Here is a 115,343-nt window from a genome sequence, read left to right as displayed (position 1 = left end):
CTTTATAGAGCGGGCTTATTGGTCCGCTTTTATCTATGCTGCAATGGGTGATTAACTTTGATACAATGCCGCCCATTGTGAGCAAACGATTGCCAATTTTTATTTAAAACGACAGAAAATAGGACTTATTCCATGTCTAAGATCTTCGACTTCGTAAAACCAGGTGTTATCTCTGGCGATGACGTTCAAAAAGTATTTGAAGTTGCTAAAGAGAACAACTTCGCTCTTCCTGCAGTAAACGTAGTTAACACTGACTCTATCAACGGTGTTCTTGAAGCAGCAGCTAAAGTTAAAGCTCCAGTTGTTGTTCAGTTCTCTAACGGCGGTGCTGGCTTCTTCGCTGGTAAAGGCGTTAAGCTTGAAGGTCAAGGCGCGCAAATCCTAGGTGCAGTTGCTGGTGCAAAATACGTTCACGCAGTTGCTGAATCTTACGGTATCCCAGTAATCCTTCACACTGACCACGCTGCTAAGAAACTTCTACCTTGGATCGACGGTCTTCTAGATGCGGGTGAAGAGTTCTTCGCTCAAACTGGTAAGCCACTATTCTCTTCTCACATGATCGACCTTTCTGAAGAGTCTCTAGAAGAGAACATCGAAATCTCTGCTAAGTACCTAGCTCGCATGGCGAAAATGGGTATGACTCTTGAGATCGAACTAGGTTGTACTGGTGGTGAAGAAGATGGCGTTGATAACTCTCACATGGACGCATCTGAGCTTTACACTTCTCCAGAAGACGTAGCATACGCATACGAGAAACTACACGCTGTTAGCCCACGTTTCACTATCGCTGCTTCTTTCGGTAACGTACACGGTGTATACAAGCCAGGTAACGTTGTTCTAACTCCAACTATCCTACGTGACTCTCAAGCATACTGTGCAGAGAAGTTCGGTATTGCACCTAACGCTCTAAACTTCGTATTCCACGGTGGTTCTGGTTCTACTGAAGCAGAAATCCAAGAGTCTATCGGCTACGGTGTTATCAAAATGAACATCGATACTGATACACAGTGGGCAACTTGGGATGGTGTCCGTTCTTACGAAGCTGAGAACCACGATTACCTACAAGGTCAAATCGGTAACCCAACTGGTGAAGATGCGCCAAACAAGAAGTACTACGACCCACGCGTATGGCTACGTGCTGGTCAATCTTCAATGGTTGCTCGTCTAGAGAAAGCATTCGCTGACCTAAACGCTATCGACGTACTATAAGATTAAATCGTATAAGATTTAACTGATAGTCAGATTAAAAAAGTCGCTCTTTAGAGCGGCTTTTTTTGTGTCTGATGAAAATTATGTGATTGTGCTTAAAAAAACTGGCATAAACGTATATGTTTGCGTAACCTTTTGTTAAGTAATGTGTATTGGTATTCATACTCTCAATACATCTCACCAAGTGCACCTTTGCTAATAGTACAGTGGTATTAGCTAAGGTTCGCTACGCACTATTTATATTTTCAAGAGGTAAACAATATGGCCAATGAGTCAGTTGATATCCAAGCACCTATTGTGGATGGATTGTCGAAAGCGGAGCAGTGGTTAACCAACAACTCCGATTTACTTGTTCAATATGGCGTGAATATCATTTCAGCTATTCTGATTCTGTTTATTGGTAATATCGTTGTAAAAGCGGTGGCTAATAGCGTTTCTAAATTGCTGCATAAGAAGAAAATGGATAAGGCCGTTGTTGAGTTTATCCACGGTATTGTTCGCTACACATTATTCGTTATTGTTTTAATTGCCGCATTAAGCCGAATTGGTGTTCAAACTGCGTCAGTGGTAGCGGTAATTGGTGCCGCTGGTTTAGCCATCGGTCTAGCACTGCAAGGTTCACTATCAAACTTTGCAGCAGGTGTCTTGATTGTGGGTTTCCGTCCTTTCAAATCAGGTGACTATGTTGAGATCGGTGGAGTGGCTGGTTCAGTGGACTCTATTCAAATATTCCAAACGATTCTAACTACTCCAGACAATAAGATGGTTGTTGTGCCTAATGCCTCGGTTATTGGCTCACCGATCACGAACTACTCTCGCCATGCCACGCGTCGTATCGACCATGTTATCGGTGTCTCTTACGGTGCAGATCTGAAGAAGACTCAAGAAGTGATTCGCAAAACCCTTGAAGCGGATGAGCGCATTCTAAAAGAGCCAGGCACTACAATTGGTGTCGTCGCCCTTGCAGATTCTTCAGTGAACTTTGTTGTGCGTCCTTGGGTTCGTACCGAGCAGTACTGGGATGTATATTTTGACTCGCTCCAAGCGATCAAAGAAGCATTAGACGCAGAAGGCATCGAAATTCCATTCCCTCAAATGGATGTTCATTTGAACAAAGTTGAAAGCTAATCCGCGTTTTACTGTCAATAAAGCAAAAGGTGAAGCATTATGCTTCACCTTTTTTCATGTCTAGTTCAATGATGTCATTTGGCAGCAGAAACAGTACTCGTTGTAAATCTGCTCCTGACAAACCGAAAGTCCATTCAGGTAAACCTGGTGTGTATAAGACTTCCTGAGCTGAAAACAGAGCCTTATCGACGACAATCATTATCTCTTCTGGTAACCCAATAGGACAAACCGCTCCTGGTACACAACCTATTTGTTCAGTCATATCTTCGTTGCTGCAAATTGAAGTGCGCTTTCCAACCGCTTGCTTCAATAGAGCTTTGTCGAGTCGGGTATCTTTATCGGTGAGAAAGAGTGCAAACCCGCCTCCTTTCTTCTTCAAAAATAAACTCTTACTATGAGTGCCTGTCCATCCTAACTCTTTGGCAATTCGTTCATCAGTGGCAAAGTCAAGAATAGGCTCGTGTTGCCACTGGTTAAATGAAATAGCATGCTCATTGAGTAGGGCAACATTGGTCAAATATATCTGCTGGGTATTATCCATCGTTAGGCCATCAATCCTTTAGTCAGTAGCAAGGCGATAGTAAACATCATAGCGGCTACTGCCAAGTCGATACCTTTCTTCACCCTTGGTTTAGACAAGGTTGGTCCCAGTTTTGCGGCTCCAAGCGATAAGGAATAAAACCAAACAAACGATGCGAGTACTGTGCCAATCGCAAAAGCGATACGATCGTTTCCTTCAAACTGACCACCAATGGAGCCGAGAATGACCACGGTATCCAGATACAGGTGAGGATTTAATACCGTAACCGCTAATGCTCCTAGAACGACAGTGCGGCGACCGCGAGCTAAGACTTCACCTGAAGACTCTTGAGCCGATGGCTTTTTAAAAGCGCTCTTTAGAGAGAGCAGACCATAGCCAGTTAAAAATGCAATGCCGCCTAGCGTTACCCCAGTAAGCAACAGTTCATTTTGCGATAATATCGCACCGCCACCGAAGATCCCCAAAGAGATAAACGTCATATCTAGCAGGCTACAAACCGTTGCCGTCGTAAGATGATGATTACGCTTAATTCCTTGATTTAAAACGTAAGCGTTCTGAGCGCCAATTGGGATAATCATTGTCGCGCCCAATCCGAAACCTTGAAGAAGCACCCAAAAATTCACTTTAATTTCCTCACCGCAGCATAAAAGAGAGCGTGAGAATAGCGATTCGTTTATGATTAGGATAGTTAATAATATTAATGAGAAATAAGTCATACTTATGATGTGTGATTTGTAATCAAAGCGATGAAAAAGAGGGCGATTTATGCGCGGATTAGATTACAAATGGATCGAAGCGTTGGACGCAATTGTTGAGCAACGAAGCTTCGATAAGGCGGCAGAGCACCTGTATATTTCTCAGTCTGCCGTGTCTCAACGAGTTAAGCAATTAGAAAAATGGCTGGCTCAGCCTGTCCTTGTTCGAGAGCAACCACCAAGACCGACCGCTGTAGGGAAAAAGCTCTTAGGTTTATATCGTCGAGTGCGGCTACTTGAGCAAGAACTGGTGCCAGAACTCGCGGCTGACTTGGGGGATAAACCGCTTTCAGTGTCATTAGCAACCAACGCTGATAGCTTAGCGACGTGGCTGCTTCCGAGTTTGTTTCCGCTTTTGGAAGCGAAACGAGTTGAGCTCAATCTCATTGTTGATGATGAAGGTCGCACCATCGAAAAGCTCAAAAACGGTGAAGTAGTCGGCGCAATAAGTTTAGAGTCGCAATCTATCCCTGGGTGTGTGGCTGACTATTTAGGGCGAGTCGATTATCTTTGTGTGGCAAGCCCAAGCTTTATTAAACGCTACTTCAGCCAAGGAGTGAACCGAGAAAGTTTAATTAAAGCGCCAGCAGTGGCTTTTGACCAACATGATAAGATGCATCAGCGATTTGTTAATCAACACTTTAATATTATGCCGGGTAGCATACTCAAACATACGGTGCGCAGCTCAGAAGCCTTTGTGAAGCTTGCGGTCGCGGGTGTGGCTTACTGTCTTATCCCCAAGTTACAAATTCAAGATGAACTGGCATCGGGGGCGTTAATTGAGCTTACGCCTAATATTTTGCTGTCTCATCAAATTTATTGGCACCACTGGCAACTTGAAAGTGGGGTGCTTGGTGAGGTTTCAGACGCCATTATTAGTCACGCGAGACAGTATTTGCCTCAGTAGTGGAACGTCATGTTTGTGTCAGTGTTTACTTTTTAGGGAACCTATATTCTCAACTTATGCCTAATCTTGAGTATAAAGGTTAAAAACAGAACGAGGATTCTTCAATGAAACGCTCATTTGCACTAGGTACATTAGTCGTTGCCCTGTTTGCTACGCCAGTTTTTGCAAGCCAACCAGATTTCCCCCATATCTCGACCACGGGTTATGGTGAGATAGAGGCAACACCAGATATGGCAGAGTTTTCGGTGCGAGTTGTACAGTCTCAAATGAATGCTGACCAAGCGAAACAAGGTGTTGACTCTGTGGTAGACAAGTTTCTTTCTGGCTTGATGTCTGAAGGCATTGAAAAGAAAGATATTCAGAGCTCAAACCTGTACTTATCGCCTCAGTATCATTATCCAGAAAAAGGTAAACCTGAGTTGGTTGGCTATCGTGCATCGCGTACAGTGACCGTTCAGGTGATGGACTTAGAGAATCTTAATAACTATCTCGATCTTGCGCTTGAGTCAGGGATTAACCAAGTTGACAACATTCAACTTAAAGTGAAAGACCAAGGTCAATACCAAGAAGCGGCACGCATGGCGGCCATTAAAGATGCGCAAAGCAAAGCTGCTTCGCTAGCGAAAGGATTTGATCAAAACCTTGGCAAAGTATGGCGCATTGAATATCGTCAACCGATGAACCAACCCGTAGTGATGCGCAGCATGGCGATGGATAGTAAAATGGAGTCTAATAGCTATCAAGACTCGGTAATTACCATTCGTGATCGAGTGGATGTTACCTATCAAATTGGAAAATAAAAAAATGCCCTGACTAGTCAGGGCTTTTTTTTAGCTGTTGTTCGCTTAGTGCAGAATACGAGCTCGTAGTGTGCCTTCAATCAACTTTAGCTTAGCCAGCGCTTCTTCAGAGCGTGCTGTTTCGACATCAATAACCACATAACCGATATCTGAAGCTGTCTGCAAATATTGACCTGCGATGTTGATACCTTCATCCGCAAAGATGGTGTTTATCTGAGTTAGAATACCAGGGCGGTTTTTGTGAATGTGCAATAGTCGTGAACACTCGGTGTGCTCTGGCAGTGATACTTCTGGGAAGTTCACACTTGAAAGCGTTGAGCCGTTATCAGAATATTTCGCCAGTTTTCCAGCCACTTCTACACCGATGTTCTCTTGAGCTTCTTGCGTAGAGCCACCGACGTGCGGTGTTAGGATCACATTGTCGAATTTCATCAATGGAGACTCAAATGGGTCTGCATTGGTCTTTGGTTCTTCAGGGAATACGTCAATTGCAGCTCCTGCAAGGTGACCTGCTTCGAGGGAATCGCAGAGAGCAGGGATATCCACCACGGTGCCACGGGCAGCGTTAATGAAGATGGCGCCCGGCTTCATTCTTTCAAACTCAGCGGCTCCCATCATATTCTTGGTTCCTGGGGTCTCTGGTACATGCAGAGAGATAACATCACACTTATTTAGTAGCTCAGTCATGGTATGAACCTGAGTTGCATTACCTAGTGATAGTTTGTTCTCAATATCGTAGAAGTACACACGCATACCTAAGTTTTCAGCAATAATGCCAAGCTGGGTACCGATGTGACCGTAGCCAATGATACCGAGTCGCTTACCACGCGCTTCGTATGAGTTATCGGCACTCTTCTTCCAGATTCCACGATGGGCAAGGGCATTTTTCTCAGGGATACCGCGCAGTAGTAACAGGATTTGACCAAGAACCAATTCTGCAACACTTCGCGTGTTAGAAAATGGTGCGTTGAAAACAGGGACGCCACGTTTCGCAGCAGCATCAAGGTTAACCTGGTTGGTACCAATACAGAAACAGCCGATTGCGACTAATTTGTCTGCGGCATTAATCACTTCTTCAGTCAGGTTAGTTCGTGAACGAATCCCGATAAAGTGAACGTCTTTAACGGCTTCAATCAGCTCTTCTTCTGGTAAGGAGCCTTTATGATAGGTGATATTGGTGTATCCAGCCGCTTGCAAAACTTCTACTGAAGATGGATGTAAACCTTCAAGTAGCAGAATCTTTATCTTATCTTTTTCCAGTGAAACTTTGGCCATTTAACTCATCCTTAACATGGGAAATTCGGGCTTAATTAGCGCACATTTGACAGTGAGAATATCGAGGAGGGAGCTTCCAACTGCTTGAGGCAAACGTTTTCCTTGTGCGTCTTGTGACCAATAAAGTAACAAAAAAGTTGTACGTTGGGTAAGAAAATTACGGAATAAGGCATAATTTTCTTATAGAAAAACGAAAAAACGGCACCCAAGGTGCCGTTTGTAGTCTAATGACGTAATCGCGTTTAATATATTGACCAGCTTTGCTAGGTACTATTAGAACCCGTTTAGAACCCGTTTAGTCTTTATTCTTCGATTTTTGCACCTTCTGGAGTGCCAGTAATGATCACATCAGCGCCACGGTGTGCAAATAAACCTACCGTTACCACGCCTGCTAGAGCGTTGATCTTGTCTTCCATATCTTTAGCATCAGTGATTTGCATACCGTGTACGTCTAAAATGACGTTACCGTTGTCTGTAATCACGCCTTCACGGTAAACCGGGTCACCACCAAGTTTCACTAGTTCGCGAGCCACGTAAGAACGTGCCATTGGAATAACTTCTACAGGTAGTGGGAACTGGCCAAGAACATCAACGGCCTTAGTACCATCAACGATACATACAAACTTGTCTGAGATAGCGGCTACGATCTTCTCACGTGTTAGTGCTGCACCACCGCCCTTGATCATGTCACGAGTTGGGTTGATTTCATCTGCGCCATCAACGTAAACATCAAGATAAGCCACATCGTTGCAGTCGAAGACTTCAATGCCTAGCGCTTCTAGCTTCTCTGTTGAAGCAATCGAACTGGATACTGCACCTTTGATATCTTCTTTGATTGTGCCTAGTGCATCAATGAAGTGGTTTACAGTTGAGCCTGTGCCAACACCAACAATGCTATCTTTTTCGACATACTTTAGCGCCGCCCAACCAGCAGCTTTCTTCATCTCGTCTTGAGTCATGGTTGAATCCCAGTTTTGATTTAAGGTGAAAATGCGGGCGAATTATATATCAATTTCGACGACAAATGCGCTGAAAAAATAGTGATATGACAAAAAACTGCGAAAAACAGCAATCGATTGCTCTATTTCTCTTTGGAGGTGAAGTAGGAAGCTATTTGTTCCAGTGCCAGATCTTACTTGGTGTGACTATGGTGGCTAGTGGAATGTCCCATGACTCGCTAGGCAGTGTGTCTACTCGTTGGCAATCATGCGCAAGGCCAATAGCAGTCGGCCCTAAATCAGTGTTTTCCCAAGGAGCTAACGTTCGATCATAGTATCCACCTCCCATGCCTAAGCGTTGACCTGAATCATCAAAGGCGACCAAAGGAGTAAAGATAATATCCAACTCGGACACAGGACAAATAGCTCGCTGATCAAGCTTGGGCTCTAAAATCTTATATTGATTGAGGACTAAAGGCGTATCTTGAGCGTAGCGTAGGAAAAGTAACTGACCTTTTGAGAAGGGATGAATCACTGGCAAATAGGTTTCGATACCCTGTTGCCAAAACCATTGAATGGTCGGTAACGTATCCAGTTCACCATCTGTGGCTAGGTACAAAGCGACTTTTCTGGCAGTACTAAGGACGCTCAATTCGCCAACTCTTGTCATTAAGTTATTGGCGTAGATGGCTTGTAGATCTTGGTTTATCGATTGGCGACGAGAGCGTACAAGAGTACGTATTTGTTGTCTTGTAGAAAGAGACATTAGGAATACCCCAGAGTGCCGTTGAGGATTGTGGCCCTTGAACCAGCTGGTTCAAGGCGGATCAGCAATGTTAACCGTAGGCTTCTCGGTACGAGCCGAGCTTGCTCAATAGTTATCAAATACTAACCCTTTGGTATTGCTTATCGGCTCAGGGACTTAAATCCACTGACGTACACCCCAGGGTAAAATTAGGTTTGCTGTCCTTGCTTTACTTTACTAATTGCATCTTCTAGAGATGCGGCGAGCTGTTCCATACGCTCGTTCATTTGTGCCACTTCTTGTTGTGACTCATCGCTACGATTATTGAGTTCATACGACATGTTCAATGCAGCAATGGTAAGCAGTTTAAGCTCGTTGGTTACTTTAGTCCTTTGGGACATTTCTTGCAATCGATTATCTAGGTCTTGGGCTGCTTTAATCAGGGTTTCTCTCTGATCTGGGGGGCAATTCACCCGTGTCAGTTTTCCCAAGATTTCGACTTCGACAGCTTGATTTTCCATAATGACAAGAACTCTTTTAAGTATCACCACATTAGGTAATGTTGAGGAAGAAACTATAGGTAAACGAGCATTAAGATTCAAGCTTTTCTGTAGTGTCGGTGCCAATTGCGTGGCTAACAACACACGAAATCGACAATTCGCACAAAAGCTACTCAGAAACGTGTGGGATGGCGTTTTCGCCAGAGGTGGGAAGTGATAGCATTGCAGGTCAGATTCAAAAATCTATGTTATGAATAGCGAGCTTATTCATAAACATGGTGCTAATTCATTGAAACGAGTATTGCTATGAGTGAAACAACACTACCTAATTACATTACGATTGCTACTGAGCTGCAGCAGGCGGGGTTGGCAGTATCGCCAGCGGAACTTCATGGCTTGCTTGTGGGTATGGTAAGTGGTGGATTAGGGCTGAGCGATGACAGCTGGCAGCCACTTATTTTCGATTACACCAATGATGGTATGGGTTGGCCGCAATCCAATTTGGCTACGGCGAAATCTCTACTCGCTTTTTCAATCAAAGAACTAACGGCAGAACAGGGTTTTGAGCTTTCATTGCTTATCCCTGGAGAAGAGGTTGAAGCAAGTGTCTTTGAAATTGCCGATGGTTTGAGTGAATGGGTAAACCACTTTATTTCCGGACTGGGCTTAATTAATGCGCCTCTAAAAAAGGCATCTGCTGATGCCAAAGAAGCGCTTGCTGATTTGGAAGAAATCGCAAGACTGGGCATCGATGAAGATGATGATCTAGAAGAACAAGCTCAGCTTTTAGAGCAGGTAATCGAGCACGTAAAAGCGTGTGCATTGACCATTCATGCTGAGTTTGGCGTAAAACTAAGTAAACCGTCAGAAACACCGACCATTCACTAATTAGTTCGTCCGTCTTATCAAGGAGAAAGGCAGTGTCAAATAAGTATGATGTTGTAATTGCAGGAGGAGCAATGGCAGGGGCGACTCTAGCTATGGCTCTCGACTACTGCAGTAATCATGCATTGAAGATTGCTGTTATCGAACCATTTCTTTCGGACAGCCAATCGCACCCTGGCTTTGACGCTCGTTCGATCGCTCTTTCCCATGGGACCGTAGAGATTCTCAAGCAGTATAAGTTGTGGTCTTTGATTCAAGACCATGCCACACCTATTACTCATATTCATGTCTCAGATCGCGGTCACGCCGCCATGACTGACTTCTACGCGGCGAAAGAAGGGTTAAAGGCAATGGGGTATGTGGTCGAACTTGCGGAGCTAGGGCGCCGATTTAATCAAAGACTCACCAATAGCTCGAACATTGATTTACTTTGCCCTTGCTCGGTAGAGGATGTGGCTCAACACCAGCATCATGTTGCCGTCTCAGTCAAAGATGAGTCTGGCAGCGTCAGCCTACTTGAAGCAAAACTTCTTGTGGCTGCTGATGGAGCAGACTCAAAGAGCTGTCAAGCTGTAGGTTTAGAGCAGCTGAGTCATGATTTCGGACAAGTTGCGATCATTGCTAACGTCAAAACCAGTGAAGATCCTAATGGTCGCGCCTTCGAGCGTTTCACTGAACATGGTCCGTTAGCCTTGTTGCCTATGTCTGATGAGCGAAGTTCTTTAGTATGGTGTATGACTCCGGAGCGTGCACAGCAAGTCGTGAACCTTCCTGACACTGACTTCTTGTCCCTTCTTCAACAAGAATTCGGCTGGCGCTTAGGTCGTTTTACTAAGGTAGGGGCGGTTGCCAGTTATCCACTTTTGCTACGTCATCGACCACAAATTGTTAAACATCGAGTCGCTGCTGTCGGTAATGCAGCTCAGACGCTACACCCTATTGCAGGGCAAGGCTTTAACCTTGGGATTCGCGATATTGCGACTTTGGTCGATTCGTTGCTTGAAAGCCTTCAAGATGTAGGTGAATACGCTAATCTAAATAGATTCCAAAGCAATCGCCAGCAAGATCGAGAGCTGACGATCACCATGACGTCTGGGTTAGTACACATATTTTCAAATGACTTTTTTGCCCTTCGATTAGGCCGAAATGTAGGTTTAGGGCTAATGGATAATTTTCCACAGCTTAAGTCGCCGATTTTTAATCGAGCACTTGGGGTTGTGAATAGGTAGTACAGAGATATGCAAAGTTTTGACTTAGCCATCATAGGTGGCGGAATGGTGGGCCTTGCTCTCGCCCGCGCATTGAAAGACACCGATCTGCGAATCGCAGTCGTAGAAGGGAATACTCCAGACAAAGATATTTCAGGAGACCCTGATATTCGTGTCTCAGCTTTAAGCCGTGCCAGTGAGACCATATTGAAAAACCTCGGGGCATGGGATGCAATTCAGAAACATCGCTGTGCTCCTTATTACGCTATGGAAGTTTGGGAGCAGGACAGCTTTGCTCGTATTGAGTTCTCTGCTAGTCAGATGTCTCAACCAGACCTTGGCCATATCGTTGAAAATCGTGTCATTCAGTTGGCCTTGTTAGAGCAAGTTGAAGGACAAAATAACGTGACGCTCTTTATGCCGCATCGTTGCCAGTCAATGGCCGTAGGTGAAAGTGAAGTGTGGATGACGTTAGATAATGGGCAGTCATTTACTAGCAAATTGGTAGTGGGTGCAGACGGTGCCAACTCATGGGTGAGAAAGCAGCAAGATATCCCACTTACTCATTGGGATTATGGACACAGTGCCCTAGTTGCGAATATCTCGGTTGATGACTTTCATGATTGTGTTGCGAGACAAGTGTTTACACCGCAAGGGCCGCTTGCATTTCTACCATTAGATGACCGCAGTCTATGTTCTATCGTTTGGTCAACCGAACCACAACGAGCAGAAAAACTTGCCAAAATGTCGGAAGCGGAGTTCAACAAAGCGCTGACCGCTGAATTTGATAGCCGCTTAGGTCTCTGCCATGTGAAGTCTGAACGACGAGTTTTCCCTTTGAAGATGCGTTATGCGCGTGACTTTGTTACCGAGCGAGTTGCACTTGTTGGTGATGCTGCACACACCATCCATCCACTCGCAGGGCAAGGTGTTAACCTAGGATTGCTTGATGCTGCCAGTCTGTCACAAGAAATATTTAAGTTATGGCGCGCAGGAAAAGATATTGGTCGCAAGCGTAACCTGCGTGAATATGAACGTTGGCGCAAAGCGGAGGCGGCTAAAATGATCGCTGCTATGCAAGGCTTTAAAGACCTGTTTGAAGGAGATAACCCTGCGAAGAAACTTATTCGCGGTATCGGTATGAGCTTGGTAGGACAGTTGCCTGGTGCGAAGCAAGAAATTATGAGCCGTGCTTTGGGAATGAGGGGGCACCTACCAGAACTAGCAAAGACAGAAGTCAGTCAGAGTTAACCACTGAGTTAAATTTAAAAACTAAAAATGGGCAGCGTGGCTGCCCCTTTTGGATGGTTGTAGTTGTTGCCCATCTTGGTGGGCTTAAGTTTAGCGTAGGGTTGTTATCGTTATTCGATTGTAATGTTCTTTAAGCGTATGCGCAGCGAAGTTTCATAACCTCTTGGTTTATCTCTTTTACCGCTTGGAAATGACGCTTTTCGGCGCGTTCAGGAATGATCAATTTACCATTGTCAAACTCAAATCCGCCTAAACCATAAATATAGATTCTGCCTCTGAATAGTCGACTCACATGTTTAGCAATCATACCTGGTGTATAGCGCTTAAACAGTCTCATTTAGCCTTCCTTATAATGTTACCTAGCGAACGAATTATAGTTAAAACCCTAATCTAAATGTGTGATAGCACGGGCTTTACGAGCGTGCTGATACAACCAAGTGAGCGTTTTGTGGAGCGTTTTGCAATTCCATTGCGATGTCACGATATCTCCGTGATATTTAGCACAAAAGCCTCGATTGGGGTCTTCCATTCTCAATTTTTGCTCTATTTGAATAGCTTAGTATGACACTGGTATGAATCGAGCTTTTTAGTCGCCCTGCAATCATCAACCTGTTTGTTCCATTGGCTATTATTAATAGGTACGTATATGTAGACCGACCAAATCAGAAAAAGTTGTCATGAGGACACACTCTTTTACAAAACCTAGACATAAAGGGGAGAGATCGTGTGAAAGGTAGCAAGGGAACTCGAAAAAAAAGCCCGCATAGCGGGCCAAATGTCACAGATGCATTACACAAAAGTGGAGTTACTGCCTGAGCAGAGATTCACTCTAGTGTTGCCACCAGTAGCCTTGAAGTGCTAACTGGTGACAATGTGTACAATACCCCAAAAAAACACCAATGACTATTTATGCTTAAAAAATGTATAAAATCTCATTGTGTCTAAGTGTTAAATTAGATCCATTTCACGCTTCTATGATCTAAGACGACATTAATTTGCATCGATTGGTTACGGAAACCGCTACCGAGTGATATCCGACCATTGAGGAGAACAGTGAGCAACGAGATCACTGAGCGCGATCTCAAGACCCGCAATGCGTTGCCCACTGCTGATGGTGACTAAGGTATTTTGCTTTAATTCATTATCAAAAATGATAGGCATGGGGTTTTTTAACAGCAAGGGAGTGACTGTGCCAATAGCAAAACCTGTAAGAGCTTCAACTTGTTCACTGGAAACACAGGTCATTCGACGAGTATTCAATAAAGCGCGTACTTTTTTCGGATCCACTTGTTTGTTGCCCTGACAGCAGGCAAGGACAAGTTGGTTATCCATATCTCGCAGTAACAAGGTTTTGACCATTTTGTGAGTTTCGATACCACGTAATTTGGCAGCATCCTCAATGGACACTGCCTCACGGGATTGCATCAAGACTCTATAGGGAATATCACGTTCATCCAGATAGGCAGTTATGCGTGTATCAATCATCCCTTACTCTTGGTCGAGTGGGTAAGGTGGCAGTTCTAGGCTCAAACGACTGTTTGGTTGAGAAGCTAAACGGAACTGAGAATCTTCATCGAGATTGTTGGCAATAACCATAGCGGCAACGAATTCGCCATTGCTGTACTGGTAATGTGCCAGTACCTCTCCGGCCTTACGCCAGTTCTCTCCCACTGAACGCTCGATGTCAATAATGTCGTCATCGCTAAGTGGAGAATCGAGTAGACCTCTCACATTTGCCAGCATGCGTTTGTTGATGCCACGATATTTCGCTCTTGCGACGGTCTCTTGACCTGTGTAGCAGCCTTTATTGAAGCTAATGCCATCTAGTGCTTGTAAATTCAAGGCTTGAGGTATGTGTTGATTTTGCTGCTCTGCTTCTAAGATAGGTAGCCCTTGCTCAATATCGAACTTGGTCCATAGTGATTCCGCGACCCAAAGTAACTCAGAATCAGAAGAAAGTAATGATTGCAGGTCATCATCAACTAACAGCATCCAACGCTCATCATTAATTTGAATAGCGGTGCTGCCCTTGTTTTGGCGCACAGCACCAGAGGTTGGGAATTGTTGATCAACCCATTGTTGAGCGCTTTTTCCCATCACACCTATAAGTGCTTTGGTGCTAATAATGAGTTCTACCTTAGAAAAAACGGCATATTTCTTGAGTTCCGTCAGTTCTTTCTCTAGTGCCGATTGAGGTTGAATCATGGCGTATCCGTTCTCAATGTGACACAGTCTAAAAGCACTCCACACTTTACCTTTAGCGTCACAATGCGCTCCAAAGGTGGATTGATTCTGCTCCAGCGAAACCACATCACAGGTAACCTGACCTTGAAGGTAAGACTTACGATCGTCGCCGGTCATTTCGAGAGCACCCCAACGATTCAGTTTGGTAAACAACAAATCGGGTAGTTCTGTGGTAGGTGTTATTTCAATTGCCTGTGTGTTTGGTTGCCAATCCATAGTTCTTGGTCTCGTTGGTAAACATATCACCCATGTTAATCTTCAGGATGGATTTTGTCAGCTGAATGTTGTTGCACGAAATCTTGTGATGAAAGTAGAGTTTGTGTGATGCAGACAGTGGTGAGCGATAAACTTGCTTGTTACACTCGGCCGATATTAGTTGTAGATGGAGAATGGAATGTACTCTAGTGAAGAAAAAGCTCGAATTAAGTGGGCATGTCGTCGGGGTATGTTAGAACTGGACGTAGTGATTATGCCGTTCTTTGAGGAATGCTTTGACACTCTCAACGATCAAGAACAGAAAGACTTTGTCTCTCTGTTAGAGTGTGACGATCCAGATTTATTTACTTGGGTAATGGGCCATGGTCGTAGTGAAAACTTAGGACACGCCTCTATGGTTGATAAAATCGTTGCTCATAACCTCAGCAAGGTCCGCTAAGCTCTTTTCAAGTCATGCAGGTAAGGCTGCGCTCGATAATGCCTACCTGCAGATTCATCCCTCATGTCTCGCTGCGATTATTAATAGTTCACTTACTATTCTAGTATTGGCAACTTGCATCGCGTCGTCCGCCCCGCTTTTACTCACACTTTACGTCATCGCTATATTCGGTCGGACTTATTGGTTGCATCCTGCCTTAAATGGCCAATTAATTTTGAAGTCATCTTTGGTCACATTAAATAATATCGAGCTTAACTCCCCCCGTTACTTTCTTGCTTTTCGCTACTGGCTTATAGGAATTTATGATCAAGACAATGGCTGGCGCTTAATCTGGCGGGATAGTTGTGATGAGTCGGCGTATCGTCGTTTGATTTTGGTAATAAAAAAGCAGTCACATCAGTGACTGCTTCGATATCATGGTGACGAGATAGGTCCCCAGATCAGACCGTTGGAGCTTGGTCTTGAGGCGATAGTATCGTTGGTCCGCTATTTTCTAACATATCAGGGTAGTCGAGAGTATAGTGCAGTCCGCGACTTTCTTTACGCTGCATTGCGCATCTCACCATCAATTCGGCAACTTGCAGTAAGTTACGCAGTTCAAGTAAGTTATTCGACACTTTGAAATTGCTGTAGTACTCATGTGTTTCTTGTTGCAACATTTGAATACGGCGAAGTGCTCGCTCTAGTCGCTTGTCTGTGCGTACGATACCCATGTAATCCCACATAAATAGGCGTAACTCGTGCCAATTATGTTGAATAATGACTTCTTCATCAGAACAGCTAACTTGGCTTTCATCCCAAGCTGGAAGACCATCAACCAGAGCTGCATCGTCGAATTTCTCTAGAATGTCATTGGCTGCAGCCCAAGCATAGACCACACATTCAAGTAGAGAGTTTGATGCCATACGGTTCGCACCGTGAAGTCCGGTATAACTTACTTCACCGATGGCGTACAACTGTTCAAGGTCTGTTTTACCAGACTTATCCACCATGACACCGCCGCAGGTATAGTGAGCGGCCGGAACGATTGGAATTGGCTCCTTCGTCATATCGATGCCAAGGTCTTGAAGGCGCATATGGATGGTTGGGAAGTGTTTAATAATAAACTCTTCAGGTTTATGGCTGATATCCAAATACATGCAATCTGCACCGAGACGCTTCATTTCGAAGTCGATAGCGCGAGCAACAACATCACGAGGAGCAAGTTCTTCACGCTCATCGAAATCGGGCATAAAACGCGTTCCATCAGGGCGTTTTAAGTAAGCGCCTTCACCGCGTAAGGCTTCCGTCAAAAGGAAGTTTCGTGCGTCAGGGTGGAATAGACAAGTTGGGTGGAATTGGTTGAATTCTAAGTTAGCAACACGACAGCCTGAGCGCCAAGCCATAGCGATACCGTCACCAGAAGAGACATCAGGGTTAGATGTGTACTGATACACTTTTGATGCACCACCTGTGGCTAAGACAACAAACTTAGCGCGTACCGTTTCAACGTGCTCTTTATTGCGGTTCCAAATATAGGCGCCAACCACTTTGTCTTTATCACCGCCAACCTTGTCTTCAGTAATAAGGTCTAGTGCGTTGTAGCGTTCGAAGATTTCGATATTAGGATGGCTATTAACGTTATCTTGCAGAGTGGTTTGCATTGCCATGCCTGTGGCATCGGCGGCATGCAGAATCCTACGATGGCTATGACCACCTTCACGAGTCAGGTGATAACGAGGTTCTTCGTCTTTGGCGGTTTCTACTTGGTCAAAAGGAACACCACCATCGATTAACCATTGCACGCACTCTTTCGCATTTTCTGCGATAAACTGAACGGTGTCTTGTTCACAAAGCCCGGCTCCAGCGATATTGGTATCGTTAACGTGAGACTCGATGCTGTCTGTCTCATCGAATACCGCAGCAATGCCACCCTGGGCGTAGTAGGTCGCCCCTTCACTTCTTGGGCCTTTACTTAATACGATAACTTTAGCGCGTTCGGCGACTCGTAAAGCCAACGATAAACCTGCGGCGCCACTTCCTATGACTAAAACATCACAAAGATGCTCTCGGTTTGTGTTCATAATTACTTTAAAATCCTGACCTATCGTAGAGTAAAATCACTCTACCTAGATAAAAGTGCGCGATAGGAAGCTGCATAGACAGCTGGCGAAGGGCACTTGCATCAAGGATTACCTACCTGAGATAACACGTTGAAAAATCGATTGTGTTAAGGAGCTAAGTAATCCATTCTTGTAAATTGACAACATTGTAGTTGACGCCAAATCACATTGTGAATGATTAATGACAAAAAAACTGAGAAAGTTTTGAACTTTCCTATCTGCCTAGAGTCACAATAGTGCTCATGTTAGCGGTGGTGTCAAGACTACAATATGCATAATTAATACTCATATCTGTGAAGGTAAGGGTAATAACGAATAGGAGTGAACGCTCGCATGAACGAGCAGCCGACCGATCAGGTGTTGATTGAGCGCGTTCAAAGTGGAGATAAACAAGCATTTAACCTATTGGTTTTGCGCTATCAAAACAAGGTTTGCAATCTCATATCAAGATACGTGAGCAATTCGGGTGATGTAGCGGATATCGCCCAAGAAGCGTTTATAAAGGCGTATCGTGCGATCCCGACGTTTAGAGGTGAGAGTGCCTTCTATACTTGGTTGTATCGCATAGCAGTGAACACCGCAAAGAATCACATTGTGGCTCAGAGCCGTAGGCCGCCAGCCAGCGATGTTGATGCAGAAGATGCCGAATTTTTTGAAGCCGGTAACGCTTTGAAAGAAATTTCGAACCCAGAGAACTTAACGTTGTCGAATGAATTGAAGCGAACTGTTTTCGCTGCAATTGAAGCGTTACCTGAAGATTTGAAGACTGCAATGACGCTTCGAGAGCTTGATGGTTTGAGCTACGAAGAAATTGCAGAAGTAATGGATTGCCCAGTAGGAACGGTACGTTCGCGTATCTTCCGTGCTCGTGAAGCGGTAGAGAAGAAGATTAAGCCTCTTCTTCAACGCTAAAACTAGTTACAACTATGGTGAATATAATGGCTGACAAACAGAAGCTTTCAGCATTCATGGATGGAGACCTGATCGATGACGCGCTTATTGAAGCGTTGGAAAAAGATCAGGAGAGCAAAGAAACTTGGCATAATTATCATCTTATTGGTGATGTCATGCGTGGTGATGAGCCACAAAGTTTAGATTGGAATATTGCTGAAAGTGTGGCGTCTGCGCTCGAAAATGAGCCAGCGCATACGAGTGATATCGTAATGCCTATCGAGTCACAACCTACGCCTTCACAAGCGAAGCGCTTATTACCAGCTTGGATAACACAGTTTGGTCAAGTAGCGGTAGCGGCGTGTGTGTCTTTGGCAGTTATTTTAGGAGTACAGCAGTACTCTGGCCAAGATCCAGCACAGCCTGAAGCTGAGCAATTACCTGTTTTGCAGACTATTCCGTTTGCGGGCAGTGCTGAGCCAGTCAGCTTGACACGTGATTCGGTTGCAAAAAGCTCGAATGAAAGTGTCAACGTGCAAGAACAGCGTCGTCGTATCAACGCATTACTGCAAGATTACGAGTTACAGCTAAGACTAAACAGCGAAGATAATGCTTCGCACTCTGCTGATACAGAATCGGTAATTGAATGAAAAAATTTCTGACCAGTTCATTATTGCTGTTCAGTTTATTTGGTACCCAAGCCTTTGCAGAAGAAGAGTCTTCTGCGGAGGCTTTGTTGCATCAAATGAACGATGCCAGCCAGCAATTGAATTATGAACTGTCCTACATCCTTATCAAAAAGAACAGCATAGAGCCGTTACTTTACCGACACGCGAAAAGCGATACTCAACAATTAGCCCATCTTGTTTATCTAAGTGGTCCAGTAAGAGAAGTGATTCGACGCGGTAATGAAGTCAGTTACATCGAACCGGGTGTCGATCCGTTCACGATTGAATCTGGCAAGATGGTGGCTCCGTTGATGCCTTTACTCAACAGTGATGTAAAGCAGCTGAGTGAATACTATGATTACGTTCGAGTAGGTCGTGCTCGTGAAGCGGGAGCGCCAACACAAGTATTTAGAGTCGTTCCAAAAGATGGACTGCGTTACTCTTATGTATTGTGGGTGGATGAAAAGAGCAAGCTTCCGTTACGTGCTGATCTATTGGATCGTGACGGTGAAATCTTAGAGCAGTACCGTGTGATCTCATATGCGGTGAATGATCATATTGCCACAATGTTGAGCTCGCTTGATGACGTGCAGCTTCCGGCGGTTCTATCACTACCGAAAGGTAATATTGAGCAAACATTTTGGCATGTGGGTTGGGTTCCCAATGGTTTTCAACCTAAAGATCTTAATCGCTACCGTATGCTAGCAACTGAAGATGTGGTTGAGAGCCAAATGTTCACTGATGGTTTGTTCAGCTTTTCGGTCTATATCTCTGATCGTGATAGTAATTCTCTAAAAGGTCAGTTGATCCGCCAAGGCCGACGTACGGTTCATAGCATTGTTCTTAATGACAAACAAATTTCAGTCGTTGGTGATATCCCTCCTGCCACAGCGCAGCGTATTGCACAATCTGTTACACTTAACAAAGTAAATAAGGCAGATGAAGGCATTACCCCATGATGACCGCACTCGCGACGGTGACCTCGGTTGAACCCCAGGGTCACCAGCTCCACGTTGAACTAAGCTGTGATCAGCAAACCAGTTGTAGCTCCTGCCAGTCAAAGAGTAGTTGTGGAACTGGTATTGTTAGTAAAGCAGTGGGTAAGAAGCAACTTCATTGGCAGCTTGCTACGTCTAAACCTGTAAAGGCAGGCGATGTGGTTGAAATTGCGTTTCCGGAAAAGAGCTTACTTCAATCCGCAGCGTTGATTTACCTACTACCGCTACTGTTTTTGTTCATTGGAGCTATTGTGGGTCAATTGTGGTTAGCGCCATTATTAGGTGCTGGCGAGCTGGTGGTCATACTGACTTCAGCGTGTTTTGCTTTTATTGGCTTTAGGTTAGCCAAAAAGTGGGTTACCCCAATGGAGCGAGCTTCTTTCCAGCAAGTGAAGTTGGTCAGAGTGCTTGGTGAGTCGATTCTCTAGCCCATTGTCTAAATAAGGTGCGAACCGCATCGAAATTGGGTAGAATCTGCCAACTTAATTGAAATGCGCGTTTTTTCCGCATTTTCTATTCCTTTTTGTTTAAGAGTTTAGCTACATCAAATCTATGAAGCACATTCGTAACTTTTCGATTATCGCCCACATCGACCATGGTAAATCAACCTTGTCGGACCGTTTGATCCAGGTTTGCGGCGGCTTAAGCGACCGTGAAATGGCGGCCCAGGTTCTTGATTCTATGGACCTAGAGCGTGAGCGCGGTATTACCATCAAAGCTCAGAGTGTTACTCTGGATTACACGGCGAAAGATGGGGAAACCTATCAGCTAAACTTTATCGATACTCCAGGGCACGTAGACTTCTCGTATGAAGTATCTCGTTCTCTAGCGGCTTGTGAAGGTGCGCTTCTTGTTGTTGATGCGGGCCAGGGTGTGGAAGCACAAACACTGGCGAACTGCTACACAGCCATTGAAATGGAGCTGGAAGTTGTTCCAGTATTGAACAAAATCGACTTACCAGCTGCGGAACCAGAGCGTGTCGCTGAAGAGATCGAAGAAATTGTTGGTATCGACGCAATGGAAGCAGTGCGTTGTTCAGCAAAAACAGGCCTTGGTGTTGACGATGTTCTAGAAGAAATCGTCAAAGCGATTCCTGCGCCAGAAGGCGATCCAGAAGCGCCACTTCAAGCACTGATTATTGACTCTTGGTTCGATAACTACCTTGGCGTAGTTTCTTTGGTTCGTATTAAAAACGGTAAACTGAAGAAAAACGACAAGATCAAAGTGATGAGTACTGGTCAAGTTTGGGGTGTAGACCGTTTAGGTATCTTCACACCAAAACAGATTGATACGACAGAGCTCAACACCGGTGAAGTAGGCTGGGTTGTTTGTGGTATTAAAGACATTTTAGGTGCGCCAGTTGGTGATACGCTGACTACCGCGAAAAACGGTTGTGAACAAGCGTTGCCTGGTTTCCAAAAAGTGAAACCACAGGTTTATGCAGGTCTGTTCCCAGTCTCCTCTGACGATTATGAGAACTTCCGTGATGCACTTGGTAAGCTAAGTCTAAACGACGCATCTCTATTCTACGAGCCAGAGAGCTCTGCAGCACTTGGTTTTGGTTTCCGTTGTGGCTTCTTGGGTATGCTTCACATGGAAATCATCCAAGAACGTCTAGAGCGTGAATACGATCTGGATCTGATTACAACAGCTCCAACCGTAGTCTACGAAGTAGAGAAAACCGACGGTTCACTTCACTACGTGGATAGCCCAGCTAAGCTACCTGCTACCAATGATATTGAAGAGATTCGTGAGCCAATCGCACGCTGTAATATCTTAGTGCCGTCTGACTACCTAGGTAATGTGATTACATTATGCGTTGAGAAACGTGGTACTCAGGTTGATATGGTTTATCACGGAAACCAAGTTGCGGTGACTTACGATATTCCGATGGCAGAAGTGGTATTGGACTTCTTTGACCGTCTAAAATCAACGTCTCGTGGTTATGCATCACTGGACTACAACTTCCAACGTTTTGAAGCGTCAAACATGGTTCGTGTTGATGTGTTGCTGAACGGTGACACAGTTGATGCATTGGCGATCATCACTCACAAAGACCAATCACAAAGTCGTGGTCGTCAGCTTGTTGAGAAGATGAAAGAGTTTATCCCTCGCCAGATGTTTGATATTGCGATTCAAGCGGCAATTGGTAACCACATCATCGCGCGCTCTACCGTTAAGCAGCTACGTAAAAACGTAATTGCAAAGTGTTACGGTGGTGACGTGAGTCGTAAGAAGAAGCTGTTGAAGAAACAGAAAGAAGGTAAGAAACGCATGAAGCAGATCGGTAACGTCGAGCTGCCACAAGAAGCGTTCCTTGCAATTCTGCACGTTGGCAAAGACTAATTCTTTGTTTTACGACGACATAATTTAAGTTTGAAGTGAAAGTGCCGTTGTGGTGCTTTCACTTTCGTTATTTTTATAGATACGAAAATTAAGGGAATGAAATGGCAAATACCTTCTCATTGATCCTCGTCATCGTGACGTTAGTGACAGGTGTCGTTTGGGTGCTGGATAAGCTCGTATTGAGAAAAAAACGTGAGCAAAAGCTCGCGGATATCCAAGCTCAAGCTACCCAAATCGATGAAGCAACCGCAAACAAAGCTGTTGCCCCATCATGGTTTGTTGAGAACAGTGTTTCTATTTTCCCTGTTATCGCCTTTGTTTTGGTATTGCGTTCATTCATTTATGAACCATTCCAAATTCCATCTGGTTCGATGATGCCGACGCTTTTGGTTGGCGACTTCATCTTGGTTGAGAAATATGCTTATGGTCTAAAAGATCCAGTATGGCGTACTCAGCTAGTTGAAACCGGTAAACCAGAGCGTGGCGATATTGTGGTATTTAAATACCCACCTCAGCCAAGCATCGACTACATCAAGCGTGTTGTTGGCTTACCAGGTGATACTGTTCGATATAGCGCGCGTAAGGATATTTGCATCCAAACCAAAGGTACATCGACGTGTAAACCTGTGAAGCTATCCAATGTGGAAGATAGCCCATTTGTACAAAATGGTATCCCTCTGATTCAGATGGATGAAAAGCTGGGTAAAGTGGAACACCAAATCTTAGTTAACCCTTTGCGTCGTGACCGTGTTGACCAATATCAACCACGTAACGGTGTGAATGAATGGGTGGTTCCAGAAGGTCATTACTTTGTAATGGGTGACAACCGCGATAACAGTGCTGACAGCCGCTACTGGGGATTTGTGCCAGAAGGTAACTTAGTGGGCAAAGCTGTTGGTATCTGGATTAGTTTTGAATTTGAACGTGGCGCAGATAGCATTCTGCCTACATGGATCCCAACCGGTGTAAGATTTAATCGCATCGGTGGAATAGACTGAACGAGAGAGCATGAATTCTTCTATTGAACGATTAGAAAAAAAGCTCGGCTATCATTTCAATGATAGCGAGCTGCTCATGTTGGCGCTGACTCACCGCAGCGCCAATGGTAACCATAATGAACGACTAGAATTTCTGGGCGATTCAATTTTAAGTTTTGTCATCGCTGACGATCTTTATCACCGCTTTCCTAAAGTGAATGAAGGGGATATGAGTCGAATGCGTGCCACCTTAGTGAGAGGGAATACTCTGGCTGAGCTAGGGCGCGAGTTTGTCTTGGGAGATTACTTAAAATTAGGTCCAGGCGAATTGAAGAGCGGTGGTTTCCGTCGTGACTCAATTTTAGCGGATGCCGTTGAAGCGATCATTGGCGCGATTTATCTCGACAGCGATGTAGAGATGGTTCGTAAAATTGTATTGAGCTGGTATATGACTCGCTTAGAAGCAATTAAGCCAGGTGTTTCCCAAAAAGATCCAAAAACTCGCTTACAAGAGTTCTTACAAGGTCGAAGAAAACCACTACCAGTCTATACAGTGACTAATATTAAAGGGGAAGCGCATAACCAAGAGTTTACCGTTTCCTGTGAAGTGGCAGGTGTGGATGAACCTGTTATCGGTCGAGGCACCAGTCGCCGCAAGGCAGAACAAGCGGCTGCGGAACTGGCTTTAGAGAAAGTGACCAATGTCTGATAAACCTGAGTCTGAACAAGAATTCGATATTGATGCATACTTTGCATCATCTGGCGAAGCGACAACCAGCGCAGAAAACCAACACTGTGGTTTTGTTGCGATTGTTGGTCGTCCAAATGTAGGTAAATCAACGCTGCTAAATCATATTTTAGGGCAAAAGATTTCCATCACATCGCGTAAACCGCAAACCACTCGTCACCGTATTATGGGTGTCGATACCGATGGGGATTACCAAGCGATTTATGTGGATACGCCAGGGCTACATATTGAAGAGAAGCGAGCGATTAACCGTTTGATGAATCGTGCAGCTAATAGCTCATTGAGTGATGTGAACCTAGTGTTATTCCTAGTTGATGGCACTCACTGGACTGATGATGACGAAATGGTACTGAATAAGCTGCGTAAGTCAGACTTCCCAGTCATCCTATGTATGAACAAAGTCGATAACGTGAAAGATCGTAACGACGTAATGCTGCATATGCATGAGCTGTCGAAGAAGATGGACTTCGTGGATGTAGTGCCTATTTCTGCCAAACATGGTAAGAACACAGATGTGCTTCGTAAGCATGTACGCGAACATCTACCTGAAGCGGTACATCATTTCCCTGAAGAGTATGTCACGGACCGTTCTCAGCGTTTCATGGCGTCAGAAATCCTGCGTGAGAAACTCATGCGTTTTACGGGTGATGAACTGCCTTATTCAGTGACGGTTGAGATTGAGCGTTTTGATTACAACCCAGACACTGATGGCTTCCATATCAATGCTTTGATTCTTGTTGAGCGTAACGGCCAGAAGAAAATGGTTATTGGTAAAGGCGGCGAAAAGATCAAGACGATTGGTCGTGAGGCTCGTCTAGATATGGAAGAGCTGTTCGATCGTAAGGTTTACCTTGAGACTTGGGTAAAAGTGAAATCGGGCTGGGCTGATGATGAGCGTGCTCTGCGTTCATTGGGCTATATCGACGATATCGAAAACAAATAATACTATTAGGTAGCGAGGACGCTGAGCGTCCTGCTCCGAGACCTTAGACAAGATAAAGTTATGGATGGATTACAACGCTGTTTTGTTTTGCATCGAAGACCCTACAGTGAGTCGAGTCTTATTCTTGACGTATTCAGTGAAGAGTATGGTCGAGTTACGCTTTTGTCTAAAGGTGCTAGAAGTAAGCGCTCCAACCTTAAAGGGGCGCTGCAACCTTTTACCCCTCTCCTGTTAAAATGGTCCGGCGGCGGTTCCATGAAGACCCTTCGTCAAGCTGAAGCCATCAGCCTTGGGTTACCTTTATCTGGTATCAACCTTTACTCAGCTATGTATGTGAACGAACTCATTGCCCGTGTTCTCGCCAGTGAAATCCCGTTTCCCGCTTTATTTCATGACTATCTTCAAGCTTTAACAGAACTGGCTCACAATACCAATCCTGAGCCCGCTTTACGGCGATTTGAACTCGCTCTCCTTTCTGCAATGGGATACGGTGTAGACTTCCTTCACTGTGCCGGAACAGGTGAACCTATTGACCCAACGATGACTTATCGTTATCGAGAGCAAAAGGGGTTCATTGCCAGTGTGCGTAAAGACAATCTCACCTTTCTCGGTGAGGAATTGATTGCCATCAGTGAGCGTCGTTTTAACAGTAAAACACAGTTACAAGCGGCAAAACGCTTTACACGCATAGCATTAAAGCCGTATCTTGGCGGGAAACCATTAAAAAGCAGGGAGTTGTTTCTTCCGAGACTGAAACAGCTCTGACCATGGAGTAAACATCGATGAGTTCTATCCTTTTAGGTATCAATATTGACCATATCGCTACGCTACGTAATGCGCGCGGTACTAAGTATCCAGATCCAGTTCATGCAGCAGAGATTGCAGAGCGTGCCGGCGCTGACGGTATTACCATTCACCTTCGTGAAGACCGTCGCCACATCTTAGATCGTGATGTACGCATTTTGCGCGAAACACTACAGACTCGTATGAACCTAGAGATGGCGGTCACCGATGAGATGATCGATATTGCCCTAAAAACTCAACCTGAGTTTGTTTGCTTAGTACCTGAAAAACGTGAAGAGCTGACGACTGAGGGTGGGTTAGATGTAAAAGGTCAGCTTGAAAAAATCAAAGCGGCAACGGAGAAGTTGTCTGCAGCAGGCATTAAAGTGTCGCTATTTATTGATGCCGATCGTGAGCAGATTGATGCCGCTAAAGCAGCTGGTGCACCATTCATTGAACTGCATACTGGTCATTATGCGGATGCAGAAACTGAAGAAGATCAGCAAGACGAGCTGAAAAAAATCGCGGCAGGCGCAAGCTACGCTGCAGATATCGGTATCACAGTAAATGCTGGTCATGGTTTGACTTACCACAACGTCGCACCTATTGCGGCATTACCTGAGATTTATGAATTAAACATTGGTCACTCTATCATTGGCCGCGCGGTATTCGATGGCCTACATAAAGCCGTTGCAGATATGAAAGCGGTCATGGAATCGGCTCGTCGAGGTTAATGAATCGTGGCAATTCAAGGTCTAGGTACCGATATCGCAGAAATAGAACGTGTTGAGAAAGCCTTAGCGCGTTCAGGCGAGGCGTTTGCGCAGCGTATTTTGACCGATAATGAGTTGGTTCAGTTTCAGCAATTGAAACAGCAGGGTCGCTTTCTTGCTAAGCGTTTTGCTGTAAAAGAGGCGGCATCAAAGGCGTTGGGGACTGGGATTGCTCATGGTGTGACTTTCCAAGATTTTGAAGTTTCTAATGACGAAAACGGCAAGCCAATACTCACTCTGACAAAAAAAGCCGCAGAAATTGCGGCTTCAATGGGTGTGACGTCCAATCATTTGTCTATCTCTGACGAGCGTCACTACGCTGTCGCTACCGTCATCTTCGAAAGCTAAACGATAGAACCTAACCTAATCGTTAGGTTCTCTATTTCCTTTCAAGTAAAGCTCAGACGTTTTTAGCACTTTTTCCATTTCATCTTGCAGTTCAAAGAGCTCTGGCTCGATATCTTCTAAGCTGTCGCCAGCGCGCAAGGCTTTCTCTATGGTCGCGCAGATAGACTTAAGTCTCGGCACGCCGCAATAAGAGCAACTGCCATGCAATTTGTGGATTAGGTGGATAACCTGTTCCTTATCATCGAAATCGGTGTCCAACACTTGCTCTGAAAGTGCATACACTTCAGGGATAAAGTCGACTAACATTTGCAGCATATCGACGGCTAAGTCTTCTTTGTTAGCGGCTTGTTTGAGTGCCGCTCCCCAATCGATCACCAAATTGGTTTCCGTTTCCGTTTTAGGCTGAGTGCTTGGCTCATCAGGTGTTATGTCCACGTCATTTGGAGCAACGAAGTCCAAGCTGGCATCAGTGTCATGATTGCGAACTGGTACCCATTTGTTGAGTACTTGCAACAACATTTTTTCATCGATAGGTTTGGTGAGGTAATCGTCCATTCCTTCAGATAAAAGTCGGTCTCGTTCACCCGTCATTGCGTGGGCAGTGACGGCGACAACAGGCGTCTGGCTGTTCTGTTGGGTCTCTTTAATTAGTTTGCAGGCAGTAACCCCATCCATGTGAGGCATTTGAATGTCCATAAATACCATATCAAAGTGCTGCTCTTGGGCTTTCTCAACCGATACTTGGCCGTTGGTGCAAGAGACCACGCTCTCAACACGCTCCGACAATAATGCTGTAATGAGCTTGAGGTTGGCAGGGTTATCATCCACTGCCATTACGGTAAGTGCGCGCTTCTCGGTAGACTCAACTTCCATAACAGGTGCGAGTATTGCTGGCTGTTTTTCCACTAGCGATTGCAGCAACTTCTTACGTGATAATGGTTTGGTTAAGCACTGCACTTGATGGGTTTGCATCAAGTAGTCAGATAGGGCGAGCTGGGTGCTGGCAGTACCGATGATGATGTTTGATGTAGCTTCCTGACATCGGGTGATCCAACTTTCAATCACGGTCAATGGCACTTCTTCATTGGTAGGCAAACACAAAATGATGTAGTCGAACGCTTCCACTTTATCTGGCAACGTTGAGCGATAGGTCACCATAACCCCTTCATTAGTAAGGGTCTGTTGTAATACCGATGCCGCTTGCATATTTGGTTCAATCAGTAGTAGTCGCTTGTTATGGATGACCGCAGGATCGATAAGGTCGATCATTGGAATATCTGTAGAGTTCAGTTTAACCGTAAACCAGAATGTTGAACCTTGGTGCAGGCGACTGGTTAAGCTAATTTCACCGCCCATTTGTCCAACTAGCTTTTGGGTAATAACCAAACCAAGTCCAGTACCGCCATAACGTCGAGAGATACTGGCGTCCGCTTGACTGAAGGCTTGGAATAACTGCGCTTGTTGTCGCTCTGAGATACCAATACCTGTATCGCGAACCATAAACTGCAGTTCAACACGGTCTTCTTTCTGAGATTTGAGTTCAACGCTGATATCAATGTTGCCACGCTCAGTAAACTTGATGGAGTTACCCACAAGGTTGGTCAAAATCTGTTGAATACGAAGTGGGTCACCAACAAGGCCGCTTGGAATTTTCGAGTCAACTTTTAAGGTTAGTTCCAAGCCTTTTTCATGGGCACTGGTTGCTTGAAGGGCGACAACTTCCTCAAGACTGTCTTGGAATTCAAATGGAATATTCTCAAGTGCCAGTTTACCGGCTTCGAGTTTGGAGAAGTCTAAAATGTCATTGATGATGTTAAGCAGGTTATTTGCCGATTTCTCAATGGTCTGTAGATAGTCTGTTTGACTGTTGGTCAGCTGAGTTTTCAGCATCTGACGAGTAAAACCAATTACACCATTAAGTGGGGTTCTTAGCTCATGAGACATGTTAGCAAGGAACTCTGACTTCACTCGTGCCGCCTCTTGCGCACGCTTTTTGGCGATATCCAATTCAACGTTTTGAATTTCAAGCTGTTCTAATGTCTCACGTAGATCGGACGTTGCTTGGTCGATACTGTGCTGCATTTCCACATGATATTCGGACAGCGAGACTGCCATGGCATTGATACCATTTTTCAACGAGTCCAGCTCGCCGTGCATTTTGCCTTCGATACGAACATCCAAGTGACCACGACGAATACGGTCTACCATGTTTTTCATGTGAGAAATTGGACGCGTCACATCGTACATCAAACGGTAGGCAAAGATTCCCGATAGGATAAGACCAAGAACAAGGACTAGAATCGCAGAGAAGACTTCCTGATATTGTTGTAAACGCAGTGAAGAAAGGTCGAGCTCTACAGCGATATAACCGAGCGTCTTATTGGTTGAGGTTAATTCTCGCGTATCTGATACCAGCTGACTTTCAGCTAGAATAGGGGCTCTCAAAATTAACGTATTGTCGTGAATTTCGTAGGAGCTTAAAAAAGGAATCGGCTGATCTTTCGGGTAGGTTAACGTATCAAAGTTGGGATGAAAGTTTGAGGTTACAAACAGCTCATGAGAAGCATCGAATACCGCAATACTGCGAACGAATTTAGAATTCTTACGGTGGGCGTAACTAATCAGGCGTCTAACTGATTCACGACTTTGGTTGATAAGACCTTGTTCACTGGCAATCGCCAGCGGTTCAATAATGCTAGAGCCGGCGTTAAGTACTTGTGATTCTAGGTCGTGGTAGCGATTGTAAGAGAAGAAGGCACTCAAAAGGAGACCGATAATTAAGGTCGGTGCCAAAGTCAATGTGATTACGCGAGCGCGCAGGCCGTATCTTGTCATTTTAATTCGAAGTCATTATTTGCCAACAGAGTTACATCTGCTGGGTGGATATGGGACAATAGCCAGTATTGCATCCTCAAGATGACGTAAGCTTAATCAAAGCAGCGCTGTTCGACAATCATTCAAATAAAGAATAGTGAAACTCTAACAAATTTTTATCGAAGCAGCGCATTACGCTCTGCTCACTGGGTACAGTAATGGCACGTTTTTTTAAACCAACAAAGAAATCTTCATTCTCAAAAAAGCACCAAGAGGTGAACATTGAACGCATGGACCATCATGGTGCAGGTATTGGTTACTTAAATAACAAACCGGTATTTGTTGAAGGTGCGCTCACAGATGAGAAGGTGTTGGTGCAGTTAACGGAAAGCAAAGCAAAGTTTGCTAAGGCTACCTTGATCAAAGTGCTAGAAGCTTCTGAGCAACGCGTGAAGCCATTTTGTCCTCATTACCATGAGTGTGGCGGCTGCAATCAGCAGCATGTAGAACGTCAGCAGCAGATTGAAAACAAACAAGTAGCCTTATCACAATTGATGAATAAGTTAGCGGGCCAATCTGTGCCGTTAGCTCCCTCTATTACTGGAGAAGGTCTTGGTTATCGCCGTCGTGCTCGTTTGAGTATTCACCTCGATAAGCAGCGCAACTTAGTCATGGGGTTTCGCCGTAAGCAGAGCAATCACATTGTTGAGATTGACCACTGTCCGGTATTGAATGCGCAATTAAACGCATTGATACCGCCATTACGAGACATATTCGCAGGCTTTAAACAGCAACAGTCACTTGGCCACCTTGAATTGGTCATGGGTGATAATGGACCTGTGGTTGTTGTTAGGCACATCAAACCTTTGACTAATCACGATCAAAAACGCTTGGTCGATTTTGCTGACAGTCAGGCACTCACGCTTTACCTGATGCCAGAGTCAGGGCAGTTACAACTAATAACGGGTGAACAGCCTTATTATTCGGAAGTAGGGGTTGAATTACCCTTCCTGCCGACACACTTTATTCAAGTGAACCGCGAGATAAATAGCAAAATGGTCGCTCAAGCACTGGAGTGGCTAGCGCCTAAATCCAGTGACAATGTACTCGATCTTTTTTGCGGCTTGGGTAACTTCACTTTACCTTTGGCGAAACTATGTCAACGTGTCGTAGGTGTTGAAGGTATTCAAGATATGGTGGATTGGGCGCAGCAAAATGCCGCGCTTAATCACCTAACGAATGTTGAATTTTATCAAGCAAATCTCGAGCAAGATCTCTCTGAGATGTCATGGGCAAAACAACAGTTTGATAAAATCCTGCTTGACCCTGCCAGAGCAGGCGCAAGCGGCGTGATAGATCAAGTTTCTGCACTAGGAGCAACGCGAGTGCTTTATGTTTCTTGCAATCCTGCTACCCTTGCCAGAGATACTCAAAGCTTGATTGAGCAGGGCTATAAGTTGGTTCGATTGGGTATGATGGATATGTTCCCTCACACCAGTCATCTAGAATCCATGGCGCTGTTTGAGAAGTAGCTGAATTAAAATGAGAACAAGCTAACTGGGATAGGTTAGTTAACCAATAAAACTAGGAAGAAAAAAGAAATGGTTGCGGTAAGAAGCGCGCATTTGAACCCTAACGAACAGTTCGAGCTAGACAAATGGATTGCTTCTCTAAAGCAAGACAAGAACACCTCGAAAAGGCTTAAAGAAGTTTACCGTCAGTGCGAAGATATTGTCGCTGGCAGTGAACAGGGGTCCTTGTTGTTGTGGCGCGGCAGAGAGATGATTGAGATCCTCATTACCCTTTCGATGGATAAAGCCACGCTGGTGGCTGCTCAGTTGTACCCTGTTGTTTCTAGTGGCATCTACGATAGAGAGCAGCTAGAAGAAAACTATGGCAAAGAAACCATTAAGCTGATTGATGGCGTCGAAGAGATGGCGGCTATTGGTCAACTTAACGTGACGCTAGAAGGCTCAGAGGCGTCGGGTCAAGTCGATAATGTCCGCAGAATGTTGCTGGCGATGGTGGATGATTTCCGTTGTGTGGTCATCAAGCTGGCTGAGCGTATTTGTAACCTTCGTGAAGTCAAAGATGAGTCTGACGAAGTTCGCCGAGCCGCCGCTAAAGAATGCGCCAACATATATGCTCCTCTTGCCAACCGTTTAGGGATTGGTCAGCTAAAATGGGAAATCGAAGATTACGCTTTCCGTTATCAGCAACCAGATACTTATAAACAGATTGCTAAACAATTGTCTGAGCGCCGCATTGTTCGTGAGCAATATATCAAAGACTTTGTGGATGATTTGACGGCTGAAATGAAGGTGTCGAACATCCTTGCTGAAGTCAGTGGTCGCCCTAAGCATATCTACAGCATTTGGCGAAAAATGCAGAAGAAAAGCCTCGATTTTGATGAGCTTTTTGACGTGCGCGCTGTACGCATCATCGCTGAGCGACTGCAAGATTGTTATGCGGCACTCGGTGTTGTTCACACCAAATACAAGCACCTTCCTAGTGAATTTGATGACTATGTGGCGAACCCTAAGCCCAATGGTTATCAGTCTATTCATACCGTTATTCTTGGTCCTGAAGGTAAAACGATAGAGATCCAAATCCGAACTAAGCAAATGCATGAGGATTCGGAGCTAGGTGTTGCTGCACACTGGAAATACAAAGAAGGTGGTAGTGGCGGCCGTAGCGGATACGACGAGAAAATTACCTGGTTGCGTAAGCTACTGGATTGGCAGGAAGAGATGTCAGACTCTGGCGAAATGCTGGATGAACTTCGTAGCCAAGTATTTGATGACCGTGTGTATGCCTTTACGCCTCGTGGCGATGTGGTTGATTTGCCTATGGGGGCAACACCACTGGATTTTGCTTACCACATTCACTCCGAAGTGGGACACCGCTGTATCGGTGCCAAAGTGGCAGGTCGCATTGTTCCATTTACTCATAAGCTATCTATGGGTGATCAGGTTGAGATCATTACTGCCAAAGAGCCAAACCCGTCTCGTGACTGGTTAAACCCATCGCTTGGCTTTGTTCACTCTGGTCGTGCGCGCGCCAAAATTAACGCTTGGTTTAGAAAGCAAAGTCGTGAGAAGAACTTAGAAGCTGGCCGTGAAATTCTTGAAGATGAATTAGCCAAAATCGGTGCAACGATCAAAGACGCTGAACAATATGCCTTGAAGCGTTTTAACGTTAACACTCCAGATGAGCTGTATGTTGGTATTGGTAGTGGTGATTTACGAATAAACCAAATCATTAATCACATCAACGCATTGGTTAATAAGCCAACGGCCGAAGAAGAAGATCAACAAGCACTTGAGAAACTTCAAGAGTCAGAAGGCAAAGCACCAGCTCAAAGCCGACCGCATAAAGACGCAGTTGTCGTGGAAGGTGTCGATAACTTGATGACGCATTTGGCACGCTGCTGTCAGCCAATTCCGGGCGATCAAATCAAAGGTTATATTACTCAAGGTCGTGGTATTTCGGTTCACCGAGCTGATTGTGAGCAGTTAGAAGAACTCAGCCATCACGCACCAGAGCGTATTATTGATACCGTTTGGGGTAGTGGCTTTGTTGGCTCTTATATTTTGACTATTCGCGTTGAAGCTATGGAACGTGGCGGATTACTAAAAGACATCACCACACTGCTTACTAACGAAAAGATCAAGGTGACCACTATGAAGAGTCGCAGTGATTACAAGCGTCAGTTATCGATTATGGATTTTGACCTAGAGCTGACGAATATCGAAGTGCTGTCACGCGTGACTAAGCGTATTGAACAAATTAAAGACGTCATGAGTGTGAAGCGCTTGGGTTAAGCAAGACTCAAGTGGGCGTTATACTGACGTAATCACATCATGTTGAACAATAATAAAAGGTTGGTTTTCCAACCTTTTTGTTTAGGAATCTAACTATGTCTCAACCCATTGAACAACTTCTCACTATTATGGCTCAGCTTCGGGATGAGCAGCATGGCTGTCCATGGGATCGCAAACAGACCTTCGAAACCATCGTACCGCACACCATCGAAGAAACGTTTGAAGTGGTCGACGCTATTCATAACCAAGACTGGCAAAATCTGAAAGAAGAGCTGGGCGATTTGTTGTTTCAAGTGATTTTCTATAGCCAGATGGCAAAAGAGCAAGGGTTATTTGACTTCAACGAGGTTGTTGAGGGATTGAATGACAAGCTCACTAGACGTCATCCGCACGTTTTTTCTGATGTGGAATTTGCAGATGAAGCCGCTATCAATGCCAATTGGGAAGCTGAGAAAAAGAAGGAAAAGGCTGAGGTAGGCAAAAACGAAGAAAGTATTCTAGACTCAATACCACAATCGTTACCTGCACTTTCAAAGGCCAATAAAATCCAGAAACGTTGCGCTAAATATGGCTTTGATTGGGATGCGTTAGGACCTGTCGTTGACAAGGTTCAGGAAGAAGTTGAAGAGGTGGTTCAGGAAGCGATTCAGGTTGATGTTGATGAAGAGAAGCTGGAAGAAGAGGTCGGAGATCTATTGTTTGCCGTAGTGAATCTTTCTCGACATTTGAAAAAAGATCCTGAGGTTGCGCTGAGAAAAGCGAACAATAAATTTTCTCGTCGCTTTAAAGGTGTTGAGGCAAGGGCTGGCGAAGATGGTAAATCCCTTACAGACTTTAGCCTTCAAGAGCTTGACCAGTTTTGGAATGACGTAAAAAAACAAGAAAAGTCCTCGGATTTGTGAACCGCTTCTCATTGGTGTAAGTTTCTACAATTGATTTGAAGCAAAAAATAAAAATTTTGAATGTGATAAGTTTCACGTTGTGGCGGTAAAGGGCTTCTGGTATATTTGCATCCCGTCCAGAAGAAATCCATTTTCCCTCATTCAACCAACTTCAGGTTAAACATGACGACAAATTATATTTTTGTTACTGGCGGGGTAGTATCCTCTCTAGGTAAAGGTATTGCAGCAGCATCTCTTGCAGCAATTTTAGAAGCACGTGGTCTTAAAGTGACCATGATGAAGCTTGACCCTTACATCAACGTTGACCCGGGCACAATGAGCCCAACTCAGCACGGTGAAGTGTTCGTCACGGAAGATGGCGCTGAAACTGACCTTGACCTTGGTCACTACGAGCGTTTCATCCGTACCAAGATGACAAAACGCAACAACTTCACTGCTGGTCGTGTTTACGCTGATGTTCTTCGCAAAGAGCGTCGTGGTGACTACCTAGGTGCAACTATTCAGGTAATCCCTCACATTACTAATGCTATTAAAGATCGCGTGATCGCTGGCTCTGAAGGCCACGATGTCGCTATCGTTGAAGTTGGTGGTACAGTAGGTGATATCGAATCACTACCGTTTATGGAAGCCATTCGTCAGTTAGCCGTTGAGCTTGGTCGTGAGCGTGCAATGTTTATGCACCTAACTTTGGTTCCTTACCTAGCAGCAGCTGGTGAAGTGAAAACCAAGCCGACTCAGCACTCTGTAAAAGAGCTACTGTCTATCGGTATCCAACCAGACATTCTTGTTTGCCGTAGTGATCGTATGATCCCTGCAAACGAGCGTAAGAAGATTGCGCTTTTCTGTAACGTTCAAGAAAAAGCGGTAATCTCAATGAAGGACGTAGATTCTATCTACAAGATCCCTCAACTAATTAAAGCGCAAGGTCTAGACGACCTAGTATGTTCACGCTTTGGTATCTCTGCTCCAGAAGCTGATCTTTCTGAGTGGGAACAGGTAATTTACGAAGAAGCTAACCCAACGGCTGAAGTAGTTATCGGTATGGTAGGTAAATACATCGAACTACCAGATGCTTATAAGTCTGTAAACGAAGCGCTAAAACATGCAGGCCTTAAAAACCGCCTGAGTGTGAAGATTAAGTACGTTGATTCACAAGACGTGGAAACAAAAGGCGAAGAAGCGCTAGCTGGTCTAGACGCAATCCTTGTACCTGGTGGCTTCGGTGACCGTGGTGTTGAAGGTAAGATCCTTGCTGCAAAATACGCTCGTGAAAACAAAGTACCTTATCTAGGCATCTGTCTAGGTATGCAAGTGGCACTTATCGAATACGCGCGTAACGTTGCGGGTATGGAAGGTGCACATTCAACAGAATTTAACAAAGAGACTAAATACCCTGTGGTAGGCTTGATCACAGAGTGGGTAGATGGTGAAGGTAAAGTTGAAGAACGTACCGAAACGTCTGATCTTGGCGGTACAATGCGCCTTGGTTCTCAGCTATGTCACCTAGAAAAAGGGACAAAAGCGTACGAACTATATGGCAACGCTAAGATCCATGAACGTCACCGTCACCGTTACGAAGTGAACAACGTACTTCGTCCACAGATTGAAAAAGCAGGTCTTAAAGTTTCTGGTCTGTCAGCAGACAAGAAACTAGTTGAAGTGATTGAGAACCCAGCTCACCCATGGTTTGTAGCTGCGCAGTTCCACCCAGAGTTCACTTCAACGCCTCGCGATGGTCACCCGTTATTTACAGGCTTTGTGAAAGCGGCGGGCGAATTCCAGCGCGGTACTGAAGAAAAGTAAAAGGATACGGGCGGTTGCGAAGGTTGTGCGGCTGCCCTTAATTTTGACATTTATATTCAATGAGAGGAAACATTAATGTCTAAGATCGTTAAAGTTCTAGGTCGTGAAATCATCGACTCACGTGGTAACCCAACTGTAGAAGCTGAAGTACACCTAGAAGGCGGTTTCGTAGGTATGGCGGCAGCTCCATCTGGCGCATCTACTGGTTCTCGTGAAGCTCTTGAGCTACGTGACGGTGACAAAGCACGTTTCCTAGGTAAAGGTGTTCTTAAAGCTGTTGAAGCTGTTAACGGTGCAATCGCTGAAGCTCTAGTTGGTAAAGACGCTAAAGCTCAAGCTGAGATCGACCAAGTGATGATCGACCTTGACGGTACTGAAAACAAGTCTAAGTTCGGCGCGAACGCTATCCTAGCAGTTTCTCTAGCAAACGCTAAAGCAGCAGCTGCTGCTAAAGGCATGCCTCTATTTGAGCACATCGCTGAGCTTAACGGCACTGCTGGCGTATTCTCTATGCCTCTTCCAATGATGAACATCATCAACGGTGGTGAGCACGCAGACAACAACGTTGACATCCAAGAGTTCATGATCCAACCAGTTGGTGCTAAGACTCTTAAAGAAGGTCTACGTATCGGTGCGGAAGTATTCCACAACCTAGCTAAAGTTCTTAAGTCTAAAGGCTACAGCACTGCAGTTGGTGACGAAGGTGGTTTCGCTCCTAACCTTAAGTCTAACGCTGAAGCTCTAGAAGTTATCGCAGAAGCTGTTGCAGCTGCTGGTTACGAACTAGGCAAAGACGTTACTCTAGCTATGGACTGTGCAGCATCTGAGTTCTTCGACAAAGAAGCTGGCATCTACAACATGAAAGGCGAAGGTAAGACTTTCTCTTCTGAAGAGTTCAACCACTACCTAGCTGAGCTAGCTAACCAATTCCCAATCGTTTCTATCGAAGACGGTCTAGACGAGTCTGACTGGGATGGCTTCAAGCACCAAACTGAACTACTAGGTGACAAGCTTCAACTAGTAGGTGACGATCTATTCGTTACTAACACTAAGATCCTTGCTGAAGGTATCGAGAAAGGCGTTGCTAACTCTATCCTTATCAAGTTCAACCAAATCGGTTCTCTAACTGAGACTCTAGCTGCTATCAAGATGGCTAAAGACGCAGGTTACACAGCTGTAATCTCTCACCGTTCTGGCGAAACTGAAGATGCAACTATCGCTGATCTAGCGGTAGGTACTGCTGCAGGTCAAATCAAAACTGGTTCTATGAGCCGTTCTGACCGTGTTGCTAAGTACAACCAGCTAATTCGTATCGAAGAAGCTCTAGGTGAAAAAGCACCTTACAACGGTCTTAAAGAAGTTAAAGGTCAAGCTTAATCGCTGATTTTTAAATAGCTTTTGTAAAGCCGCTCTTTATAGAGCGGCTTTTTTTATGCCTGAATATTATTGAATAGGACATCCAACGGGGTAACGAAGGAGTAACAGTATCCAGTATGTTACTTATGAAATAACTCAGATGCGCTAAAGTGATTACAGTTCAATAAAACGTATCCCTACTTACTAGAGGAAAAGATCATGGCTAAAGTGACCAGCCCTACTACTACGTTTAATAACGAGTATTTTTCATTCATTGTTTCTGAGTCATGGAAACACATCGGTGCTGACCAAACTCACGCTGATATCCTTGCTCACAACCTATTGGTTGGTGGCCTACAAGGTAAACTTCACCAAGGTCTTGGCGTTATCGAAGCAGTAACGATTCCATACGAAGCAGGCATCCTAGATCCTACATCGACGCCAGAGCTAGAGTCTGAAGGTGATACTTGGGCAGTATACAACGGTAAGAAATCTTCTGGTCACTACGTTTGTACGCTAATGGCTCAAACGGCTATCGAGAAAGCACGCAAACACGGTATCTCAATCGTATTTGGTTACGACCACTGTGACGGCGGTAACTTCTCTAACTACACACAGATGGCAATGAAAGAAGGCATGTTTGCGATGTCTTCAAACAACTCTGTACCTCTTAATGCACCATTCGGTGGTATGGATCCAGCAATGTCTTGCCCTCCGTTCGATGCAGCTCTAGTTGGTGGTGAAGAACTACCTCTAGTCACATCTATCATGATCGGTGAAGGCTACGACTCTCACATCTGTGACGCTATCGTAAACGACCGCGACCTACACGTTGCAGCGCTTGTTGACCAAGACACTGGTGAGCTAACAGCTGACGCTCGTAAGTGGGGCTCACTAATCGAAGGTTACGGCCGTGTAGCTGACTGTAAAGCACCGTGGACATTCCTAACACCACGCCTTTACTCTCTAAACATCTGGAATGAAGTGATGACGGCAATCATCAACCCGAAAGGTAAGATTGCTCCTGAGCTTCCAGCAGTGCCAAGTGACTTCTTCACGATGGAAGATGCGCCATGTCCAGTAGGCGGTTCTTACATTCTAGTCATCGACCCAAGCCACTTTGGCCCAATCGAAGAAGTGAAACGTAAGAGCGACATGTTCGTGAAAGCGATTAAAGAAAACCGTCCTCGTGCTGGCTTCAACGAAGTTTACATTCCAGATGAATGGGGCTTAAAAGCACTCTCTACGGCAACCGATGAGCACCAAGTTATGGACGCTCACTGGGTTGGTTTCAAAGACTTCCTAAAACGCTCTGGCACTTCTATCGAAGAGTTGAACGCGAAATGGGAAGCGAAAGTTGGCGCTGAACGCGCAGCTGAAACTATCCGCAAATAATTTTAAAATCAGACGCACTTGATTTTATGCCCAGTCTCCCTCGGACTGGGCTTTTTTCGTTTCTAGCTTGAATTGTGAAGGCGAAACCTGATGATAAGCTTTGAACGCACGAATAAACGGTGGTGCCGAGTGATAGTCGAGGAGGTTGGCAATATCGGATAACGATAATGAAGTCTTCAGTAAATACTCATTGGCCATTTGCATTCGAACGTCGAGCACGAGTTGTTTGTAAGTTTTACCTTCATCATGAAGTCGTCGTCGTAAGGTTCTTGCGGTGAAGCCTAAATCTTCAGCCATTTGTTCCATGGTGGGTACTCCGGAAGAGAGAAGAGCGTACAGGCGCATTCTTATCTGATCGCAACTGGTGCTGGCTCGTGATTGCTGGTTCATCTCCGCACTGTGCTTCGCTGCGATATTGGCGACTAAGGATTCATTCGCAGAGATGGGCATATCGATCCACTCAATGGGGAGCCTAATTTGATTACTCGCTGCGTTGAAGGTCGGCATGATACCTAAATACTGGTGATAGAGGTGTTTATAACTTGGCGCGGCATAACTAAGGGAAATTGAGACTTTATCTTTATCAAATTGCTCTCCCAAGAGCTTTTTTATTCCAAGGTAGTAATGACCAATGCTGTCTTCGATAGTGTAGGGCTGCGGCGTCCAAAATGCGGAACGATCTTCGGCAGTGATATAGGCATATTCTCGGTCGTAGGCAATACGAATATCCACGTAGTCACTGGTCATCCAGGGTATATGAATGATCGTTTCTAATAGCTGCTTAAGTGTCTTACAGCCTAGCATGGCAAAGCCCAAAGCTCCGGTGTCTTCAATGGTAAGCCTACTTGCGATGCGTAATCCGATACCATCGATGTTCAACTGTTCCATGGACAATTTCATTAACCTCAGCACTTGTTGAGTCGTCATCAATTCATAATGACCATAGCTAATACGTCTGATTTTAGCGCGGCGAAGAAACGGATCGATAGCCAGTGGCTGTTTCGCCAAATCTCTGAGTAATGATTCCCAGTGGCCAACAATGGCTTGCAAAAACTGCTGCTGATGTAGGGAGCTCATGTTGTTGTCCTGAAATGTAATCTAATTGGCCGAAAATGTAATTATAGTAAGCGAGGTGAGTGGATACAATATAGACATCGCTGAAAAGCAGAAAAAACAATGAGGACAATAATATGTTCAAGCCAAAACGTGTAGAAATTTCAAAAGAGAAACTCGAACTTTACCAAGATATTTATTGGAATAAGTCGGATGCAGACTTTTATATCAATGAAGACATCGCTCCAATGCAGCAGCGTATGGCGGAACAAGGTGTAGAAGCATTCAGTTTACTGGGTAAAGAGCATGTTGGTGCATTTGGCGCACCTTATGTGAACAGCTTTGAAAACGCGGACATTGTTATGTATGGCTTGACCATGGATAAGTGTTCACCAAATGCTGGTGGTCATAAATTTGGTCCTGGTGCGATTCGTGATGCCTCTAAAACTGGTATGGGCCTTATTCACCAAGATGGCACGATGCCATTTGAACTATGTAACATCATCGATTACGGAAACTGGGATGGCCTTGGTCAGTTCAACTTAGATGAAGAAATGCGCAATGCGCAGAAAGTGGTTGATGACATGGTGATCAACCACGGCTGTACTCCATTCTTCTTTGGTGGCGACCATACTGTTGCTTACCCAGGGCCTGCGGCACTTGCGAAAGTGCACGGTCCGGTTTCACTGATTCATATTGATGGTCACTTTGACCTACTCACACGTGCTGACTTTGATTACGAGTCATATTCAGGTAACTGGTATTGCCGCCTAGCATCAGAAGGTGCTATCGACCCAACGACCAGTGTCAGCATGGGTATGCGCGGTCGCTGGTGTGCATCTCAACAAGGCAAAGCGAAGGCGATTGGCGGTAACTTCTACTTGGCTGATGAAATTTACGATTTAGGCGTGGATTACATCGTAGAACAGATCCTTGAGAAACAAGGTGATGGTCGTCCGGTGTACCTAACCTTTGACTTAGATGGGCTAGATCTTCTTGATCACAGTGCAAACTCAAGCCCAGATCCATTTGGTGTTTCTGCTCGCATGTATTACGACATCTTCCGTAAACTTCGCGCGACTAAGCGTATTAATTTAGTGGGTGCTGATATTGCCGAGTTTGCGCCTCAGAAAAACTCTGACGAGAAAGATGCGCTGCTTACTGCTGCATTTGGTTGGGAGCTTCTAGTATGGCTAGCTGAATGTCGCCACATCCGCGAAGGTAAGAAGAACCCAACAGAATGGCCAATGAGCTTCGGTCGTAACATCGAGTTCTAATAGCATTTCTTGCGCTTAACGCGACGGTAGGAATGATAATAAAAAATGCCCACTCAATTGAGTGGGCATTTTGTGTTTCTAAAGCGGATTATTTGCTGAAGTTCATCGCCATTGCCGCTGCAATATTACGAGAGGTCATTTCAACGTTGAACGCCGCTTCTTTTAAGGCGGTTGGTAGGTCAGTCGCACCTAGTACTACGCTGTACGCCGCATCAATACCGTGTTCGTGAACCACTGCGCAGTCTTTTGCTGTGCTACCTGCAATGGCTATCACAGGAATGTCGTATTGCTTCGCAGTACGTGCCACACCAATAGGCGTCTTACCATGAATGGTTTGGCTGTCAATTCGGCCTTCACCGGTAATCACAAGGTCTGCATCTTTTACCACTTCGCTTAGGTTCACCGCATCCATCACAATTTGGATACCAGGACGTAGTGATGCATCAAACAAACCAAGTAGCGCTGCACCGAGGCCACCAGCAGCACCGGCGCCTGCGGTATCAATGACATCACGACCGTTAGTAGCTTTGATGACACTGGCATAATGCGCAAGGTTGCTATCGAGGGTTGCCACGATCTCTGGTGTTGCGCCTTTTTGTGGACCAAACACGTGCGAGGCGCCTTTAGGACCACACAGAGGATTATCAACGTCACACGCGACCTCCAAGCGGATGTCTTTCAGGCGAGCATCAAGGCCTGATAGGTCAATGCTGGCTAGCTTATTGAGTTCTCCACCGCCAAAGCCAAGTTCATTACCTTGTTGGTCCAGCAATTTAGCACCAAGAGCCTGCGCCATACCTATGCCGCCATCATTGGTAGCGCTGCCGCCAATACCAACAATAATGTGCTTCACACCGCGCTCTAGCGCCGCTTTGATTAATTCGCCAGTTCCATAAGTTGTGGTAACAAGCGGGTTGCGTAGTTCAGGTTCAACCAGATGTAGGCCTGATGCCGCAGCCATTTCAATAATAGCTGTAGAACCATCCCCCATAAGGCCGTAGAAGCCTTCAACTTGCTGACCTAAGGGGCCAGTAACTTGGCAAGTAACAATCGAGCCTTCAGTAGCATCAACCAATGATTGAACCGTACCTTCACCACCGTCCGCCATTGGAAGTTTGATATATTCAGCATCGGCAAAGATTTTCTTAAAACCGGTTTCGATCGCTTCGGCAACTTCCATGGCCGTTAAGCTTTCTTTGTATGAATCTGGAGCAATAATAATTTTCATAATAGGACCTTATACAAATAGACCGAACACACCAAAGATCATTACAGAGACAAAGGCGATCACTAGACCAACCGCAGACTCGTAAGGAATGAGTTTGAGACGCTCGCGAATATCCATATGCACAGCGCCACCAGTGGCGTGGAAGAAACTACCGTGTGGCATGTGATCCAATACGGTAGCACCTGAGTGAATCATGGCTGCACCGGCTAATGCTGGAACGCCAAGCTCAAGAATTGTGGAACTAAACACACTAGACGCAACGGCGGTACCGGCTGTAGTAGAAGCGGTAGCAAGCGCCATCATTGCACCTGAAATTGGTGCCAATAGATAAGAAGGAAGGCCTGATGCAGTTAGGGAATCGATAAGCACATCTTTCAGACCAGAGTTAGCAATAATGCCAGCTAAGGTACCGGTACCTAATAACATAACTGCGACAGGTGCCATACGTGATAGACCGGAAACGGCAAAGTGGTTAGTGTCAGCAAAACGACCCATGACGACGGCACCAAGTAAACCACCTAATGGAAGCGCGATAAGCGGGTCTACGTTAATACCAGCAATTGGGCGAAGAGAAAGTAGAGCGATCGCCACAAGTGGAGCAACAATCGATGCGCCAAATGACGGTAGTCTAGAGTGATCAACAGCAACCACTTCGCTTTCTGCTACTTTAGAGCCTTTGTTGACGAGCTTTTTCGCGAGGAAGTAAGCGAAGATCATGCCGCAAAGTCCTGGAATCACACCTGCAGCCATCACCGAAGTTAGTGGAACGTTGAATGCGTCAGCTGCTGCAATTGAGTTTGGGTTAGGTGACATGACGTTACCGGCTTTACCGCCGCCAACCATCGCAAGCAAAATTGCTGTTTTAGAGATGTCCGCGCGGCGAGCAATGGCAAGAGCAATTGGAGAAACGGTAATAACTGCAACATCGACGAATACGCCAACGGCAGTCAGAATCATGGTGGCGATAGCCAGAGCAAGAAGGGCGCGAGTCTCACCGACTTTCTTAACGATGGTCTCTGCGATAGAGGTTGCCGCCCCTGATTCAATTAGAACGCCAGCAAGAACACCAGCAGCAAGAATACGCAATACCGCAGTAACAATGCCTTGCGCACCGCCAATCATTAGAGCAACCGTATCGGTTAATGACACGCCACCTACAACACCGCCGATCAGGGCACCGATGATCATGCCATAAGCTGGTGGAACTTTTTTAAGAATAAGGGCAATGGCAACAACAAGAGCTGCGAGTGCGCCTAAGGTAGAGACTTCAATCATGGTTTAGTTTTCCGCTAATTTAATAATTTTTTATTGGGTGTTTGCACCCTTTATGAGCGGAAGATTAGCTATTCAAGAGAGGATTTTCTTTATGCGAACTGACGAATTTATCATTGTGGTTAATAGGTAATTTGTGCAAATGCACAAATTAACGTAATGTTTACAAACATTTTAACGCAAGATAGAGCTGGATTTTGTCATCTAACTTATTGATATCTAAATTTGTTTCTTGTTGTATTTTGTCTAGGCGGTATCGCAAAGTGTTACGATGAATATGGAGGGATTCACAAGTTTGAGCCAGATCGCAATTTTGAGCAAAAAAGGTGCTCAGGGTTTTCAATAGGACCTGTTTGCTGTCGGCTGCCATTAATTTCTCGATGGGCGCTTTAAGCTGAGTAGCTCGCCATGGGTCTTGTTTGATACTGCTGACCAGTACCGAAAGTTTGCGATCTTGATAGAACATAACAGCATCATCATTACTGGTACTACTTTCTATCGTTGCTTTGGCCGTTTCATATGAGCGCGCAAGGCCGATTAGCCCCGGAAAATAATCACCAATCGCCATTTGAATCGAAAAGTCACACTCATTGTCGATGCGTTTTACCAGTTTAGCGACCCGCTTCTGTTCTTCTTTACGATTCCAAGTGTGATTAACAATAGTCACGGGCTTAAGAACCACGATCTCATTCATAGAAACTGAAGCAATACCGACTATATTGTCGCGTTCCGGGTGTTCCAATAGATGAACCAGTTTTTGTAAGTGTTCTAGTGTGACTGGTTCGCCTGCGCGTGGAATTACTTTAATAACAGTGGCGACTCTTGGCTGGGAAAGATCGAGGTCCAGCCTTTGGGCAATGGAGAGCAACTGGCCATCATTCAAGCTCGAGCCTTCGATAAGTTGTAGCAGCAGCTCTTCCCTATGACGTTTATTCCATTGGACCTGAGACATTAATGCCGCTTGTTCGACGATCAGCTCAGCCGTCATTTTAACCAGTTCACCGTAGCTTCTAACCTCTTCCGGAGTACCAGAAATACCCACTACGCCAATAACATGTTCGCTGTAAATAATAGGGAGGTTAATGCCAGTTTTTACACCGGAGAGGGTGGAGGCAACAGAGTCATTGATCTCAATCGTGCGGTTATCACGAATGGCCAACAGTGCACCTTCGTGTGTTTGATGCAGTCGACTAGGATCGCTTGAGCCAATGATCACGCCATTTTCATCCATAACGTTAATGGAGTAGGCAATGATCTTTTTTGCACGATCAACAATTTGCTTAGCAATGAGAGAGTTAAGTTGCATGGTATTGGCTCTTCTAAGGAATTGTTGTTGAGTATACCTGATTGCTAGTGATTCTGAGGTATAATCGGCGCGAGTTTACAGAGAGAAAAAGTGATGGAATTCGAGTTTATTAAAAACAGTTTCACTGGTGAATATCTAGTGAAGTGCGAAATGGGTCAAGAAGTGATCGCTAGATTACTTCAAGAAGAAGTTAGTACCGACGACCGCACCATCATGGAAATAAAAGCACTGCTATCGAAAGCGTCACAATTTTCTGGTAATGAACACAAATGGCAGGGCAAAGAGATTTCTTTGAGTATTCTCGAGTCTGAAGTCCATGTGTATGAAAATACGTTAGCTTTTGAGACGTTAACGGAGTCCGAAGAAGAGTTTTCACTGTATGAAAGTGAAAGCTACAGTGAGTGTGGTTTGGAGGATTTCTTGTCTGTTATCGAGCAGTGGGAGCGCTTTATACATAATCGCTAAGTGGATAATACGGTTATTTTGCACATTCTTAGTGCTAATAACATTTAACGCATTATTTTTGTGAATGCCTTGCACCAATAAAGTGCAAGGTATTTTCATTTTTATAACATATAAAACTCGAATCCTTATATTTCAATAGGTTAAAAAGTTGGCACGCACCTTGATTGCTGTTTTAAGCAACAGGGATAAAAAGGCGAAGGGGATGCCATGAAACTTATTAACGCAATCATTAAACCATTCAAGCTGGATGATGTAAGAGAAGCACTTGCAGATGTAGGCATTGAAGGGATGACTGTTTCTGAGGTCAAAGGATTTGGTCGTCAGAAAGGTCACACAGAATTATATCGCGGTGCAGAGTATCAAGTGGACTTTCTACCGAAAGTGAAGCTGGAAATTGCAACGCACGCAGACAACGTAGACCGAGTTATAGAAGCTATCACTAATGCGGCTCAAACCGGCAAGATTGGCGACGGAAAAATATTTGTGTACGACCTAGCCCAAGCAGTACGTATTCGTACGGGCGAAATGGATGCTGAAGCACTTTAAGGGATTGGAGAACATATTATGGAATTAGCAACAACAGTCAGCGAACTGCGTTATGCGCTAGACACTTTTTACTTTCTTATTTCAGGCGCGCTCGTAATGTGGATGGCGGCAGGCTTTGCCATGTTAGAGGCTGGCCTAGTTCGCTCAAAAAACACCACTGAAATCTTAACCAAAAACTTCTGTTTGTACGCTATCGCATGTACTTGTTATCTCATCGTGGGTTACAACATTATGTATGTGGACAATGGCGAAGGTGGCTGGCTACCATCGTTTGGTGCGCTAATCGGCACTCAAGGTGAAGGTGCAGACCACTCTCTAGAGTCGGACTTCTTCTTCCAAGTTGTTTTCGTAGCAACAGCAATGTCAGTGGTATCCGGTGCGGTTGCTGAGCGTATGAAGCTTTGGTCTTTCCTTATCTTCTCTGTCGTACTAACGGCATTTATTTATCCTATGGAAGGTTATTGGACTTGGGGTGGTGGTTTCCTATCAGAAGCAGGCTTTAGTGACTTTGCTGGCTCAGGTATCGTTCATATGGCGGGTGCAGCGGCTGCATTAGCTGGTGTTCTGTTGCTAGGTGCTCGTAAAGGCAAGTACGGCAAGAATGGTGAAATCTACCCAATTCCAGGTTCAAATATGCCTTTAGCTACTCTAGGTACGTTTATCCTATGGTTAGGCTGGTTCGGCTTCAACGGTGGCTCTCAATTAATGGTTTCAGATTTTGAGAACGCGACAGCAGTAGGTCAAATCTTCCTTAACACTAACGCAGCAGCGGCAGCGGGTGCTATTGCAGCAATGCTAGTGTGCAAAACAACGTGGGGTAAAGCTGACTTAACTATGATTCTCAATGGTGCGTTAGCGGGTCTTGTTGCTATCACTGCTGATCCTCTATCTCCTTCACCTGTATACTCAGTAGCTATTGGTGCAGTAGGCGGTGCGCTAGTCGTATTCAGCATCATTGGCCTAGACAAGCTTAAGATTGATGATCCAGTTGGTGCTATCTCTGTTCACGGTGTGTGTGGTTTCTTCGGCCTAATGGTAGTGCCACTGAGCAACGGCGATGCAACGTTTGGTGCTCAGCTTTTAGGCGCAGCAGTTATCTTCGGTTGGGTGTTCGCGGCAAGTCTTGCTGTCTGGGCAGTGCTGAAAGCGACAATCGGTATTCGTGTAACAGAAGAAGAAGAATTAGAGGGTATGGACATGCACGATTGTGGTGTAGGTGCTTATCCGGAGTTTGTTAGTGTTAAGTAATGTTTTGTTACAAACTTAATCAAAACCTGCCTTTTATGGCAGGTTTTTTTATATCAGATCATTGTTTTCAGAATTAATATGAATATAATAACGCAACTGATAAACGTTCTCATTATGAATTAAAGGAACTAAAACGATGAAAAAACTGCTAACTCTTTCAGCAATTGCAGCTAGCTTTGCAGCACCAGCGATGGCCGCTGAAGAAGTCAACGTTTACTCTTACCGCCAACCTTTCCTTGTTGAGCCTATGTTTAACGAGTTCACTAAAGAAACGGGCATTAAAGTAAACGTAAAGTTTGCTAAGAAAGGTCTGGCAGAAAAACTTCAGCAAGAGGGCGAATACAGCCCGGCTGACGTAGTGTTAACAACAGATATTAGCCGTCTAGCGGAATTGACTGACAAGGATGTAGTTCAAGCGGTAGATAGTGACGTAATCAACGCTAACGTTCCTGCTCAATATCGCGATAAAGAGAATGAGTGGTTTGCATTAACACTGCGTACTCGTAACGTATACTCTTCTCGTGACCGCGTAGGCAAACTAGGTAATGATTTTGATTATATCGACCTAGCAAACGCTGAGTACAAAGGCAAAATCTGTACTCGTAGCGGTAAGCACCCTTACAACGTATCTCTTGTGTCTTCTATGATTGCTCACCACGGTGAAGCGGAGACAAAAGAGTGGCTAGAAGGCGTAAAAGCTAACCTAGCCCGCAAACCACAAGGCAATGACCGCGCTCAAGTGAAAGCGATCAGCGAAGGCCTGTGTGACGTATCTCTAGGTAACAGCTACTACCTAGGTAAGATGGTTAATGACAAAGAGCAAAAAGCTTGGGCTGATGCGGTATACATTAACTTCCCGAACCAAAACACAACGGGTACTCACGTAAATATCAGTGGTATGGCGATGGCGAAATACTCGCCAAACAAAGACAACGCATTGAAGCTAATGGAGTTCTTAACAGGCGACAAAGCTCAGCAAATGTATGCAGAAGTTAACTATGAGTACCCGGTAAAAGAAGGCGTTAAGCGCTCTGAGCTTGTGGCGTCATGGGGTGATTTCAAAGCCGATAAAATCTCGCTTGATGAGATTGCTGAATATCACAGTGCTGCAATCAAATTGTTAGACGAAGTTAAGTTCGACCTATAATCGATAGAAAGGGGGTATAATACCCCCTTTGTTATTCTGGTTAAGAACTTCCGACTTCGTGTCGCCTGCTGTATGTTTAGGCAATGAAAGAAAAAAATGATGTTTGGAAAACCAGTAGTGGAGTACTTACTCTGCTACTGGTTTTGCCTATTTTAGCGATCTTCTATACTGCACTTGGTGAATCAAGTGATCTCTTCTCGCACCTTCTTGCGACGGTGATGCCCACCTACATCTTAAATACGGTCAAATTGGTCGCTGGTGTCTTGGTTCTCTCTTTGTTTCTGGGGGTTCCTAGTGCATGGTTGATGGCTATGTGCAAACTGCCAAGTGAAAAAGTGTTGCAGTGGGCCTTGGTGCTACCACTAGCCATGCCGGGGTATATCATTGGCTACATCTTTACTGATTGGTTTGACTTTGCTGGTCCCATCCAAATTTGGTTACGAGATGTATTTAGCTGGCAAGCAGGGGACTACTGGTTTCCTGATATTCGCACCGTTGGAGGTGCTACAGTTGTCTTGTCGCTAGTGCTGTACCCTTATGTCTATCTGCTGTGCCGTGCGGCATTTATGGAGCAGAACGTCTCACTGTTGCAATCGGCACGTTTGTTAAAGTGTTCTCCGTTGGCAAGCTTTTGGCGCATTTCATTACCACTCGCTAGACCATCTATCGCCGTTGGTTTGTCATTGGTGGCGATGGAGACCATAGGCGATTTTGGTACCGTGAGCTATTTTGCCGTGAGTACTTTAACCACGGCGGTCTACGACACTTGGTTGGGGTATTCTAATTTAAGTGCTGCTGCGAAGATCTCGGCCATGATGATGGTGGTGATCGTGTTGTTACTCGGCGCCGAGCGCTATAGTCGACGTAAGCAAAAGCTATTTCAAAGCCAATACAACAGTCACGAAGACTTTCGCTATGAGCTATCGGGCTGGAAAAAATGGTTAGCGCTGTTCTGGTGTTGGGGCCTAGTGTCGATTGCATTTATCTTGCCGCTTGGTCAGTTGATGATTTACGCCTACAAGTATTTTGCACAAAGCTGGACCGAAGAATTTCAGACCTATGCCATGAATAGCCTCAAAGTGTCATTGATGGCAGCGATTATTGGTGTCTTTGTTGCTATCGTCGTGAACTTCTATCGTAGGCTTGCACCAAATAGAAAAAGTGTGGTCTTTATGCGCGCTTCTTCGCTTGGCTATGCCGTACCGGGAACCGTCTTGGCAATTGGGGTTATGGTCACCGTGTTATTTATGGATCACAGCGTCAACGATTTTGCTAAATGGATGGATTGGCAACGCCCTGGATTGATTTTCTCTGGTTCCATTTTTGCACTTGTTTTTGCAATGGTGGTGCGCTTTTCTGCCGTTGCTATCGGTAGTATTGAAACCAGTTTAAGTAAGGTATCGCCGTCTCTTGATATGGCTTCACGCACTATGGGATGTAAGAAGAACCAAATGCTGCTTCGAGTGCATTTACCGCTTATTAAACGGGGCGTGTTGATCGCTGGTTTATTGGTGTTTATCGAATCCATGAAAGAACTAAATGCAGCCCTGTTATTGCGTCCTTTCAATTTCGAGACTCTGGCTACTTACGTGTACAACTTTGCTTCTGACGAGCACTTAGAACTTGCCGCGATGCCAGCGGTATTGTTAGTGTTGGTCGGCCTACTACCTCTTATTATTGTTAACCGTTCACTGGAGCAAAACCACTAATGACTACGGCTTTGTCTATCAAAAACCTATCTTGCCAATATGATGGTCAGACGATTTTAGAGTCCTTATCGCTTCAGGTTGAACAAGGTGAAATTGTTTGCTTGTTGGGCGCGAGTGGTTGCGGAAAGACCACGCTACTCAAAGCGGTGGCAGGCTTATTGCCTCTTTCTCAAGGTGTGATGACGCTTGGTGAGCGCGTGATCGACAATGGTGAAGTATGGCTAGCGCCAGAGCAGCGTAATATCGGTATGATCTTTCAAGATTATGCGCTATTTCCTCACTTAACCGTGGCTCAAAATGTAGCCTTTGGTCTAAAGGGAATGGCTAAGCAAGAACAAGATGTGATTGTCGAGGAGATGCTGACGTTGGTTCATTTGGATCAGTTTAGCGATCGTTATCCTCATCAGCTATCGGGCGGACAACAGCAGCGTGTCGCCATTGCTCGTAGTTTAGCTTATAAACCCGATCTACTTCTGCTTGATGAACCATTTTCTAATATCGATACACAAGTACGACATGAGCTGATTCGAGAGATCCGCAAGATTTTCAAAAAGCAGGGTGTAACAGCCATCTTTGTGACTCACAGTCGAGAAGAAGCGTTTGCGTTTGCCGATAAAATGGCGGTGATGAACCAAGGTGTGATTGAGCAGTACGGTACAGCATCAGAGCTGTATTTCTGTCCATCGAGCAAGTTCGTTGCTGACTTTTTAGGTGGCGGAAGCTATCTAGCCGCAACGTACTTGTCAGGCTCTACATTTAATACGGCCATTGGTCAGATAGAAGCATCGTCATGCACCTTGATTGATCAGGGAGCAAAATGCCAGTTGCTTGTTCGACCGCAGCACGTTCAGTTAAGGGCCTCAGATAGCAGCTCGATCGCTATTCTTGAGCAGCACTTCATGGGTGATCATTGTCGCTATGTGGTAGAAATTGAGGGTACTAAGGTATTGGGTACTTCGATGGAAGCCTTGGATGTCGGCCAGAACGTGGCTGTGAGCGTAGAGTCACAAGGTATTGTGGCTTTTGCCTAATTACTCAAGTGTAGTTCATTTGCTCTGCTCAAATACGCACGAGAGGTCACTCTCTTGCAATAAAGTGGCATCCCCAATGACTAGGTACAAAAAAGCCCGGCGACAGTCACCGGGCAAAATGTTCTTCACCTATAGGGAGCTTCTCACTATTTACTTGGATTGAAAGGTGACTCAACCCAATATACGGTAAGAAGACGCGGACGCAGAGACTATAAAGACAAGAAGTCTTTCATCTGCTGAAGAACATATTCTGCTTGCGCTTTATCTTCCATCTCACAAAAAATACGCAATAGTGGCTCGGTACCAGAAAAGCGAGCAATGACCCAACCACCGTTTTTGAAGTAAACTTTTGCTCCATCGGAGTAGCTGACTTTCTCTACCTCATAATCGAACTCAGGCAGAGACTTTTCGACATAAATCTTATGGTAAAGGCTGTCCTTTTGAGCCGGCTTGAAGGTGCAATCACCTTCTGCCGTGTAGGCATAACCGTATTTGCTATAGATCTCATCAAGTAGTTCAGAGAGCTTTTTGTTGGTGACACTAAGCATCTCCACCAATAAGCTAGAAGCAAACACGCCGTCCTTACCTTTGATATGGCCACGAATGGTTAAACCGCCGGAGCTTTCACCGCCGATTAATGAGTCGTCTGCCTCCATTTGGGCACTGATGTGCTTAAAGCCTACGGGAACCTCAAAGCTCTTTTCACCATAACTCTGTGCGATTTTATCGAGTAAGTGGGTTGTGGCGATGTTACGCACTACTGAGCCTTTCCAACCTTTGTATTCAAGAAGGTAGTAATAAAGCAGCATTAAGACTTCATTAGGGTGAATAAAATTACCTTTTTCATCAATAATCCCTAAGCGATCAGCGTCGCCATCAGTACCAATACCAATATCGTACCCTTCTGCTGCCACCAAGTGTTTCAGGCGATATAGGGTTGCAGCACTAGGGGATGGCATAAGCCCACCGAAATCAGGGTTCTTCCCATCGTTAATCACATCGACATCACAGCGACCGTTAATCAGTACAGTTTGTAGTGCATTTTTGGCTACGCCAAACATAGGGTCGATCAACACGCGTAGATTAGCTTTTTTAATGGATTCAATATCAATAAGCTCAATGATTGAATCGACAAACTCGTTCATTGGGTTTATTTCGATGATCTGTTGTTTGTCCACGGCGTGCTCGAAGTCGATAGATTTGACCTCCGCAGTAGTTAAGGTCGCGATTTGAGACTCTATCTTTTCAGTAATCACTTCATCGGCATCGCGACCACCTTCAATAAATACTTTAATGCCGTTGTAATCAGCAGGGTTGTGAGATGCGGTGATGCAAGCCGAGTAAGCGCAGTTCATGCTCTTGGCTTTAAACATAACGATAGGCGTTGGCACAAACTTATTGATGAAGTGCACTGGGATTTGGTTCGCGGCTAGCACTTCGGCAAACCAGCGGCCCGCTTTGTCCGATAAAAAACGTCGGTCATAGCCGATGATAAATCCTCGTTCTGCGACGTTTTCATCATTGATGATGTTAGCCAGCGCTTGCGCTACCAGTTTGACGTTATCACGAGTGAACTCTTCACCAATAAAAGCGCGCCACCCGCCTGTTCCAAATTTGATCATACATTGCTCCTTGAGAAGAGCCCCGCAGGGCTCATTATTATGGTCAACTCAGGCTTTTGATTAGCCGAGAACAACGTTGACTTGGTTAACGCTACCCGCAGGTTGTGCAGGAATAGCACCTTCAATATCGCCACCGTTTAAGGTGATACTTGTGACGCCTTTGCTGACATGGTTGGGGTTGGTAACTTTGATATGGTAAGTTGCGCCTTGCCATTCTCGAGTGACGTCAAACTCAGGCCAGCTTGTTGGAATGCATGGGTCAACGATAAGGCCGTCAAAGCTTAAGCGAACCCCAAGGATGTAATTAGTCGCGGCAAAGTAAGCCCATCCTGAGGTACCGGTTAACCATGGATGATTGGCGCGGCCATGATCCTGATGGTCACGTCCCATAATAAACTGCACATAGGAGTACGGTTCGGTAACTCGAGTTTCAATCATGTCGTTCTGGTTATACGGATTTAGAGCGTCATAGAACTTCATCGCTTGATCACCGCGTCCTAACTTAGCTTCGGCGACCCAAGCCCATGGATTAGGGTGAGAGAATATTGCCCCGTTCTCTTTTACTCCTTGGTAAACCCGAGTAACGAAGCCAATATCGTCGTTCGGAGTGGCGAAAGATGGTGCGTTGAGATGTAAGCCATAATCGGAGTAGAGATATTCATCGACCGCGTCCATGGCTTTCTTACCACGTTCTTCGGAGACAGCACCCGATACTACCGCCCAAGTGTTTGATTCTAAATGAACCTTGCCTTCAGTCTGTTCATTGGTTCCGACTTTATCGCCATTTTTGGTAATACCACGGATGTACCAACCACCATCCTCATCCCAAAGGTGAGTCTCGCAGGCATCTTGAACTTTTTTCGCCATCTGCCCATAGTGCGCCACATCGTCAAGTTGCCCCAATTTACGAGCTAAGTCGACAAACTCTTGCAGCGCCCAGTAGTGAAGGAATGCCACCATGGAGGATTCTCCTCCGCCTAAGTTGAGGCAGTCGTTCCAATCGGCACGCAGACCTTTTGCAATACCAGTAGCACCAACATGTTTGTCTGTGAAATCAAGCGCTGCCTTCATATGCTCATACACAGTAGCATCACCACCATCTGCGTAAGGTATGACGTCATTGAAGAAGTCCATTTCGCCAGTTTCCATCACATAGCGGCAGATAGTTGGCACTAACCATAGGTGGTCATCAGAACAGGTATCCGCGATACCGTGGATCTTATCTTCATCGCTAGGTGTTGGTACTACCGTCGGTGATTTAGAAGGTTTAACGTCGGCTTTCTCTGGATCGAACCAATCAGGATCGAACAGGTGCAAGCCATAACCAGCCTTAACTTGGCCACGAAGCAGATCGACAATGCGTTTTTTAGTCATTTCAGGAGCAGAGTGAGGGACGGCCATGGCGTCTTGAGCCGTATCTCGGTACCCCAAGCCAGTGCGACCTCCCACCTCGATAAATGAAGCAAAGCGAGACCAAACCACACAGGTTTCAGCTTGGTACAGAGTCCAAGTATTCAACATGGTATCTAAGCCTTCATTCGGAGAGCTGACTTGGAATTTCGCGCAGCGTGTCTCCCAGTGAGCCTTGATGGCCTCAAAGGCACTATCCACTTCAGATAGGTTTTGATATTTATCGCGAAGTCTGGCCCCGTTGCCCTTGCCAATACCTAGAATGTAAGCGAAACGAACCTCTTCTCCTGGCTGAATAGTGAATTGTTTATGCAGGGAACCGCAATGGTTATAACAGGTTTGCGTATGATTCGAACAACGTCCTTGTTCAACGGCAATAGGGTTCGATTCATCTCGGTAAGCACCAAGGAAATTATCTCTTTGACCATCGTAGCTATCGGGTTCAAAGGTTGATGCTAGATAGTAGAAGCCTTCAAAATCGTTGGTGTTGTAGAACAAGTCATACTCAATCACACCATCGTTATAATCGGTGCCTGCTGAGTAAAGTGACATCTGGTGGTTTTGGTTATCAGAGGCGATATGACTGAATGAGAACTCAACAAAAGAAAAGGCACTGATAGTGCGAGGCTTATTACTGGTATTACGAATGACAACATCCCAAATCTCAGCATCTTCACCCTTAGGAACAAACAAGGTTTTGGTTGCCTCTATTCCCGCATAGTCACATTTAAATTTCGAGTAAGAAAGACCGTGACGAACCTCATATTGAGCCTCGTCGAGACTCTTTGCTACAGGCTGCCAAGAGATAGACCAGTAGTCTCCGGTTTCATCATCGCGTAGGTACACATAGTGCCCTGGGCGGTCAAAGCTTGCATTGGGTCTGAATTTGGTGACTCGATTGTATTCCGGTGAGTTGTAGAACGAGTAGCCACCGGCATTATGAGAAATCACAGTACAGAATTTTTCAGTACCAAGGTAATTGGTCCATGGCGCAGGAGCATCGGGACGAGTGATGACGTATTCACGATTCTCGTTGTCAAAATAGCCGTATTGCATGTCTATATCCTTATGGGGAAATTAAATTTTATCGTTGTTATTGTTGTTCGTCTGGAGATGCGCGTTTTCAGTTTCCTCGATCTGAGTCCAAGGATCGCGATATTGAACACCTTGGCGTTGCAACAAGCTAAGGTGGGCTTTCAGTCTTGCTAAAAATGCGCTGTAGTTTTTTCGATTCTCTGGACACCAAGCGGTCTCTGCTAGAGCGAGTAGTCGGGGGAATATCATGTAATCTAGGCGTTGCTGGTGGCTGACTATTTCAGTCCACAGCGCAGCTTGCATGCCTAGTATCCGTTTTTTGATTGGGTCATCGGAGCTCAGCTCAGAGAGAGGTTCATATAGGTAAGCTTGTTCCAGTGTGATGACGTTTGCCCAATCAACACCAGGCTCTGTTGGGCAGTGATCTTGTGCCATATCCAGATAGGTGGTTTGACCCGGCTGCAGTACGACGTCATAGCCGAGTTTGGCGCAGTTAATAGCAGCTTCTTCGCTTAGCCACGAGTATATGACTGTGTCTTTGCTAACTTTGTGTCCAAAGTGTGCTTCTTCCCAGCCCAGCATGCGTTTACCCAGAGACTTCAGTTTGTCTTCAGCGTAACGAAGTAAATGACCCTGCAGCTCTTTAGAGCTACTGTAGCCGTGAGTCTCCATTAAAGCTTGGCAACTTGGGCTTTTCTCCCAAACACCCACAGGTACTTCATCTGCACCAATATGAACGTAAGGAGCAGGGAACAGCTCGCTAATCTCTTCCAAGACGATATCAAGGAAGCGATATGTGCCATCGATACCTGGCGACAACGTATTGTCGTTGTAATGTTGGACACTGCGGTAGATAGAGCGGTCATTAGGATCAACCAGCATATTTGGCAATGACTTGATGGCGGCACGGCAGTGACCTGGAATATCGATTTCGGGAATCACTTGGATGCCGCGTTGTGCTGCAAATGCTACGACGTCCTTAATCTCTTCCTGGCTATAAAATCCGCCATAACGCTGATTGATATGATGGAACTGAGCATCAAGGGTTTCATTTGGGCCTCGCCAAGCGCCAATCTCAGTAAGCTCAGGTAGCGCTTTTATTTCAACACGCCACCCTTCATCGTCCGTTAAATGCCAATGGAAGGTATTCAATTTATAATGAGCAAACAGGTTGATAAGGCGTTTGATGTCTTCAACCGGTTGGAAGCTACGCGCACTGTCTATCATCATTCCACGATAAGCAAAACGAGGTTTATCATGTATTTGGCAGAAAGGAATGTAGAGAGTATGGCGCGCCACATCAAAATCCATCAATTGAATTAAGGTCGCTGCACCATAGATAAAGCCAGACTGACTGGTTGATTCAATGACCACACCGTTATCATTTACGATCAGCTTATATTCTTCAGGATCCAGTACTGGTGAATGCCTAAAATGAATATCTTGCTGACCAATAGACTTGGATTCGATACTGAACAAGCGAGTTACTTCTTCGGCTAACCAATTGGCAGCAGATTGAAACTCACCATTGTCGACGGTTATCTGACTATAACGAGTTAGCTCATAGACACCACTATTAAAGTTAGCTGACATCGGCTCTGGAATAAGCTTATGTCTTGCTGCTTTGACGCTAGGTACTTCAGTTGGTTGGTCGATCGCTTCTTTCAACACAATAGGTGACACAGATACGGTGCATTGCGTACCGGAATCTGTGGTTAGGTACGCTTCTTTTATACCATCAGAGAGCAGTTTGAATGGTGATGTAGAAATAGCAAACTCTACGTAGCAGTGGTTGTTGGCATAAAGTGGCGTGTTGTTTATCGATAAAGAGCAGAGACTGCCTACTTGCTTCAGCGTTCCATGAGATAAACTGGTTTTCTCAATATGCCTGTCGAAAGCAAAATTGAGTTGCCAATTAGCCACGCTTTTTTCAGAGAGATTGTGCAGTGTAAGCCCAAAACGGCTGCCTTTGGGTAAGATTTCAATCACTGCTAAGTCGATACGAAAGTCCATAGATATACCTCAATCGTAAAGATTGTGACTTGGCTGTCCTGCCATCATCAACGCACCGTCCATTGCATCTCCTTTTGGAGACACTATCCAACGTTGCGCTGCTGGCGATAACCAATCAAAAATACGTTCGGCAATACTGCCCATTAAACAGATGTTTTCTGCCCCACGTTGATGCAAGGCGGTAAGAAACATCTCAATATCACTGGCGGTTTGCATCAGTAATTTTTTTGCAAGAGGATCATTGAGATAGGCATACTCAAAAATCTGCGGTGAAAACTGACCGTAATCTCTAGGCAAGGCGGTCTTTGACCATTCAACAATATTGTCAATGTCATTGTTAAAATGCGTCATTACGATGTCGGCCAAAGGAGAAGAATCCAAAATACCGTCTTGAATAAGCAACACATCTTGAATCAACCTTAGCCCCATGATAGCGCCGCCTCCTTGGTCAGAAATCGGAAACTCGCGCCCACCAACGACGTGCTGCGTTGTACCTGAAATAAACAGACCAACAGAGCCTGTGCCCGCTATCATGATGGCGCCATCTTTGCCTTCATGAGCGCCCAAACATGCACCGTAGCCATCGGTATTTAGAGTGATACTGGCAAATGGATGCGGGGCTGATAGGAAAGCGAGGTAACTGGCTTTATGCTCTGCGCCTGCTAGTGCTAGACCCACGTCGACTTGGTTAAAGTAGGAGTTATCCAAACCACCTTGTGTCAGCGCAATGGAGATCGCTTCGATGATTGAGGTTAAAGCAACCTCAGCCCCCAACATGATATTGGCGCTACCACTTTTGCCTTCACCGATAATCGTGTCATTTTTATCTAGAACTCTGGCGCGACACGAGGTGCCGCCCCCGTCGATCCCTGCGATGAATCTAGCCATGATGCTCACCTTTGCTATCGCTATGCTGTAGTGCCGCGGCCAACAGATACCATGCAGCATGAGGAATCCACTGCTCACCCCAACGCCAGTTTTGCAGCATGTCGTCTTTTTGATTTCTGGGGTTAAATGCAATATCTCGTTCATCGTCAAAGCCGCCAGTAATGCCATTACAGATACCGCCTTGGGCATTGAAGAATCCAAGCTGTGGTAGATAATCGGGGTTATTAAAACCGTAACCGTCTAACATACACATGTCATAGGGGTTCAACCCTAATATCCAGTCGAGGCAGTGAGTAGCGTAGCTCTCTAGCTGTTGCTTTAATGAACTGTCAGAGACTACGTCCTTGGCAATCAAAGCCATGGATGCGAGAGAAGCAATACGGGCATTTTCACCTTGCCACCAATATCCAGACTCGTTGTTATGTGGAATGAAAAAGGCAGAGCGTTTTGGCTCATCAACGCCTTTTACATACTGTCTTGGGTAACTAAAGGGGTTAAATAGTTCAGCGGTTACTGTTAGTTCAAATTGACAGGCTTGTGTGACTAATTGCGCGAAACGTTGTTGACGTTCTAGGTTAGTTTCAATAGCGAGATATTCTGCTAATGCAATGACAGGTAATCCAGCTTCAGCAGCGTGGTAAAACGGTCGAGAACCATCGCTGTCACTAGACCAGAAAAAGTCGTAGTTGTCGTCGGCTTTGGCTCGCAATGCTAATGAGTCCGCCCAGACTCTCGCTTGATCTAAATAAAGGTCTTCACCACTCGCTTTATAAAGCTCGACCGTTGCCAGCAGTGCACAGTACTCATCAATGATATTAGCAATGCCGTCGTTGAGGTATTGCGTATTATGTTCTTGTAAGTGCCAATAGCCTTTTCGGGCTATCTCAATAAAATGTGTTGCTTGAGAAGAGGTGGCCGACTCAGATTGGCTTGCTTTGGCAAGAGCGGCAATAGCGATGCCAGCACCTTGTCTAAAACCCGCTTGATAGTCTTGTTTCTTGTGACCTAATTGAGTCTCGTAGGCACAGATATCGCGCTGTTCGACATCTTTGCTCCACTTATCAAATACGGTCATGTAAAAGTAACCGTCGCTATGTTGCATGCGAGCAAGAAACTCGGCGCCATAAAGCGCTTCCTCTTGTAAACGTGCACGCACAAAGTGTGGGGCATCTTGTTGTGCAAGCAGGAGATCGTCCGCTTTCAGCATATTCCAAACCACCATTGGAGTTTGCTGTGGATTGAGGTAATTCGCGTAGGAAAGGTGGCTTAGATATTTACTGACATCTCCAGAAGCATCATACCAACCACCGTGCACATCGGCGGTTTCATCGCTGCCGATAATACGCGCTTGCCTATCGTGTTCATCGAATTGTCCACCGCAGCGTTGAGATTTGAAATAATGAATGACATCAGAAAAACTGCGCGTTAATAGATTATGTTCTTCAATAACAAAATCATGAGAGCGAATGGACTGGTAGCGAAGGTAGTAACGTCCCGCCTGCTGATACTGACTGAAGTCGATAGTAAAAAACACCCCACAATGCCAGTTGTCGACAGATTGTCCGCCTTCGAGTGTGAGCTCTAGAACGGTGTTTTCAGAATACGCATCAACTAAATATGCAGTCGTCACTGGATGATGTGGATCAGTACACATCAACACTGCGCGTTTCGCATTGTTTACCTGATAGCCAATATGATTAGTGAGCAATTGCATCGTTTTTTCATTCACCTGTCGAGAAGAAGCGCTCCCATTACAGGAGCGTTTAATTAGTTTTCGTAGAGATAACAACGTACAAAATGGTTGTCGGCGAGTTTGGTCACTGGCGGCAAGGCTTCCGTACATTTACTGGTTGCGTGTTTGCATCGACCCGCAAATGGGCAACCAACGGAGGCTGGTGTCCAGAGTGGAATCTCGCCTTTATTACCTTCCAACTTCTCATGAATAGATTTTTTCGGATCCGGTACCGCAGAAACAAGAAGTTGGGTGTAGGGATGTTGAGGGTTGGTGATGACCTCATCGGTATCGCCCCATTCCACCATATGGCCGACGTACATCACCGAGATATCTTCCGCGATATAGCGAGCGGTTGCGATATCGTGAGTGATGTAAAGCAATGACATTTGTTTCTCAAACTTCATCTCTTCCATCAGGTTGAGAACGCCAGCGCGAATCGAGACATCGAGCATAGAAGTTGGCTCATCAGCCAGGACAACTTCTGCTCCAACCGCAATATTCCTCGCTAAGTTAACACGCTGCCTTTGACCACCTGAAAGCTGGTGAGGGTATTTGGCTGCGGTTTCTTTAGGTGGAATTAAACCCACTTGATCGAGCAGATCGTATACTCGCTCTTCTAGCTCTTTTTTGTTGCTTTTCGACACCTTGTTATGGATCAGCAATGGACGTGCAATATGATGAAAGATCGTGTGTGTTGGGTTTAATGAACCAAACGGATCTTGCCATACCATCTGCACGCCTTCGCGGTATTTCATCAACTCACTGCGCGCTTTGATCTCTTGAATATCACGGCCGCGATATTTAATTTCACCACCACTTGGGGCATACATTTTGGCGATCATTTTTGCCGTTGTTGATTTGCCAGAGCCTGACTCACCAACCACCGCAAGGCCGCGACTTTTGTACATTTTGAATGAGACGTCATTGATAGCACGCATCATTGGTTGTTTTAGCGTATTACTGTTTATTGCGAAATCTTTGACAACATTTTTGCCTTCAATCAGCAGTTCACCATAGTTGCTCATAATGTTTCTCCAGAAATTCCTTGTATAACTTGCTCAGTTCGTTGCTGGTTGCTTATGACAACTCTTGCGATACAGCGATGGTGTCGCCATATAAGTGGCAGTTAGAAAAACGGTTCGGTTCAATTTGGCGTAACTTCGTTGGTACGCGGGTACACGTTTCATGGACACGATCGCACCGTGCTTGGAAGCGGCAGCCTTGTGGAATCTCCAATAGGTTTAGTGGATTACCTGGAATGCCCGTTAACTTGGTTTTAGGACCTGTTAAAGGAGGGAATGAACTTCCCAGTCCTTTTGTGTACGGGTGGTAAGGTGAATCTAAAATCTGTTGTGAAGGGGCAACTTCAATAAGCTCACCGGAATACATGATCCCAATGCGATCTGAGAACTCCACCATAAGTGAAATGTCGTGGGTGATGAACAAGATCGAAAATCCAAACTCCTCTTTGAGGGCATAGATCTTTTGCAGAATCTCACGCTGTACAACCACATCAAGCGCAGTGGTTGGCTCATCCATGATGATCATTTTCGGGTTGAGGGCGAGTGCAATCGCAATCACCAAGCGCTGACGCATACCACCAGAAAACTGGTGCGGGTAGTCGTTTAGACGGCTCGGATGAATATCAACAATCTCCAATAAGCCTTGAGCACGTCTTACGGCCTGTTCACGAGTCATATTGGTATGGCGCATAATAACGTCACAGAACTGCTCTTCCATGGTAAGTACAGGGTTCAAAGCATTCATGGCGCTTTGGAACACCATAGACATTTGGCTCCAGCGGAAGGTTTGCATACGATCATCACTGTATTGAAGGATATCTTCGCCATTGAAGATCACTTCTCCACCTGAAATAAACGCGGGTGGCTTGTGCAAGCGCATTAGTGAGAAGGCAACGGTTGATTTGCCACAACCAGACTCCCCTGCAAGACCAAACACTTCGCCTTTACCGATATCGAAACTAACATTGTTGCACGCTCGAACATCGCCTGCCTCAGTGATGTAATCTACGCACAAATTGCGAACTGAAATTAGTGGTTCTGACATGATTAACGATCTCCGCTCCAAAGTGCATTTTGTGGCGCGACTTGTACTTCGCGTTCCTGTTTGTCTTGTTCTGCGATTTTCTTCCAGCGTTTAAGGCCTTTGTGAGAACGAAGTTGCGGGTTGGCAATTTCATCAACGGCAAAGTTAAGCAGTGCTAAGCCGGTAACAAGAAGAGTCAACGCGATACATGGAGCTAGAATTTCCCACCATGCGCCAATCAGCATGGCTGAGGAAGTTTGAACGTTATAAAGCATGATGCCCCAGCTGATGGTGTTTGGATCGCCCATTCCCAAGAAAGAGATAATGGCTTCCATCAAGATGGCGTAAGACACTGAGCCGATGAAACTTGCACCAACAATTGAGATTAGGTTTGGTAGCAGCTCAACAAAAATGATGCGTAGTCGTGATTCACCAAGTACTTCAGCCGCTTTTACGAACTCTTTTTCTCGAAGTGATAAGGTTTGTGCACGAATAACCCTTGCTCCCCATGCCCAAGAGATGGAGGCAATAACGACCGCGATGGTCATTGGCCCCGCCTCACCAACGAAAGCGGCAACAACAAAGAGAAGAGGCCAGGGCGGAATCACCAGCATGATGTTCATTGCCGAGGTCAGTACACTATCAACACGGCCGCCAAAGTAACCCGCGGAAATTCCGATTACCGTGGCTAACACGCATACGATTAGGCCAGCACTAAAACCCACCATCAGTGATACGCGAGCGCCGTAAGCTACTTGAGACCATACATCACGCCCCATACGCGTGGTTCCCAATACATGATCTGCCTTTTTCGACATGAGTAACGTTCTACGATCATCCGCTAGATTTTGCGCTACCCAGCCGTCTGGGTTAGCTTGTGCTAACTTAACCACCGCTGATGGGTATTCGTGAGGGTTACCCGTACGCTTGTCTGGTGCATGTTTGGTGACTAGAGGTGCGGCAATGGCCACAAACATAAATAAGCCGATGATGATAAGTCCGATACGCGCAGTGGTGTTGCGCCAAACTAAAGAGAGAAAACCGTTCATGACTATTTTCCTCCTTTGCGTAGACGTGGGTCTAGCACGACATACAACATGTCTGCAGCTAAGTTAAAGAACAGCATAAAGAGCGTCATAATAAGAAGTTGTCCTTGCAGTACTTGATAGTCACGAGCATGAATTGCATTCAGCATGACACTGCCAAGTCCCGGATAGTTGAAGATGATTTCGACGATTAACTGACCACCTATCGCCATACCCAACGCCATAGAAAGCGCAGTGACACTTGGTAAGAGCGCATTACGCGCTGCGTAGTTGAATACCACGCGGTTTTCACTTAAGCCCTTACCGCGAGCCATGGTGATGTAGTCTTCTCCCAACAAGTTGATCATGTTGTTACGCATGTTCACTAGAAAGCCGCCGATTTGAATGATTGTGGCGCAGAAAAGGGGAAGCGCTGCGTGATAAAGCATATCTTTGATAAATGCCCAGCTTGTCCATTCAGGAATGGTGCCTGGGGTATACGCATAGCCCGTAGGAAACCATTTCAGGCCTATCGCAAAGATGAACATAGCTAACATGGCAATAACCACAGGTGGAATCGCCTGAATAATGAGCATTCCAGGAGTAACGAATGTGTCGAAACGAGAACCGCGCTTCCAAGCTGCGAAAATACCAAGAACCGAGCCGATAGAGAAAGACATCACGACAGCGGTGCCCGCCAGAAACAGTGACCAACCGAATGCGCCGCCTAACAGCTCACTGACGGTTAATGGGAAGAACTGAACCGAAACACCAAGCTCCCAACTTAAAATGTTCTTCATGTACGTTAGATATTGAACGAATAAATTACCGTCAACAAAGCCCAGCAGCTCTCTCATTGCTGCAATACGCTCTGGTGTAATTTGCACCGTTGTATGAGCGAACATCATAGTGACCGGATCGCCCGGCATCGCCCTTGGAATAATAAAGTTGATAGTAGCCGCAACTAATAGTGCTACTGCATATAATGACAAACGTCTTAAAAAATAACCCATAACTCACACCTTAATTACCCAGCTTTTCCTTTGCTGGCTACGCCGCCTCCAAATTAGAGACGAGCAATCCCCTGACGACGAGCGCCAAACATCAAATAGACATAGAAAAGGGAAGAAAGCGGCACGGATGTACCGCTTTTAGTTTGTGTTTACTTAACTGGTTTTAGGTCCAGTACGTGTAATAGACGCTCTGGAATACCTGCCCAGATATTTGGACGACCTTTAGGATTTTGCTCGTTCCACCAACCCGCAAAACGAGTGGTGTTGTATTGGTACATGTAAGCACCTGACATCACTGGAATAGTGACTTGGTCTTGAGCAATGATCTTCTGGATGCCATGAGCAATTTCTAGCTGCTCATCTTTATCTGCCGTCTTGTAGAAGCTATTTAGCAAGTTATCTAGCTCAGCATTTTTATAGAAGTGCATTGCAAAGCGAGGCATACCGTCACCAGCTTGAAGCGTTGAGTTATAACCAGAGTTCCAATACGTGTATGGATCTGCACCGTGGAAGTAGTTGGTATAAGCGACGTCGTAGTTACCTTCTAACATTGCTTGATTATAAACAGAGAAATCAGGCGTACGAGCTTTGGCTTTGATGCCCGCTTCAGCTAGTTGCTCTACAGCAAGTTGAACCGTGTTGTTAAAGTCTGTCCAGCCGTTAGGTGATTGGATAAAGAGCTCAAATGATTTACCTGATGGAGTGTCTACAAAGCCATCGCCATTCACATCTTTAAAGCCTGCTTTTTCTAGCAATGCTTTTGCACCGTCAACATCGTAGCTGTTGTAGCCTTTGTATTTATTGTGAATCGCTTCGTCAGACCAAGTGGCGAATGCGTAGCCAAGGCCAGAAGCGAAGTCATTCACAGTACCGCCGCCATAGAAGGCGATGTCGATGATAGTTTGACGGTCAAGAGCCATCGAGAATGCACGGCGGAAGTCGACGTTAGTAAGGGCTTCTTTTTTCGCAGCATCATGGTTTTTGAAGTTAACAACAAATGCTTGTGTACCCGCTGGTGGATACCAGTATTGATGGTTTGGAGAAGCGGCAGCATAAGTGCGGTCAATGTCAGGAATGAACGATGATGTCCAATCCATTTCTGAGTTAACAACTTTGCCTAGGAACTGGTCGTTGTTAGCAATCTGTGGAACACGCAGACAATCAACCTCTAGGTTGTCGTTGTCCCAGTAGTTAGGATTACGACATTGAACGTATAGCTGTGGAGTGAATGTATCGATCTCAGTAAATGGACCAGAACCTACAGGATTTTCGTTAGTGAAGGTCGTTGGATCTTTAACGTCTTTCCACACGTGCTCAGGAACCACTGGCACTTTAACAATCTCGTATGGGACGTTAGAGTTTGCTTCTGTTAGATAGAACTTCACTTGGTAGTCATTCAGCTTTTCAACTTTCTCCACCCAAGAGTTGATGCCGCTTTGGTCTAGTGCTGGATTTTTCTGCACTAGATTGAATGAGAATAGAACATCATCGGCGTCGAATGTTTCGCCGTCAGACCATTTCACACCTTTACGGATATCAAAGGTCACTGTTTTTAGGTCATCAGACATTTTGAAGCCTTCAGCCAAACGGAACACTGGTTTGTTGCCATGCATTTCGTTGAAAACAACTAAAGGTTCGAATAGGAAATCTGTTGTAGTGTGTAGGTTGGTCGCACCCAGATAAGGGTTAAAGTTGCGTACAAAAGTGTTGAACTCTTTCGGGTGGATGGTCAGTTCGCTGCGTTCCGCTGCGACGGTAACAGAGCTAAAGCCTGTTACTGAGGTTGCGATAATTGCTGTCGCTAGTGCTGTTTTTTTAATATGCGCAAGCATAGCTATTCCTTACTATTTGCTTTTGTTTCACTGGAAGGTAAGCCTACCTTCCTCACATTGTGCTAAAGCCTACCTCTTAACATGTGTTCTAAAGAGTGGCCTGTAGGCCTTAGGCGTTATTAAGAAAACACCTTAAAAGATAATTTATCAATTACTGTTCCCGTTAAAAACGTCAAAATAGTATTTTGACACGTCAAAAACGTCAAAAATCGATGGCAATGAGTGTTTTTTGAACAAATTTGGTGGTGGGTAAACATCACATTTTTAAGTGGTAAAAACAGAGTTTGTTAGTGATTACAAACCAGGTGTATCTTTATTTATAAAGCCTTGAATTCAGTTTTAGATTTGCTGTGACTATGATCACTAGGTGAATTTAAACGTTAATTTTTAATGGAAAATTGAGTGAGCTATTTGTTGTGATTACTATCGCAAATTGATGAATAATCCGTTCTTTTGGCCTCCATTATCGCGACGAATACACTCAATTAGATTTGATTAATGTGTTTTTTAATACTTAATTTACGGCGAGAAAATTAAGTGTTTTGCGTCAAAAGATGCTTTAGATTGAAGTGAGCACTGAAGACTTAAGTAACACTAACAGAGAGAATTTTCGAACAGCAGAGGACAGCTTCTGTATGTGAGGGAAAGTTTGTGTGGATGTGCCTGAGAGAAAAACTGCTCTCAGGCGTTGGAGAATTATTCGCTATGGAAGATCTGCTCGGTTTCTAATGACGTCATTTGTCTGATTTGGCGCCACAGGTAGTAGAAGATACCAACCATCATCAACATACTTGGAATTGCGATGATAGGGTAGCTATATAGTGTGAGCTTACCAAGCTCCTCGTTAAACGCTGGTGTTCCTGCTGGGCTGGTAACAATCCATGTTGCTAAGAAATAGTTCATCGCTGAGGAAAAAGCAAAAGTACTCGCAAATAAGTAGTTTGAGGAGACTAAGCAACGTTCGAAGCCTTCGGTATTACCATTCTCATTCAAGCGCTGTTTGATTAATGACAGATTAAACACGCTGTCATTCAAAATCATCTTTTGCATGAATGGGTAACGAGTAAACGTTGAGCCTAGTACCGCTAAACCGATTAGGCCAGGAATCAGGGCTTCTTTAAAGGCCAACCAGCGCGTGTCTAGTTCTAATAGGCCTATACCACCGGTCAATAGCACGCTCACGAAGCCTAGCGCAGCGATAAAGTTAAACTTATTGTTGCGGATTAGGTCCATGCCACCGTACACGACAGGGAAGAGTAAAGCGACAACCAACGCCATGGTCGTCCCTAGGTGTTCATCACCGCTAAATTTCATCAAAATGAAGGACGGGATGAAAACGTTAAATAGGATTTCAAATAGGGGATTCGACTTTTTAGCCGTCGTGTTATTCATAATATCTTTCAGACTCTACTTTATTGACTGCTAACTACACGTTGCAAGGCAGTGTTCAACGCCAAGAAGCAAGTGTAAAGCGTTAACTGGTGAAGTTATGTAACGATATATTAACTAGCAGGGTTTCGATGCTCATTTGATAACGTTACTCGCTTAGCGTATTGAGTGCTAGTAGTAATTGTTTAGTACGACTGAAAAACGAAAAAGGCGCATGGATTTCTCCATGCGCCTTCTCTAAATTTGGTGGCCCCTCGCAGACTTGAACTGCGGACCAATCGATTATGAGTCGACTGCTCTAACCACTGAGCTAAGGGGCCGATAGGTGGATGATTATAGGGGAAGGGACGCTGGGTGTCTAGACACAATAAGGGGTAATTGCGCTTGCTTTTTAATCACTTAAACCGCATAAAACAAAAAAGGTGAGCTAGTGCTCACCTTTTTGCTAAATTGCTTACGAATTACTCGTCAAGGAAGCTGCGCAGGGTCTCTGAGCGGCTTGGGTGACGCAGTTTACGTAGTGCTTTCGCTTCGATCTGACGGATACGCTCACGCGTTACGTCGAACTGTTTACCCACTTCTTCTAGAGTGTGGTCAGTGTTCATATCGATACCGAAACGCATGCGTAATACTTTTGCTTCACGAGGAGTAAGACCTGCTAGCACGTCTTTAGTTGCCACTCGTAGGCTAGTCATTGTTGCAGAATCAACAGGCAGCTCTAGAGTAGTATCCTCAATGAAATCACCTAGATGCGAATCTTCGTCGTCACCAATTGGCGTCTCCATAGAGATAGGCTCTTTAGCGATTTTTAGTACTTTACGAATCTTATCTTCCGGCATTTGCATACGTTCTGCCAATTCTTCTGGAAGAGGCTCACGGCCCATTTCTTGAAGCATTTGGCGAGAAATACGGTTCAGCTTGTTGATCGTTTCGATCATATGCACTGGAATACGGATTGTACGCGCTTGGTCTGCGATAGAGCGAGTGATTGCCTGACGGATCCACCATGTCGCATAAGTTGAGAACTTATAACCACGGCGATATTCAAACTTATCTACTGCTTTCATTAGACCGATGTTACCTTCTTGGATCAGATCCAAGAACTGTAGACCGCGGTTGGTGTACTTTTTAGCAATCGAAATTACGAGACGTAAGTTCGCTTCAACCATCTCTTTCTTCGCACGACGAGCTTTCGCTTCACCGATAGACATACGACGACTGATGTCTTTGATGTTTTGAACAGAAAGCGATGTTTCTTCTTCAATGATGTCTAGTTTTTGAATCGAACGACGAATGTCATCTTCGTAACGTTTGATTTTCTCTGCGTAAGGCTTGTCAGAGGCAAGTACTTCATCTAGCCAAGCTTCACTTGACTCATTACCAGTAAAGACAGCAATGAAAGACTTCTTAGGCATCTTGCCGTATTCAACAGCTTGACGCATGATCAGACGCTCTTGAGTACGTACACGATCCATAGAAGTGCGCAATTCGTTCACTAGGTGATCAAATTGTTTTGGTGTCAGACGGAATTCTTTAAAGACTTCTTGGACCAACTCATGTGACTTAGCCACCTGTGGGCTGTCGTAACCATATTCGTTGATAACCAGTTGAAGGTCTTGATAGCTATTGCGAAGCGCTGTGAACTTCTCTAGAGCAAGTTCAGGGTCGATACCTGTATCTTCTTCCTCTTCCTCACTATCGTCATCTTCATCAACGTCTTCGTCGTCTTCGTCTTCCAGATCTGCTTCAGAAAGCTCGGAACCGATGTGAGTCGCCGTTGGCGCTGTCGTTTCTTCTTCGTTTGGATCGACGAAGCCTGTGATTACGTCGGTAAGGCGAAGCTCTTCAGCTTGAACCTTGTCAAACTGTTCAAGAATATAAGGGATAGTGCCTGGGTATTCAGCTACAGAGCTTTGAACTTGGTTGATACCGTCTTCAATACGTTTCGCAATGTCGATCTCGCCTTCGCGAGTCAATAGCTCAACGGTACCCATTTCACGCATGTACATGCGCACTGGGTCAGTTGTACGGCCGATTTCACTTTCTACACTTGAAAGTGCCGCTGCAGCAGCTTCGGCAGCATCTTCATCAGTGATGTTGTTGTCATCATTCAGAGCAAGGTCATCAGCATCAGGAGCAGTTTCTACTACCTTAATACCCATGTCATTAATCATCTGAATAATATCTTCTACCTGTTCAGAATCGACGATTTCTTCAGGTAGGTGGTCATTTACTTCTGCGTAGGTCAGATAGCCTTGTTCCTTGCCCTTAATGACAAGTAATTTTAGCTGTGACTGCGGATTTTGGTCCATAGACGATATCCAACTTAAGATCTGGTGAAGGAATTTTAGTATGCGAAATGCAAACCACTAATATTAACAAATTTATTCATTGCTGACTAACTGAATTGGGTTACGCTTTTAAGTCTAGCATCAAGGCTAGCAGCTCCCGTTTTTCTTCGACTGATAAGCCGACACTTCTTTCTTTGGCCTGCAGGTTTTCAATTTGTTTTTCGATGCACTGAGACAATATCTTGTCCAATGAATCGATAAATACGTCTTCTTGATTGTCGTCGTCAAGTGGAATAACCCAACTTGCGAGACGAGACAGAAGTGCCTCATTGTTGCTACCACGCCATTGTTCTAATAACTGGCCTGTAGTCATATGGGGATGCGCTTGACATTTATCAACCACTTCCACGAATAAATTCAACCCCGGTAATGATAAATCTCTTACCGTTGAGAGGTCAGGTACCATTTCAGCATAGCTCGGATTTTGCAAAAGGAGAGCTATCACTTCACGCATTGGTGTGCGTTTAATCTCTTTATGAGGCTGAGCTCGCGTTTCTTGTTGGCCTTGTCGGTCAATTAGTTGCTGAAGCTGCCTTTCATCAACAAGCCCAAGTTTGCGTCCGAGAAGTTCTCTCAAGTATAGACGCAGGGTTCCACCTGGCACTTTATCGATGAGTGGAACGGCTAGCGTACTAAGCTTCGCCATTCCTTCTTTTGTTCGACTATCTACCTGCTGCATTAGCGAGGAGAACATAAAGTCAGAGAGAGGCATTGCATTTTGTACTTCAGTTTCAAATGCCTCTTTACCGTTTTGACGAATGAAGGAATCGGGATCCTCGCCATCCGGCAAAAACATAAATTTTAGTTGTCGGCCATCGTTTAGATACGGCAAAGCATTTTCCATGGCGCGCCATGCTGCATCTCGTCCCGCTCGGTCACCGTCGTAACAGCACACCACGGTGCTTGTTTGACGAAACAAGACCTGAAGGTGATCGCCTGTGGTCGATGTGCCAAGTGAGGCGACGGAGTAATCAACACCGTATTGAGCTAAGGCAACAACGTCCATATAGCCTTCAACAACCAAGACTTGTGGCGGCTCTCTATACGCCTGCAACACTTCATAAAGGCCGTACAGCTCTTTACCTTTATGGAAAATCGGTGTTTCGGGTGAGTTGAGATACTTAGGCGTGTCGTTACCAAGAACGCGTCCGCCAAACCCAATTACTCTTCCGCGCCTATCGCGGATTGGGAACATGATACGTCCTCTAAATCGGTCGTATCGGTTACCTTTGTCGTTCTCAATTAGCATACCGCCGGACACCAACATGTCTTGGGTAGCTTTCTGTTGACCGAAGTTCTTTCGAACACTGTCCCACTCGTCAGGCACATAACCAATGCCAAACTTTTGGACAATTTCTCCAGAGAGTCCACGACCCTTTAAGTACTCTATAGCGGCTTTATTTGATGAAACTTTAAGCTGATCTCGGTAGTACTGTCCGATCGTACCCATGAGATCGTACAAAGATCGTTTCTGCTCACTATTGGCTGTAGGCCCTTTGGAAAAATTGCCTGAGCTGCCATTACGTTGTTCACGAGGGACATCTAACCCAAGTGAAGCGGCCAGCTCTTCGATCGCCTCAACGAACTCAAGGCGTTCATATTCCATAAGAAAGTCAATCGCATTACCGTGTACACCACAGCCAAAACAATGATAGAACTGTTTCTCTTGGCTAACACTAAATGACGGTGTTTTCTCGTTATGGAAAGGGCAGCAAGCACCGTAGTTCTTACCTTGTTTTTTCAGTTTTACGCGCGCATCAATGATGTCGACTATATCGAGACGAGCCAACAGATCATCAATAAAGCTACGAGGGATAATTCCTGCCATAAAACCTTTTTACGAGAGTGAGATACAAACAAGCCGTGCGTTCCAAAGGATAGCACGGCTTGCTGCAATTTGATTGGGAGATTAAGCGAGTTTAGCGCGAACTAGACCACTTACTTTACCCATATCTGCACGGCCTTGAATTTGTGGCTTAAGCACACCCATTACCTTACCCATGTCTTGCATGCCCGCAGCACCAGATTCGGTAATCGCACTTTCAATCAGTGCAGATACTTCCTCGTCAGTCAGCGGTTGAGGCATAAAGTCCTCAAGTACGGCAATTTCAGCTTGCTCAGCTTCAGCAAGGTCTTGACGACCAGCTGCTTCAAATTGCGTAACAGAGTCGCGACGTTGTTTAACCATTTTAGTCAGCACAGCAAGAATGTCGTCTTCGCCCAGAGTAATCTGTTCGTCAACTTCACGTTGCTTAATGGCGGCTAAAGCTAAACGAATAGTGCCAAGGCGCGGTTTGTCCTTGGCTTTCATCGCTAGTTTTTGCTCGTCTTTGAGTTTATCAATCAGAGCCATAACTTAAATCCTATTGGACCTAGTTATTAGTACAGGCGAACGCGACGAGCGTTTTCGCGAGCTAGCTTCTTAGCGTGACGCTTTTGAGCTGCTGCTTTAGCGCGTTTGCGAACTGTAGTTGGTTTTTCATAGTGCTCACGACGACGCACTTCAGAAAGGATACCTGCTTTTTCGCAAGAGCGCTTGAAACGACGTAGTGCAACGTCGAACGGTTCGTTTTCACGTACTTTAACTACTGGCATATGCCTTTCACCTCAGGGGTTAACTATTCATTAATGCTGGCGCTTGTTTGTTAGGTCTAAGACGTTCCTATCGAAGTTCTTAGTTCTAAGCGATAAACCAGCTAGATCAAAAATGGTGCGGAATTTTAATCCGATCAGATGGGCTTTGTAAAGTACTTTGTCGTCTATCTCTTGTACAAAATTTGTTTGAGAGCCAATGACGAGGTAATATTGCGCCAATTTCGAAATATGTCGAGAACAATATGCGCATTTTAGGTATTGAAACCTCTTGTGATGAAACTGGCATCGCAATCTATGACGATGAGAAAGGATTGCTTTCGCATCAACTATATAGCCAAGTGAAACTGCACGCCGATTATGGTGGTGTGGTTCCTGAACTGGCGTCTCGTGATCATGTTAAAAAAACGATCCCGTTGATCAAAGCTGCATTAGCGGAAGCGAATTTAACACCAAAAGATATTGATGGTGTCGCGTATACCGCTGGTCCGGGTCTGGTTGGTGCACTATTAGTAGGTACTACGATTGGTCGAAGCATGGCGTACGCGTGGGGGGTTCCGGCTATTCCTGTACATCATATGGAAGGCCACCTGCTTGCTCCAATGTTAGAGGACAACCCACCGCCATTTCCATTTATTGCGCTTTTGGTCTCTGGTGGCCACAGTATGATCGTTGAAGTAAAAGGCATTGGTGAATATCAGATCCTTGGTGAGTCTATTGATGATGCTGCGGGTGAAGCCTTTGATAAGACCGCTAAATTGATGGGGTTGGATTATCCAGGCGGACCTTTGTTGTCTAAATTAGCTGACAAAGGCACACCGGGTCGATTTAAGTTCCCGCGCCCAATGACGGATCGTCCAGGTTTGGATATGAGTTTCTCTGGTTTGAAGACTTTTGCTGCGAATACAATCGCCGCCAATGATGATAGTGAACAAACCCGTGCAGATATCGCTTATGCATTCCAAGAAGCGGTGTGCGATACACTGGCAATTAAATGCAAGCGTGCTCTAAAACAAACTGGTATGAAGCGTATTGTTATTGCCGGTGGAGTGAGTGCTAACAAATTCTTGCGTCAAGAGCTTGAAACCCTCGCGAACAAAATTGGAGGCGAAGTCTATTATCCTCGTACTGAATTTTGTACCGATAATGGTGCCATGATAGCTTATGCAGGTATGCAGCGACTGAAAAATGGTGAAGCCGCTGAGCTCTCAGTAGAAGCTACGCCACGTTGGCCAATTGACCAACTAAAGCCGATTAAAGCGTAAAGAAAAGGTCACTTAGGTGGCCTTTTTTAACGACATATTTTAACAAAACAGCGAAAGTTTGTGACTTACTATCTGTGTTAACCTGTTAAAAAACATAGGGAATGAACGAATATGAAACAATTCAAGGTTGATGGCCAAACCATGGCATATCAAGATGTGGGTCAAGGACCAGTAGTTCTTTTTGGTCATAGCTATTTGTGGGACAGTGCTATGTGGCAACCTCAAGTAGAAGCGCTAAGCCAACACTATCGCTGTATTGTTCCAGACCTTTGGGCACATGGCGAGTCCGAGGCAGCGCCAACTTCGATGTCGAATCTTAAAGATTACGCGCAACATCTCTTAGCGTTAATGGATGAGCTTGAAATTGATGAGTTTTCTATCGTTGGTTTGTCCGTTGGCGGGATGTGGGGCGCAGAGCTAACCGCATTAGCACCAGCGAGAGTCAAGAGCTTAGTCCTTATGGACACGTTTGTAGGTCTAGAGCCTGAAGTTGCTCATGCTAAATATTTCGCCATGCTAGCAACGATCACCGAGCTTAAAGCCGTGCCAGCACCAATTGTTGAAGCAGTGGTACCACTGTTCTTCGCCAATAATGCCAAACAGGTTAATGCTGATCTTGTTGATGGTTTTGAAGCTAAGTTGTCTGCATTAAGCGGTGACAGAGCGGTTGAAGTTGCACGGATTGGTCGTATGGTCTTCGGTCGACGTGATTTGTGCGATGAAATTGAGAAATTCGCGCTACCTGCTCTAGTCGCAGTCGGAGCAGAAGATAAGCCACGTCCGGTACTTGAATCGTATTTGATGAATGATCTGATTTCTGGCAGTGCGATCAACGTGATCCCAGAAGCCGGTCATATCAGTAATTTAGAGCAGCCAGAATACGTGACTGCCATGCTGACAGAGTTCTTAGCTCAGCATAGCTAGCAGTAATAGCTATCCATGCTCGAATAGTATTTAGTGGTGCCAGTTGGCGCCACTTTTTGATTTTTAGTTACTGAAAACTAAGTGATTTTTTTCTTACCAAGCTTGGGTTCACTTCCATCAAACAGTCGGCGAATGTTCTGGTGATGCCTTAGTAAAATAAGACAGCTCAACATAGCAACAGGAAGCGTAAAGAGTGGTCTTGCCATCCAAGTGTAAACTGGTGCAAGCAAAACAGTGACTATGGCCGCTAAGGACGAATAACGAAAGATCACAGCAACCAGTAGCCAAGTGCCAGTGATAAGTCCGGTGAGATCCCAGCCGATAGGTGCAATTGCACCAAGTGCGGTCGCCACTCCTTTTCCGCCTTTGAAGTGAAAGAAAATAGGGTACATGTGCCCAAGACACGCAGCAATCGCAATGACACCAAGAATGACAGGGTCTATCCCCAGATAGTAGCCACTCCAAACCGGAATTGTACCTTTGAGCATATCGCACAATAGTACACCCACCGCAGCCCCTTTGCCTCCGATACGAAGCACATTGGTAGCGCCTGGGTTATTTGAGCCTACTGTTCTTGGATCGGGTAATCGCAGCAAACGACAGATCAGCACTGCACTTGAGACTGAACCAAGTAAGTAAGCTGCGATGATCATAGCAAACGCTAACGGGGTCATTAGGCACCTTTTCGCAAGAAATTATCTAAGGGGACTGATATCATATCGAAAATAGTACGTTTTTTCCCGACAAATGGGTATCCGACCTCTAATAAAGGACAAATCATGGCATTGGATAAAGTATTTATAGAACAGCTTGAAGTCATTACTACTATTGGTGTTTATGACTGGGAACAAGAAATAAAACAAAAGCTTATATTAGATATTGAGATGGCTCACGACAATGCTCCAGCTGGAAAAAGCGACGATGTCATTGATGCATTAGATTACTCAAAGGTGAGCGAAGCCGTACTCAACCATATTGAAAACGGTCGTTTTCTGCTGGTAGAAAGAGTTGCTGAAGAAATTGCTGAGTTAATTCAAACTCAATTTTCAGTGCCTTGGGTGAAAATTCGTTTAGCGAAACCGGGTGCAGTACCACAGGCCAAAAGTGTTGGTGTTGTCATCGAAAGAGGCGAGGCATGATTACTGCCTTTATTGGTGTGGGCTCTAATGTGGATCGTGAAAAACACATTCGCGCTGCGTGCCAAGAGCTATCGCTCATCGCTAGTAACTTAAAGATGTCACCGGTGTATGCTTGTGAATCTTTTGGTTTCTCTGGTAATGATTTCTACAACATGGTGGTTCGTTTAGATACATCGCTGAACTTGGTTGAGTTTAGTGCAGCTCTGAAAGAGATCGAAGTAAAGTGGGGGCGAGATATTGACGCGGCTAAGTTTCAAAATCGCACCATAGATCTCGATATCCTGTTGTTTGGAAATGAAATCTCACAAAAAAAACCGCTTGTTCCACGTGAAGACATTTTTAAATATTCATTTGTAACACAACCTCTGTATGATCTTGCTCCAGATTTGGTCATTCCAAATGATGAGCGTTCACTCTGTCAGATCTTAGCGGCGATTCCAGCTCCTGTGGCTTTAAGAAGAATCGATTTTCAATTTTAGTTGGTAGTTAATAATGAGTTACTTTGAAGCCTTTATATTGGCGCTAATTCAGGGGCTTACTGAGTTTTTGCCTATCTCAAGTTCGGCTCACCTGATTTTGCCTTCAGCGGTTTTAGGATGGGAAGACCAAGGCTTAGCCTTTGATGTGGCAGTACACGTGGGTACGTTAGCTGCGGTGGTTATCTATTTCCGCAAGGAAGTGGTTACCCTGTTTGGCGCGCTATTCGGCTCTATTTTCAAAGGGGAGCGTAGCAAAGAGGCGAAGTTGGCTTGGATGATAGTCCTAGCAACTATCCCAGCGTGTATATTTGGTTTGCTGATGAAGGACATCGTGGAACTGTATTTGCGCAGTGCTTATGTGATTGCAACAACGACAATTGTGTTTGGCTTGTTGCTTTGGTGGGTGGATAAAAACTCCAAGTTAGCAGACGATGAATACCAAGCGGGGTGGAAGAAAGCGTTATTTATTGGCTTAGCACAAGCTTTGGCGATCATACCTGGTACTTCTCGCTCTGGTGCGACCATCACCGCGGCGCTGTATCTCGGATTTACTCGCGAAGCGGCAGCGCGTTTCTCGTTTCTGATGTCTATCCCAATCATCACTTTAGCTGGTGCTTACCTTGGTCTAAAACTGGTGACAGGTTCTGAGCCCATTCATGTTGGTTTCCTACTGACTGGCATCATAGTGTCTTTTATTAGCGCCTACATTTGTATTCACTTTTTCCTAAAACTGATTTCAAGAATGGGTATGACACCATTTGTGATCTATCGATTGATTTTAGGTGTAGGCCTATTTGCGTTTCTACTGATGAGCTAAGGCGACAAAGCCTAAGTCTTAAGGCTTAGGCTTTGTTCTACGGCTTTAACACGACGCTTATCCAGTTCTTCTTTAATCGCTTGACCTTTAAAACCATCTGCTATGATGTCTTGTACTTCCACACTGATTGCCGCTTGGTAGGCTTGCATGAAACGTTCGGCTTGTGGATACGGGTTACTCTCCAGTCCTTTTCGTCCTTTATGGTCGGCTTCACAGCACATCAAAACTTGCTGTAATTTCTCGGGCTTACGCCACACATCGAGTTGACCAAAAATCTTAATGAAGGTTGCCGGCCTTAGTTCGGCCGCGCGATGAACGTTGGAGTGCTGAGCACAAACCGCAACAGCTAAATCACGGTACTCATTAGGCACACGTACACGACTACAAAGAGACTTTATAGCTTTTTGCCCAGTGTGTGTATGAAGCTTATGGCTTGGCCACTCTTCTGCTGGCGTTAGAGCTTTTCCGAGGTCATGGACTTGAGCGGCAAAACGGACAATTGGCGATGTGCTTAGCAATGCGGCTTGCTGCGCAACCATCAGCGTGTGTATGCCTGTATCGATCTCAGGATGCCACTTTTCAGGTTGCGGAACACCAAACAGTGCGTCTAATTCTGGCAAAACAACCGCAAGAGCACCGCAGGAACGAAGTACATCTAAAAATACCTCAGGATGACGAGTAGTCAGTGATTTGTGCCACTCTTGCCAGACTCGTTCGGCGGTTAAGTGTTGCAACTCTCCATCGTTAACGATTGATTTCATTAAATCCATGGTTTCTAGAGCGACCGTAAACCCTAGATGTCTAAGCTTGGCGGCGAAACGAGCGACACGTAATACTCTAAGCGGATCTTCAACGAATGCCGGTGATACATGACGTAGTACTTTATCTTTTAAGTCTTGTTGTCCGTTGTAGGGGTCAATAATACGCCCTGAATCATCTTGTGCCATGGCGTTGATGGTAAGGTCACGGCGCATTAAGTCCTGCTCTAGAGTGACATCGGGCGATGAAAAGCATTCGAAACCAGTGTAGCCTTTACCAGCTTTGCGCTCAGTGCGAGCGAGTGCATGCTCCTGTTTCGATTTAGGATGTAAGAAGACGGGAAACTCTTTGCCTACAGCTTGAAAGCCGTCAGCCAACATTTGCTCAGGAGTTGCACCAACCACGACCCAATCTTTGTCGTAGACCTCAAGTTTTAGTAATTGGTCGCGCACTGCGCCCCCAACAAGATAGACTTGCAAATTGGCTCCCCTTTTTCGTACTTAGCCGTTGGCATTCATCTAGCTCAATGGTACTTTGCTTTGACTGATATTGTAAGGTTGAATGGATGTATAAGGATTATTTTGGCTTTTACGAGGTGCCTTTTTCAATAGTACCGAGCTCTCGTTATTTATTCTTGAGTCAGCGACATCGAGAAGCAATGCAGCATCTTCAAGCCGGTCTCGGACAAGGTGGTGGATTTGCCATGTTAACGGGGGAAGTTGGGACGGGAAAAACCACTGTAGCCAAAGCTATGTTAGCGTCACTGGATGATAAAACAGCATCTGGATTGATCCTAAATCCAACCTTTTCGAGTCAAGATCTGCTTGAAGCTATTTGCGATGAGTTTTCTCTTAGTTACCCTGAAAAGGCCTCCTTAAAACAGCTCAGTCAAGCCATATACCAGTATCTTATCGATAATGACCAACAAGGTATTAATACGCTGCTTGTAATCGATGAAGCGCAGCATCTCTCTGCGGAAGTTCTTGAGCAGTTGCGACTGTTGACTAATCTTGAAACGGATGATCATAAGTTACTGAAAGTGTTGTTGATTGGTCAACCTGAGTTGCAAGACAAACTGCGTACAACCCAATTACGTCAATTGGCCCAACGAATCACCGGACGTTATCACCTATTGCCGCTTACGGAAGGGGAGACTCGCCAATATATAGAGTTTCGTTTGTCGACGGCTGGCGGTGACACTTCGCTGTTTTCGAAGGGGGCTATCGCTGTGATGAATAAAGCCAGTCAGGGTATTCCGCGTTTGATTAACCTCATCGGTGATAAAGCGTTGCAGTATGCTTATCACTCAGGCGAGAAACAAGTATCTAAGTCCTTGGCACAAAGCGCTTGTGAGGACATTCTTTCGTTCCAAGCTCCTGGTGTAGGACATTCGGTGCAAAATACAAGTGGTGGTTTGTCAGAGTTATTGTCGACGTATGCAATGCCTGCGCTACTAGGTATTGCGATTGCAGGGGGGCTGTACTGGAAAGGCGCCGAAGGATTAGCGTGGTTGTCATCATTATCAAACCAACAGCTTGTTGCTGAGCCAGTCAGTACCTCAAACACTCCCTCCCAAGAAGTGATATTACCTGTTAACAATGTTGCAGAACCTTATCCTAAAGAGCTACTGCAAGATTTGTTTAAACGAAAAGATAAAATATCGGCGATTCAAGAGCTTTACGCGGTTTGGGGCTATAAAGCAGGCGTACTTGATGGCATGTGCGAAGAGTCACCGAGCAGTAGTTTTGAGTGCCAAAAGTATTTAGGTACCTTGTCTCAGATAGAACAACAGAATCTGCCCGTTGTGATGTCTCTGTATTTGGATGGACAACAAAGCTATGTGGTGCTGTATCAAGTTTCAGACGACCAAGTGCAAGTACTGAATGGTCAGCAACGTATCTCTTTGCCGAAGTCATGGCTTGAGCAGTTATGGACTGGTGAATACTACTCTATCTGGCAACGTGAACTGCAAACGACGCTCCGATTAAATCAACAGGGAGCGCAAGTTCGGTTATTGGATGAAAAACTGTCAAAAGTGCTTGGAGGTACACCTTCTGGTAGCGATATTTTCGATGAAGCACTAAAGCGCAAAGTGGAAATCTTTCAGCGTTGGCAGAATATTGATGTTGATGGCATAGCTGGGCGTAATACGTTACGTAAATTGGAGCTGTTAACCCAGAATAACCCTCCTTCTATCGAAGCTAAACAGAACCAAGAGGGGTCACTATGAAGTCTCTAATCTGGAGTAGTTTGGTCCTCGTATCTATCGGTACAATGGCCTCTCAGAATGCACCTGAGGACTCACAACAACTAAGCAAACCATATTCTATTTTGGCATACCCTGATTTTTCGGAGCTTAAACCGTTGCCGCAAGTAAGCGTGCCCGTTACTACGACTCAGGTCACTCAAGTCGCAAACACAACGAGTGCTAGTTCACCTATTGACGTTGTGCCAGATACCAACACAGTTTCAGAACAGCCTTTTGATTTAGAGAACTTAGATCTGAGTGGTTTAGACCCTGAGATTGCTCGCAAGGTTGCATCTGCCATCAATAAGACAGAACCTTCTTTAATACCAAGTAATTCAGATCATATTGCTCTAGAAGATAATCAAGCTCGTTATCGTGGACGTCTGCCTGCCTTGAACTTACAAACTCATATGTATTCGTCTGACGCTCAGCGACGTTGGGTCAAAATCAACGGCCAGGAGTTAAAAGAGGGAGATAGGCTGAATAACATCCAACTACTCGCTATAGAACCTCAGTTTATTACGATTCGCTTTGATAACGATATCATTGATATTCCTGCTCTATATGAATGGGGTGGATAAAAAACGGGACGCTAAAGTAGCATCCCGTTTTCTTAGTCATTGAGCGTATCTAGTTTATAGCTGAGACTTCGCCTGTACTGGTTCGGTAGCAACTAGCTCAAACTGTTGATAAGGGAACAGATACTCCGCTTCGGTTTTTACTTGCTGAGCTTTACTCGTATCTCCTATCCCTTGGTAAGCCAATATGAGATTACGATAAAAGGCAGGACGTGGCTTGTGACGGATAATATCCACAGACCAGTCAATATAAGGTTGAATAAGCGTTTTATCGCCAGTGCGTAACCCGAGCTTTAGATAAGTGCTATAGACATCCCAGTCATAACGATCTTGCCATGCCATGGGGTTACTGACTTTCTCTAAGATGGTGGCGTCGACTGGGTCAGATTTTTCAAACCTGTTTAATACATAATTGGTATGCAAAGACGCAACCATATAGGTGGTAACCAAAATTGGTATCAAAAGAGACATCACTCGTGTCAGTGTCTTAGTTACACCGGATAAAGAAGCTTGTTTTAATCGAGGCGTACGTTGATCTACCCAATAAATCAGGATGATAAAGGTAATCCAGTGTATCAATGAATGATAAAACGGATACTCCAATTGACTGTGCAGAACAATGGGTAGGAATAGAGCGAATATAGCCAAGCGTGTCCCAGGTTTAGCGGTGTAAATTCGGCTTAGGACGAAAAGAGCCGCGAGCAAAATGCCTAAAATCGGCAGCAATCCCCCCTCAATTCCCCAAAACAACAATTCGTTCTGTGGGTGATCTAGAGCAGGTACCCCAGCAGAAAAATGGTTGTTGAGCTGGTGCTGTCGAGCCGTATACACCATGTACTCAGGTTCAAATTTTCCTAATCCATAGCCAGTAAATGGCTTCTCGATCAGCATATCTATGGACTGGCTGTAAATCGTTGCACGAATGTCGGTAAAGCTGGCTTTTTGTTCGATAAGGTTTTGGCTACTGGTGTTCCCAAACCCAAGAAAAAGTCCCAATGCTACGCCAGCTAAACTAGCAAAAGTCCAGCCTCGAAAGCGCTTCCTAGTCGAGTGTCGGTACAGATAAGGGATAAGCAGCAATGTTCCGATTAGTGCACCTAGCCAGCCGGTTCTTGAGCCTAAAACGACAATTAGAGGTAAGGTAATTACGGGTGTTAAATATAAGATGGAGACATCGCTGATGTGCCAATTATATTTATGTCGTTGACGTGCGAGCAGATAACCAGATAGAACCAGAGCGGTAGCGAGAAAGCTCGCCATCACATTAGGCTGTTGGAAGATGCCGTAGGGCCGGTTAATGACTACGTCATATCCCATGAAATTATCATCGGACAGCAAGAAATACTGGCCATAGCCAATCGCAGACTCAATCAGAGCCGCTAGGACAACTAACCACAGAAACCGTTGTTTCTGCTTATTGGTGAACTGAAACTGCTGCAAAACAATGAACAACAACATGCCACTCCACAGAGCAATAAAGCGAGGAGCGACGGAAATTATGTCGGGCTTGCTGTAGAACAGTGGAGTACTTAACAGAATACAAGATAGCAACAAACCAATAGTAAGTTTGCTGTAACGCAATATTTGGTTGCTACCGAGTTGATAAAGCCCAATAGCTAAAGCGACGCTAAATGCAATCCATGCTGTGTTATTGAAGGTAAGTGCAAGCCCTAAGCCGCCTGGATTTGGCCAGAAAACATGTGTCGCGATGAGATAAAGCATCGCCATAGCGGCCATGAATTTTCGATTGAGCGGGGGACGAACTCGGTTTTCAGCCAGTTCTGTACCGTTGGTATGAATAATTGCCATGCTTGCTACTAGTTAATGAACAAGAAAGAGAGTGACGTAACCATACGTCACTCTTCTAAGATGCCCTAATTTAACCTTTTAGCATAGGTTTTAGGAAGCGTGCTGTGTGAGAACCTTCGACTTGAGACACATTTTCTGGGGTGCCTTGAGCGATAATTTCTCCTCCTCCTTGTCCACCTTCTGGCCCTAAATCGATGATCCAGTCAGAAGTTTTAATGACATCAAGGTTGTGCTCGATAACCACGACGGTATTGCCATGGTCACGCAGACGATGAAGAACGGACAAGAGTAGCTCTATATCGTGGAAGTGCAGACCGGTTGTTGGCTCATCTAAGATATAGAGTGTTTTACCCGTATCACGTTTAGAGAGTTCTCTAGCCAGTTTAACCCGCTGAGCTTCACCACCTGAAAGTGTCGTCGCAGCTTGACCGAGACGAATGTACGAAAGACCTACGTCCATTAAGGTTTGTAGTTTTCTAGCAATTACAGGAACCGGATCGAAGAACTCACGAGCATCTTCTACAGTCATTTGTAGCACTTCATCAATGGTCTTGCCTTTGTAGCGAACTTCTAACGTTTCACGGTTATAACGCTTCCCTTTACATACGTCACAAGGCACGTATACATCAGGTAAAAAGTGCATCTCTACTTTGATAACGCCGTCACCTTGACATGCTTCACAGCGGCCGCCGCGAACATTGAAGCTAAAGCGACCAGGTTTGTAGCCACGAGAGCGTGACTCTTGAGTGCCTGCAAACAGTTCGCGAATGGGGGTGAAGATACCAGTATAAGTAGCAGGGTTAGAGCGGGGTGTACGACCTATTGGACTTTGGTCAATATCGATCACTTTATCGAAATGCTCTAAACCTTCAATCTTCTTATAAGGGGATGGTTCGGCAGTTGTCGCTCCATTGAGCTGAGTGTGCGCTATCTTAAAGAAGGTATCATTAATCAGGGTGGATTTACCTGAACCGGAAACACCAGTAATACAGCTAAATAGACCAACTGGAATAGTTAAATCGACATTCTTAAGGTTATTGCCTGTTGCACCCTGCAGCTTCACCACCTTCTTAGCATCCATTGGTGTACGCTGTTGAGGAATCGCGATTTCTCGTTTCCCGCTTAGGTACTGACCGGTTAGTGATTCTTCTGATTGGATAATGTCCTCAATAGTACCTTCAGCTACTACAGAACCACCATGTACGCCTGCACCAGGGCCAATATCAATGACATGGTCTGCCGTTCGGATAGCGTCTTCGTCGTGTTCAACAACCAATACGGTGTTACCTAGATCTCTTAAGTGCGTTAGCGTATTGAGAAGACGTTCATTATCGCGCTGGTGGAGACCAATAGAAGGCTCATCGAGAACGTACATTACCCCGACTAGACCCGCTCCAATTTGACTTGCCAAGCGGATACGCTGCGCTTCCCCGCCTGAAAGCGTTTCGGCACTGCGTGACAGGTTTAGGTAGTTAAGGCCGACATTAACGAGGAAGTGCAGACGATCATTGATCTCTTTCATGACCTTCTCTGCTATTTGGGCACGTTGTCCCTCAAGCTCTAATGATCGGAAAAAGTCCATGGCACCACTGATGCTCATTTCGACGATTTCTGGCAATGTGGTATCAGCAATAAAGACATTACGAGCTTCTTCACGCAGACGAGTACCGCCACAAGAACCACAGGATTTTGTCGAGATATACTTCGCGAGGTCTTCACGCACTGAGTTAGATTCAGTATCACGATAACGACGCTCAAGGGTATTTAGGATCCCTTCAAATGGATGGCGTTTCACGCGGATATCACCGCGATCGTTAACGTAGTTAAATTCCACCTCTGTGCGACCTGAGCCTGTAAGTACCACATCTTTGATCTTTTTGGGCAGAGATTTAAAGGGCGCGTATAAGTCAAAGTCGTAGTGCTTGGCCAGTGAGGTCAGCATTTGGAAGTAGTAATAGTTCTTCTGATCCCAACCGCGAATCGCACCTTCAGCAATGCTCAGATCTTCATCCATCACGACTCGTGCTGGATCGAAGTATTGCTGGACTCCTAAACCATCACACGTGTGGCAGGCACCTGCAGGATTGTTAAACGAAAACAGGCGAGGCTCAAGCTCTTGCAAACTATAACCACAGTAAGGGCAAGCAAAATTGGCAGAAAAGATGATGTCCTCTTTTTCTGGTTCATCCATCCAAGCAACACCGACGATGCCACCTGAGAGTTCTAGCGCGGTTTCAAAAGATTCGGCAAGACGCTGCTGTAAGTTATCTCGAACTTTAAAGCGGTCGACAACCACTTCAATGGTGTGCTTTTTATGCAACTCAAGTGTCGGTGGATCTGAAAGATCGCAGGTTTCTCCGTCAATACGGGCGCGAATAAAACCTTGAGCTGAGAGGTTTTCTAGAGTTTTAACATGCTCACCTTTACGCTCCTTAACAATTGGAGCTAGTAACATCATTTTAGAGCCTTCCGGTAGCTCTAGAACTTTATCAACCATTTGGCTAACGGTTTGTGCGGCTAATGGTGTTTTGTGTTCTGGGCAGCGTGGCTCGCCCACTCGAGCATACAGCAAGCGCAAGTAGTCATAGACTTCTGTGATGGTACCTACAGTTGAGCGAGGGTTATGCGAGGTGGACTTTTGCTCAATAGATATGGCTGGAGACAAGCCTTCGATGTGGTCAACATCAGGCTTCTCCATCAAGGATAAAAACTGTCTTGCATAAGCGGATAAGGATTCCACATAACGACGTTGCCCCTCTGCGTACAGAGTATCAAAGGCAAGTGAAGACTTACCTGAGCCCGAAAGGCCAGTGATAACGGTCAGTTTGTCGCGAGGAATTGTCAGATTGACGTTTTTTAGGTTATGGGTTCGAGCACCCCTAACTTCGATCTTATCCATTGTTGCCACTCATGTAATACTTAGTGTGACAAGTATTACATAGTGTGAAGTTTGTGCAAAGAAATACTGGATAAAAAAACAGGTCCATAAACGTAAAAAGCGCCACTTCTCGATGAAAGTGGCGCTACGGCTTACCGTTTATTCTTTGAGCTCAAGGATTACGCTTTCTTCGTAGCGTGTTTGCCAAGCTCTGCAGTTTTCTCATCTTTTAGGTAAAGATTCTCAAAGCAGTAGTTCGTTGCTTCGATATAGCCTTCTACGCTGCCGCAGTCAAAACGTTGACCTTTAAATTTGTAGGCCAAAACGCAGCCAGCTTTTGCTTGTTTAAGCAAGGCGTCAGTGATTTGGATTTCACCGCCTTTGCCAGGTTCTGTCTGTTCAATTAGCTCGAAAATATCTGGAGTCAGAATATAACGACCAATGATCGCTAGGTTGCTAGGCGCTGTGCCTTGCTCCGGCTTTTCAACCATATCATCTACACGGAAAAGATCGTCTTTAATCATTTCGCCAGAGATAACACCGTATTTGTGCGTTTCATCTTCAGGAACTTCTTGAACCGCAACGATTGAGCAGCGGAACTGCTTGTAGAGCGCGACCATTTGAGCCAGTACACCTTGATCTTCGTTAACACAAAGGTCGTCCGCTAGAACGACGGCAAATGGTTCGTCACCTACAAGCTCACGACCAGTCAAAATTGCATGGCCGAGGCCCTTCATTTCACGTTGGCGAATGTAGGTGAATTGTGCTGAATCAATGATGTCGCGAATATCAACAAGAAGCTCTTCTTTATTAGTGCCACTAATTTGGTGTTCAAGCTCGTAGTTTTTATCGAAGTGATCCATGATGGAGTGTTTACCACGACCTGTAACAATACACATTCCGTCCATTCCCGCTTGAATGGCTTCTTCCACACCGTATTCAATCAGTGGTTTGTTAACCACTGGCATCATTTCTTTAGGCATAGATTTTGTGGCGGGTAGGAAGCGAGTTCCGTAACCAGCTGCCGGGAATAGGCACTTCTTGATCATGATAAAACCCTTTATCTTTATTCGTTTTAATTTGTTGCCACTGACGGGCGATTGGACCTAAGTCTACATAGTATCGTTAGTTTATGACAGTAGAAATGTGTCAGAGTTCGCTCTGTTTTGCGGTGAAAACTCATAGCGAACTCTCTACTTAGAAGAACGTGTATTGTATATATTGTTAGGAGAGAAGGTTTTGATTAGCCCAAGCTATCGCTTGTAGGCGGTTTTTTACCGAAAGTTTTCTAAATATCTGATAAAGATGGGATTTTACTGTGGATTCAGTAATAAATAGGTCTTCAGATATTTGTAAGTTGCTGGCTCCCGATTGCAGACACCGCAGAATCTCGATTTCTCTGGCTGTCAAATCCACCACAGTGGGAGAGGTGTTTGCTGAGACCACATGGCGATAGTGATGTAACAGTTGGCTGGTTACCTCTCGAGGTAGCCAGTTTTTGCCGTTAATGATTTCTCCTAAACCAATCACGATTTTCTTAGCGTCTTCGTGGCTGTAAAAGAGCCCTTTGATATGACCATATCTAAGGATCTCCTCGGTCGTTAGCCGATGCGGAACATTGATCAGTACGGTCTCAAAATTTTTGCTTGCTAAAGGCAGGTTTAACACTTGTTGGAAAAGATCTAAGGATTCTTCGTAATCAAAGAGCAAAATACGATTACGAGAACCGGAGGTGGTTGAAAGTAGATCCTGAGGAGTGATGGCTTCAATAGCATTAATACTTAGATGGGATAAGCGCTTTACCCTTTTGGTAACTGAGTCCTCTTGATTAAGAGTGACATGTTGAATGACGCGTTGGTAATTATTTCTTCTCATAGCACACTTTTACTGGTGGTTTTTATGCATGTTGACGAGTATGTAGTTTATGTTCTAGTGATAAAAAAGTAGTTTGAGAGTGACTTAAAACTATCTAAGTAATTGATATAAATATAAAGTTTATCATTGTTTGCTTCGCTCGTAATAACGAGGGGAAAGGGGTTATTTTGGTATCCTCAGGATAAGCGCTGTTGCGGTACCAGTGGTTCGTGTTATCCTACTGGGCTAATTTGAAACACACTGTGGTTACGGAGCAAAACATGGCAAGCCGTGGAGTAAACAAAGTCATTCTAGTGGGTAACTTAGGTAACGACCCAGAAATTCGTTACATGCCAAACGGCGGTGCCGTGGCGAATATTACAATCGCAACCTCTGAATCTTGGCGTGATAAAGCGACAGGCGAGCAGCGTGAAAAAACTGAGTGGCACCGCGTTGCTCTGTTTGGCAAACTAGCGGAAGTTGCTGGTGAATATCTGCGTAAGGGCTCTCAAGTTTATATTGAAGGTCAACTGCAAACTCGTAAGTGGCAAGATCAAAGTGGTCAAGACCGCTACACAACGGAAGTTGTTGTTCAAGGCTTCAACGGCGTGATGCAAATGCTAGGTGGTCGCCAAGGTGGTGGTGCTCCTATGCAGGGTGGTATGCAAGGCGGCATGAACCAAGGTGGTGGCATGCAGCAGCAAGCTCCTCAACAACAGGGTTGGGGACAGCCTCAACAACCTGTACAACAACCAGCTCAGCAAAAACCTGCTCAACAGCAGCCGCAGTACAATGAGCCACCAATGGACTTCGATGACGATATCCCGTTTTGAGGATTACCTGAGACCTAGTTTTGTTAAGTTTGATGATTTAAGTCAAATATAACAAAGGTTTGTATGAAAAGTTTACAGTAAGTGTTGTAACTTCTGTAAACTTTTTTTATGCTGTTTTTGTGGTTCGGTGTTACCTTGGTTTTTTGTTAAGTTTTGGTGGGTTGGAGGGCGGCTATGAAGGTAAAAGCATTTCAAATGGCGAGTGGGGAAAGCTACTCAATTCTATTGGGGGATGATGGTATGCCGTTGCCTTACCAAAACCTCTTTGTCACCCTGCATTACCGAAATGAATCTAAAGCAAGTAACACCTGCTATCGCGTTTTTGAGCACCTTTGCTTTTTGGAAGAAATTTGTCAGCTCGAAAAAATAGATCTAATCGAACGATGCAAGACAGGCGATTTTCTGACAAACAAAGATTTTGAGAACATCAAAAAGCACTCGAAGCTTAAAGTCGAATCATTCCGCGAAATGGTTGCGAGACATGAACTCTCCAATGTCGTGAGCATCAAGAAAAACAAACTCGAAACGGCAAGAGCTAACGTCGTCGTCAACCCTGAGGGTGACATATCCCCTCACACCACCTACAACCGATTAACTGTGTTTGCGAAGTTTATTGGCTGGTTAGAAGAAGAGTTGTTTCCTTCTAAGGATTCTACGGCTGAGGTGGAATTAAAAAAAATCAGGGGAGATAAGTTTGGTACTAGCGACGAAGACCTTGATTGGGATGATTGGCGCTCTCTAAAGCCAATTCAAAAAATACGAGTCCTTGATGTGGTTCACCCAGACTCTTCGGAGAACCCATGGAAATCAGAATCTCTTCGATATCGTAACCAGCTTATCGTAAATATGCTTTTTGCCATTGGCTGTCGGCGTGGGGAGTTGCTCAAGATTAGGGTCAAAACAGACGACCACCCATCAGATATCAGGAAGCGTGACAAGGACGGTCGTCACTTCGTGATGATCCGCTCTCAAACAGACAATACTGATAAACGTAAGCGCAGACCCGAAGGAAAGACAAAAGGGCGATTTGTGCCAATGGATAAACGATTGGTAGATATGTATCAAAATTACCTTATCCATCATCGTCCGAATGCTACTGGTTCTGAACATATCGAGTATCTGTTTGTCACCCACAATCACAAGACACAAACCAACGCAGCCTTATCCTTAGCTCAGGTAAATAAGATTTTTCGAGAGATTTCTGAAGTAGTCGGCTTTTCAATTGACCCTCATGGAACGCGTCATACATGGAACGATGAGTTCAGTGCTTACGTGGATAAACGCATTGCTGAAGGCAAAACAACGGAAAAGAAATCAGAAGCTGATAGGCAAAAATTAATGGGTTGGGACGAAAACTCCAAGATGGCAAAACTTTACGCCCGAAGACATGAAGACAAACGCGCAATGGAAATGGCACTAAACCTTCAAGAAGAGCATTCAACAACTATAAATTCAATAGTTCAGCAGCGAGATGAAGACCTCTGGACAGGAGAAGAGTAATTGAATCACTATGATGTGAATTTTGACTTTGCTAACGAAAGCAAGGTGACGACGTCGGTATCGCACAACGGTTTTGAGTTTGATTATTTGTCAAGCCGATGGACTCTCAATCGGGATGTAACAGTGTCGGTGGAATTTTTAAACCTCTTCTCTCAACCGTTACAAGATGACATTCGAGAGACCTTAGTGTTTTATGCTGAAACCTCATCAGCCAACCATACTAGTAATATCGCAAAACAGTTAAGCCTTTACCAAAGACTTACAGGGGAAAGCGGTCTAACTGAAAAAGGTTTTGCATCCTTCAAAAACAAAGTGCCCAAAAAAGACTGGTACAAGGTATCGGTTGTAAGAGGAATGCTTCGACAAATGCGATTCCTGAAATTGGATAAACACATCGGTGATGCAGTATTTAAGCTGACTGACCAATGGCGTTTAGGTGGTAATGACAAAGGGGTTGCTGTTCTTACTCTCGATCCAGAAACTGGGCCATTTAGTGATTTAGAGTTTGAGGCTATCGGTTTACATGCTGCCCATCGATATGCAGAAGGGGAGTTGGGAACGGATGAGTACGCTTGCCTCTCGATGTTTAAAGCTTCAGGTCGTCGTCCTGTTCAGATCGCATCCATAAAATGTAAAGACTTTTCGTATTCGTCCGATTACACGGGTTCTCCAACGTATGTGGTGCTGATCCCTAAAGCAAAGGTTCGTGGAGGGAAGTTCCGCAGTATCCTAAAGCCTTATGCCTTAGTGAATTCGGTCGCACAGGTTGTCGAGCTACATATTGAAGAACAGACAGCTAAAGTGGAAAATGCCCTTGGTCGTAAAATGACACTTGAAGAAAAAGGTGAACTACCTTTGTTTGTCGATGTTGACACCATTGAAGAGATCCAATCAATAAACTCAGAGGCTATTTTGGATTATCTAAAGTCCGAGCTACCTCATATTAAAACGAGTAACCTGACTAATAAGCTAAATGGTGCAGTCAAAAAGCTGAAGATTATCAGTGAGCGAACTGGAGAGCCTTTGAAGTCAACGAGCTACCGCTTTCGCTATACCTTAGGCACTCGCGCAGCGAGAGAGGGAGCAGGAACGCTTACTATTGCCAACTTACTTGACCATTCTGATACGCAAAATGTTCATGTCTATGTTGCCAATTCTCCTGAACATGCCATTCAAATTTCCAAAATTATGAACCAACCGCTGGCTCGGTATGCTTCCGCGTTTGCTGGTAAACTGGTTGAAGATGAGGATGAAGCCAATGCTGAAAATACAGGAGCGGCGCGTATTCCTTGTCGTGAAAAGGATTGTGATGTTGGTTCTTGTGGCTCAAACAGTTTCTGCCAAGATTATGCTCCTATTGCTTGCTATTTATGTCCTAAATTTCGCCCATGGGCACATGCGCCGCATCACCTTATCCTTGAATGGCTAGTAGAGGAACGGGAGCGATTAAAAGCTGACACCAATGGTGATATGCAAATCGTATCAATCAATGATCGTGCAATCCTAGCCGTATGCCAAGTAATCCAGCTATGTAGAGAGTATAACAATGGCTGATGTATTGACTTTTAAACCTAAACACGAGCTTGAACATGCGAAAAACCAAGCCGATTTTGTTGCGTTCGGGCGTCAAATTGCACCACTGAACGGTAAGTATGTTTATGATGAAAACTACTGGCCTAAAGTAGGTAACTTCACCATTTTTGGTGCCAGTAGCCGACAAAGAAATCCCGAAGAGTTGCTGGATGAATCTCTTATTCCGTTTGCAAAAGCTTACGTTACCTATGGTGGGGGTACTAAAGCAGGTTTAAACGTTAAATTCCAAGCCTTACGCGCAATTAATGCAGGCTGGCAAAAGTTACACAAAGGGGAAGATTTTGAAACCACGAAGCTCACTGCAAAGACATTCAATGAGGCTCAGCTTGCTGCAAAGAAGTCGTTGAGTGCTGGAGCTGCTTATCAAGCTGGGCGTGGTTTAAATAACCTTCTCAATTTCTTGATTGAGTATAATTTACTGAAGCCATTTAAGTGGAAAAGTGGGTTAAAAAAGCCTGCTGAGAATGCAACGGGTGATGATGCGGATAAGAGACGTCAGGACAAAATGCCTGATGAGAATGCACTATTAGCACTTGCCTCTGTAAACGCACAAAAAAATGAAGACTTAAGCCCTAGAGATATTATCACGATATCTACCATGAGTTTGTTGATGGCAGCCCCTAACCGTGGTTCAGAGCCATTTTTTTTGCTTTCTGACCCCATTCACACTGATGATTTGAAAGTTTGGGAAGTGCTAAAAATAGATGGATTTACCAAAGGTGATGTGAAGGAAATCCTTAAATACCAGAAAGAAAACAATATTGCTTTTGAGGCTGATGAGGGCACTGTACTCGACAATGCTGAAACGGTTACAGAAGATGCTGATGGAGACGAATTAGATCTTGCTGCAACCATCCAAATTAAAGGAATAAAGTGGTATTCGGGTAAGGATTTTGGTCACGCCCACAAGTGGATTCCTACGTGTATGTATGGCGTTGTCGAAACTGCTGTAGAGCGTCTGCGTACAATGTCAGAGCCTGCACGAATGTTTGCGACGTTACTCGAAGGTTCTGCGGATTTTCCTCGGCATGAACTGTGTCCCAACGTGCCAGAAGACCAACTCTTGACTTGTGACGAGGCTGCAATGGCACTGGGCTTAGATATGTCCAAGTATGGTGATCTTTCTGATGCCTATAATCGGAAAAGTTGGCAATCGTCTAGAAACGCATTTTTAAGGCGTAAAGGGGTAGAGCGAAAAGATTATCAAGTCACGCTCCAAGATTTAAATTTGATACTAAGAAATGACCTGCCAGAGGGCTTCCCTTATATACCATTCGGCAAAGGTAACGGGCACGTAAGGCTCAAGTGGTCAGAATCTTTGTATGCAGGGTTTGCCAATTGTTTAGATACTACAAAATCAAACATAACTACTGAGCTTTACATTCCAACTATCAATACGTTGAATGAAGACCTTGCCCCGTCGAAAAAAAAGAACAGAGTGACAGGTAAGGTACAAGCGGGTTCGCGTTCGATTTTCCAGCGTTGGGGGCATGGAGACTTGAAAATAACCTCTCACCAGATCCGTCATATGCTGGACACTATGGCAGCAGTGAATGGGATGGATGGCGAGCAACGAGCTAAGTGGGCGATGCGTAGTGACCCTAAGCACAATCGTTATTACGACCACACAACGCCTGAAGAATATGGGGCTGACTTTATTGAAGAGCGAGAAAAAGAGATGGTTTCACAGGGCTTGCTGGTCAGTCAAACAACAAGGACGACGCAAATTCAGGTGCAGGTAGCGACCCCCCGTACACTTCAAGAGCTGAATACTAAGGCTTCGTTGACAGCACATACTAACGAGTTCGGTATGTGTGTTACTTCATACATGGCAGAGCCCTGTACTAAGTATAGAGACTGCATCAACTGTGATAAACAGGTCTGCGAGAAAGGTGATGACGGTAAGTGTGAGCGTATCCGTAAGCGTCTCAAAGATGAAAGGAAACTTCTCAAGATGGACAAGAGGGCTGTCGATGATGGAGTTCAGGGAGCTAGGCAGTTCTACGAGCGTAGGAAGATGACCACGGAGCGCTGTGAGCAACTACTTACCATGATGGAAGACCCAAACATCGAGGATGGCTCCCTTATCAGGCTACTTAACGTGGAGGATGTCACTCAACTAGATCGGGCTATGGATGCCAATGGTAAAAAGCGCCTACCAAATATTGAAAACTACCAACGAATCAAAGCGACTCAAAAGACCCAGAGGGTTACTGTTGATGAAATGATTGGCATTGAGAGCATTCCAGAGTCATTTGATGATGAACTATTCGATGATCTTGATGCTTTAGACGAAATGGATGTAATGGATTTCTTTGAGGACTAATTATTGTGGCTAAACACCTAACAGACACTGATATTAGCAACGTTTGCGAGCTCTTGGATGACTGGCCTACTGACGCAAAGCTTACATGGGATAAGTTGGTTGAGGCTGTTGCACATGATTATAAACTCACGACTACAAGGCAGACATTGCAGAAACAGTCTCGTATCAAGCGTGCATATACAGAGGTTAAGAAGCTCGTTTCTGGAAACTCCCCGAAAGCTGTTGCTGCTCGCAATAGGCACCTACCTTCTAGTTTGAAGGCTGCGGCTGACCAGTTAGAAAAAAAGGAGCGAACTATTCAACGGCTTGAGGCAGAGAATAGTCAACTCCTAGAACAATTCCATACTTGGTTGTACAACGCCACCCAGCACGGGATTTCTATTGAGCAACTAAACGAGCCACTGGAAACTAAACAGAAAAAGTGAGTGGTTAATGAGTAAATCAATCAAGGAAGAGCAAGCCTCTCAAGCGGATGAAAGCTTGGCTAAATTTATATCGTGGAGAGAAACTCAGTCTGCTGCTGATGTTGCGGCAATGAGCCGTGGCGCAAAGCTCAATAGGACTGAAGTTTCTAAGCGTGTGGGGATTGCTAAAAGCACTCTTAACGACAACCACCTTGTTAAAAAGGCTTTGCTTGATTGGGAGGAGGAGCTCAGAGGGAAAAAACAACTAGCTGCTTTAAGGGAAACACCAAAGGAATTCCTCCCTAAAGGGCGTGAGAGTGATTCTAAGGTAGAGGCAGAGTATATCCCTTACGACCAGTCACTTAAGCAACTCAAACGCCTTAGCGTTGAGGTAGAGAGCCTCAAAAAGAAATGTTTGGACAAGGATGCTGAAATTAGCAGGTTAAGGGGGCGACTTGAGCGGTATGAGGAGCTTTCTGAGGTACTATCAGGAACGGGAGTGCTTCCACGGTGAAGGACGATAAAGGCCGAGGTCTATTTCGCATAACATCCATGGGTTATGAGACGGAAGATGCCTATGTCCTGGGTGCAGTTGCAGTTGACGGTCATGGTGACCGTGTTTCGGCTCGTAAATACTACCGCATTAAAATTCAGGATACCGCCATGCCTGTTGAGCCTGCTATCGGTCAAATCTGGAAGGTGAGTGCTAAGGAAACCACGACTACTGAAGTGGTTCGAGGAGGTGCTGAGCTTCTTGATATTTTCATAAAGGCCAAGAGTGTTCGCCTCATTATCCCTGAAACCGAAAACCTTTTTACTAACTTTGTTTCAAAGGAACCACACTTTGTAGGCATAGGGGAGACGCTCGCTCGGAAGCTGTGGATTAAGTATCAAGCAGGCGTGTATGAGCACTTAGAAAACAAGGATGTTGAAAAGCTTACGTTTGTTCGAGGGATTACTGAGGTTGCTGCGGAGACCCTGATTTCTGGGTGGGAGCGATACGAAAACCTCAAGCAAATTGCATGGTTCGACAAGCACCAAATTCCTTCGGGGGTTGCACGAAATATTATTAAGTACCATAAGGCAAATGCGATTTACGCCATAGAGGAAGATCCCTACAGGCTAATTAGTTTTGGACTTAAGTTTCATCAGGCTGATCAGCTTGCACAAGAGTATTTCGGTTTAGCTCCTGATGATTACGTTCGGCTCCGAGGAGCTGTTGAGCAGGCTTTACTAGTAAGGATGCATGAAGGGCATACAGTGTCCAAGAATGAAAATCTGATGCCTCATGTGGAGTCACTACTCGGCACTAGGGAGTTGGCTGCTCAAGCACTTATGGCAGGCTATGAAAATACAGCTTTCATTATGAGTGATAAAGGTTATTACCATAGTATTGGGCAATGGATAATGGAGCAGACTGTAGCAAGGAGGTTTGCAAAATTATCCACAAGAACGATATGGACGCATCATTATGATTTCGCCTTAGATAAAGCCCTAAAAGGGCAGACTTTTCTCCTAACTGACAGGCAGAAAGAGGCTGTTCGGAGTGCGTTGTCCCATGGGCTATCAATTATTGCAGGTGGGGCTGGTACGGGTAAGACCACTGTACTCAATGTCGTTCTTCGGGCATACCAAGCATTAGGGACTGACATTCGAGCAATGGCTCTTAGTGGTCGGGCGGCGAAGAGGATCAATGAGGCAACTGGCTACCCAGCAAGAACTATCACAGGCTTTCTGAAGGAGCTTGAGAGCAATCCATTAGGAGAACGTGCTCTAATCGTTATTGATGAAGCTTCGATGGTTGATTTGGCAACAATGTTTAGTCTGGTAAGCAACACCTCATCACGGGTAAGGTTCTTGTTAGTTGGTGATCCTAAGCAGTTAGCCCCTATTGCCGCAGGACTCGTGCTTCATGAGACGGTGAATATAGTCCCTACAGTGACGTTAGATATTGTAAAACGTCAAAAAGGCAGTACAGGTATTCCTGAGTTCACTGAGAGAATAATTGAGCGGGCTGTACCTGATATTAGCATGTTTAACGACAATATCGTGTTCCATCAGTGTACCTCTGAGGGGCTCAACGATCTTGTGGGCAATCTATATGCTGAGAGTCCTTCTGAGACTCAAATCATCTCAGCCATGTATAGTGGCAATGGCGGTATTGACGCTATTAATAGTCTCTGTCAGCAGCTTTATAACCCTCACGGTACGAGGTTGGAGTTCGTTGTTAATGGTATTCCTAACTACCTGGATATACGTGAAAATGATCCTGTTATCTTCGTTGAGAATAATTGGGAACGTGGAGTCCAGAACGGTACTTTAGGGAGGTTGCTAAATGTTGGTACACCGAAAGTGGAAGTTGATGATGGAGAAGTTAGTCTAGCTGATGTGCTCATCGATACTGGAGAAATGATTCCACTGACTGTTGACCTACTGGATTCACTAAAACTCTCTTACTCCATTTCTTTGCACAAGGCTCAGGGAAGTCAGTTTAAACGGATTATTGTGCCACTGACCGATAGTAAGATGCTCGACAATTCATGGATCTATACAGCTCTGACTAGAGCCGAGGTCAAAATCGAACTAGTTGGAGCTAAGAAAGACTTTGAGGATGCTGTCAATCGATGTAGTGAAGCAGATAAGCGTGATACATACCTCAAACAACTTTTGCTTCAAGAGTTGGAACTGTTGTCAGAGCAAGTCTTGTAAAGCTTTTATAAGCATGGCGCTTGACGGTGTTAAACCAAGCGAGCTTGCGAGACGATTTAATACTGGCAAGTGTCTAGAATTATCCAATTCTTAGCGTTTCTTAATCAGTTTAAGAATTCTTAACTATGTTAGAAGCAAGACTATTGTTCCTTTCAAGCGGTTTACCGCTTGGTTTTGGGCAAAGTGTCTTTGTGTTTAATTTATAGAGGGTTAAGTATGAATAAGCTGGCAAATAGACAGGTGCTCTGTCCTGTCCCACTCCAAACAGTCGAGTTCCAAAGAGAGTTGGATATACGTGCTGCTCAGAATCTTAAAAACTTGTGGTTGCAATACAAGAGAAATAACAAACTGACACAAGAAGAGTTTGCTAACTGTCGTTTAGGATGGAGTCAAGGAAACTTCTCTCAATACCTAAACGGTAAGACTCCGATTGGTCGTAAGTCACTTTTGAAACTCTCTGAAGCGCTAAAGTGTAAGCCATCTGATATTAGAGAGGAATTTAAAGATGGGGATGTTGCTCGGTTTAGGACTGCTACCGAAACCTTATTGCTAATTCTTAGAAGGTATCAGGTTTCACATGAAGATAGTTTGCTCATACGTCAAATTGAGAAGTTGTTAGCGGACGAATAAGTTAGAACATCACGTGACTATGCAAATTAAGCATTTTTTACAAGTAGTTAAGGGCTATATGCAGAGTGTTGATTGGTGTATAGTTGTATAAAATTCCAGCGCGGAGGTGAGCGTGAGTATATACAATGGATTATTAGGTGGCGGAATGTACCAGCGGTCGATAAAACGAAATGTTTTCATATCTTACTATCATGGCGATCAATACGCCGTAAACGAATTTGTTCGGGTGTTTGGTCGTGAGTTAAATGTTTTTACACCGTGCATGTTAGCTGAGGGCCAAAGGTTTACGGACGATATCATTAACAGCACTAACCCTGCATATGTAATGCAACAGATCCGTAATCGATACTTTGGGCATTCAACTGTCACAATAGTTTTGTTAGGAAATTGTACTCATAGCCGTCGTTATGTTGATTGGGAGATTAAAGCTTCTTTGCAGAGAGGAGGTGTTGGAGGGCAACTTCCACACGGTCTGATGGCGATTAATCTATGTAAGATGAACTCAACGAAGTTTATACCACCAAGATTTGCGGCAAACTGGAATCAAGATAATGTTGATTGTTACGCACCTTTTTATCGTTACCCGAACAGCGCTGATGAACTTCGAGGTTGGATCGAAGAAGCATACAGATCTCGAACTGAAAGGTCTCATCTGATATCAAATGCGAGCGAAATGATGAAAAACAACAGTGTTTGTAACGTTTGTGGGGTTACTCATTAATGACTGTTGAATTAGACCCTGGACAAGCAATAAGCGGTACACAAACGTGGGAATTTAATATCTTATCGGTTACAGTTGATGGTCTCAGCACTGCTTTAAACCTAAATCTTCCCCTATCTATCGCTCTAGTTATAGTCGTGTTGGTGGTTTCCTTTTTATTGAGAAAAATATCTCTTAAATTTAAAGGTTTTAGTACTGATGAAATTACAGTAAAAGAACCATTTACGGGTACTGAAGTTAAGATAAAAGCTAACACTGAAGATAAAAAAATAGCTCACAAAATATGGACAGAACTGATAACACGCAAAGCTGCTATTCCATTTCAACGCGATAAAGATGTAATAGTTGAAGTGTACGACAGTTGGCATACATTGTTTCAATGTGTACGCGAGCAAATAAGTGCCATACCTGTTGAAAAGTTACGAGGACGAGAAAAAGTAGATATTGAGCAACTAATAGACATTTCAACCAAGGTGCTGAATGAAGGCTTACGACCTCACCTTACCGAATGGCAAGCAAGATATCGGGCTTGGTACTCTCATGCACAAAACGAAGAGCAAAACAGTGATCTTACTCCACAGGAGTTACAGCGTAAGTATCCCCTATATGATGAGCTTGTATCTGATATAGAGTCTGTGAACTCAAAACTCGCTGTGTTTGCCCATGAACTAAAGAAAATTGTTAGAAGTTAGTTTCTAAAATCTTGTTTGAAACTAGTACCAATAAGGAGCCTCTTTTGCAGTTTATTCATAACGATTTAGGAACTAGGAGCCGAGGTGAAATCGTTGAAGTCACCTTAACTGCCGCCGCCAACGTGCGATTGATGGATAACAGTAACTTCAACTCTTATAAGAATGGGAGAAGGCATCGATATGTCGGAGGATTAGCAAAACGAAGCCCAATTAGATTAACGATTCCCAATTCTGGTCGCTGGCATGTCGCTATAGACATGCAGGGTTTAAGAGGTAGCACTCGTGCAGGTGTTAGAGTGTTACCTTCAGCTTTGCCTGATTATCTAGAACGTCCTTTGACTGATGTCCCTAGTTTAGTTCGTGACAATATTCCTCCATCCGTTGAATCTGGCGGTGTAACACACGATGTTTTTATCTCACATGCCTCAGAAGACAAAGACGAGTTTGTGAGACCGCTTGCGAATGCCCTTATATCGAAAGGCTTAGATGTTTGGTTCGATGAAATGACATTGAGAATCGGTGATAGTTTAAGACAAAAAATTGATAAAGGGCTCGCAAACAGTAGAGTAGGTCTTGTCGTTTTATCGGAGTCTTTCATTAAAAAGGGCTGGACTAATTATGAGCTTGACGGGATGGTTTCTAGGAACGTCAACGGAGAGCAAATACTATTGCCTATTTGGCATAATATTACTAAGCAACAGGTGATCGATTTTAGTCCGTCACTAGCCGACAAAGTTGCTAGAAGTACGGCGACTCATACAATCGATGAGATAGCAGTGGAGATTTCGGATTTGCTTCAATCTAGTGACTACAAATAGCATTTATATTTACATATTGTTTCTTGGCTTGATTGTGATTGAATTCTTGAACTACGATCAACGTGGTACTTTACAGATTAATTGGTAATCCAATAGTGCGATGATGTTAAACTAATAGCTTGTATTATGGACTTGTCTGACTATCTTTTTGTAAAGTTTTGCATCTTGAAAGAAGAAACTTTACGAAATTCGTTACATTTTACTGTTAGGTTTTCAGTAAGGTGTATATATGACAAGGGGTTGGGGTGGTCGGTCAGTCACCAAGGTCACCACAACCATTCTAATCAGTGCTGAATATCAAGTCAAATTAAGTTCTATTTGATTATTGCATAGAAAAGCCGCGATGAATTCGCGGTTTTTTTTGTTTCTTAGAGACAACGCATTGCTTGTTGCTTAACGGGTTATAGTAAATTTGATATAACAAACAGTTAACGCGATAGCTTATTTTATATAATGTACGCATGAATCTCTCTTGTTGCATCAACGAGTTGAGTTCGGACGACAAACGTTAATGACATCATCGGTTCAAAAAGGACTTTAGTACCTATGAGGCAAACTCCCACCCTCAAACTGAGCACTCGCTTAGTGGCTTTTGTGACAGTAATTGTCATGAGTGCCGTATTTATTCTGTTTGTTGGCGGAACACTATCCATTAAAAGGATGGGCCAAGAGTACCTCAATCACCACTTGGCTGGCATTGTTCGAGTTATCGATAAAGAATTAGAAGACCCCGATGCAGCCTATATGATGCAGCGTTGGATGCCTAAGATGCTGCAAGCCAGTAATATCATTGAGATGCAGCTGACCTCTTCAGCTGGTGTGGTATACCGATACAAAAACACCTCTCCAACTATAGATCGCACCATTGTGTATCGAGAAGGTTTTGATTTAGAGCGTAATGATGGCTATCGCGTCGAATTTACCGCGCTGCCCCCTTATTTGGATGTTCGTTATTCCATTGAAGCCATGTGGTCGGTCACCTTAGCTTTTGGGTTGATTGTCTTTTGCCTAATGCAAGGGGTGAAGTGGCTTCGTAAACAGCTAGTTGGCTCTGAGTTATTGGAAGAACGAGGCCGGATGATCTTAGGTGGTCGCGTAGAGCAGTTTGCTAAAGGAGATGAAAGAGAATGGCCTTATACCGCTAGTGAGGCTTTAGACATTCTAATCGAAGAATTGCAAGATGCTCGCCAAGAGCGCAGTCGATTCGACACCTTTATTCGCACGCAAACCTTCCTTGATCCATTGACCGGCAGTGCAAATCGAATGCTATTTGATAGCAAACTAGAATCTGCGATACATGAAAGCGGCGCTCAGGGCGGTGTTATGCTATTTCGAATCGAAGACTGGGATCAAGTACAGGAGGTTCAAGGTAAATCAACGTCAGATGACTTCCTCGTGGAAGTTGGTGAAGTGATTTCCAACGCGGTTCAGAAATATCCTGATGTGATTTTCTCCCGTTACTATGACGCCGATTTTGCCGTATTTATTCCGCATCAAAGCAGCAAAGATGTTGCTAACCTAGCAAACCAATGTATTCGTCAGCTTGAAAAGATCACGCCGCCAACGCCTCTTGATGAAGAGAACTGGTGTCACATTGGCGTCAGTATGTATTCCGAAGGTGAACGCCAAGGGCGCATCATGGAAGAAGCAGAAACGGCGCTGAAAAGTGCTCAACTGCAAAAGGTGAATAACTGGAGCCGATTTAGCAAGCAAGTCCAAAAATTCGATGAGCGTGGCAGTGTGCGTTGGCGTACATTGTTTGATAAAGCGCTTCTGCCTGAGAATCTACTTATTTTTTCGCAGCCCTGTTATTTGTACGAAAAAGGGAAGGAGCTCGACGTACTTCACAAAGAATTGTTTGCACGAATTGAAGATCCGGAACGAGGTATTGTTAAAGCGTCACGATTCCATTCCGCTTTACTTCAAGTAGGTTACGAGTCCAATTTTGATCGTGCTGTGCTCAATAAAGTGTTACGAAACATTAAGAAAAGTCCGGCTATTCTACCGATTTCTATCAATCTTTATGTCGTGCCATTTGCCAACAAAGGTTATTTTAAGTGGTTTCGTGATGAGTTGTTGCAGTTACCTATCGCGGTACGCTCACAACTGAGCTTTGAATTTTCCGAAGCAAGACTAGTTCAACATCTGGACTATATTCGTCCAGTTGTTAGAATGCTGTCCGGTTTAGGGTGCACGGTAATCGTAGGTCAGGCTGGTCGTTCGATTGTGAGTACTCATTACATCAAAGATCTGAAAGTAGATTATCTTAAGTTGCATCGCAGCTTAATTAAGAAAATTGATCAACGGGATGAAAACCAATTGTTTGTTCGCAGCATGGTTGGTGCTTGTGGGGACTCCAAAACACAAGTTATTGCCGTAGGCGTGGAAAATAAAAAAGAGTGGCATACGCTGCTTGATCTTGGTGTTAGCGGTGGTCAAGGACGTTATTTTGCAGCTGAAACACAACTCATGCCAGATCCTAAGCCAAAAGCGGCAATGATAAAGCCTGGACGAAGAAATCGTTGGAAAAGAACCTAACGCGGAAATGTTATGACGTTTAAAAACATCGTTGCTCGATTTAGGTCGAAACAAGCGAATACTTCCCCAATGGTAGTTATTATGCAGTCGGACGGCGTCTTTTTGTCAGAGAAAGGACAGCTTAAGGTTAGTAACTGTGATATTACTGCCAACAATTGGCAAAAGGCGCTTGAGCAACTGCTGCAGCCCAAAGCAACCAAGGGCCAAGGCGTCAATGTTGTCATTGGTAGCGACCTTTATCATACCTATCAAATAGACACGCCAAGAATACCAAAATCTGAATGGCCTCAAGCTCTGCCTTTTTTATTAAAGGATGTTATCAGTGAGCGAGTGACTGAGATTGTTGCCGATGGTCTAGAGCTGCCAAGCTTGAATAAAACAACTGCCTATGTGATTCAGAAATCCTGGCTGTTACAGCTTCGTGGTGTATTAGAAAACTTAGGATTGGAACTGTCTCAAGTTATTCCAGAAGAGCTATTTTGGGCAAGAGCTCAAAAAGAGAGTCACAGCGCTGTTTTACTGCAAAGAAGTCGTTTTCATCATTATCGAGTGAGTGCTTTTGTTGAACAATTGCCGATTTTCCATCGAACTATTCGTAGTGTTTCTGGCCCTGTTATTCAAGGTGAAACCATTGGGCTTGATGTCGACAGCTTAGCGCTTGAGTTGCAAAGGTCTCTTGATTATCTGTCATCACAATTAAAAACAGGTGGCGTACATGCGTTGCAAGTTTGCTGTGATGAAGAATCGGAAAACCAACTGGCTGAAGTACTCACTGCACGATTGAATGTCAAAGTGAAGCCGCTCGTTTCCGAGCGTACGGGGTGGTCTGGAGCGTTATTAGCTCAAATTGCTAGTGAGCAGTTGGAAGGGCCAGCAGTTAACCTGTATCCATCGTATTTAAAGCCTAAACAAGAACATTTCACCTTAACTAGAGTTGCGTCTGTAATGGCTCTGACAGTAACAGCTGCTGTTGCGGTGTATGGGTATATTTCAGTTTCAACAGTTCAATTAGAAAGCGAGCTAGCACAATCGGAGTCTCGCGCAGACTCATTACACGATGAATTAAGCCAGCAAAAAGCGGCGTTGGAGTCACATCGACCTTCTCCGGTTAAAGTTGCCGCCGTAGAGCGCTTAAAGCAGGAGATCGCCGCGAAAAAAGACGCGTTGGATGCGGTAGATGACTATGACAAAGAGCAGCAAGTTGGCTATTCAAGCGTGATGAACTCGCTTGCGACGTTGGGAAGAAACGACATTTCAATTCAACATATTTACCTTGATAAAAGCAATATTGATATTTCTGGATTAGCACGAAACGCCAGTGTGATTCCAAACTGGGTTGGGCAATTCAAGCAAGAGCAAAGTCTGGTTGGAAGAACCTTTAAGACCTTGAAAATTGGTCGTAATACTAATGATGTCGTGACATTTGAATTGCGTACCAGTCCAGAAAATCGATCTCTAGATACTGTGGTAAATGCGGGTGAAAAAGTGGATGCGACACAAGTATTGGAGGCTCAGCAGTGAAGGACTATTGGCTGAAGTTAGATCAGAAGTTCCTCGCCTTAAGTACAAGAGAAAAATCGTTACTCTCAATCTGTGCTTTCGTCATTGTGGCTATGATGCTTTATCTGCTGTTGCTAGAGCCTAGTTTATTGCAAAAGAGCCGTTTGGAACGACAACTTCAACAAGTTTCCAGTGAAAACATGGAACTAGAAGGGCAGCTTTCAGTATTGAGCAGCCAGCTTAAACAAGATCCAGACAAAGACATTAATCTTGAGTTCAATCAGTTAATTGATGAGAGCCAAGCGTTATCAGAACAGCTCTCTGGATTGGTGGATAATCTTATCTCACCGGTCCAAATGACTAACGTGCTTGAATTGGTGTTAAGCAAGAGCCAAGGCTTGAAACTTGTCGCTCTTGAGTCGCTACCACCAGAGCCTATTACTGGCACTGATGGAGCAAGTGAGTACTCCGGTTACTTCGTTCATCCGGTTAAGATTGAATTGACGGGTAACTATTTTGCTATCGCCAAATATCTGTCTGAGTTGGAGCAAATGCCGGTTAAATATTATTGGCGTAGCTTTAAATATGATGTGGAAAAACATCCCAAAGCTCGCTTGATTTTAGAAGTGTACACACTGGGCACTCGCAAGGAGTTTATTGGTGGTTAGAGCAATATTTATCGCCTTATTGAGTGTTTCCATGTCTTCGTGGGCGACCCAAGATCCCACTGCACCTTTAGGGTGGGCGCAGCCAACACAAGTACAAACGAAACCGAAGAAAAAAGTGGTGTACCGATTGCCGAAATTGCAAAGCATTGTTTGCGAACAGGCAATGCCGTGTTCAGCCGTGATGAATGACAAAGTGGTTGAAAAAGGTGATGTCATTAACGGTTACAAAGTCGTCAATATCAACAGTGAAAATCTCCTCCTTCAGCGCGCAGGCAAGCAGTGGAAACTTGGCTTATTTGCGATGGACGTAAAAAACTAAGGCTATAAGAATATGATGCGTAAGGTAGTAGTCGGTATATGTATCGCAGCATTGGTGGGATGTTCAATGGGACATCGAGATCCGGTTGAAATAAAGCAAAGTCTCAATGAATCGGTAAACAATGCGAATAACAAGAGCCTAGATGAGTTGCCCCCAACGGTGGAAGCCGACCTAATGCCTGAGCTAGACACTCAGGCAGGCTCACATTCGAGCCGAACGCTGAAGCGTTTCCGAGTGCAAGCCAATGGTGTTGAAGCCAAAGCATTTTTCACCAGTTTGGTAAAAGGAACTGAGTACAGCGTGTCTATTCACCCGAGTGTATCGGGTAAAATTACTGCTAACTTGAGTGATGTGACGTTAGATGAAGTGCTGGATAACGTTAGTGATATGTATGGTTATGACATTGAGAAAAAAGGTCGAATCATCCAAGTGTATCCAGCGGGCTTACGCACAGTTTCTATTCCAGTGGATTACTTGCAGTTCAAACGTTCAGGTCGCTCATTAACCTCGATCACGACTGGAACCATCTCCAGCAGAGATTCGAGCAATAACAACAATAGCAGTAATTCAAACAATAACTCGAACTCGAACAGCTCAAGTTCGAGCTCGTCCAGTTCATCGAACTCAAATAACGTTAATGGTGGCAATAGCAACAATAATGAGCAAGGTGGTACCCGCATTGAAACCACTAGTGAAAGTGATTTCTGGCCTGCGCTTGAGCAAGCAGTGAGTAAGTTGATAGGTACTGGTGACGGCCGCAGTGTAGTGGTTACCCCTCAAGCCAGTTTACTTACGTTACGCGCTTATCCCGATGAAATTCGTCAGGTTAGAGAATTTTTAGATATGTCGCAGCAGCGACTTCATCGTCAAGTGATTCTGGAAGCAAAGATTCTAGAAGTAACGCTGAGCGACGGTTATCAACAAGGCATTAGCTGGAGCAATATTGGTGCGGCAATTGGTAGTGGTGGTGTATCTATCTCCCGACCAGCACAAAACCCAGTACCACCTTTAAATCAGATTGGCACCCTGTTAGGTGGGCAAACTAACGTGACCATTACGGACGGACACTTTGAAGCCGTATTGAGCTTTATGGCGACGCAAGGCGATCTCAATGTCCTTTCTAGTCCTCGAATCACCGCCGCCAACAACCAAAAATCGGTTATCAAAGTGGGTACCGATGAGTACTTCGTTACTGATATCTCAACGGTAATTGGTTCTGGTGAAAATGCCAACGTAGCGCCTCAAGTTGAATTAACCCCCTTCTTCTCGGGTATTTCTTTGGACGTGACGCCGCAAATTGATGAAAAAGGTAATGTTCTGCTGCATGTTCATCCTGCGGTTATTGAAGTTCAAGAAGAGAAAAAAGAGATAGAAGTGTTAGGGGATTCTATCATTGTGCCGCTAGCGAAAAGCTCTATTCGTGAATCAGATTCTGTTATCCGTGCAGCTGACGGCGACGTTGTGGTGATTGGTGGCCTGATGAAATCAGCAACTACTGAAATGGTCTCTAAAGTGCCATATCTTGGGGATATCCCTGCACTGGGGCACTTGTTTAGAAATACGCAAAACGTGACAGAGAAGACGGAGTTGGTCATCTTGCTACGTCCGACTGTTGTTGGCGTGAATACATGGCAGAAAGAAGTTGAGCGTTCTCGTGACTTACTTAACGAGTGGTTCCCTGAAGATTAAAAGGCTTGACGTTTGAGTTGAAGCGATTGGAACGATAAACGGTGTACTTAGACTATTTCGGATTTGAGCAATACCCATTTGCGCTGACGCCCAATACTGCGCTGTTTTTTGGTCTGTCGCCGCATTATGAGGCGATACAGACTGTGACGGCGGGCGTGGCACTTGGTGAAGGAGTCCTCAAAGTCACGGGCGAAGTAGGTACTGGAAAAACCTTAGTCTGCCGAATGTTAATCAAACAGCTCGAGGCTGATTACAGCTTAGTTTATCTGCCCAATCCGGTGTTGTCCGGTGCTGAGTTAAGAATTGCTATTGCTAAAGAACTTGGCATAGAGCAATGCCAGCAACATACGTTGCTCGAAGATATTCAGAAAAAACTTATCGAAGCCAAACAGTCCAAGCGACCAGTAGTAGCTTTGATTGATGAAGCTCAGGCCTTATCTGATGAAGCACTAGAGACGCTTCGTTTATTAGGAAATCTAGAAACCGAAGACAGCAAATTGATGCACTTAGTGCTGTTTGGGCAGCCCGAATTGGATACGCGACTTGAACAGCATCACCTAAGGCAATTTAGACAGCGAATCACCTTCAGTGCCACATTGCGTGCTATGGCAAAAGCTGAGTGTTTTGCTTATGTCCAGCAGAGAACGATGAGCGCTGGACGTGAAGAACATCTGTTCAGTCATCATCAACTCGCTGCCATATGGCGAGCAAGTAAAGGCGTTCCAAGATTAGTGCACCAAATTTGCCATAAAACACTGTTGTTAGCGTTTGGTGACAACAGCCAGCAGGTATTAAACCGCCACTTGTATCTGGCGATAAAAGATACTTTTGATGCCACCAAGCCGATATTCAAATACCCAGTACTCTGGGGATGGAAATAACTATGAGTGCGATTAATAAAGCCTTATCAAATCTGAGTAGTAAACCCAATAATTCTCATGTGAATATTGAGCAAGCTGTAATACCCAAAGTGAGAAATACCTCTCCCATTGTGTGGATTGGGGTTGGAATCTTAGTCAGTTTAGCGATGGGAAGCTGGGCGTTTTCTACAGCAAATATGCCACCTTCTATGAGTGTGCCTCAAGAAGGTGCACGCTCTTTAGCGCCGCCTCGTACCCAATTAAACTCACCGACAGCGAATTTAGGCTCCGCTTCTTCTAATGTGTTTGACTTACCAAAGGCAAAGCTGACTGATGTTCAACGTGTATCGTTAGTCAAAGACCAGTCAAAAGCCGTCACTACGATGGCAGATATGCACGTATTGCCGTCCTCTGCTGAACCTATTTTGTTAGCCCAACTATCTCCAAATAAAGTTGAGCCTCAAGCCAACGGTGGAGAGATGGTGGTTGAGCAAGTAGAACTCAGCTCGGAACAGTTAGCGGAAAAGGCCATTCAACGTGCCAAGAAATCGATTGATGCCAATGATATTAATGGTGCACTTGAGAATTATACCGCTGCACTTAGATACGCACCGGAAAACGAGCAAGTGAGACAGCGATTGTCGGCGCTCTACTACGGTAAAGGTCAGACCCGAAAATCGTATGAACTTTTGCAAGAAGGGATTAATCGTAACCCGTCTGGTGAAAGGTTACGTTTGGCGTTAACGAAATTACTTATCAAAGAGAATCAACAGGAGGCAGCCCTCACGCCATTGGTTTATCTGCCTGAGTATCCATCGACTGAATACTTATCACTAAGAGCCGGTCTCGCGCAGCGAAATAAACAAGCCGATTTGGCCTATCAAAGCTATGAGTTGCTTACCCAACAAGACGGTGAAAATGCTCGTTGGTGGATGGGGCTTGCTATTCAGCAGGAGCGTAAAATGGAGTTTTCACTAGCTAAAAACTCTTATGAAAACGCGCTCGAAAAGATAGGTGTTTCAAGCCAGTCGAAAGCATTTATTCACGACAGACTTAAGGTCATAGAAAGCCTCGAAGGAAGTAATGATGCAAATTAAACTTCGTAAACGTCTCGGTGATTTACTGGTTGAAGAAGGCATTATCAATGAACAGCAGCTACAGCAGGCTTTGTCTATTCAGCGTAATACAGGCCGAAAGCTTGGTGCAACACTAATAGAGCTGGCTGCCCTGTCCGAACAGCAGATGCTAACGTTTTTGTCGCAGCAATTAGCTTTACCATTGATCGATTTAAGTCGGGCACAAGTTGATGTGGATGCGGTTCAGCTTCTTCCTGAAGTTCATGCAAGACGCTTGCGAGCACTTGTGATTGGTCGTCGAGACGATACATTGCGAGTCGCGATGAGCGATCCTGCGGATCTTTTTGTTCAGGAATCGTTGTTAAACCAACTTGGTCAATACGCTATCGAGTTTGTTATTGCCCCCGAAAAGCAATTGCTTGACGGTTTTGACCGCTACTATCGCCGTACCAAAGAAATCGCTTCATTTGCCGAGCAGCTTCATGCTGAGCATCAGTCGACGGATGTTTTTGACTTCAATATTGAAGAAGATGAAAGCGAAGAGGTGACGGTGGTTAAGCTGATTAACTCTTTGTTTGAAGACGCCATTCAAGTAGGTGCTTCTGATATTCATATTGAACCAGATGCCGACGTGTTGCGTCTTAGACAGCGTATTGATGGCGTGTTACATGAGACGTTATTAAATGAAGTGAATGTTGCGCCAGCAATGGTACTGCGATTGAAGCTTATGGCAAATTTGGACATTTCGGAAAAGCGTCTACCTCAAGATGGCCGATTTAATATTAGAGCCAAAGGACAATCGGTTGATATTCGTATGTCGACTATGCCTGTTGAACATGGAGAATCTGTGGTCATGCGTCTGCTCAACCAATCAACAGGTGTCAGAAGGCTTGAAGAGTCGGGGATTCCAAATGATCTGCTGATTAAATTGCGAAAGCAGTTGCGTCGCCCTCACGGAATGATCTTGGTCACTGGACCAACGGGGTCCGGAAAAACCACGACTTTATATGGTGCGCTGACTGAGTTAAATAGTCCTGGAAAAAAGATCATTACTGCAGAAGATCCGGTTGAATATCGTTTGCCTCGAGTCAATCAGGTTCAAGTAAACCCAAAAATTAATTTGGACTTTTCATCGATCCTGAGAACTTTCCTACGCCAAGATCCTGATATTATTCTCGTCGGCGAAATGCGTGACCAAGAAACCGTGGAAATTGGTTTGCGTGCTGCATTAACCGGGCACTTGGTTCTTACAACTTTGCATACCAATGATTCTGTCGACAGTGCGTTACGAATGATGGATATGGGGGCTCCTGGGTACTTAGTTGCTAGTGCCGTAAGAGCGGTCATTGCCCAACGTTTGGTGAGAAGAATTTGCCCCGATTGCAAACGTGAGCATCCAGCGGATGAGCATGTAAAGCAATGGCTGATGACTCGCTTCCCTAATCAAACAGAGATGATCTTCTATAAAGGGCAGGGGTGTCAAAACTGTAATCTAACCGGCTATAGAGGACGGATAGGCGTATTTGAAATGCTGGAACTCGACCAAGGAATGATGGACGCCTTACGGGCGAATGATGCTGTACTGTTCTCACAGCGAGCTAGAGCCTCGAAAGAATATAAACCCTTGCTCGCGTCCGCAATGGAACTCGCAATTCAAGGAACCGTCAGCCTAGATGAAGTGATGGCACTGGGTGAAGGGGATGCTTCCGGTAGCATCGAACCTATTTACATTTAGTTTAATGGTTTATAGCTAGAGATAAGACAATGCCAACCTATCGTTATAAAGGGCGCAATCTTGATGGTTCAGAGATTTCTGGTCATCTAGAGTCTGCCAGTGAAGAAACCGCGGCGGAGATTTTGATCTCTCGTGGGGTGATTCCAACGTCGATCTCACAAGGTGGGAAGTCAACGTCATTTAGCGACAGCCTAAGTGCATTGATAGCGCCGGCGGTACCTTTAGAAGTGCTGGTTATTTTCTGTCGTCAGTTGTTCAGTTTAACGAAAGCCGGTGTGCCATTGTTACGCTCCATGAAGGGCCTGACGCAAAACTGCACCAACAAGCAGCTGAAATACGCATTGGAAGAAGTCGTTAATGAACTAACTAATGGGCGTAACTTATCTAGTTGTATGCAGCTTCACCCTCGCGTGTTTAGTCCACTTTTTGTTTCTATGATTGCTGTGGGTGAAAATACGGGACGTTTAGACCAAGCATTAGAGCAACTGGCTGCCTATTATGAGCAAGAAGTCGAAACTCGTAAGCGTATTAAGGCGGCAATGCGCTATCCAACCTTTGTGTTGACCTTTATCGTTGCCGCGTTGTTTGTACTGAATATCAAAGTTATCCCTCAGTTTGCTGATATGTTTGCCAGGTTTGGCGTCGATCTTCCTCTTCCCACTCGTATTCTGATTACTACCTCGAACTTCTTCGTCGGTTATTGGCCGCTGTTATTGGGTGCGATGGCTGGCAGTTTGTTTGCGTTTCGTGCTTGGCTTGCTACGGCCGCGGGTAGGGAAAAGTGGGATCATATTAAGTTGAGGCTGCCTATTGTCGGCGGCATTGTAAATCGTGCTCAACTTTCACGTTTCTCAAGAACATTTGCTCTTATGCTTCGTGCTGGCGTGCCTTTGAATCAGTCATTGGCGTTATCGGCTGAAGCAATAGACAATAAGTACTTGGAAAACCGCATTATGGAAATGAAGGCGGCTATTGAGGCCGGAAGCACGGTGTCTTCAACTGCTATTAATGCCAATATTTTCACGCCGCTTGTTATTCAGATGATCTCTGTCGGAGAGGAAACGGGTCGTATTGATGAGCTTCTGTTAGAAGTTTCGGATTTTTACGATCGAGAAGTTGATTATGATCTGAAGACCCTAACCGCCAGAATTGAGCCGATTTTGCTCACTGTGGTTGCTGGAATGGTATTAATACTGGCTCTTGGCATTTTCCTGCCTATGTGGGGCATGCTCGATGCCATGAAAGGAATGTAACGAGCGATGGCTATCAAGAGTGTCTTTTTCCAAAGAGATGCGCTGCGTTGGCTAATTTGGAGTTGTGTGATTCTAGTACTTGTAGGGTTTTTCTTATCTACGGTGAATCGTAATCAAGAAAAAATCACCCGTACTCAAGCGGTAGTGATCGGCAAAGTTATGCAACAGCGCATTAATGAATTGCATCAAGCTTGGTTAATAGAGAAACAACCAAATTATCTACAAGTTGATAATACCGTCGTAAAATTTGACCAAACCGGTTGGATTACCCTATCAAATAATGAAAATAGAAACTGTAAATACTTGTTATCAATACTTTACAACGACGCGGATTCTATAAAACACAATCTATTTATAAAATCAGAGCGAATTGATAAAAAAAACTATAGTTGTGTATACGGTATAAATACTGATATTGAAATTAAAGCAATTAAAATTAATAGCTTGCATATGGAAGTCATTTTTTTGACTTGAGTAAAAAAATTGACGTTAATGCTTTGTAATCATTATTCAACTAGTTATAATTTGGGCAGAAAATCACACTTTTGATATAAATGGATCAAATAATGAAAAAAGCTCAAGGTTTTACACTAGTCGAGTTAGTCGTGGTTATTGTGGTATTAGGCCTACTTGCAGTAGCGGCTCTACCACGATTTGTTGATGTAACAGAAAGTGCAAAAGAATCTAGCGTTGAAGCGGTTGCTGGTGGTTTTGCAACTGGTGTGTTATCAGCTCGCGCGCAATGGGAAGCTAATGGCCGAACTAAGTCAGGTGTAAATAACTACGTTGATTACGATGGCACTCGTTTCTGGTTGACTCGCTCGGAAGATGGCACAACAGGCTTCCGTGATGGTTACCCTAGTAATACTAACGCTAACAATAGCAACAACGTAAATGTCGAAGCGTGCGTATTCCTTATGGAGAACTTACTGCAAAACTCTCCAGCGGTTGAGCAGTATACAAACAGTCCTTCAAAAGGCACTAAGTACTTAGCGCAGGCAGTGAGCAGCACTAAATGTCGCTATACACAAAACGAAAGTAACCGTCATTACTTCGAGTACGATATTCGTACCGGTAAAGTTACTGTTGAACTTAAATAAGTTGTAGGAATATAAAAATGAAAAGACAAAGTGGTTTCACGCTAATTGAAATGGTCGTGGTGATCGTTATTTTGGGTATTCTTGCAGTAACTGCAGCACCTCGTTTTTTAAATCTACAAGGTGATGCTCGTGAATCATCTCTCAATGGTTTAAAAGGTGCGATTTCAGGTGCAAATGGCATTGTTTACGGCAAAGCTGCAGTAGAAGGTGTTGAACAGCAAGCAACGGCTACCATTAATGCGGGTACTAATGAAGCAGTAACGGTTGCATTTGGTTACCCAACTGCTGATGCTGCTGGCCTTGTAAGTGCAGTAGATGGCTTGCAACAAGATTGGATGTTTGCGACTCGTCGTGACGCGCTAATTGCTACCTTTGATGATGGTTCAAATGCTAACTTCCGTACGATTCGTCAATCTAACTGTTTTGTAAGATACGACGAATCAACTCAAGCGGGTACAGCACCTAGAGTAACCGTTGAAGCGTCAGGTTGTTAATTAGCCAAGACGCAAAAAGGTCAGCTCCGGCTGGCCTTTTTTGTGTTGTGATAGGTATTCTGATTTTTAACGATTTCTAATGATAGATAGGTGAGTTAGTACTGTCCTTTTGTATACTATTTATCAATCATTTTCGCAGGTACTACTATGTTAATCCCACAACGTAAGTTATCAGGGTTTACGCTAATCGAACTGATCGTGGTGATCGTTTTAGTTTCGATTGTGTCGGTAGTGGCTGCGAGTCGATTTTTAAACCGTTCGGGCTTTTCTGTCATTGCAGCACAAGAACAAGCTATTGCGATTACTCAGCAAATACAGCTCGGGCGAATGCAATCCAATATTAGCGATATCGGTGAGCTCAATAGCCGCTACCAACTGGCGATTAAAGATGGTTGTTTTGGCTCTCGGTACAGTTGCACTCTTGCGAACCCTGAAGAGCAATCGGACTATTTAGCGTTGGATAACATTCAGGTCTCTGCTCCCACTAGCTTGTTGAATTTTGACTTACTTGGTCGTCCAGTATGTGAATCTTGTACTTACCCCATTACGATTCAATTCACTCAATTTAGTGAATCGGCATCCATTTGTATTAATTCAGAAGGTTTTGTCGATGCGTGCTAGAAAAATGAGTCAAGGGATGACGCTGATCGAAAGCGTACTTGCCATAGTGATCTTGGCTATCGCTTTGATTACATTGACGAGCTTCTTATTCCCTAGTGTGCAGAAAAGCGCTTTACCGCACTACCAAGTACGAGCAGCTTCATTAGGACAAGCGGTGTTGAACCAGATATTAGCTGTGAGTTTTGATGAGCAGAGCGATCGTAACGGTAGCCTATGGCGTTGCGATGAACTTGATAAGCAATGCACATCACCCGCTTCATTAGGTCCGGACAAGAACGAGCAGCCCGCCTTCTATAATGATGTCGATGACTATATAGGCTGCTGGTACGGTGCCAACGCCCAGCAGCAGTGCCTGCAAGGCTTATCTATTACAAGACTTCTCGGTGGTGATGAGCAAGACGACTACCGCAATTTTGTCGTTAATATTCTGGTTAGCTACGACTACGATAACGCACTCGGTGGTCAAGTAACTCCGCATCAAACAAGCTCGTTCAAAAAGATCATTGTCCGTGTGTCAGCGAGTAATTTCACCGAATATGAGTTTGTTGCGTATAAGGGGAATTACTAATGTCATTCTCCGTTAAGCAATCAGGCGGTTTTACCTTACTAGAAATGATCATCACCATGGTGGTGGTTGGAATTCTGTTTTTAGGAATTGCTGGTTTTGTCGAGTTTGGTGCCCGTGGTTATGTGGATTCAGTAGCGCGCACTAAAATCCAGAACCAAGCACAGCTTGTTATTGAGAAAATGTCCCGTGAGCTTAGGCACGCCGTCCCCAACAGCATTCAAACCTCTTTGAACGGTCAATGTGTCTCATTTTATCCAATAACCTTTTCCGGCTTTTATCATTTGGATGAGAAGTTAGGAAAAACTGAGTTTGTGGTGGGTAACATTAACCAATATCCCCATAAATTTGCCAATACCGAAAGGTTGATCATTAATCCAAGTCGACAGCAAGATCTTGAAGGTCGTCGAGCGATAAGTTTGGCAGGGGTCAGCTCTGTGGTCGAAGCACAATATTTTACGTTAAATCAACTACCAGAACAGAACTCGGTTGGGCAGCGTTTGTATATCTACAATTCAGCAAACAAGGTCGATTATTGCATTACCACGTCTGGTCAGATAGAGCGAAACGGTATTCGTGTTGCCACCAATATCGAACCAGTAAAAAGCAGTTTTACTCACCTGGAAGCGTCACTACTTCGCTCAGCTTTAGTTCGTCTAAATCTAGTATTTAATCAAGCGGGAGAAGCGTCTAACTTCCAACATGATGTACAGGTGCTTAATGTCCCCTAGAAAACGTTCACAGCAAGGGAGTGTCTACATCGTTGCCATTTTTGTTGTGGTGGTAATGGGTATGTTGGCAATGAATCTCAATAGAATTCAATGGTCAAGTAACGAGGCGCTATCACGTGAGTTGATTGGTACCAAAGCTTGGTTTTTGGCGAACTCTGGTGTTGAGTGGGCGTTGACGCAGCTCTATCCATTAAATGAATCGAGTCTAACAGAAGAGCTAGAAATCAGATGTAACCAGCTTCAACCATCGTCATCTGTAGCAATGTCTTATTTAATTTCTCAAGTGGGTATAAACTGCCGTAGGCTTTCAGTTCAGTGTGAAACGGTTAATGGTGGCGACCTAGAACTGATTCCAAAACAGCTCAGCTATTTTAAAATTACCAGCACGGCAATATGCGGAGATGGACAAGGGTTTGATATTCAGCGTCAGCAAGAAGCTTGGGTAAAAGGATTCTCTGAATGAAGCAATTGATCGTTCTATTTATTAGCTTGTTCGTCGTAGCAAATAGTTATGCAATAGGATATTGCGACTACTTTCCAGAATCAGTTCAAACTAACTATCGCCAAGATGGTTACCCTTACGTCTCTCAAGTGGACTTTTCGGGGCATGACCAGACGCTTATTTTTGATGTGGATGGTTTTAAAATGCCATTCAATTATCTAGCGAACAGTCCAGCTCATAGCGGTACAGCGGCCCACTGTTACTATCCAAATGCTCCAACTGATAGTTGTGCAGTGAACCCAACTAATCATGCGCCCACTTTACCAGTTGATTTACCTGTCTTTCCTACGAACCTTGAACCCTCAAGTTGTAGTGATAAGCACTGCTCATTGCCAAGTGGTAGTAGAGTGCAATCTATAACGATGAGGCAAGGTAAGACTCTTACGTTAGAAGGAGGGGAGATTTGGATTGGCTCGTTGACCTTGGAGCATGCAGCAAAAATCAAAGTGAGTGCGCCAACAATCCTGCACTACCGCCAGTTCTACATAAGTGGTCATTCACATATCAATAAAGATGGCGCAATAACTGATCTTATTTTAATTGGACACGGCTCTAACGCAGCTATCAATCTGACGAATCACAATAAGATCTCTGCTGCCCTATACGTAGATCCATCTAGTTTTCAAAAGGGGTTTAGGGTAAGCGGTGAGCACAACGATCTTAATATGAATATTACGGTCAACCATATGTCGGTCACAGGTAAGAAGAATAGCTTTAATTTACCTAAGTTGTGCGATGACACACCACCTCCACCTGAGTTTAAGCTTGATC

General features: G+C 44.7%; 103 protein-coding genes, 1 tRNA gene and 1 other RNA gene (1 of these 105 running past the window's edge). 67 read left to right on the top strand and 38 right to left on the bottom strand.

The features are described from left to right. Positions 1-132: 132 nt before the first annotated feature. Both fbaA and mscS read left to right on the top strand, forming a co-directional pair. Positions 133-1,209, top strand: coding sequence for a class II fructose-bisphosphate aldolase (gene fbaA, locus L2W36_RS02080; RefSeq protein WP_124940582.1), 1,077 nt, complete (start codon positions 133-135; stop codon positions 1,207-1,209). A gap of 261 nt (positions 1,210-1,470) precedes the next feature. Continuing rightward, positions 1,471-2,337 carry a small-conductance mechanosensitive channel MscS gene (gene mscS / locus L2W36_RS02075; protein ID WP_124940583.1) on the top strand — a complete coding sequence of 289 codons (867 nt, stop codon included), beginning with the start codon at positions 1,471-1,473 and terminating at the stop codon, positions 2,335-2,337. A 37-nt stretch (positions 2,338-2,374) separates the two neighbouring features. Here mscS and L2W36_RS02070 read toward each other — a convergent pair whose 3' ends face one another. Then, a complete protein-coding gene (locus tag L2W36_RS02070) occupies positions 2,375-2,878 on the bottom strand; it encodes a YbaK/EbsC family protein (protein WP_236109195.1) in 504 nt (167 codons plus the stop codon). 2 nt (positions 2,879-2,880) lie between these two features. Further along, entirely contained in the window at positions 2,881-3,501 is a 621-nt protein-coding gene (locus tag L2W36_RS02065; protein ID WP_124940584.1) for a LysE/ArgO family amino acid transporter, read from the bottom strand. Positions 3,502-3,643: 142 nt separating this feature from the next. Between L2W36_RS02065 and L2W36_RS02060 the strand changes: the two genes are divergently transcribed. Together L2W36_RS02060 and L2W36_RS02055 are read left to right on the top strand one after the other, a co-directional pair. Then, positions 3,644-4,540, top strand: a complete 897-nt coding sequence (locus L2W36_RS02060) for a LysR family transcriptional regulator ArgP (RefSeq protein WP_006075602.1) — start codon at positions 3,644-3,646, stop codon at positions 4,538-4,540. 104 nt (positions 4,541-4,644) lie between these two features. Beyond that, positions 4,645-5,340, top strand: a complete 696-nt coding sequence (locus L2W36_RS02055) for an oxidative stress defense protein (RefSeq protein ID WP_006075603.1) — start codon at positions 4,645-4,647, stop codon at positions 5,338-5,340. 45 nt (positions 5,341-5,385) lie between these two features. On the opposite strand, the gene serA is transcribed toward L2W36_RS02055, so the two are convergent. The 5 genes from serA to L2W36_RS02030 all read right to left on the bottom strand — a co-directional run bounded on the left by serA (position 5,386) and on the right by L2W36_RS02030 (position 8,819). Further along, positions 5,386-6,615, bottom strand: a complete 1,230-nt coding sequence (gene serA / locus L2W36_RS02050; RefSeq protein WP_031493620.1) for a phosphoglycerate dehydrogenase — start codon at positions 6,613-6,615, stop codon at positions 5,386-5,388. A gap of 302 nt (positions 6,616-6,917) precedes the next feature. Beyond that, positions 6,918-7,574: a ribose-5-phosphate isomerase RpiA gene (gene rpiA / locus L2W36_RS02045; protein ID WP_006075606.1), complete on the bottom strand. Its 657-nt coding sequence runs from the start codon at positions 7,572-7,574 to the stop codon at positions 6,918-6,920. Positions 7,575-7,725: 151 nt separating this feature from the next. Continuing rightward, on the bottom strand, positions 7,726-8,319 hold the full coding sequence (locus L2W36_RS02040) for a 5-formyltetrahydrofolate cyclo-ligase (protein ID WP_236109194.1): 594 nt from the start codon (positions 8,317-8,319) through the stop codon (positions 7,726-7,728). 3 nt (positions 8,320-8,322) lie between these two features. Continuing rightward, a non-coding RNA gene (ssrS, locus tag L2W36_RS02035) (6S RNA) lies at positions 8,323-8,506 on the bottom strand. A gap of 1 nt (position 8,507) precedes the next feature. Continuing rightward, on the bottom strand, positions 8,508-8,819 hold the full coding sequence (locus tag L2W36_RS02030; protein ID WP_031494009.1) for a cell division protein ZapA: 312 nt from the start codon (positions 8,817-8,819) through the stop codon (positions 8,508-8,510). A gap of 285 nt (positions 8,820-9,104) precedes the next feature. Here L2W36_RS02030 and L2W36_RS02025 point away from each other — a divergent pair, with 285 nt between their 5' ends. From L2W36_RS02025 to L2W36_RS02015, 3 genes are read left to right on the top strand one after another with little or no spacing between them, the layout of a single operon-like run. After that, positions 9,105-9,686: a YecA/YgfB family protein gene (locus tag L2W36_RS02025; protein WP_236109193.1), complete on the top strand. Its 582-nt coding sequence runs from the start codon at positions 9,105-9,107 to the stop codon at positions 9,684-9,686. A 32-nt stretch (positions 9,687-9,718) separates the two neighbouring features. Beyond that, positions 9,719-10,912: a 2-octaprenyl-6-methoxyphenyl hydroxylase gene (ubiH, locus tag L2W36_RS02020; protein ID WP_107306346.1), complete on the top strand. Its 1,194-nt coding sequence runs from the start codon at positions 9,719-9,721 to the stop codon at positions 10,910-10,912. Positions 10,913-10,921: 9 nt separating this feature from the next. After that, the gene (locus L2W36_RS02015; protein ID WP_031494012.1) at positions 10,922-12,142 is read left to right on the top strand and encodes an FAD-dependent 2-octaprenylphenol hydroxylase; all 1,221 of its coding nucleotides are present in this window, start codon (positions 10,922-10,924) and stop codon (positions 12,140-12,142) included. Positions 12,143-12,272: 130 nt separating this feature from the next. Here the strand turns inward: L2W36_RS02015 and L2W36_RS02010 are convergent, their stop codons facing one another. The 3 genes from L2W36_RS02010 to ygfZ all read right to left on the bottom strand — a co-directional run bounded on the left by L2W36_RS02010 (position 12,273) and on the right by ygfZ (position 14,602). Continuing rightward, entirely contained in the window at positions 12,273-12,479 is a 207-nt protein-coding gene (locus L2W36_RS02010) for a DUF1107 domain-containing protein (protein WP_006075511.1), read from the bottom strand. 683 nt (positions 12,480-13,162) lie between these two features. Further along, complete coding sequence (locus L2W36_RS02005; protein WP_006075512.1) at positions 13,163-13,627, bottom strand: aminoacyl-tRNA deacylase; 465 nt, start codon at positions 13,625-13,627, stop codon at positions 13,163-13,165. Positions 13,628-13,630: 3 nt separating this feature from the next. After that, a complete protein-coding gene (gene ygfZ / locus L2W36_RS02000) occupies positions 13,631-14,602 on the bottom strand; it encodes a tRNA-modifying protein YgfZ (RefSeq protein ID WP_236109192.1) in 972 nt (323 codons plus the stop codon). Between the two features lie 178 nt (positions 14,603-14,780). On the opposite strand from ygfZ, the gene L2W36_RS01995 reads away from it, so the two are divergent. After that, entirely contained in the window at positions 14,781-15,041 is a 261-nt protein-coding gene (locus L2W36_RS01995) for an FAD assembly factor SdhE (RefSeq protein WP_006075514.1), read from the top strand. Positions 15,042-15,481: 440 nt separating this feature from the next. Here the strand turns inward: L2W36_RS01995 and nadB are convergent, their stop codons facing one another. Continuing rightward, positions 15,482-17,104, bottom strand: a complete 1,623-nt coding sequence (nadB, locus tag L2W36_RS01990) for an L-aspartate oxidase (protein ID WP_006075515.1) — start codon at positions 17,102-17,104, stop codon at positions 15,482-15,484. A gap of 372 nt (positions 17,105-17,476) precedes the next feature. On the opposite strand from nadB, the gene rpoE reads away from it, so the two are divergent. The 11 genes from rpoE to acpS all read left to right on the top strand — a co-directional run bounded on the left by rpoE (position 17,477) and on the right by acpS (position 26,618). Next, positions 17,477-18,055, top strand: a complete 579-nt coding sequence (rpoE, locus tag L2W36_RS01985; RefSeq protein WP_038228970.1) for an RNA polymerase sigma factor RpoE — start codon at positions 17,477-17,479, stop codon at positions 18,053-18,055. Between the two features lie 26 nt (positions 18,056-18,081). Next, positions 18,082-18,684 carry an RseA family anti-sigma factor gene (locus L2W36_RS01980; RefSeq protein ID WP_038228972.1) on the top strand — a complete coding sequence of 201 codons (603 nt, stop codon included), beginning with the start codon at positions 18,082-18,084 and terminating at the stop codon, positions 18,682-18,684. Further along, complete coding sequence (gene rseB, locus L2W36_RS01975) at positions 18,681-19,661, top strand: sigma-E factor regulatory protein RseB (RefSeq protein ID WP_006075274.1); 981 nt, start codon at positions 18,681-18,683, stop codon at positions 19,659-19,661. Before L2W36_RS01980 ends, rseB begins: the two co-directional genes overlap by 4 nt. Further along, complete coding sequence (locus L2W36_RS01970; protein ID WP_124940592.1) at positions 19,658-20,128, top strand: SoxR reducing system RseC family protein; 471 nt, start codon at positions 19,658-19,660, stop codon at positions 20,126-20,128. The genes rseB and L2W36_RS01970 overlap by 4 nt, the downstream gene beginning before the upstream one ends. Positions 20,129-20,252: 124 nt before the next feature. After that, on the top strand, positions 20,253-22,046 hold the full coding sequence (gene lepA, locus L2W36_RS01965; RefSeq protein ID WP_006075276.1) for a translation elongation factor 4: 1,794 nt from the start codon (positions 20,253-20,255) through the stop codon (positions 22,044-22,046). A 101-nt stretch (positions 22,047-22,147) separates the two neighbouring features. After that, positions 22,148-23,044: a signal peptidase I gene (gene lepB, locus L2W36_RS01960; protein ID WP_031493910.1), complete on the top strand. Its 897-nt coding sequence runs from the start codon at positions 22,148-22,150 to the stop codon at positions 23,042-23,044. Between the two features lie 10 nt (positions 23,045-23,054). Next, entirely contained in the window at positions 23,055-23,732 is a 678-nt protein-coding gene (gene rnc / locus L2W36_RS01955; protein ID WP_006075278.1) for a ribonuclease III, read from the top strand. Continuing rightward, on the top strand, positions 23,725-24,714 hold the full coding sequence (era, locus tag L2W36_RS01950) for a GTPase Era (protein ID WP_006075279.1): 990 nt from the start codon (positions 23,725-23,727) through the stop codon (positions 24,712-24,714). The genes rnc and era overlap by 8 nt, the downstream gene beginning before the upstream one ends. A 60-nt stretch (positions 24,715-24,774) precedes the next feature. Next, entirely contained in the window at positions 24,775-25,479 is a 705-nt protein-coding gene (recO, locus tag L2W36_RS01945; RefSeq protein ID WP_063605875.1) for a DNA repair protein RecO, read from the top strand. Between the two features lie 17 nt (positions 25,480-25,496). After that, positions 25,497-26,231: a pyridoxine 5'-phosphate synthase gene (gene pdxJ / locus L2W36_RS01940; protein ID WP_006075281.1), complete on the top strand. Its 735-nt coding sequence runs from the start codon at positions 25,497-25,499 to the stop codon at positions 26,229-26,231. Positions 26,232-26,237: 6 nt separating this feature from the next. Continuing rightward, on the top strand, positions 26,238-26,618 hold the full coding sequence (gene acpS, locus L2W36_RS01935; RefSeq protein ID WP_006075282.1) for a holo-ACP synthase: 381 nt from the start codon (positions 26,238-26,240) through the stop codon (positions 26,616-26,618). Between the two features lie 15 nt (positions 26,619-26,633). On the opposite strand, the gene barA is transcribed toward acpS, so the two are convergent. After that, entirely contained in the window at positions 26,634-29,453 is a 2,820-nt protein-coding gene (gene barA / locus L2W36_RS01930) for a two-component sensor histidine kinase BarA (protein ID WP_236109191.1), read from the bottom strand. Between the two features lie 197 nt (positions 29,454-29,650). Here barA and rlmD point away from each other — a divergent pair, with 197 nt between their 5' ends. From rlmD to L2W36_RS01900, 6 genes are all read left to right on the top strand, one after another. After that, complete coding sequence (gene rlmD / locus L2W36_RS01925; RefSeq protein WP_236109190.1) at positions 29,651-30,964, top strand: 23S rRNA (uracil(1939)-C(5))-methyltransferase RlmD; 1,314 nt, start codon at positions 29,651-29,653, stop codon at positions 30,962-30,964. A gap of 69 nt (positions 30,965-31,033) precedes the next feature. Beyond that, positions 31,034-33,256: a GTP diphosphokinase gene (relA, locus tag L2W36_RS01920; protein ID WP_107306343.1), complete on the top strand. Its 2,223-nt coding sequence runs from the start codon at positions 31,034-31,036 to the stop codon at positions 33,254-33,256. Between the two features lie 95 nt (positions 33,257-33,351). Next, on the top strand, positions 33,352-34,158 hold the full coding sequence (gene mazG, locus L2W36_RS01915) for a nucleoside triphosphate pyrophosphohydrolase (protein WP_031493536.1): 807 nt from the start codon (positions 33,352-33,354) through the stop codon (positions 34,156-34,158). A gap of 162 nt (positions 34,159-34,320) precedes the next feature. After that, positions 34,321-35,961 (top strand): CTP synthase, encoded by a 1,641-nt coding sequence (locus L2W36_RS01910; protein ID WP_038228988.1) that lies wholly within the window; start codon positions 34,321-34,323, stop codon positions 35,959-35,961. Between the two features lie 75 nt (positions 35,962-36,036). Next, positions 36,037-37,338, top strand: coding sequence for a phosphopyruvate hydratase (gene eno, locus L2W36_RS01905; RefSeq protein WP_063605881.1), 1,302 nt, complete (start codon positions 36,037-36,039; stop codon positions 37,336-37,338). A gap of 198 nt (positions 37,339-37,536) precedes the next feature. Further along, positions 37,537-38,712, top strand: coding sequence for an Ldh family oxidoreductase (locus L2W36_RS01900; protein WP_006075619.1), 1,176 nt, complete (start codon positions 37,537-37,539; stop codon positions 38,710-38,712). Positions 38,713-38,736: 24 nt separating this feature from the next. Here L2W36_RS01900 and L2W36_RS01895 read toward each other — a convergent pair whose 3' ends face one another. Further along, positions 38,737-39,789, bottom strand: coding sequence for an AraC family transcriptional regulator (locus L2W36_RS01895; protein WP_236109189.1), 1,053 nt, complete (start codon positions 39,787-39,789; stop codon positions 38,737-38,739). Positions 39,790-39,902: 113 nt separating this feature from the next. Here L2W36_RS01895 and L2W36_RS01890 point away from each other — a divergent pair, with 113 nt between their 5' ends. Beyond that, on the top strand, positions 39,903-41,042 hold the full coding sequence (locus tag L2W36_RS01890) for an arginase family protein (RefSeq protein ID WP_006075617.1): 1,140 nt from the start codon (positions 39,903-39,905) through the stop codon (positions 41,040-41,042). A gap of 88 nt (positions 41,043-41,130) precedes the next feature. Here L2W36_RS01890 and L2W36_RS01885 read toward each other — a convergent pair whose 3' ends face one another. The 3 genes from L2W36_RS01885 to L2W36_RS01875 form a co-directional block, all read right to left on the bottom strand. Next, positions 41,131-42,270, bottom strand: a complete 1,140-nt coding sequence (locus tag L2W36_RS01885; protein ID WP_236109188.1) for a glycerate kinase — start codon at positions 42,268-42,270, stop codon at positions 41,131-41,133. A gap of 9 nt (positions 42,271-42,279) precedes the next feature. Further along, on the bottom strand, positions 42,280-43,545 hold the full coding sequence (locus L2W36_RS01880; RefSeq protein WP_031495021.1) for a GntP family permease: 1,266 nt from the start codon (positions 43,543-43,545) through the stop codon (positions 42,280-42,282). Positions 43,546-43,705: 160 nt separating this feature from the next. Then, complete coding sequence (locus L2W36_RS01875) at positions 43,706-44,848, bottom strand: sugar diacid recognition domain-containing protein (protein ID WP_107306340.1); 1,143 nt, start codon at positions 44,846-44,848, stop codon at positions 43,706-43,708. Between the two features lie 93 nt (positions 44,849-44,941). Here L2W36_RS01875 and L2W36_RS01870 point away from each other — a divergent pair, with 93 nt between their 5' ends. The 6 genes from L2W36_RS01870 to L2W36_RS01845 all read left to right on the top strand — a co-directional run bounded on the left by L2W36_RS01870 (position 44,942) and on the right by L2W36_RS01845 (position 50,994). Continuing rightward, the gene (locus L2W36_RS01870; protein ID WP_031494037.1) at positions 44,942-45,313 is read left to right on the top strand and encodes a YacL family protein; all 372 of its coding nucleotides are present in this window, start codon (positions 44,942-44,944) and stop codon (positions 45,311-45,313) included. 207 nt (positions 45,314-45,520) lie between these two features. Then, positions 45,521-45,859, top strand: coding sequence for a P-II family nitrogen regulator (locus L2W36_RS01865; RefSeq protein WP_038229080.1), 339 nt, complete (start codon positions 45,521-45,523; stop codon positions 45,857-45,859). 18 nt (positions 45,860-45,877) lie between these two features. Next, positions 45,878-47,107: an ammonium transporter gene (locus L2W36_RS01860; RefSeq protein ID WP_038229081.1), complete on the top strand. Its 1,230-nt coding sequence runs from the start codon at positions 45,878-45,880 to the stop codon at positions 47,105-47,107. A gap of 136 nt (positions 47,108-47,243) precedes the next feature. After that, entirely contained in the window at positions 47,244-48,254 is a 1,011-nt protein-coding gene (locus tag L2W36_RS01855) for a Fe(3+) ABC transporter substrate-binding protein (RefSeq protein WP_038229082.1), read from the top strand. A gap of 83 nt (positions 48,255-48,337) precedes the next feature. After that, complete coding sequence (locus L2W36_RS01850; protein WP_236109187.1) at positions 48,338-49,963, top strand: ABC transporter permease; 1,626 nt, start codon at positions 48,338-48,340, stop codon at positions 49,961-49,963. Beyond that, positions 49,963-50,994 carry an ABC transporter ATP-binding protein gene (locus L2W36_RS01845; protein WP_236109186.1) on the top strand — a complete coding sequence of 344 codons (1,032 nt, stop codon included), beginning with the start codon at positions 49,963-49,965 and terminating at the stop codon, positions 50,992-50,994. Before L2W36_RS01850 ends, L2W36_RS01845 begins: the two co-directional genes overlap by 1 nt. A gap of 209 nt (positions 50,995-51,203) precedes the next feature. Here L2W36_RS01845 and L2W36_RS01840 read toward each other — a convergent pair whose 3' ends face one another. The 16 genes from L2W36_RS01840 to rpsU form a co-directional block, all read right to left on the bottom strand. Beyond that, positions 51,204-52,616 carry a phosphoglucomutase/phosphomannomutase family protein gene (locus L2W36_RS01840; RefSeq protein WP_236109185.1) on the bottom strand — a complete coding sequence of 471 codons (1,413 nt, stop codon included), beginning with the start codon at positions 52,614-52,616 and terminating at the stop codon, positions 51,204-51,206. Between the two features lie 60 nt (positions 52,617-52,676). After that, a complete protein-coding gene (locus L2W36_RS01835) occupies positions 52,677-55,082 on the bottom strand; it encodes a GH36-type glycosyl hydrolase domain-containing protein (RefSeq protein WP_236109184.1) in 2,406 nt (801 codons plus the stop codon). Between the two features lie 21 nt (positions 55,083-55,103). After that, on the bottom strand, positions 55,104-57,074 hold the full coding sequence (locus L2W36_RS01830; RefSeq protein WP_236109183.1) for a beta-N-acetylhexosaminidase: 1,971 nt from the start codon (positions 57,072-57,074) through the stop codon (positions 55,104-55,106). A gap of 9 nt (positions 57,075-57,083) precedes the next feature. Then, the gene (locus L2W36_RS01825; protein WP_236109182.1) at positions 57,084-57,962 is read right to left on the bottom strand and encodes an N-acetylglucosamine kinase; all 879 of its coding nucleotides are present in this window, start codon (positions 57,960-57,962) and stop codon (positions 57,084-57,086) included. Next, a complete protein-coding gene (locus L2W36_RS01820) occupies positions 57,955-59,676 on the bottom strand; it encodes a glycoside hydrolase family 9 protein (RefSeq protein ID WP_236109181.1) in 1,722 nt (573 codons plus the stop codon). Before L2W36_RS01820 ends, L2W36_RS01825 begins: the two co-directional genes overlap by 8 nt. 53 nt (positions 59,677-59,729) lie before the next feature. Further along, positions 59,730-60,722 carry an ABC transporter ATP-binding protein gene (locus tag L2W36_RS01815; RefSeq protein WP_236109180.1) on the bottom strand — a complete coding sequence of 331 codons (993 nt, stop codon included), beginning with the start codon at positions 60,720-60,722 and terminating at the stop codon, positions 59,730-59,732. 52 nt (positions 60,723-60,774) lie between these two features. Then, positions 60,775-61,764: an ABC transporter ATP-binding protein gene (locus tag L2W36_RS01810; protein ID WP_006075060.1), complete on the bottom strand. Its 990-nt coding sequence runs from the start codon at positions 61,762-61,764 to the stop codon at positions 60,775-60,777. A 2-nt stretch (positions 61,765-61,766) separates the two neighbouring features. After that, the gene (locus tag L2W36_RS01805) at positions 61,767-62,792 is read right to left on the bottom strand and encodes an ABC transporter permease (protein ID WP_062456664.1); all 1,026 of its coding nucleotides are present in this window, start codon (positions 62,790-62,792) and stop codon (positions 61,767-61,769) included. Between the two features lie 2 nt (positions 62,793-62,794). Beyond that, positions 62,795-63,781: an ABC transporter permease gene (locus tag L2W36_RS01800; protein ID WP_006075062.1), complete on the bottom strand. Its 987-nt coding sequence runs from the start codon at positions 63,779-63,781 to the stop codon at positions 62,795-62,797. A gap of 149 nt (positions 63,782-63,930) precedes the next feature. Continuing rightward, positions 63,931-65,613, bottom strand: a complete 1,683-nt coding sequence (locus L2W36_RS01795; RefSeq protein ID WP_038229092.1) for an ABC transporter substrate-binding protein — start codon at positions 65,611-65,613, stop codon at positions 63,931-63,933. 696 nt (positions 65,614-66,309) lie between these two features. After that, positions 66,310-67,005 carry a VC0807 family protein gene (locus L2W36_RS01790; protein ID WP_006075064.1) on the bottom strand — a complete coding sequence of 232 codons (696 nt, stop codon included), beginning with the start codon at positions 67,003-67,005 and terminating at the stop codon, positions 66,310-66,312. A 241-nt stretch (positions 67,006-67,246) separates the two neighbouring features. Next, positions 67,247-67,322 (bottom strand) — tRNA-Ile (locus L2W36_RS01785). A gap of 141 nt (positions 67,323-67,463) precedes the next feature. Beyond that, the gene (gene rpoD, locus L2W36_RS01780; protein ID WP_006075065.1) at positions 67,464-69,314 is read right to left on the bottom strand and encodes an RNA polymerase sigma factor RpoD; all 1,851 of its coding nucleotides are present in this window, start codon (positions 69,312-69,314) and stop codon (positions 67,464-67,466) included. Between the two features lie 100 nt (positions 69,315-69,414). After that, positions 69,415-71,181 (bottom strand): DNA primase, encoded by a 1,767-nt coding sequence (gene dnaG, locus L2W36_RS01775; RefSeq protein ID WP_006075066.1) that lies wholly within the window; start codon positions 71,179-71,181, stop codon positions 69,415-69,417. A gap of 81 nt (positions 71,182-71,262) precedes the next feature. Further along, positions 71,263-71,706, bottom strand: coding sequence for a GatB/YqeY domain-containing protein (locus L2W36_RS01770; protein WP_006075067.1), 444 nt, complete (start codon positions 71,704-71,706; stop codon positions 71,263-71,265). A 26-nt stretch (positions 71,707-71,732) separates the two neighbouring features. Then, the gene (gene rpsU / locus L2W36_RS01765; RefSeq protein ID WP_001145625.1) at positions 71,733-71,948 is read right to left on the bottom strand and encodes a 30S ribosomal protein S21; all 216 of its coding nucleotides are present in this window, start codon (positions 71,946-71,948) and stop codon (positions 71,733-71,735) included. 242 nt (positions 71,949-72,190) lie between these two features. Between rpsU and tsaD the strand changes: the two genes are divergently transcribed. Together tsaD and L2W36_RS01755 are read left to right on the top strand one after the other, a co-directional pair. Next, positions 72,191-73,210, top strand: a complete 1,020-nt coding sequence (gene tsaD / locus L2W36_RS01760) for a tRNA (adenosine(37)-N6)-threonylcarbamoyltransferase complex transferase subunit TsaD (RefSeq protein WP_038229098.1) — start codon at positions 72,191-72,193, stop codon at positions 73,208-73,210. A gap of 111 nt (positions 73,211-73,321) precedes the next feature. After that, positions 73,322-74,134, top strand: a complete 813-nt coding sequence (locus L2W36_RS01755; RefSeq protein ID WP_124940607.1) for an alpha/beta fold hydrolase — start codon at positions 73,322-73,324, stop codon at positions 74,132-74,134. Between the two features lie 77 nt (positions 74,135-74,211). Here L2W36_RS01755 and plsY read toward each other — a convergent pair whose 3' ends face one another. Then, positions 74,212-74,808 carry a glycerol-3-phosphate 1-O-acyltransferase PlsY gene (gene plsY, locus L2W36_RS01750; protein ID WP_006070966.1) on the bottom strand — a complete coding sequence of 199 codons (597 nt, stop codon included), beginning with the start codon at positions 74,806-74,808 and terminating at the stop codon, positions 74,212-74,214. Between the two features lie 105 nt (positions 74,809-74,913). On the opposite strand from plsY, the gene folB reads away from it, so the two are divergent. From folB to L2W36_RS01735, 3 genes are read left to right on the top strand one after another with little or no spacing between them, the layout of a single operon-like run. Then, positions 74,914-75,273 carry a dihydroneopterin aldolase gene (gene folB / locus L2W36_RS01745; protein WP_006070968.1) on the top strand — a complete coding sequence of 120 codons (360 nt, stop codon included), beginning with the start codon at positions 74,914-74,916 and terminating at the stop codon, positions 75,271-75,273. Further along, positions 75,270-75,752 (top strand): 2-amino-4-hydroxy-6-hydroxymethyldihydropteridine diphosphokinase, encoded by a 483-nt coding sequence (gene folK, locus L2W36_RS01740; RefSeq protein ID WP_198557296.1) that lies wholly within the window; start codon positions 75,270-75,272, stop codon positions 75,750-75,752. Before folB ends, folK begins: the two co-directional genes overlap by 4 nt. A 13-nt stretch (positions 75,753-75,765) precedes the next feature. Continuing rightward, complete coding sequence (locus L2W36_RS01735; protein WP_038229107.1) at positions 75,766-76,569, top strand: undecaprenyl-diphosphate phosphatase; 804 nt, start codon at positions 75,766-75,768, stop codon at positions 76,567-76,569. Between the two features lie 11 nt (positions 76,570-76,580). Here L2W36_RS01735 and L2W36_RS01730 read toward each other — a convergent pair whose 3' ends face one another. Then, entirely contained in the window at positions 76,581-77,807 is a 1,227-nt protein-coding gene (locus L2W36_RS01730; protein ID WP_236109179.1) for a multifunctional CCA addition/repair protein, read from the bottom strand. An 86-nt stretch (positions 77,808-77,893) separates the two neighbouring features. On the opposite strand from L2W36_RS01730, the gene L2W36_RS01725 reads away from it, so the two are divergent. Beyond that, positions 77,894-79,558, top strand: coding sequence for an AAA family ATPase (locus tag L2W36_RS01725; protein ID WP_236109178.1), 1,665 nt, complete (start codon positions 77,894-77,896; stop codon positions 79,556-79,558). Next, complete coding sequence (locus tag L2W36_RS01720) at positions 79,555-80,157, top strand: general secretion pathway protein GspB (RefSeq protein WP_236109177.1); 603 nt, start codon at positions 79,555-79,557, stop codon at positions 80,155-80,157. Before L2W36_RS01725 ends, L2W36_RS01720 begins: the two co-directional genes overlap by 4 nt. Positions 80,158-80,211: 54 nt before the next feature. On the opposite strand, the gene L2W36_RS01715 is transcribed toward L2W36_RS01720, so the two are convergent. The 4 genes from L2W36_RS01715 to L2W36_RS01700 all read right to left on the bottom strand — a co-directional run bounded on the left by L2W36_RS01715 (position 80,212) and on the right by L2W36_RS01700 (position 86,716). After that, the gene (locus L2W36_RS01715) at positions 80,212-81,963 is read right to left on the bottom strand and encodes a PglL family O-oligosaccharyltransferase (protein ID WP_236109176.1); all 1,752 of its coding nucleotides are present in this window, start codon (positions 81,961-81,963) and stop codon (positions 80,212-80,214) included. 70 nt (positions 81,964-82,033) lie between these two features. Next, the gene (gene uvrA, locus L2W36_RS01710) at positions 82,034-84,862 is read right to left on the bottom strand and encodes an excinuclease ABC subunit UvrA (protein WP_006070977.1); all 2,829 of its coding nucleotides are present in this window, start codon (positions 84,860-84,862) and stop codon (positions 82,034-82,036) included. A gap of 158 nt (positions 84,863-85,020) precedes the next feature. Continuing rightward, the gene (gene galU / locus L2W36_RS01705; RefSeq protein WP_006070978.1) at positions 85,021-85,890 is read right to left on the bottom strand and encodes a UTP--glucose-1-phosphate uridylyltransferase GalU; all 870 of its coding nucleotides are present in this window, start codon (positions 85,888-85,890) and stop codon (positions 85,021-85,023) included. Positions 85,891-86,065: 175 nt separating this feature from the next. Continuing rightward, positions 86,066-86,716 carry a LuxR C-terminal-related transcriptional regulator gene (locus tag L2W36_RS01700; RefSeq protein ID WP_236109175.1) on the bottom strand — a complete coding sequence of 217 codons (651 nt, stop codon included), beginning with the start codon at positions 86,714-86,716 and terminating at the stop codon, positions 86,066-86,068. Positions 86,717-86,976: 260 nt separating this feature from the next. Here L2W36_RS01700 and L2W36_RS01695 point away from each other — a divergent pair, with 260 nt between their 5' ends. The 28 genes from L2W36_RS01695 to L2W36_RS01560 form a co-directional block, all read left to right on the top strand. After that, positions 86,977-87,528: a single-stranded DNA-binding protein gene (locus L2W36_RS01695; RefSeq protein ID WP_006070982.1), complete on the top strand. Its 552-nt coding sequence runs from the start codon at positions 86,977-86,979 to the stop codon at positions 87,526-87,528. 174 nt (positions 87,529-87,702) lie between these two features. Then, complete coding sequence (locus L2W36_RS01690) at positions 87,703-89,028, top strand: tyrosine-type recombinase/integrase (RefSeq protein ID WP_236109174.1); 1,326 nt, start codon at positions 87,703-87,705, stop codon at positions 89,026-89,028. Further along, entirely contained in the window at positions 89,029-90,582 is a 1,554-nt protein-coding gene (locus tag L2W36_RS01685) for a site-specific integrase (RefSeq protein WP_236109173.1), read from the top strand. Beyond that, positions 90,575-92,947, top strand: coding sequence for an integrase (locus tag L2W36_RS01680; RefSeq protein ID WP_236109172.1), 2,373 nt, complete (start codon positions 90,575-90,577; stop codon positions 92,945-92,947). The genes L2W36_RS01685 and L2W36_RS01680 overlap by 8 nt, the downstream gene beginning before the upstream one ends. Before the next feature lie 5 nt (positions 92,948-92,952). Next, positions 92,953-93,372 carry a hypothetical protein gene (locus L2W36_RS01675; RefSeq protein WP_236109171.1) on the top strand — a complete coding sequence of 140 codons (420 nt, stop codon included), beginning with the start codon at positions 92,953-92,955 and terminating at the stop codon, positions 93,370-93,372. 7 nt (positions 93,373-93,379) lie between these two features. Further along, positions 93,380-93,865 (top strand): VPA1267 family protein, encoded by a 486-nt coding sequence (locus L2W36_RS01670; protein ID WP_236109170.1) that lies wholly within the window; start codon positions 93,380-93,382, stop codon positions 93,863-93,865. Next, positions 93,862-96,060, top strand: coding sequence for an ATP-dependent DNA helicase (locus L2W36_RS01665; protein ID WP_236109169.1), 2,199 nt, complete (start codon positions 93,862-93,864; stop codon positions 96,058-96,060). Before L2W36_RS01670 ends, L2W36_RS01665 begins: the two co-directional genes overlap by 4 nt. Before the next feature lie 216 nt (positions 96,061-96,276). After that, the gene (locus tag L2W36_RS01660) at positions 96,277-96,690 is read left to right on the top strand and encodes a helix-turn-helix domain-containing protein (RefSeq protein ID WP_236109168.1); all 414 of its coding nucleotides are present in this window, start codon (positions 96,277-96,279) and stop codon (positions 96,688-96,690) included. A gap of 112 nt (positions 96,691-96,802) precedes the next feature. Continuing rightward, complete coding sequence (locus L2W36_RS01655) at positions 96,803-97,411, top strand: TIR domain-containing protein (protein ID WP_236109167.1); 609 nt, start codon at positions 96,803-96,805, stop codon at positions 97,409-97,411. Continuing rightward, entirely contained in the window at positions 97,411-98,103 is a 693-nt protein-coding gene (locus L2W36_RS01650; RefSeq protein ID WP_236109166.1) for a hypothetical protein, read from the top strand. Before L2W36_RS01655 ends, L2W36_RS01650 begins: the two co-directional genes overlap by 1 nt. Positions 98,104-98,147: 44 nt before the next feature. Next, positions 98,148-98,921 (top strand): DUF1883 domain-containing protein, encoded by a 774-nt coding sequence (locus tag L2W36_RS01645; protein ID WP_236109165.1) that lies wholly within the window; start codon positions 98,148-98,150, stop codon positions 98,919-98,921. Between the two features lie 546 nt (positions 98,922-99,467). Further along, positions 99,468-101,459 carry an RNase E specificity factor CsrD gene (csrD, locus tag L2W36_RS01640; RefSeq protein ID WP_006070984.1) on the top strand — a complete coding sequence of 664 codons (1,992 nt, stop codon included), beginning with the start codon at positions 99,468-99,470 and terminating at the stop codon, positions 101,457-101,459. 12 nt (positions 101,460-101,471) lie between these two features. Next, a complete protein-coding gene (locus L2W36_RS01635) occupies positions 101,472-102,980 on the top strand; it encodes an MSHA biogenesis protein MshI (RefSeq protein ID WP_236109164.1) in 1,509 nt (502 codons plus the stop codon). Beyond that, positions 102,977-103,627: a type II secretion system protein GspM gene (gene gspM, locus L2W36_RS01630; RefSeq protein WP_236109163.1), complete on the top strand. Its 651-nt coding sequence runs from the start codon at positions 102,977-102,979 to the stop codon at positions 103,625-103,627. The genes L2W36_RS01635 and gspM overlap by 4 nt, the downstream gene beginning before the upstream one ends. Beyond that, on the top strand, positions 103,620-103,946 hold the full coding sequence (locus L2W36_RS01625) for a hypothetical protein (RefSeq protein ID WP_006070989.1): 327 nt from the start codon (positions 103,620-103,622) through the stop codon (positions 103,944-103,946). Before gspM ends, L2W36_RS01625 begins: the two co-directional genes overlap by 8 nt. A 15-nt stretch (positions 103,947-103,961) precedes the next feature. Continuing rightward, positions 103,962-105,635, top strand: coding sequence for a pilus (MSHA type) biogenesis protein MshL (gene mshL / locus L2W36_RS01620; protein ID WP_198558236.1), 1,674 nt, complete (start codon positions 103,962-103,964; stop codon positions 105,633-105,635). Positions 105,636-105,676: 41 nt separating this feature from the next. Continuing rightward, positions 105,677-106,516 carry an ExeA family protein gene (locus L2W36_RS01615; RefSeq protein WP_236109162.1) on the top strand — a complete coding sequence of 280 codons (840 nt, stop codon included), beginning with the start codon at positions 105,677-105,679 and terminating at the stop codon, positions 106,514-106,516. 2 nt (positions 106,517-106,518) lie between these two features. Continuing rightward, the gene (locus L2W36_RS01610) at positions 106,519-107,592 is read left to right on the top strand and encodes a tetratricopeptide repeat protein (protein WP_236109161.1); all 1,074 of its coding nucleotides are present in this window, start codon (positions 106,519-106,521) and stop codon (positions 107,590-107,592) included. Continuing rightward, positions 107,582-109,306 carry a GspE/PulE family protein gene (locus tag L2W36_RS01605; RefSeq protein ID WP_236109160.1) on the top strand — a complete coding sequence of 575 codons (1,725 nt, stop codon included), beginning with the start codon at positions 107,582-107,584 and terminating at the stop codon, positions 109,304-109,306. Before L2W36_RS01610 ends, L2W36_RS01605 begins: the two co-directional genes overlap by 11 nt. A gap of 29 nt (positions 109,307-109,335) precedes the next feature. Then, positions 109,336-110,559, top strand: coding sequence for a type II secretion system F family protein (locus L2W36_RS01600; protein ID WP_006070996.1), 1,224 nt, complete (start codon positions 109,336-109,338; stop codon positions 110,557-110,559). Between the two features lie 6 nt (positions 110,560-110,565). After that, positions 110,566-111,033, top strand: coding sequence for a hypothetical protein (locus L2W36_RS01595; RefSeq protein ID WP_006070998.1), 468 nt, complete (start codon positions 110,566-110,568; stop codon positions 111,031-111,033). 89 nt (positions 111,034-111,122) lie between these two features. Next, positions 111,123-111,659 carry a prepilin-type N-terminal cleavage/methylation domain-containing protein gene (locus L2W36_RS01590; RefSeq protein WP_412104842.1) on the top strand — a complete coding sequence of 179 codons (537 nt, stop codon included), beginning with the start codon at positions 111,123-111,125 and terminating at the stop codon, positions 111,657-111,659. A gap of 17 nt (positions 111,660-111,676) precedes the next feature. Continuing rightward, positions 111,677-112,153, top strand: coding sequence for a type II secretion system protein (locus L2W36_RS01585; RefSeq protein WP_006071001.1), 477 nt, complete (start codon positions 111,677-111,679; stop codon positions 112,151-112,153). Positions 112,154-112,300: 147 nt separating this feature from the next. Continuing rightward, a complete protein-coding gene (locus tag L2W36_RS27400; RefSeq protein WP_006071003.1) occupies positions 112,301-112,774 on the top strand; it encodes a prepilin-type N-terminal cleavage/methylation domain-containing protein in 474 nt (157 codons plus the stop codon). Beyond that, positions 112,764-113,342, top strand: a complete 579-nt coding sequence (locus L2W36_RS01575) for a type IV pilus modification PilV family protein (RefSeq protein ID WP_236109159.1) — start codon at positions 112,764-112,766, stop codon at positions 113,340-113,342. Before L2W36_RS27400 ends, L2W36_RS01575 begins: the two co-directional genes overlap by 11 nt. Then, positions 113,342-114,070, top strand: a complete 729-nt coding sequence (locus L2W36_RS01570) for a PulJ/GspJ family protein (protein WP_006071005.1) — start codon at positions 113,342-113,344, stop codon at positions 114,068-114,070. The genes L2W36_RS01575 and L2W36_RS01570 overlap by 1 nt, the downstream gene beginning before the upstream one ends. Continuing rightward, positions 114,060-114,533 (top strand): hypothetical protein, encoded by a 474-nt coding sequence (locus tag L2W36_RS01565; RefSeq protein WP_236109158.1) that lies wholly within the window; start codon positions 114,060-114,062, stop codon positions 114,531-114,533. Before L2W36_RS01570 ends, L2W36_RS01565 begins: the two co-directional genes overlap by 11 nt. Then, positions 114,530-115,343, top strand: the 5' portion of a protein-coding gene (locus L2W36_RS01560; RefSeq protein WP_236109157.1) for a DUF6701 domain-containing protein. 3,161 nt of this gene lie beyond the right edge of the window; only the first 814 of its 3,975 coding nucleotides appear in the window; it begins with the start codon at positions 114,530-114,532; its stop codon lies beyond the right edge, outside the window. Before L2W36_RS01565 ends, L2W36_RS01560 begins: the two co-directional genes overlap by 4 nt.

It is taken from the genome of Vibrio sp. McD22-P3, from assembly GCF_021568915.1.
GTDB classification, from domain to species: Bacteria; Pseudomonadota; Gammaproteobacteria; order Enterobacterales; family Vibrionaceae; genus Vibrio; species Vibrio mediterranei.
Note: the sequence above shows the minus strand (reverse complement) of the source record. Positions and strands in the feature narration are given on the sequence as shown.

Bases quoted from the DNA above. Each gene is read 5' to 3' on its own strand.
- L2W36_RS01770 (WP_006075067.1), bottom strand. From the start codon at position 71,706: ATGGCTCTGATTGATAAACTCAAAGACGAGCAAAAACTAGCGATGAAA.
- L2W36_RS01570 (WP_006071005.1), top strand. From the start codon at position 113,342: ATGTCATTCTCCGTTAAGCAATCAGGCGGTTTTACCTTACTAGAAATG.
- lepB (WP_031493910.1), top strand. From the start codon at position 22,148: ATGGCAAATACCTTCTCATTGATCCTCGTCATCGTGACGTTAGTGACA.
- L2W36_RS01660 (WP_236109168.1), top strand. From the start codon at position 96,277: ATGAATAAGCTGGCAAATAGACAGGTGCTCTGTCCTGTCCCACTCCAA.
- L2W36_RS01725 (WP_236109178.1), top strand. From the start codon at position 77,894: ATGTATAAGGATTATTTTGGCTTTTACGAGGTGCCTTTTTCAATAGTA.
- L2W36_RS01585 (WP_006071001.1), top strand. From the start codon at position 111,677: ATGAAAAGACAAAGTGGTTTCACGCTAATTGAAATGGTCGTGGTGATC.
- L2W36_RS01820 (WP_236109181.1), bottom strand. From the start codon at position 59,676: ATGCAATTGCTCACTAATCATATTGGCTATCAGGTAAACAATGCGAAA.
- eno (WP_063605881.1), top strand. From the start codon at position 36,037: ATGTCTAAGATCGTTAAAGTTCTAGGTCGTGAAATCATCGACTCACGT.
- rpsU (WP_001145625.1), bottom strand. From the start codon at position 71,948: ATGCCAGTAGTTAAAGTACGTGAAAACGAACCGTTCGACGTTGCACTA.
- L2W36_RS01610 (WP_236109161.1), top strand. From the start codon at position 106,519: ATGAGTGCGATTAATAAAGCCTTATCAAATCTGAGTAGTAAACCCAAT.
- L2W36_RS01810 (WP_006075060.1), bottom strand. From the start codon at position 61,764: ATGTCAGAACCACTAATTTCAGTTCGCAATTTGTGCGTAGATTACATC.
- L2W36_RS01635 (WP_236109164.1), top strand. From the start codon at position 101,472: ATGACGTTTAAAAACATCGTTGCTCGATTTAGGTCGAAACAAGCGAAT.
- mshL (WP_198558236.1), top strand. From the start codon at position 103,962: ATGCGTAAGGTAGTAGTCGGTATATGTATCGCAGCATTGGTGGGATGT.
- barA (WP_236109191.1), bottom strand. From the start codon at position 29,453: ATGACAAGATACGGCCTGCGCGCTCGCGTAATCACATTGACTTTGGCA.
- L2W36_RS01575 (WP_236109159.1), top strand. From the start codon at position 112,764: ATGCGTGCTAGAAAAATGAGTCAAGGGATGACGCTGATCGAAAGCGTA.
- era (WP_006075279.1), top strand. From the start codon at position 23,725: ATGTCTGATAAACCTGAGTCTGAACAAGAATTCGATATTGATGCATAC.
- recO (WP_063605875.1), top strand. From the start codon at position 24,775: ATGGATGGATTACAACGCTGTTTTGTTTTGCATCGAAGACCCTACAGT.
- rpoD (WP_006075065.1), bottom strand. From the start codon at position 69,314: ATGGACCAAAATCCGCAGTCACAGCTAAAATTACTTGTCATTAAGGGC.
- L2W36_RS01790 (WP_006075064.1), bottom strand. From the start codon at position 67,005: ATGAATAACACGACGGCTAAAAAGTCGAATCCCCTATTTGAAATCCTA.
- lepA (WP_006075276.1), top strand. From the start codon at position 20,253: ATGAAGCACATTCGTAACTTTTCGATTATCGCCCACATCGACCATGGT.
- fbaA (WP_124940582.1), top strand. From the start codon at position 133: ATGTCTAAGATCTTCGACTTCGTAAAACCAGGTGTTATCTCTGGCGAT.
- L2W36_RS01850 (WP_236109187.1), top strand. From the start codon at position 48,338: ATGAAAGAAAAAAATGATGTTTGGAAAACCAGTAGTGGAGTACTTACT.
- L2W36_RS01835 (WP_236109184.1), bottom strand. From the start codon at position 55,082: ATGCAATACGGCTATTTTGACAACGAGAATCGTGAATACGTCATCACT.
- galU (WP_006070978.1), bottom strand. From the start codon at position 85,890: ATGATCAAGAAGTGCCTATTCCCGGCAGCTGGTTACGGAACTCGCTTC.
- ygfZ (WP_236109192.1), bottom strand. From the start codon at position 14,602: ATGGATTGGCAACCAAACACACAGGCAATTGAAATAACACCTACCACA.
- L2W36_RS01860 (WP_038229081.1), top strand. From the start codon at position 45,878: ATGGAATTAGCAACAACAGTCAGCGAACTGCGTTATGCGCTAGACACT.
- L2W36_RS01805 (WP_062456664.1), bottom strand. From the start codon at position 62,792: ATGAACGGTTTTCTCTCTTTAGTTTGGCGCAACACCACTGCGCGTATC.
- L2W36_RS02030 (WP_031494009.1), bottom strand. From the start codon at position 8,819: ATGGAAAATCAAGCTGTCGAAGTCGAAATCTTGGGAAAACTGACACGG.
- serA (WP_031493620.1), bottom strand. From the start codon at position 6,615: ATGGCCAAAGTTTCACTGGAAAAAGATAAGATAAAGATTCTGCTACTT.
- L2W36_RS01890 (WP_006075617.1), top strand. From the start codon at position 39,903: ATGTTCAAGCCAAAACGTGTAGAAATTTCAAAAGAGAAACTCGAACTT.
- L2W36_RS01720 (WP_236109177.1), top strand. From the start codon at position 79,555: ATGAAGTCTCTAATCTGGAGTAGTTTGGTCCTCGTATCTATCGGTACA.
- rpiA (WP_006075606.1), bottom strand. From the start codon at position 7,574: ATGACTCAAGACGAGATGAAGAAAGCTGCTGGTTGGGCGGCGCTAAAG.
- L2W36_RS01845 (WP_236109186.1), top strand. From the start codon at position 49,963: ATGACTACGGCTTTGTCTATCAAAAACCTATCTTGCCAATATGATGGT.
- L2W36_RS01755 (WP_124940607.1), top strand. From the start codon at position 73,322: ATGAAACAATTCAAGGTTGATGGCCAAACCATGGCATATCAAGATGTG.
- L2W36_RS01735 (WP_038229107.1), top strand. From the start codon at position 75,766: ATGAGTTACTTTGAAGCCTTTATATTGGCGCTAATTCAGGGGCTTACT.
- folK (WP_198557296.1), top strand. From the start codon at position 75,270: ATGATTACTGCCTTTATTGGTGTGGGCTCTAATGTGGATCGTGAAAAA.
- L2W36_RS01900 (WP_006075619.1), top strand. From the start codon at position 37,537: ATGGCTAAAGTGACCAGCCCTACTACTACGTTTAATAACGAGTATTTT.
- nadB (WP_006075515.1), bottom strand. From the start codon at position 17,104: ATGAACACAAACCGAGAGCATCTTTGTGATGTTTTAGTCATAGGAAGT.
- rpoE (WP_038228970.1), top strand. From the start codon at position 17,477: ATGAACGAGCAGCCGACCGATCAGGTGTTGATTGAGCGCGTTCAAAGT.
- L2W36_RS01605 (WP_236109160.1), top strand. From the start codon at position 107,582: ATGCAAATTAAACTTCGTAAACGTCTCGGTGATTTACTGGTTGAAGAA.
- tsaD (WP_038229098.1), top strand. From the start codon at position 72,191: ATGCGCATTTTAGGTATTGAAACCTCTTGTGATGAAACTGGCATCGCA.
- L2W36_RS01715 (WP_236109176.1), bottom strand. From the start codon at position 81,963: ATGGCAATTATTCATACCAACGGTACAGAACTGGCTGAAAACCGAGTT.
- L2W36_RS01800 (WP_006075062.1), bottom strand. From the start codon at position 63,781: ATGGGTTATTTTTTAAGACGTTTGTCATTATATGCAGTAGCACTATTA.
- L2W36_RS02010 (WP_006075511.1), bottom strand. From the start codon at position 12,479: ATGAGACTGTTTAAGCGCTATACACCAGGTATGATTGCTAAACATGTG.
- L2W36_RS01670 (WP_236109170.1), top strand. From the start codon at position 93,380: ATGAGTAAATCAATCAAGGAAGAGCAAGCCTCTCAAGCGGATGAAAGC.
- L2W36_RS01815 (WP_236109180.1), bottom strand. From the start codon at position 60,722: ATGAGCAACTATGGTGAACTGCTGATTGAAGGCAAAAATGTTGTCAAA.
- L2W36_RS01970 (WP_124940592.1), top strand. From the start codon at position 19,658: ATGATGACCGCACTCGCGACGGTGACCTCGGTTGAACCCCAGGGTCAC.
- L2W36_RS01865 (WP_038229080.1), top strand. From the start codon at position 45,521: ATGAAACTTATTAACGCAATCATTAAACCATTCAAGCTGGATGATGTA.
- plsY (WP_006070966.1), bottom strand. From the start codon at position 74,808: ATGACCCCGTTAGCGTTTGCTATGATCATCGCAGCTTACTTACTTGGT.
- L2W36_RS01690 (WP_236109174.1), top strand. From the start codon at position 87,703: ATGAAGGTAAAAGCATTTCAAATGGCGAGTGGGGAAAGCTACTCAATT.
- L2W36_RS01880 (WP_031495021.1), bottom strand. From the start codon at position 43,545: ATGATTGAAGTCTCTACCTTAGGCGCACTCGCAGCTCTTGTTGTTGCC.
- L2W36_RS01995 (WP_006075514.1), top strand. From the start codon at position 14,781: ATGTACTCTAGTGAAGAAAAAGCTCGAATTAAGTGGGCATGTCGTCGG.
- L2W36_RS02040 (WP_236109194.1), bottom strand. From the start codon at position 8,319: ATGTCTCTTTCTACAAGACAACAAATACGTACTCTTGTACGCTCTCGT.
- uvrA (WP_006070977.1), bottom strand. From the start codon at position 84,862: ATGGATAAGATCGAAGTTAGGGGTGCTCGAACCCATAACCTAAAAAAC.
- L2W36_RS02005 (WP_006075512.1), bottom strand. From the start codon at position 13,627: ATGATTGATACACGCATAACTGCCTATCTGGATGAACGTGATATTCCC.
- L2W36_RS01700 (WP_236109175.1), bottom strand. From the start codon at position 86,716: ATGAGAAGAAATAATTACCAACGCGTCATTCAACATGTCACTCTTAAT.
- rseB (WP_006075274.1), top strand. From the start codon at position 18,681: ATGAAAAAATTTCTGACCAGTTCATTATTGCTGTTCAGTTTATTTGGT.
- pdxJ (WP_006075281.1), top strand. From the start codon at position 25,497: ATGAGTTCTATCCTTTTAGGTATCAATATTGACCATATCGCTACGCTA.
- rnc (WP_006075278.1), top strand. From the start codon at position 23,055: ATGAATTCTTCTATTGAACGATTAGAAAAAAAGCTCGGCTATCATTTC.
- L2W36_RS02070 (WP_236109195.1), bottom strand. From the start codon at position 2,878: ATGGATAATACCCAGCAGATATATTTGACCAATGTTGCCCTACTCAAT.
- L2W36_RS01875 (WP_107306340.1), bottom strand. From the start codon at position 44,848: ATGCAACTTAACTCTCTCATTGCTAAGCAAATTGTTGATCGTGCAAAA.
- L2W36_RS01885 (WP_236109188.1), bottom strand. From the start codon at position 42,270: ATGAAAATTATTATTGCTCCAGATTCATACAAAGAAAGCTTAACGGCC.
- L2W36_RS01595 (WP_006070998.1), top strand. From the start codon at position 110,566: ATGGCTATCAAGAGTGTCTTTTTCCAAAGAGATGCGCTGCGTTGGCTA.
- L2W36_RS01650 (WP_236109166.1), top strand. From the start codon at position 97,411: ATGACTGTTGAATTAGACCCTGGACAAGCAATAAGCGGTACACAAACG.
- csrD (WP_006070984.1), top strand. From the start codon at position 99,468: ATGAGGCAAACTCCCACCCTCAAACTGAGCACTCGCTTAGTGGCTTTT.
- L2W36_RS01870 (WP_031494037.1), top strand. From the start codon at position 44,942: ATGGAATTCGAGTTTATTAAAAACAGTTTCACTGGTGAATATCTAGTG.
- L2W36_RS01600 (WP_006070996.1), top strand. From the start codon at position 109,336: ATGCCAACCTATCGTTATAAAGGGCGCAATCTTGATGGTTCAGAGATT.
- rlmD (WP_236109190.1), top strand. From the start codon at position 29,651: ATGGCACGTTTTTTTAAACCAACAAAGAAATCTTCATTCTCAAAAAAG.
- L2W36_RS02055 (WP_006075603.1), top strand. From the start codon at position 4,645: ATGAAACGCTCATTTGCACTAGGTACATTAGTCGTTGCCCTGTTTGCT.
- L2W36_RS01910 (WP_038228988.1), top strand. From the start codon at position 34,321: ATGACGACAAATTATATTTTTGTTACTGGCGGGGTAGTATCCTCTCTA.
- L2W36_RS02025 (WP_236109193.1), top strand. From the start codon at position 9,105: ATGAGTGAAACAACACTACCTAATTACATTACGATTGCTACTGAGCTG.
- L2W36_RS01695 (WP_006070982.1), top strand. From the start codon at position 86,977: ATGGCAAGCCGTGGAGTAAACAAAGTCATTCTAGTGGGTAACTTAGGT.
- relA (WP_107306343.1), top strand. From the start codon at position 31,034: ATGGTTGCGGTAAGAAGCGCGCATTTGAACCCTAACGAACAGTTCGAG.
- L2W36_RS01795 (WP_038229092.1), bottom strand. From the start codon at position 65,613: ATGCTTGCGCATATTAAAAAAACAGCACTAGCGACAGCAATTATCGCA.
- L2W36_RS01980 (WP_038228972.1), top strand. From the start codon at position 18,082: ATGGCTGACAAACAGAAGCTTTCAGCATTCATGGATGGAGACCTGATC.
- L2W36_RS02015 (WP_031494012.1), top strand. From the start codon at position 10,922: ATGCAAAGTTTTGACTTAGCCATCATAGGTGGCGGAATGGTGGGCCTT.
- mscS (WP_124940583.1), top strand. From the start codon at position 1,471: ATGGCCAATGAGTCAGTTGATATCCAAGCACCTATTGTGGATGGATTG.
- L2W36_RS01855 (WP_038229082.1), top strand. From the start codon at position 47,244: ATGAAAAAACTGCTAACTCTTTCAGCAATTGCAGCTAGCTTTGCAGCA.
- L2W36_RS01830 (WP_236109183.1), bottom strand. From the start codon at position 57,074: ATGGACTTTCGTATCGACTTAGCAGTGATTGAAATCTTACCCAAAGGC.
- folB (WP_006070968.1), top strand. From the start codon at position 74,914: ATGGCATTGGATAAAGTATTTATAGAACAGCTTGAAGTCATTACTACT.
- L2W36_RS01680 (WP_236109172.1), top strand. From the start codon at position 90,575: ATGGCTGATGTATTGACTTTTAAACCTAAACACGAGCTTGAACATGCG.
- mazG (WP_031493536.1), top strand. From the start codon at position 33,352: ATGTCTCAACCCATTGAACAACTTCTCACTATTATGGCTCAGCTTCGG.
- L2W36_RS01565 (WP_236109158.1), top strand. From the start codon at position 114,060: ATGTCCCCTAGAAAACGTTCACAGCAAGGGAGTGTCTACATCGTTGCC.
- L2W36_RS01840 (WP_236109185.1), bottom strand. From the start codon at position 52,616: ATGATCAAATTTGGAACAGGCGGGTGGCGCGCTTTTATTGGTGAAGAG.
- L2W36_RS27400 (WP_006071003.1), top strand. From the start codon at position 112,301: ATGTTAATCCCACAACGTAAGTTATCAGGGTTTACGCTAATCGAACTG.
- L2W36_RS02060 (WP_006075602.1), top strand. From the start codon at position 3,644: ATGCGCGGATTAGATTACAAATGGATCGAAGCGTTGGACGCAATTGTT.
- L2W36_RS01895 (WP_236109189.1), bottom strand. From the start codon at position 39,789: ATGAGCTCCCTACATCAGCAGCAGTTTTTGCAAGCCATTGTTGGCCAC.
- L2W36_RS01825 (WP_236109182.1), bottom strand. From the start codon at position 57,962: ATGGCTAGATTCATCGCAGGGATCGACGGGGGCGGCACCTCGTGTCGC.
- dnaG (WP_006075066.1), bottom strand. From the start codon at position 71,181: ATGGCAGGAATTATCCCTCGTAGCTTTATTGATGATCTGTTGGCTCGT.